We start from the raw sequence: 115,343 nt of genomic DNA on the forward strand, positions 1-115,343 counted from the left end.
ACATGGTGCCACGGGCTCCATCAACTGTTCGGGCTTCAGTACGGAAGACGGTGCTGCGCCCCTGCTCCACAGCGGTCTCGATGACCCAGGTGTGATCGAGCTACAGCACCAAGTTCAAGATACAAGGTGTAGACGTGTTAACGTGTTGACGTGTTAAGGTATTAACGTCTTCTGGTGCGTCCACCTGTACCGAATCGGACCGGCTCGCCCGTTCCCCCTTTCTCCCTTCCCCCTTTCTCCCTTCCCCCACACCCCAAACCTCATCCCCCACACACCTCATCCCTCTTCACAGTTTATCGTTGACGTGGCAGCGTGAATTTGGGGGTTCTATTTATTACTATTTGTTGGCCTTATTCCCCCACCTCCCTGCTTCCATGTACGACGAACCGAGCCGGTCTCGATTTACCGTATTTCTTTCATCTCTGTTTTTCATCTTGCTCGTCGTTCCGTCTGCGTGCCCGGGCGGTGGAGGAATCATCGGAACCGCAGTAGCCCAGCACGACCCGGACGATCAAGCAAAGCGACCCGTTGATGCCCTTCACGGGCTGGTCCAGCAGCGGTCGAAAGCCGCTCCGCATGTCTTGCCTGATCGTCGGGATAGGCCGGCTGAAGTACAGCGACTATTACTGAGGCGAACGGCCAACCGCACTGCCGACCCGGGGATCCCGCTCGCGCTCCACAACGTCCCCGTCGAAGCCCCCGTACGCCGGATCGGAGGCAAGCGGTGGCCGAACCCCGACATGAACTTCGGCTTTCCGGGCCTGCCCAGACCCGCGGGCGACGTGAACGACGATGGCATTCGTGATATCCTGTACCCGCTTTGGGGCGTCGCCGATGAGCGAACGTCGACGATTTCGGACCGGACGCACAAGAGCCTCGTCAGCTTCGGGGGCCAAGCGTTCGGCACACAGCTGTATGATGTCTCAAGTTTCGACGTGTTCACGTTCGTCGGTAACATCGTGGGAGGTCCGGAAGCTGATGCCATCACCACCTCCCCCCAAGAGACACCCCGCGTCTACAAAGGTGGACCGCAAGGGCACACCTATGTCGGAAGCCTCCCGAAGGACATTACGTTTGGCCGATGGAATTGGGATAGAGCCGTAGATGTGGACGGCGACGGCTACGACGATGTGATTACCACTCTCAGCTTCGCGAACACGGTCGAAATATTATACGGAGGACCGACATTTTCAGACCTTGTTATTGTCGAGTATGACCTCCCGGAGCAGATGCGCGACAATTCTTATTCGTATGCCATTGTCGACATTACAGGCGACCAAACCGCCGAAATCGTTCGTCTAGGTAAATCGGATGTATCCGGTGAGGTCGTGGAGATCGGAATCTTCGATGTCGTATCGCACCGGGGAGCTCCTCTCGCCGAAATCGAACAGTTCTTTCCCTCCGTTCCCGTGTATTCGGATGTAGATCCGAGTGACATCCCGCTGCTTTCGGCCGACATCACGGGCAGTGGTTCTCCTGAACTCCTGCTCCTAGGTAAATCCTACCGCGGCGAGCTGAATGAAACGTACGTGTTCACACGCGACACCGGATCCTATGCTGCTGCGCCGGCCGCAGTATACCCCGAGATGGATCTGCGCCTCATTGGGGACGTGAACGACGACGGTCGACAAGACCTGGCGTACCCGAGCGGAGAGGAAACCACCGTTGCCTTTGGTCCGCGCAGCGTATCCGACGGCCTGAGCGCAAGTCATACCATTCGCGGTACCCTATCGCCTTCGATCCTCGGAGACGTTACAGGAGACGGTCGAGATGACCTACTCTACCTTGCGAACGGTTCAGAGTACCGGATCGAACGTCTCGACTTTCAGGGGACGGATCAGATACAGGACCGGCAAACGCTTGTACTCGACGAAGCAAAGCACGGAGCGTACGGCATTCGAGAGACCCAGCGCATCGGCGATGTGGACGGGGACGGAGCAGATGATTACGCCCTGATTCGCGTAGAGGGAATTGTCGATGTGTACACTGGGGATCCAGCCGTGCAAGCGTCGCCGCACCTTCGCATTACGGGGCCCGCAGCATTTCCGGCGACTCGCGATCATGCGGGGAAAACCGTTGCTGTGGGCGACTTTACCGGGGACGGAGCGAGCGACCTGGCAATTCGATGGAACAGGAAAGATGAGTTCGTGGGTGTCTACGACCTGAGCAACGGAGGCACGAAGATCCACTCGGTCGGGCTATCGAATCTTGGGGTGTCGAACGATGCGCCCGGGTTGCCAGACGGGACGCATGGCCCCAACGCCTCCATCGCAAACCTGGGCGACATCAATGACGACGGCGCCGACGACCTCGGCATCACGTTGCCCGATGTCGAAATCATGGATGACGACCGCGTTCACGTCTTCTTTGGTGGCTCTACGCTGTCGCCCTCGCCCGATCTAGTGGTCCGGTCGTATGCATCGGGGGTTGGGGAGCACTTCGGCCAGGTACTTCTCGGTCTCGGCGATATCAACGGCGACGGCATCGACGATTTTGCCGTTTCAGACGCCGACAGCCGCTACACCGGCATCTTGCCGCGTACAGATCTGCTGCAGAACGCATCGTTCGGTGCGTTCTTCGTGCACTATGGGACGTCGTCACCCTCCGGTTCTTTCGACCGCGCCGACCTGACCCTCGGAATCCCTGAGACCGAGTTTCAAGATGGCAAATCCATCGTGCGCCATGGGGCAGGAGCGACAATGGCCGCGGCCGACGTAAACGCGGACGGCCACCCTGATCTTGTCACGACCACCTACTACAACCTCGCAACCTACCCGCAAACCGGGCAGGGAGCCCTTTATGTGTTTTACGGCGGCAGTGGATTCGATGCAACGCCGGACCAGATTGCAGCAGTACCCAGTGTCGTGGATTATTTTCCATGGGGTCCTGATGCAACGTACATCCTGGGAAATCTATCAACGGTGCCCGCAGTAAACGCCGGTGATGGGGACGGACTATTTCTCAGTGCCGGGCATTCTGGAGCCGGCGTGGTGTGGCAACCCGATGCTCAGTCAACTCATACCCTAGAGGTGACGCGTGTGCTTCGTGGCCCCGATCAGTACGGCGGGCTCGGCCCATCGGGCTGGATCTTTTCTGGATCGAAAGCCGCAAAATCCGCAATCGCAGATTTTGACGGAGATGGACGGACAGAGGCAATCCTGGTTCAGCGAGCCAGCAAGGACTTTCAACACACCCCTGCCTACGTTTTCGAGTTCGGGAGCCAGATGATGTCTCCACCGACGGCCGACGCATGTGCGACAGTGCAGAACGTAACAGCACCGGACACGCAGCCCGACCTTCCCTTCCCCAGTCTGGGCGTCACTCTCGTCATGGGCAGAGAGACAAGCGGCCAAGGCGACGTGACTGTTTGCCGATACGACACGGAGCCTGTGGACCCGGCCCGCACGATGAACAAAATTAATCTCGCAGATTACAGCTTCTCAATTCTACAGGAGGGAGATCTTACCCTAGGCGAATTGAGCAGCGTGCGCTTCGACGCGACGGGATTGCCCGGCCTGGACGAGCCGGGAGCCATCACAGTCTTTCAACGCCCCCTGGTCGGCACAGGTAGCTTCGGTATAATCAAGGGCAACTACGATGAGGCGGCCGGTGAGCTCGTTCGGTTCATCGACATGTTTGGCGAGTTTGCGTTCACGTCGGATGTCGACCCACTGCCGGTGGAACTGGCGAGGTTTGACGCTCACGTTGCCGGCGAAAACGTCGCGTTGACATGGCAGACGCTGTCAGAAACGGGCAATGATGGATTTGCTATCGAACGCCGAGCTGAGGAGCCACCCGGTGCAGAGAAGAACCAGGCGTGGACCCGCGTCGGATTCGTGGACGGAGCAGGCACAACGACTGCCCCCCAAGACTACCGATTCCTTGACCGCAGCGTACCGTACGAGGCTGAGCACATCACCTACCGCCTGCGGCAGATCGACGTGGATGGCACCGAGACGGTGTCAGAACCGGTGACAGCACGATTCAATGTCCCGAACGAACTGCGTCTGCACAAGACCGGCCCGAATCCCGTGACGAACACGATCACCGTTCGATACGAAACTCCGCAAAGCGGCGTGGTGCGCCTGTCCCTCTATAATGTGCTGGGACAGAGGGTAAAAACAGTGCACCTCGGAAGTCCAGGGGCAGGCAGGCACCGAACGCAAATTGACGTTCGCGACCTCGCGAGCGGGACGTACTTCCTACGGATGAAGCACAAGACTGGCATGGCAACGCAACAATTCACCGTGGTCCGATGATGATCTGAGGCAACACCGCCTGTGGATGCGTCCACGTTCGCTCTTACGCTGCACGGAAACTCTTCCCAACGGTGCCCCCATTCCCACATCCCAAACCTCATACCTCAAACCCCGAAACTCATTCGCTCTTTCTCAACCATTTCGCTGGATCATGTCACGGGGCGGTACGTAGGAGGCGGTCCGAAGCGGGAATAGCTCAGGGGTAGAGCATCAGCTTCCCAAGCTGAGGGCCGCGGGTTCGAATCCCGTTTCCCGCTCATTTCGAGATCGAAGTTCGAAACTCGAAATGCGAAGTGCACTTCGAAATTAGCCTTTCGCACTTCGACCTGGACTTGGGCGATTAGCTCAGTTGGTTTAGAGCACCTCCCTTACAAGGAGGGGGTCGTTGGTTCGAATCCAACATCGCCCACATTCAACTCTCCGAAGCCTCTGCTCTCCGCAGGGGCTTTTTTGTTTGGGTGCGGCACATGTCCTGATGCTGCAATGCTATCACTCGAGATTGCTCCGATCGTCTATTTCGGAGAAGCAAGCCCGCCTCTCTCGACGCCAACTCACGGTTTGCCCGAACAAAAACGCCCCGCCGTTCCCTGCCGCCGCGACTGGGCGAGCAGTAAAACCGGCGAGGCGTGAATCGCTGGGCGATGCGATGCCCACATCTTAGGCTTCGACGACGCGCATCGTGCCCTGCATCATCATGTAGTGGCCCGGGAAGGTGCAGATGTACGTGTACGTGCCCGGCTCGCTCGGCACGGTGAACGTCATCGTGACCGTCTCGCCCGGGTCCGCCAGGTCGGTGGCCGCGACGATGGCATCGAGCTCCGGAACGTAGCCACTGTCAGACGCCTGCGATGCCGCCGTTCCCACGCGCTGGACGAGGTCGTCGCCCTCGCCGTTCAGGATCACGACGTTGTGCTTCATCGCAGGGCTCGACGCGGTGTTGTCGAATGTGAGCGTCACTTCCGTGCCGGCTTCGACGGTGAACTCGGTCTGCTCATACTTCATCTGGTTTCCTACAGGCTCGATGGTGACCTCGGACACGGCTTCCGTCGCCGAAGACGTCGCCGACTTCGATGCCTTGTCGGAGGTCTCCGTGTCGGAGCCGCCGCAGCCGACAAAAGCAACCATCAGGAAAAGAGAAACGAAAAGGGAGAGGATACGCATGGGGACTTAGGGCCTCTGTGGGTGAAGGAACGAATGGACGGCTGAAAACCGGCCCAACAGGCCGAAAAGCCGGGAAGCACCCGGACGTTCAGCAGCCGCCTCCTATTTAGATCCGTTATACACAGTGATTACCTAATGGCGCCTCTCGGTGGTCCTGACACACGAAGAGACGGACCTCGATTCGCCTGATTTTCTCCGGACAATGCGCCGGGCAAAAGGAAAACAAATCCCCACCGATCGAGATCACGGATTCCTCGAACGTAGTCGGCGATGTTCAGAGCTTCCGCCTCGGGTCCCGTCCGCGACGTGCCGTGAACAGCAACGTTCAATCGGTCCAACCCGGACTCTACTGTTTACCCCTGAGCGCACGTCGCCTCTCCGCCGGTGCCGTCACCCTCCTCTTCCCCGAGTCACGGGAGACCGACAATATGATTTGACGGTCTCGGTATACGACCGTACTTTAGGCCAACCGAATCTCTTTTTTAGGTAAGCCTAAAACACCGAGATGAACGCCTTCTGTGTGTTCAGCACGATTCTTCTCCTCCTGACTCTCGCACCCGTAGCACACGGACAGGGAGTGATCACAGGGCTCGTCACCGGGAATGGTGCGCCGCTCCCGGGGACCAACGTCCGACTACAGGAGTCCACGCAGGGGGCCGCGACTCAGTCCGACGGGACATACCGCATCACAGGTGTCACACCGGGAACGCACATCCTGGTGGTCTCAGCAATGGGCTTCGAGACAACACAAAGAGCTGTCACGGTCGATGCCGGCAAGACGGTGCGCATCGACATTACACTGAGCGAGGCGGTTCTTCGGGGAGAAGAGGTCGTGGTGACGGGGACCATGCGGGAGCAGTACGTCAGGGACTCGCCGGTGAAGGTCGAGGTGATGACGTCGGAGCGACTGCAGCGCGCGCAGACGACCTCCAACCTGATGGACGTGATCGGGAGCGTGAATGGCCTGACCACCCAGCTCAACTGTGGCGTCTGCGGGACGAACGCGATCCGGATTAACGGGGTCGAGGGGCCGAACACAGCGGTTCTGATCGACGGCATGCCGGTGATGGGCGCCCTCGCCAGCGTGTATGGCCTCAACGGCATCAGCCCGGCCATCATCGACCAGGTGGAGGTGATAAAAGGGCCTCAGTCGACCCTCTACGGCACACAGGCGCTCGGCGGCGTGGTCAACATCATCACGAAGGACCCGGACAACACGCCGACGTTTTCCGGCGAAGTGTACGGGCGCAGCACGGCCGAGGGAAGCGTGGACCTGGCCGTGTCCCCGTCGGCCGGCCGCGTCAACGGCTTCCTCAGCGCGACGGCGTTTCAGATGGAGAACTACGTTGACGACAATGGCGACGGCTTTGCCGACGTGCCGAAACGCTCGCGCCTGGGTATTTTCGGCAAGGGCACGCTGGAAAATCGGAGCGGCGTGACCGTCGGTAATGTAGCGGCGAAGTTTTACGGCGAGAACCGGACCGGTGGCGTGCGCGCGTACTCGGATGCCCAGCGCGGATCGGGCCGCACGTACGGCGAATCCATCTACACCCGGCGCGGCGAGGTGATGGCGAACTACATGCCGCCGTCCGTCGACGGCCTCCGCGTGGAAGGCGCCTTCACCTACCATGACCAGGACAGCTACTACGGCACAGAGCACTACGTCGCACAACAGGGCATTTCCTTCGCACAGGTGACGTACGCGATGCCCATGTCCGATGCCGTCGACCTGCTGGCGGGTAGCACGGTTCGCTACCAGACCTACAACGACAACACGCCCGCCACCTCGTCCGGGGCCGACCGGCGCGTTATCCCCGGCGTCTTCGGCCAGATGGAAGCGAGAGCCGGCGACCTGACCTTTCTTGCCGGGCTCCGCGTCGACCACCAGAAAACCCACGGATTCGTCAGAGCACCCCGGCTATCCGCGAAATACAGTCCATCGGATCGGACCACAATCCGCGCAGGGACCGGGACGGGCTTTCGCATCGTCAACGTGTTCACCGAGGATCACGCAGCGCTGACCGGGTCCCGCGATGTCGTGTTTACCGAGGACCTGAAGCCGGAACGCTCGCGCAGCATCACAACGAGCATCGAGCACATTTTCCCGCTCCGTGCCAACCCGCTGACCGTCACGGTCGACGGGTTCTACACGCGCTTCTCCAACAAAATCATCCCGGACTACGACCAGGACCCGTCCCTCATCGTCTACGAAAACCTGGATGGCTTTTCCGTCACGCGTGGATTCTCGATTGGACTCGACCAAAACCTGACGGCCCTCCCGCTGACATACAACCTCGGCTTCACGCTGACGGACGTGTTTACCGAGGAAAACGGAACGCGCCGGGCGGTCGCCTACGCGCCGGACTACACCGGAACGGCCGGCGTCACGTACCAGATTCGGTCGATCGGCGTCGAACTCGACTATGCCGCGCGCCTCGTCGGGCCGAAGCGGATGCCGGATGTTTACGTCGATACCTTCCGACGCGACCAGACCTCGCCGGTCCACTCGACGCACGACCTGAAACTCGAAAAAGCGTTCGGGAGCGTTACTAGCGATGCGGGTCTGGGCATCGACGTCTTTGTCTCCGTGGAAAACGTCTTCGACCACACGCAGGGAAGCCCACTCGTCGACGCAGAAACACCGTTCAGCCCGGACTTCGACACGATTTACACGTGGGGCCCGATCGTCGGACGGACCTTCGCGCTCGGCGCCCGGCTGAATCTGCGGTGAGATCCCCGCGACGCGTTGCCTCAATCGTCCCCCGACCCAGCCAGCCGTCATGCTCCGGACACGTCACCTACCCATTCTCCACCGATGGACCCTGATCCTCGCACTGTCGGTGCTGGGATACGCATCGGCCGTGCCAGAGGCGTCCGCGGCACAGCCGATCGAGTGGCGCTCCTTTGAGACCGCCCTCGCCGTTGCCGACGCCACCGACCGCTGGATCCTCGTCGACATCTACGCGCCGTGGTGCGGGTGGTGCTACAAAATGAAGCGGGAGACCTACCCGTCCGTCTTCGAGGACAGGGAGCGACCATTCGTCCTGACGCGCCTGAACCGGGATGATCGTGACACCATGCATCGATACCGGGGTCGTCGCCTCTCCTCCCGGCAACTGGCGAAAGAATTGGGCGCCCACGGCGTGCCCGCGGTGGCGATTCTCGATGCCTCGGGCACCCTCGTGTTTAACGTCTCGGGGTTCATCCGGCCGGAGCTGCTCCACAACATCCTCACCTACATTCGCACGGAGGCCTACCGGACGGCTTCGTTCGAGGCGTTCCAGGCCTCACAATCACGTCGCCCAGAGCCTCACCGCACAGTCTCACCGGACGACGACTGATCGCAGACCGCCTGTTCACCCACGGTCTCGGGCCGAAAGAATACGTATCGTCGCATTACGGGCACGATCGCTGATCATCGGGTCGAGAAACCGGCTGCCATCGTACTTCTCCCTGTATGCATCGTCGATGCGGTCGAGCAACACGTCGTCGTTGACCGGTTCGAATGCGACGTCTCTCGTCTCGCCTGCGGCCTCGATCCGACCGGCCCCTTCCCGCATGGCCGCCTGATGCCAGCTTGAGTCTCGCCCGTTGTAGGCACGAACGAAGAGATCCCCGTCGACGGACACGCACCAAATCCAGGTCGGCGTGCCGTACGTTTCGCCGTCTTGACGAAAGGGTGCGACGTGCAAATCATCGGACTCGACGATGTCACGCAACTCGGTTTCCAGCCAGTCGCTCATGCTTATTTCGACGTTGATGTGGGCAGAACAAGAGTCTGAATTCGGAATGACGCAGCGACGGATTACTCGTCTGCTCCCTCTCGATATTCGTCGTCCGTAACCGGGTCCATCCATTCGACGACCGAGCCATTCTTCTCTTCCTGGATGGCAATGTGGCTCATCGACTGGCTCGGTGTTGCACCGTGCCAGTGCTCAACTCCGGGTGGGGTCCACACCACGTCTCCGGGCTCAATCTTCCGCCGCTCGCCGCCACGCTGCTGAACCCATCCGTGGCCAGACGTAACGGCCAGCCGCTGGCCGCGGGGATGACTGTGCCATGCTGTGCGCGCGCCGGGAGCGAACAGGACCCGGGCGGCCGACGCACGAGCCGCCTCGTTCGGGCTAAACAACGGTTCGATAATCGCCGTCCCGGTGAAATACTCGGACGAGCCGACGGAGGCCGGACGCGAGTCGAGCTCCGAAACCTCCATTTGCTGGCCCTGAGCAGGCAGGGCCGTCAGAACAACGAGAACGGTGGTCAATGCGATCAGTCGAGTCATGGGATTTGTTGCTGAAATGATTGTGGCGGTAAGATCCGAGAGGTGGTCGTGCCTTCTGAGAAATGCTTGCGTTCGACCCATGCCGCTTGCGGTCGAAGCCGGCCGCCGGCACTTACCAGGGCTGCGTCGTCGGGCCGACAGTGAACTCATTGACGTTCGTGTCGTCGGGCTGGTCGATCGCGAACGCCACGACATTCGCGATGCGGTCCGGGGAGATGCCGTGCTGTTCGTACAGCCCCTCCATCTGCTCCGCCGCGCCTTCGTGACTGATGGAATCGAGCAATTCGGTGTTGATCGCGGCTGGGTAGATCGTCGCGGTGCGGATGTTCGTCCCCTCCTGGGCCGATTCCATGCGGAGGATTTCCATAAAGTCGCGCACGAACCATTTCGTCCCGCCGTACACCGCGTTGCCCGGATAGGCCTTTAGTCCTGCGACGGACGAGGTCGCGATCACGTGCCCGGACTCCTGCTCGATAAAGGTCGGTAGCACCGCAGCGACGCCGTTCAGCACGCCGTTGATGTTGACATCGACCGTCTTTCGCCATTCGTCGGTCTTCATCGCCGAAAGCGGAGCCGTCGGCATGATGCCGGCATTCAAAAAGATGACGTCGACCCCGCCGAACGTGTCTTTTGCCACCTCCACGATCGCATCGTTTTCGGATGGGACGGTCACATCCAGCACCCGGTAGGCGGCCTGCCCGCCATCGGCCTCGATCTCGTCGACGATCTTCTGCAGCTTGCCCTCCCGTCGGGCGCCCAATACGACCTTTGCCCCTTTGCTCGCAAGTAATTTCGCGGTGGCCTCCCCGATGCCGGAAGATGCTCCGGTAATGACGACGACTTTGCCTTCGATATTGCTCATCGTTTGAACCCTTTTGTCATGTGCGTAAACCCGATTCGAGTGACAGAGGCTCAGCTTCGATAAGCCCGAGTCTTTCTCTGTCGTTCGGTTCACATGATATCGAGAGATCGCACGCGCACCTTGATCGATCTTCCAGAATGATTGTATCATCCTCCAGAATCGATCATGTCAGCGTGCGCGTCGTTGCAATATTCTCCATCGCGGCCGTACCCTGTTGAATCAGAAAACAGTCTCCATTCGACGAGACAGACTCAGAACAAACCGCGACAGGACCATGGCTGAGAACATGAACACGCGAGCCGTACAAACGGACTCTGACCATGCTCGCTCAGACCGTGACGCGTTACGAGAGAAGGCGGACCGGTCGGAACTCGTCGAGCGCATTACCCGAGCCATCCCCGACGACGGACGCGTCGAAGTGCTCGAGGGTCTGACGCTGCACCGCTCGTCAAAGCCGACCGAACCGCTACACAGCGTGTCGGAGCCGGCCCTCTGCGTGATGGCACAGGGAGCGAAGCTTGTCCACCTCGGCGACAACCATCATCGGTACGACCCCTACCACTACCTCCTGGTCACGTCCGAACTGCCGATCGCAGGGGAAATCGTGGAGGCGTCGAGGGACAAGCCGTACCTGAGCATGATCCTGTCTCTAGACGCCAATCTCGTGAGCTCCGTGATGGTCGAAGCCGGACACCCGGCTCCCAGCAACGCCTCCAGCGTGCGGGCCCTCGACGTGAGCCCTCTCGACAATGACCTGCTGAGTGCGATGGTGCGGCTGATCCGGTTGATCGAGTCGCCCGACGAAGCAGATGTCATCGGCCCGCTCATCAAGCGCGAGATCGTCTTTCGTCTCTTGCAGGGCGAACAGGGACGCCGACTCCGTCACATGGCGGTCATGAACGGGAGCGACCATCGCATCGCGAGTGTGATCCAGAAGCTCCATGACGACTTCGACCAGGCGATGGATGTTGAACGCCTCGCGGAAGAGGTCGGCATGAGCACGTCCAGCTTCTACGCGCACTTCAAGTCCGTCACCGACATGACGCCGCTCCAATTCCAAAAGCAACTCCGACTGCAGGAGGCGCGCCGGCTGATGCTCACTGAAGACCTGAACGCTTCCACCGCTGGCTACCGCGTCGGCTACAACAACGACGCGCAGTTCAACCGGGAATACAAACGCCTCTTCGGCCGACCGCCCATGCGCGACGTCCATCGGCTCCGGGAGTCGGCCGATGCCGCGGCCTTTTAGACGAACCAGGTAACATGTCACCTCCCTTGTCCTTACTGCGCCATCACGTTTGGATTTACCCAACGAAACGTCAATCGACTCGCGGTCGGGGCAGCAGGACAGCAATCCCAATAACCTACCCCCTACACGAGGTGTCCGACTGCGGCTACACCCGGTCACGTCAAAAGTAGGTCTACAGGATGAGAGTGACTTCCCACGTTCTCATACCGTACAGTCGGCGCTCCCGTCCCGCGCTCGGCTTCTGTGTCGGCATCATTCGCTTTGTCGTCATAGCCTTCATTGGCGAACCTGGGCATGACGCAACGACTCGACACAGACTCCCGCCTCCGTCATGCGTCGTAGAGACTTCCTCCGTCACGCCGGCCTCCTCGCGGGAACGGCTCCTGCCCTCGGCGCACTGGCACCGACCATCCGGAGCCGGCGGGCTGGGACGGTCGACCACGAGCGGCCTCGCCCGTTCGATCCGACGAGCTGGTCCGACGTCCGCGACCAGTTTGCGCTAACACGTTCGCACATCCACATGGCCAGCTTTCTGCTCGCGAGTCACCCGCGCCCCGTTGCCGAGGCGATCGAGCGTCATCGCAAAGGGTTCGACAAAGACCCGGCCACCTACTGGGGGGAACACTTTCGAAGCGCTGAACCGAACGTGCGGGCGGCAATCGGCACCTACCTTGGCGCGGATCCGGCGCACATCGCGCTCACCGACAGCACGACGATGGGCCTCGGGCTCGTCTACGGGGGGCTCGCTCTGAGGCCCGGGCAAGAGATTTTGACGACGCCGCATGGGCACTGGTCGACGCTCGAATCGCTCAACCTCCGTGCGAAGCGGACCGGAGCAAAGGTCAATACTGTGGCGCTGTACGACGACCCGGCAGAGACCTCCGTCGATATGGTCGTCAGTCGCATGCGCGGGGCGATCACCGACCAGACGCGCGTTCTTGCCGTGACGTGGGTTCACTCATCTACCGGCGTGAAACTACCGCTCTCGGACATGGCCGAAGCGCTACAGGACATCAACTCGGGACGGGAAAAGAAAGACCATGTGCTGTTCTGCGTCGACGGCGTCCACGGGCTGGGGATTGAGGACGTGACGGTCGAAGATCTGGGGTGCGACTTCCTCATGGCGGGCACGCACAAGTGGATGTTCGGCCCCCGCGGCACCGGACTCATCTGGGGGCGGCGCGATGCTTGGGACGCGCTGGATCCCATCATTCCAACGTTCGGCCCCAGCGTCGGCGTCTGGATCGGCGCGCTCCCTCCCGACACGCCCTACATCACGCCCGGGAGCGTCCATACGCCGGGAGGATTTCACTCCTTTGACCACCGCTGGGCGGTCGGCGAAGCCTTCCAGTTTCATCTCGACATCGGCAAAGACCGGATTCAGCAACGGATCCACGGGTTGAATACGCGAGCGAAAGAAGCCCTCGCATCGATGCCGCACGTGCGCATGTACACGCCAATGTCCCCGTCGCTGTCGGCCGGCATCATCTGCTTCGACGTTGACGAATACGCGCCCTCGGACGTTGTCGAGCACCTACGCAGCCAGAGCATCATCGCCAGCACCACGCCGTACCGGGAATCGTACGCGCGACTTGCTCCCAGCCTGTTGAACAACGAAGGTGAGGTGGATCGAACGATCGACGCCATTGCTGAACTGGGCTAACCAGGTCAACAGTCCAGAGCTGCTCGCAGTGCCGGGACGGCGTCGGTACGGATGACGTAGTGGTTCCAGTTGTCGGACGTGTCGGCCGGTGACTCCAGCCGGCTCGACGTGAGAAAAAGCTTACTTCCGTCGGGCGTGATGTACGGGTGCGTGTCGTTCGCCGACGTATTGACGGCCGGTCCTAGGTTCACGGGCGTAGACCAGCCGGTATCCTGGCGGGTCGCGATGTACAGATCCTCCTTTCCGTAGCCATCGTCTCGCCCCCACATAGCAAACAGAATGAATCGCTTTTCTGGATCGATATACGGGTTGTTCTCGCCTCCGTCGTCGACGAAGAGCATCGGATCGGCATTCACGGTGTCGCGAATGGATCCTTCGGCATCGATACGCCCGCGGTAGAAGCCCATTCCTTCGCCGCGAACGTACGTCCAGTAATAGATCGTCCCGTCCGAAGCGACGCCTGCGCGCTTCTCGCTGATACGCTTCGTCGTGGTCATGCGGGTAACGTCCGTCCACCCCGATGCTCGCGTGACGCGGTAGAATTCGTCCGCATCCAGAGGAGGAGCCGTGCTCGCAGAAGCGGAGGGACGATCCGAGCCGAACACGATGTATGCACCATCGGGCGTGATAGACGGCGCTCCCTCATCATACCGCTCCAGGTCGAACGGAGCAGGCCGCGGCGATGTCCAACCGGTGTCCGTACGCGTCACCATCGCGATACCGCTCTCTCCATCGCCCCGGTTCGTCGTGTGAAAGAAGAGCGTATCGCCTTCCGGCGTGTAGGCCGTACCGTACACCTTTTCACCTTCACGCGAGATCGTCCCGTCTCCCACGAGCGTCACGGAGTCCGTGACTTGTGCCCAGGCGAAGGGACGGGCCTCCTGCTCGGAAGCCGACCGGCAGCCGAAGAACAGCAGAGCACAGCAAAACGCGGCAATGAATGTGGCGAAACGGACGTGTCGCGAAAACGAGGACTGCATCATCATACGGAAAGAAGAACGGGACGGGATGAGTTTAGAACGCGTCGACGAAACGTTGTAAAGCATATTCTCGTCAGCGCTGAAAATCCCGTCACGTGCGACACGTTGTCGTCCTCCTGCGATAAGCCGGCAGTATGCGATCAGTCGGCAGTCCGGCGCCGAAACCGTGGGGCTCACCATCTTTGTCGATCGGCTCTACACGTCGCACGTCGAGATGGAGCACATCAATGACTTCCGGCTTGACACATTGATGCTGCATCGTATCTTCAAGGACAAACCGGCGCCTGCCTCATCGAACTACGTACAGCCATGTCATCCCCGTCCGCTTCTGCCACGTCCCGCCCGCCAAAGCACCTCTGGATCGTCGGCGGACTTTCTCTTCTCTGGAATGCGTTCGGCGCACTCGACTACCTGATGTCGCAGCTGCAGGTGGACGCCTACATGTCCCAGTTCACCCCGGATCAGCTCGAGTACTTCTACGGCTTTCCAGCCTGGGCGGACGCAGCCTGGGCGTTCGGCGTGTGGGGCGCGGTGGCCGGATCCGTGGGACTCCTGCTCCGCAAAGCCTGGGCGCAGTGGGCATTCGCCGTCTCTATCCTCGGCCTCGTCGGGTCGAGCACGTACTCCATGCTCTTGACCGACGGCATCGCGGTCATGGGCGGAACGGGCCCGCTGATCTTCTCGCTCGTCATCTGGCTCGTCACGATCGGGCTGTTCTTCTATGCGCGGTCGATGACGCAGCGGGGCGTTCTCGCGTGAGAGGCGGCCATCCAGCGTAACCGCTAGCGTCTCCTGCTATAAGTGAGGCGGACGACCTACTCTGCGCCATCATTCCTGCCCAGCCAGCGACGGACCTGTTCGTAGACACCCCGGTCACTCAACAGGTCAAAGTGGCTCAACCCGGAATGCAGGCTTTGGTTTGGTTGCGGGATGCCCAGCGAACGCTCGGGGTCATTGTGCCATCCCAGTGCGCTAGCGACCGGCACGAGTCCATCACCGCGCACATCCGGGCCGATCCCGCGTCCGTTTCGGAGCGTCGCTGCCGCAGCGTAGCACGTCACGTTCTTGGGAAGAGGGACCGCCGTCACGGGCTCGGTCTCGCTCCCCTCCACCACCGTCCCGTGACAAAGATCGTTGATGCCCGCGCTCCGGATCATCCCGACGCGTGCGATCGGAGCGGTGTACGGACTCTTCCCCAGGAGCCGATCCACCCACTGACCGGCGCGCTCAAGCGGAGCACCGTGGTGCGGCGTCCCCAAAAATACAAGCGTGCTCAGCCGCTTCGGCCACCTGTGACCGACCCTCTGTGCATGATAACATGCGCTCCGCGCGACGAGGCCGCCCATGCTGTGCCCGATGACAAACAGTTCGGACGCCGCGTCCGGCCACTCTTGCATGAGGCGTTCCAGAAGCCCGGCGAACTCGCGGCCGTTTTCGGAAATGGACCGGCCCGTGTTGTAGTGCAGGTAGAGCGGCGTGTACCCCAGATTGCGGGCCAGCGCGGCGCCGTGATCGTGCCCCTCCCGCCCCCACTGCAGGTCGTTCATGCAGAGGCCATGCAGTAGCACGAGCGGCGGCGAATCCGGAGACGCCATCTGGCGAGAAAGCGTGTCACGATCCAAAACGAGCGGGCGCCCCTTCACCCGAAACTGCATCGGGAGGGCAAGCGGATTCTTCGTTATCTCAAGATAATCACCCAACACTCCGTTCAACGCAGCCAGAACAGCTTCGCGCTTCGGGGAGACATCACCTCTCTGCTCCCGCTTCTCCAGCACCGGCCTGAGACCTCGTAACGCGGCACCCGCCCCGATCCCCGTCACCCGCGACAGGGTGCGGATCGTTCGGTACACGAACCCCGTGATGCCGCGCGTCTGTCCTCGACGTCCCTCGCCGACGATTGGAGCCAATCCAGAGATGTTGCGATGCATCGCTTCGACAATGTCCGTCATGCCCACGATGCCGTCAACAGCGAGCTGCTGAGCCCCCTGCAGGTCCGACAAGCGCCAATCCCAACCGTCATCGGGAGAGCGTTTCCCCGCCGGGTGTTCCTCGATTCGACTGACACGTTCAGGGTTCATAAGCATGCAAGACAGGTGTAGGCACGTCGAAAACGAACCCGTTCCATAGATGAGAATGTCGCCGCACCATTCGCGTACGCCCAGTGTTAGATCGGAGACCACCCAGCATGCATTTAACGGGCAGGTTCCCATGCGGCTCCGGCCGAAGGGACATTCGATCGTTACGTGGCCCCCGCTCGGCGCCGCCAACAAGTGTCCAGACAAGCGCTACCATGTAAATGAGTCCGTCAGAACCGACCAGATGACTCCAGCACGGACAGGCCGATGAATGTACCCTCTCTAGCGAGAATGGTCACGTGAACAACAACCAACGAGACCCGATGAAAACAGACGAGTCGCGAAAGCAGCGTTCGGTGCGCTACTGGATTCGTCAGCTGTACAATCAGCTCCTCGCCCTCCGGGAGCGTTCGGAATTCCTGCTCCTTCTTGCCGTCGCCATTCTTGCGGCGGGTGCAACGGGCTTCGCGGGCGTGGCAGATGCGGTCGTGGAAGGCGAAGCGCGCATGGTGGACCGGCACATCCTGCTGGCGTTCCGATCGGCGAGTGACCTCAGCGACCCGCTCGGAGGCCCTGCGGTGGAGGAGGCCGTCCGCGACCTCACCGCGCTCGGCAGCGTCCTCCTTACGTCGCTGTTCACCCTTCTCGTCGTCGGCTTTCAATTTCTCGACGGCCGACGCCGACGAGCTATCTTCGTCCTGGGTTCCGTCCTCACCGGCGTCGGCGTCATCTTCGCCCTGAAACTCGGGTTCGACCGTCCCCGCCCGGACCTGGTGCCACATGCCATGGAAGCTCTCTCCCCCAGCTTCCCGAGTGGACATGCAGCTACGTCGGCTGTGGTCTACCTGACGCTCGGCGCATTGGACGCGGAAGCCTTGCCTCGAAAACGCCTGAAGGTGTTTGCCATGGCCATCGCCCTTCTCATCACCATTGGCGTCGGCTTCAGCCGGGTGTACCTTGGCGTGCACTGGCCCACCGATGTGCTGGCCGGCTGGACCATCGGAGCCACCTGGGCACTGGCCTCCTGGCTCCTCGCCCGCGATTTCAGCCGGCGCGGCTGGATCGAAAGCGGTAGCCGCATCATCCAGCGGGACCCATGAACCCTGCAGCGGCTGACCCCGGATGTTCTACCGAATCGATCGCGACCCGTGATTACCGGACAAGCATTGACCAGTTCATGCGCAGGCCGACCGCGAACTCGAGCAACGTCCGGTCCTCGCAGAACGGAAACCACGCGTCTTGGCCACAGGCCCCTAGCTGTGGCGCATGCACACCAATCCGTCCGGACAGCCCGACGAGCGGCGTGATCAAGTAGTGGACCTGTCCGCCCGCTGCCCACCCAACCGAGAATCCATCGGGGGCGATCGGACGAACTTCACCGTCGCCTCCCTGCTCCGTGAATACGGCATCGACGCTCGTTCCGGTCGCGAGAACGTAAAGCTCTGGCAGGAAGCCGGCAGCCGGTTCGATCGGCTGAACGGCGACTCCTGCTGCAATCACACTCATCCGGGCATCTCCATCAAACGGCCGCTCGGAGCAGTTCGAGCCCGGCAAAACAAGACCCGTGCAGGGCGACCGGCGAATCGAACGGTGTTCTGTTTGATGGGAACCGGCGAGGCGTATGGCAAACCGCTCGCGGACCGGGAGATCGAGATAGCCGCCGATACCTGCCGGGCGCTGAAGCGCATTCCCGTATCCGGCGCGCGTCATCCCGACCTCGATGCCGAGCGCCTGCGCGACTGCACCGGACGACCCCGCAGAAAGAGAAAGGAGAACGACGAAAAGTGCGAGTCCGACGCGAACGGCATGACTGATCATCTCGGATACGAATCGCTTCAGGGGAACGGGGTGGCGGAGGCGAAGGCAAAGACAGAGCAGGAAAGCTGCTCGTTCGGGCAGACCTCCAACGTAGATACACGTATAGGCCGGCAAGTACCCCCGGGATCGGAGCGTCCTTGCACCGGCATGATGTTTCAGGCCGGATCCATGCTGACAACAGACCGCCGGTATTCGAGAACGGGACCAAGTTTCGGCTCTGCGTGGCGCTCAGCATTTAGTACGTCGGCTCGCCGTCCGACGTCACCTCCACGCGCGGGCCTTTGAAGGCCTCCGCCCCACCGTCATCGTCGGGAATTTGGACGTGGAGCTCGTACGTGCCGGTCGTGGAAGGAACGGTCAGGGTTCCGTCGAACGGCTGTCCTGCAGACGGGCGACGAAACGTTTTGTATGTGGGCTGACCAACAGGGACGAACGCGTAGCGCGTCGGTTTACGTTCGGCGACGACGAGCGAAAGCCTGACGGTTGTCGACTCACCGGGCGCCATTGCCCACGGCAACGGATCGGCGAGATAGGCCTGCACGCGGGCGAACACCTGGGTGGCACGGCTCGTGTGTTCGGATTCGGACAAACAAACACCGAGGTGTGTCCACTTGGCCTCCATGAGGGTCTCACGGTGGCCCGGACTCTTCATCCAGGAGTCGACGACCATCTCTGCCATATCGCGAGGCGCCCGCCCGCTAGTCGCAGCCCGGCTGTGCGCGTTCTCGGACGCCTCCCCAATCAGGCGCCGGTGTTCGCGCTGAACACGGTCCCACGGCATTCGATCGTCGGAGTCGTTATGACCGAGGTAGTTGTGCGCGATCATGTCCTGGTTGTGCCAGCACGCATTCTGGGCAAGAGTTGGGTCTTCTTTCACCACCGGAATGCCTTCCTTCTGACGCGTCTCGTTCGTTACCTCAAGAAGGTGTTCGTTGACATCGCTGCGTCGGTCCGCCAGATCGTGGTACTCGTCGGACCAGGGAGGCTGGTATGCGGTGCGCGTGTGCCGATCGGGCGGACCGTCGACCATGTAGCAAGAACCGCCTTTCCCGCCTCCGTCACACCGCATGTTGAGGTTGCCGCATGCGGTGAGTCCCCACGTCACCAGACATGCTGTGCAAAAGCCGATTAGAATACGCTGAAAACAGGAGAGAGACATCGCGCTCAGATAGGAGAGAGATTGATATCGCGTTTGAAGAAGCGTCATCCGAAACCATCAGTACGCCGGTTCGCCCGGCGGCTTCACCCAGACGCGCGGTCCGCCCACAACGGTGTACCGCCCACCACCTTTCGGGACGAGGACGCGCAGGGCATACGTCCCGGTGGATTCAGGAAGGTAGAGCTTTTCGGTCAGCGGTTGCCCCGTTCCTTCGTTGAACGCCTTCGCTAGGTTCTCGCCCGCCGGGGCCCACTCGTAACGCCTGGGTGGAGCCGGCGCCTTCTCCAACTGGAAAGAAACGGCGATCGAGTCCCCTGGCGACATGGTCCATGGCAGCGGCTCCTCCAGATACGCCCACGCCTGGGCAAACACCTGCGTCCCCCGGCTCGCAGATGAGTCCTGCGAGACGCACGCCCCGAGATGCGTCCAGTCGCGGTCGAGAATATTAGACCGATGACCGGTGCTGTTCATCCACTGCCGCATAATGCTTTCAGCCCACCGCATCTGGCTCTCACGAGAGGCATCCCGATCCATTCGCCCCGTCGTCAGGGTGTTTTCTCCAACCGTTCCGATCAGGCGTCGGTGCTCGCGAGCGACCCGGTCGGACGGCATGCGGTCGTCCGAGTCTTCGTGCCCCATGTAGCCGTGGCCGAGCATGTCCTGATTGTGCCAGCAGGCGATCTGCGAGAGGGTCGCGTCTTCCCTCAGCACCGATCGCCCCCTGTCGTTGCGCTCTGCGTTAGTCAGGCTTACGACCTCATCCGAAACCAGCGACCATCCGTAGGCGAGATCGTAATATTCGTCTGACCAGACCGGCTGGTATGAGGTACGAGAATGCTGCTCCGGCGGGCCATCGATTTGCGTACAGGAGTATCCCCCTCCAGCACCGTCACACCGCATGTTGACACTTCCACATCCGACGATAGAAACCATCAGCGCGACCACAGCAACCGCTAGGATGCTAGATCGGAGAACGGATCGCGTGAACATTCGAGAATAGGGACTTAGAGGAGAGAGGAACGAGACGTCTCGACAAGACAGGGCCAGTCGCTGCGACGACCGCGCGGAGACCATTCACTGACGGATGGTGACATCGGCGGGCATCGGATCGTCGGTGCCGCCGTACTGGCCAAAGGTGCCGCCCTTTACGACGTAGACTTGCTCTCGGGAGGTGTTGATTTTCCAGTAGAAGCCGTCCCACGACGAGCGGCGGGCGTGGTAAAGGAAAGGCTTTAGCTTCTCGACCTCCCATCCCTGTCGGTACGAAAGGACATCATCGTCCACCAGCATCTGCGGTCCAGCTGCGCCCCGGGACCCGGTAGCCGGATCGTACAGCCAGCGAGCGTTGGGAATGGTGACGGTGAACCGAGACGGGTTGTCGCCCGACCCACGTACCGACAGGTCGAAGCTCACCGCGTCGGACTCGCCGCCGAGGCGCCCAAACGTGCCGTTCTCGACGCGATAGACCGTCTGGCGAGACGTATTCACCTTCCAGTAGAAGTCGTCCCAATAGGTATAGCGGACGTGATACAGGAAAGGCTTGACCTCGCGGACATCCCAGTCGTCCCCATACGACAGCACGTGGTTATCGGCCGCCACCTGCGGCCCGTCCCACCCCGGCTCGTACACGATCGTTGTCTCGTCGAACCGCAACTGGATTTGCGCCGGGGGGGCGTTCGTCGCACTACCGGTCGCCGTCCTCTCTCTGGTTTCTGCCGTGGTGGCCTCACGCTCATCATCTGCTTCCCGAGCCGCCCTACGCTCGTACGTGCTCATGCCCGTTCCGGCCCAGAACGACGTGATGTAGTCGGCGCGATTCCGGCGATTGTTGTCGCGGCCAATGAAGCAGTGCCGCGTATGGCCCCGCGCCCAGTCGAGAGCCTTCTCGGCATCGATTTCGTTGTCGAGCATGGCCATGCGAGAGCGACCATCCGTCAGTACATATCCGTCACTCCCTTCATCGACGATGCGGAGGTCGGTCGGATCATATGAGATACAATCCGACTCCGGCGGCGCATCACCGTCCACGCTCGACTGGCCCTTCCAGTACTCGAACACGTAGGTGTCACGGTCGGCACGAGTGTTGTCGCGCCCGATGAAGCAATGGGACTCGTGCTGACGGGCAAGCGCTGCCATGTCTCGCGCGTCCCGCTCTGAAGCGGCCTGGAGCATGCGGCTCTGCCCGTCCGTGACGACGTATGCTCCACCGTCTCGCTCGACGCGAACCTCGGACGCATCAATGGCGATGCAGTCCTGGGAGCCGCCGGGCATACTGATGTTCTCCATCATGCTCTTGCATCCGGAAAAGACCATCAGGCCCAGCAGCAAGGCGGCGACCCCGACGACGGCAGGGGGATCGAAATGGACGTTCGGGAACGATGACGGCTCGGGAGAGGGATCGTAGCTGGAAAACGCCATGGAGAGAGGAGTCGCATTCGCTGGAAACGTCGATCTAGAGCTTGCCAGATTGCAACAGCCGAGGTGAGCTGATGCGTTTCGGCTGCGACCGTTTGGATTCAGTCGACTGGCACGTTCGGGATGCTAGCAGCGGGGCACGGCGGCAATACCTTTAATCGCGCACTTCAACGTATACGTAACGGAGGACGATTGAAAATGAAGACCGCCTGTTCACCGTTCACGGTCGTCACCGGAAACGCGTCTCTGACCGCTTCGGAAGAGGAAAAGCGAACGGAAAACGAGTAACATCCATCGTCCTCACACATGAACGCCGCGCCTCCCACCAGGCAATCTCACACGAACGCAAAGACTGCCGCCGGCAGAGCTCATAATTGCTCTGCTCCGACGGCAGTCTGCTACCCCTCCCAGGGTTCAGGCGAAGCCTGTCAACACCCATTCAGCGTGCCCGGTCCCGACACATCTCCTGATCAGTGGCCGAGGAACGGACCGATCGATCAGACGAAGAAGGCCTGTGAGCGGCTACCTCCGGCGAGCTTCAGCATTTCTCCCACGGTGATGATGTCCTCGAGATCGTCGATCAAGTCCTCGCGCTCAAGCTTGAACATCTCGACGGCGAGCTGACAGCCATAGATCTTTCCGCCGCCTGCGACGATCATCTCCAGGAATTCGGACACGGGCGGAATGTCGAGCTCTTCCATCTGCTTCTTCATGGCTTTCGACACCATCGCCTCGAACCCCGGCAGGCCTCCGACCATCGTCGGCAGGTAGCGGCTCAACGCCGGATTGCCGACCGTCGCCGTGTGCAGACCATCCTGCTTTTTCTTGGTAATGGCGTCCAGGCCAAAAAAGGTGAAGAAGAGATGCGTCTCGATGCCTTCCATCACGGCACCGTTCGCCATGATGAGCGCAGCGTACACGTCTTCGAGTGTGCCTTTTGAGCTGATGATGAGCACCCGTTCGAGTGAATCCTCATCGGTGGTTTTCTGGCCGAATTGTTCGGCGTATGAGAGGGGAGCTTCCATGACTGTCACCGTGGATTGAGCGCGTGGGACGTAGGCTTCCGTGCGGAGGACTCGATATTAGACGCAACTGGCGGGCTTCGGAATGCCCGCAATCTTGCTCGATATCTTGAGGGGTCCGCCGGGGAAGAGGTCGTAGAACTCTTTGATCGACACGATGCCCGATTTCCCGACGCGGCGGATCGTTAGTTTCGCACCGGACTCTTCCTGTTCACGCAGGAAGTTGATCACATCCCAGTGTTTGTCCGTCAGGTCGATCTCTTCGACAGCAGCGATTTCGCGCGCCATCTCCGGGATCCAGTCCGACATGTTCTGCAGGTAGCCTTCGGCGTCGAGGGCAACGGTCTGTCCGGCAAGTTGAACGTCCATGGTTTTTCAGGTCTGAGTTCAGAAGAGCAGAGAGGGGGTTTCGTCAGTTAGCGACAACGGCATCCGGCTGTTTGCCCACCATCGACATCTGATTTGTGACCGGCAACTCGCGACCGGTGAGCAGCACGTGCCAGTAGATCCAGCGGAAGAAGAGTTTGCCCACATGGTTCAGGCGCGTTTCCTTCAAGAGCTTCATCGGTCCGAGTGCGGGGAGCGGATAGGTCCCCGGGAGCGGCTCGGTGTCGTAGTTGAAGTCGATCAGCGTCGCCTTCCCGAAGCCCGTTTCGATGAAGCAGTTGGCGTGCCCGTCGAACGAGGGCTCCAGCGGCTCTCCGTGGATGTGGTGCAGGATGTTCTCCAGGACGGTATCGCCCATGAAGTGCGCGACCGATCCCGCCTTCGACGTCGGGACGTTGGTGGCGTCACCGATCACGAAGATGTTGTCGTGATCCTTTGCCTTCAGCGTGTGCTTGTCGGTCGGGATAAAGTTGAGATCATCGAGGTCGCCCATATCACTGGCCTCGACAAACTCGGCGCCCTTGTTCACGGGGATGGACACGAGCAGATCGAAGGGCACCTCCTGGCCGTCATAGGACACCAGTGTTTTCGCGTCCTCGTCCACTTCCATGAGGTAGAAGTCCGAGATCACGTCGACGCCTTTCTCCTCGAGCAGTCCGCCGAGCACCTTCGTCGCCTTCGGCTTGGTGAACGCGCCGGGAAGCGGCGTGACGTATGAGATCTCGACCCGATCTCGCATGCCTTTTTCCGTGAAGTACGCATCGGCAAGGAAGGCGAACTCCAGCGGCGCCACCGGGCACTTGATGATCGACTCCGCCAGGTTGATCACCAGGCGGCCGCCCTCCCATGTCTCGAGCTTCTTCGCAAGGCGCGTGGCGCCGTCGAACGTGTAGAAGTCGAAGATATCGTTGTACCAGAGATCACCGTGGAGGCCCGGCGTCTCCTCCGGGTCCGGCGTCGTGCCCGTCGCGATCAGAAGCACGTCGTAATTCAGCGTCTGTCCATCCGAGAGATGCACAACGTTCTCTTCCGGCTCGACGCGCGTCACCTCATCCCAGATCACATTCGTGCCCTTCGGGAAGAAGTCTTCCTTCGGCCGCGTGACGTCGCCCTCATTATACATCCCGAATGGAATAAATAGGAAGCCCGGCTGATAATAGTGGACTCGATCTTTGTCGACGATCGTCAGACGCCATTCCGATCGGTCCAGCGCGCGAACAAGCTTGTTTAACATCATCGTACCGGCTGTACCGGCACCGAGAATAACAAGATCTTTCATGGGGTCGCGGGGCAATGTGATCATTCAGTGGCGCGACAAACATCCTCAACGCGCACCTTTATATTCTGTCACAAGAATCTATTAGTCAGCAAGGGATCTCTCGTAGTGCGTGCGGGGAGCATAAGGGTACCGGTGTAGGGGATTTTCGCACGCGGCCACATAACCGACGGTGCAGCCAGCCCCCACAGCCCGTCCCTCTCGCTCCCATCATGGAAACGAATCCGACCGGGATCGGTGAGACCGGAGACAGTCATTTACAGGATGAGGCGATCGCCCCAGATGTGCCCTGCCGGACGAACCGCAGCCGCCATCGCCAGTGAGGGTCGATTTCGTTTCCTCCGCTCGATCATGCCCGGAAATGGCTCGCCGTGCCCCATTCTCCAGGGTGGGCCTTGCTCCGCTCCCGGATTTTCCTCTCGTTAACGTTCTCTGAGCGCCGTGACTACTGCATCTGACGTACCGCGTTCTTCCACCACAACGCCGCATATCGTGGTGATCGAAGACGACGACAACTTGCTGCAGACGTACGGCGTCTTCCTTCGCCACTTTCTCTCGGCCGAACCGGTAAAGCTGTTCGACGCGATCGAGCCCGCACTCGAGTACTTGCGCGATGCCACCCCGGACATCATTCTGACAGATCTTTCGCTTCCGTCCGTGGAGGATGCCGGGGTCGTATCCATTCTCCATGACGCTGCGCCCGACGTGCCGATTCTCGTGATATCGGGCTCATCGTCGAACCGACTGGTCCGCGAGTCCCTCGACGGAGGAGCAATTGGTTATGTGTTGAAGGGCAAACGCAGCGAGATTGTCGAGGGCGTGGAGGCGGCTTTGCGTGGCGAATCGTACCTCAGCGGCGAACTCAGCATCTAAATTCATCTCTTTCCTTCCGAAACAAGTCCGTCCAGCCCAGACGGATGCCTGTCCCCCGCACGTTTCCCCCGAGTATGTCCGAGCATCGCCTTCAGAATGCCATCTACCAGTTCTTTCATGGGAAGCGTCATCCCATCACGATCCCAAACTGCGGGGCGTGTGGCGTGGGAAAAGCCGACCTCCTCTCCGTGACAAAGGCTCATCTCGTGCACGAAGTCGAGATCAAACACACGGTGGCCGACTTCCACCGCGACTTCGAGGAAAAGACGTACAAGCATCACGCCCTCGCAAATCAGAAGGGCTACCGAACGGCCAACTACTTTTGGTTCGGCGTGCCCGAAGACCTGATCGAGCCCGACGACGTGCCCGATTACGCGGGTTTACTGTACGTAAACGAAGCCGGGGGCGTCGATGAAATCATCTCCGCCCCCCGGATCCACAGTAAGAAGCTTCGCGAACGCGACCGTGCCTACATCGAGCGCGGACTCACGCTTCGCTACTGGAATACCCGCCTAACGTAGCAGCCCAGAGCTCAGAGCCCTAGGCGAGCGCGCTGAACCCTGAACTCTGAACTCTGAACCGTGAACTCTGAACTTTAGAGCTCATCTCCCGGGCTTTTCTGCTTCTCGAGTTCGTCGCCGGCTCCAGCGGCGATGCGAATCATCTTCGATAGAACCTCCGACGAGGCTTCGGCATCGATCTTCGCAACAAAATAGACGGTGCCGCTCCCATCTGCTGCCAGCGACCCGACGACCATGTCCCAGGAGGCCTCGATAGCCCACTGCGCGATCTCATCTGGAAGGGTCGATGTCTCGGACTTATACACGGGCGACCAGACCTCGCGAATCTCCAGTCCCTGGTTCTCCAGCGTATTGCTGATCACCCACACGAGCTGCGAACGATCCTCTTCCTCGAAGCCAACGACCATTTTGAAATCGCCATCGTCGTCAATTTCATAGTTCCAGTCTTCCGCATCGAGCGCCTTCTTGACGCGGGTATCGTACGATGCGGAGGAACTGCTGGACCCGATCTGGGCGGAAGCAGGAAAGACAGCAAGAGAGAGAACAACGGCGAGAAGCAGTGTACGCATGGGCAAGCGCGCGGCGAGGACAAAGGAAAGAGGAGGCGATCAGACATGAATCGCTCCCGGAAGATACGTAACAAGTCGCACTCTAACTCTCAGGATAATTTCAGAAGGTAGCCAGACGCCGAACCCTGAACCTTGAACTCTGAACCATGAACTCTGAACCGTGAACTGTGATTTCCCTTACTCATCCCGGAGCGTGGTCGCGGGGTTGAGGCGAGCCGCTCGGAACGCCTGTGTGCTAACCGCGAGGAGAGCGATCACAAGGCTGGCTGCACCGGCCACCACCAGCAATCCGACGCCAATGTCCGTTCGGTAGGCGTAGTAGGACAGCAATTCATTCATGGCGAAATACGAGATTGGCAACGCGACAAAAAATGCGAGGGCAACCAGTTGGATGAATTCGCGAGAGAGCATCCCGACAACCTGTGCTGCCGTGGCGCCCATCGCCTTGCGGATGCCGATCTCTTTCGCCCGTCGCTGGACCGTGTACGTCGCCAGCCCGAACAGTCCGAGGCAGGCAATCAGAATGGCCAGCGCTGCGAACAGCGTGAACAGCCGGCTTGCCCACTGCACATCGCGGTGAACCCGATCGTACCTCTGATCGAGGAAGGTGTATTGGAAAGGCGTTCCACCCGCGATCGCGACCCATGCATCACGGATACCGTCGAGCGCTACGGACGTATTTCCCGGAGTGAGGCGCGCGTAGATGCTCTTCGGGCGGCTGGGAGTCGAATTCGGATGATCGAGAAGGATGGCCAACGGTTTTACTTCCTCCCGCATGGACGCGTAGTGAAAGTTTTCGACGACGCCGATGACATCGTACGTGCACAACGTGTCGCACGACTGAAGTTGCTGCTGTAGAGGCTTATCCCACCCGTACAGGTCGACCGCCGCCTGATTGAGCACCACTGCGGTGGAATCACCTCTTCTCGCGGGGTCGAACGCGCGTCCCTTGACGATCGACATGTCCATCGACTCGATGAAGCGGGCGCCGACCTGCATGTATTTCAGCGCTTGAACGTCGTCTCCATCTCCGCCGACGGGCATGAATGAGGTCTGCGAGACGCCAGTGAACAATCCCTCTCCCATGGCGACGGATTGCACGCCTGAAACGCGCCGCAGACGCTCGACAAATACGTTTTGCTGCGCCTCCAGATCGTCGGACCGCTTGATCTCGACAACGCGCTCTTTGTCCAATCCGAGACGCTTCGACTGGATAAAGTCGAACTGGCTCTGCACAACCAGCGTCCCGATGATGAGGACGATAGAGATCGCAAACTGGAAGACCACAAGACCCTGACGCAACCGTCGCCCCTGGCCGCCCGAGGTCGTCGGACCGGACGCGCGCAGGACCGTGGACGGAGCGAAGCGCGATAGAACGAGAGCTGGATAACTGCCGGCAATGGCACCGATAACGACAGCCACGGCAATTCCTCCTGCGAGAACACCTGGACGGAGCAGACCCGATGCCGTCAGCGACGTACCCGCCAACTGATTGAAAAGAGGCAGCGTGGACATCGCGAGGAGAAAGGCTATCACCGTTGCGATCGCCGTCGTCAAAATGGCCTCACCGAGAAACTGTCCGGTAAGCTGCTCCCGCGCGGCACCGAGTGCTTTTCGCATTCCGACTTCCGTCGCGCGCTCCGTCGCACGCGCCGTCGCCAGGTTCATGAAGTTGATGCACGCGATCAACAGGACGAAGATGCCGACGAGAGCCAGCAGATACACCGTAGCGATGGAGCCGCTGGGACCAATGTTGTTGTACGGCGAATGGAGATACACGGAGGGAAGTGACTCGGCAACGAGGCGATAAACGAAGTTGTCCGACGGATCGCCAAATCGCTCCTGAATGTCTTCCATCGCCCGGTTCTCGACAACAGCGTCGAGTTGCGCCTGGAAATCTGCCGTCGTGGCCTCATCCACGAGCCTCGCATACGTCACATAGGCAAACCCTGTCCAGTTCTCCTTGAACACGTCGCGTATACCCTGCCGCCGAGCGACCGCTCGAAACTGAAGGTGCGATGTCTCTGGCACGTCCGCCATCACCGCGGTCACGCGCCGAAGCCCGCCGTCCATCTGCAACGTCTCACCGACAACATCCGTCCGGTCGAACAATTCTTGCGCGGTTGTCTCGGTAAGAACGACGGCATCGACCGGATTCAGCGCCGTGCTCCGGTCTCCCTGGATCACCTCGAAGCCGCCAAATACATCGAAGAACGTCGAGTCGGACTTCAGCGTCATGCGTTCAGACAACGACATCGACCCGCGGCGAAAGATGACGCGGCTGGGACGCACCCGCACGACGGCCTCGGCCTGCGGAATGTCGCTCCGAATCGCGGGAGCGAGCGGTGCTGGAACGCCAATGGTTTTGTTTATCGCATCGGTGATACGTGCCTCAAGAGCGACACGATGAATCCGGTCGGCTTCGGGATGAAAATCGTCGAAGCTCATTTCCCGCTCCACCCAGAGGCCGATGAGCAGGCATGCGGCGATGCCGATGGTCAAACCCATTACGTTGATGATCGTCGGGCCGATACGCTTACGGAGACTCCGTGCGGCGATCGTCAGGTAATTGAAGAGCATGGATCGATGCAATCGAGAAAGAAGCCGGCGAGGCAAAAGACGCTATCTGTTGATTGGTTACACAATCAGCGTTCCGCGGCGCCTACCCGAAAGGAACGGCCAAAAAGGGCGATTCCCGTCCCGCTGACCGTGCGCGATCGCACACGCTCCGTGCGTCAGCGCACAACGGGGTCCCCCGATCCGAACGCAACATCCGTTAAAGCGTTGCTCTCCCCGCAGTGCAAGCGACGACTTTCCTGACCCCGGTGCTTATGGAATCGATGCCATCCGATACGCTCTCCCCCTGGTGGGGCCCGGTCGATCTCGACCTGAACACAGCCGCGTGCTGGAACGTGGGCCCGACGACGCTCTGGGCGTATCGGACACCCCAGGACTGGCGGATTCTGTACTCGTCGACCGGCGACGCGATGCAGCACGATTCGTCGGTCGAAACTCCATTAGGCGTCGATCGCTGGGAGGAGATGGAGGCGCAGGCGCAAGCGGATACCGCCTTCACCCTCCATCGCCACACGTTTCGATCCACCCCGACGACGCTCGACATCCAACCCGTGAGCGCGGACCGATCGATTGTCGTGCGGCCGGAGCATCCGCTGTCTATTCCGCCCGGCGAAGAAGTCACGCTGTACCTCAGCCTGCCGCTCTGGATTCGAGTCGTCGCCGGGACGACCGCGCTGGAGGAGGTGCCGTCGCACCGACCGTCGGACACCTGGTTCGGCCCCTCGACACAGGAGGGCGAGCTATGCTACGCAACCAAGACCGCCGGCCGCCTCCGCCTCACCAATCTGCCCCTTCGCCCCCACCGCAGCGTCACGCCGCTCCGCATTCGCAACGACGCGCCTGACAGCCTCCCGCTGGAACGCATTCACGTCCCGGCTCCGTATCTTGCCCTGTATGCAGCGGACGGTGAAGACGCCCCCACCCACCTGTGGACGCAAGCCCTCACACTCACGCGAGACAAGGGCGGCGTCATCACCGAAGTGCGGATCCGCACCGGCCCACCGCGCGACCTGGAGGATGCTGTGCGCATTCAGGAACCGAGGCGAGAGATCAAGTCGGGGCTCGTCTTAAACACATTTCGCGCCATCGAAGGGCTCCTTGGAACAGCATAATATCCCGGAGATCCTCCGACAACAAGACTCGCGCCCCTTTCCCTGAACGAACCGACTTGGCTACATGGAGCAAGCGTGGAGCTTCATTGAACAACTTGCGGCAGACGAAGAGGTCATCGCGGCTGTACGCGCGGCCCTCAAGATTGGCATCGGCTTTCTCGTTGCGCGCCTCGCCAGCCATGCCGTGTCGCGCATGTTCGCGACGCAGACAACCGCACACCAGGAAATCCTCGCGCGCCGCGTCACGTTCTACCTCATCCTCGGCGTTTTCTGCGCGTCCGCGCTTTCGGAGCTGGGCTTTGACCTGGGCATCCTTCTCGGGGCCGCGGGGATTCTGACGGTCGCGCTCGGGTTCGCCTCGCAGACCTCCGCCTCCAACGTTATCAGCGGCCTCTTTTTGCTTGGGGAAAAACCGTTCGAGGTCGGCGACGTGATCCGTGTCGGCACTACGACGGGCGAGGTCCTCTCCGTCGATCTTCTCTCCGTCAAGCTGCGCACATTCGACAACCTCTTCGTCCGCCTGCCGAACGAGACGATGATCAAGTCGGAGATCGTGAACCTGCAGCGGTTTCCGATTCGCCGCTACGATCTCCAGGTGGGCGTGGCCTACAAAGAGGACATGCGGGCCGTGCGGGATGCGCTCTCTGAGGTCGCGGAGCAGCACCCGTTATGCCTGGAGGAGCCGGCCCCCATGGTTCTGTTCCAGGGGTACGGGGAGTCGTCGCTCAACTTTCAGTTCTCCGTGTGGGCCAGTCAGGAGAACTACATGGACGTGCGCAACTCCATTCCCGCCGAGGTCAAAGAAGCCTTCGACGCGCGTGGCATCGAGATTCCGTTCCCCCACCGGACGCTCGTCCCGGCAAGCAGCGGTGCACCGTTTTCCATTCAATCTGCCCACGATACCGCCGATTCAGCCTGACGCGCGCGGCCGCCTTCACCAACCGAACCGAATCTGCACGGCGTGCGCGTAGGTCGATCCATCCTCCGGGATGATGCCCTCTTGCCGACCATAGATGGCGTAATCGATGTAGACCACGCGCCCATCAATGCCAACACCGACCGTCGGGAGCCCCTGGCTGAGTCCCGCCCGAAATTGTAGCGGCCCAGCCTTCGTGTCGGTCCCCAACCGGAGGCGACGAAAAACGGACTGCCGCGCCCCGGTCGTCGAGGCCGTCGACCAGTCGAGGAGCACGGTGGTATCTCCCATACGAGGCATGTACCGCCGAGGGATCACGTAAGCCAGACCAAGGCGCATACTCGGTCCGTCGTAATCGTCAAGAAGAGACTGCGCACGTTCGACAGAACCGGGCTCCGGCTCGTCGTCAAATGCTCCGAAGAAGTCGTCTTGGTCGTACGATATGTTGCCTCCCACGAGATCGTACACGGCGAGTCCCGCCGTCAGCCCCTTTACCTGTGCGATGTCGTACTGAACACCGAGATCGACCGCTATCGTCGATCCGGACAGGACCGGAGGAACGTCATAATCCTCCACACGCTGCCGATACGTCGACACGTAGCGTCGCACGTAGCGAGTGGTCAGCCCGGCGCGAAGTCCGGTCATTCCGATCGGGACACCAGCTCCGACCGCAACGATGCCGTCGGTCTGACCAAAGACGGCAATGTCCGGCGAAACGCCACCGGGGATCGCTTGCGCTCGAGCCGTCTGCGTGACGAACGCGCCAGCACTCATCCCGACTCTGCCCGCCCGAAACGCCGCCGAGGGAAGCAGAACGGCCGACCGAAGCGTGAGCGGCCGTCGAAAAAGGTCGAGAGCCTGTCGCTCCACCTCGTCGACTTCCTCATCGGTTCGCTCCTCAATATCGGCGAGCTCGTCTTCGAACAGGTCGATCGCATCGCTGATGCGCCCCGGTCGGCCACTCGCCGTCACGCCAAGAACCGTAAACCTGGGCGCGTTGCCCCACGCTGCCCCCAGCTGAGCCGGATTGATCAACGCAGAGACGTACAGATCCGGTCGAGCTACCCCGGCGTCCCCGCGCGCAAGCATGTCCGGCAGGACCGGCATCGCGTGGGTGTCTGCGTAGCTTCCCTGCGCAGATGCATGCGGAGAAGGCGCGACGAGGGAGAACACAATCACAACCGCTGCAATCCAGGTGCAGCACGGTGAAATGAACGGTTGGTCGTGGAAATGCGTGGAGACGAAACGAATCCAGTCCTCACGCCAGACGGTGCATCGAAGGCGAGACATAGCCGGAGCACAAAGCGGGTCAACCAGAGACAAACCCGGATCCTGAATTCTTCTGTAGCACGTTCCGGGCAGGAATTGGTCGACACAGTACGACAAATTTCCGCTGTCGGACCCATCCTATGAGGACAGTGCACCGCTCCCCAAGGCGCAATTTTCCTGTCCAAATGGATATTGCCAGTGCTACACCAGCGTACCTCCTCTCAAGCGTGAAGGATGTTGCCACGCTCCGCTCAACACCCTACCACCGGGCCGTGTACCCGCGGAAGTCGAGGTGAACGAACGGACCACGGTGCGAGGCTGGGCCATACGTTCCGAGCCCGCCGATGAACGTCCCATCTTCGCCGGCCGCCGACTCGATGATGTCAGCCAGATACCGCGCATCCGCTTCGGTCACGCGCCCATCGCGGTTCAGGTCATCCATTCGGCCATCATTGTCTACGTCGACAAAAACGTCGGCCGCGTCACCGTAGAGGTGTCGGCTGTAAATGGTGGTGTTGCCAATGGCACGGTTGTAAAACGGCGTACGAAAACCGCTCATGACGTGAAGCGTCGCCGCGTCGTGGCCTTTCTCGCGGACGGCAGCCAGAACGTCCTCGAGGGCCTGAATGAGCTTCGTATCGAGGAGCGCGAACTCGGTCGTGCCCCCCTGCTGCTTGCAGAGAAACTGGGCCAGGCGAAAGTTGGGCGAGACCCGCACGTCGCGATTCGTCTCGGTCACACGGACAAAACCGCGAGGCCGCTCATACGTCTCCAGCCCGCCGCGGGCCTCGCTCTGGTAGCGTCCAATGCGATACCCCTCTATCGAGGTGCCCCGGTGATCCCAGGGCTTCAAGACAAAGATATGGAGTTGCAGCGACGCATCACGTTCGGTGTCGCGCACGGTGAGGCGGGCGGTGCCGGGTTTATCCGGGGCATGGTACAGCCACTGATTCCCGAGTCCCTGCACGGCCTCGCCTGCATTCGCTGTTACCTCAACGGAGCGCGCGTTTCCGATACTCACCGGGACGGATTCTCCGGGCATCACAGACACCGCCATGACGCGCTCGCGAATGAGGTCGTCGCCGAACCGGAGGCGAAGCGGAGATCGTGGTTCGTCCTCGTGCGCCGCGTCATCCTTCCAGGAGGCCGACAAGACGCCGGATGAAATCACAGGAGCGGGTGCGGTCTGAGCCATCGCTTCGCCATTGGGACGGGCACGCACCTCGTCACCCAACTCGGTTACGGACACGTAGCCCGTGAGAAAGAGAAGAACGACGCTGACGAACGCAACGGCTCGGGCGGTGCCACCAGGTAGAACAGGCATATGCAATCAGGGGTGCTACGGTGAAGCGGATGCTGAACGGCGAACCCGTTGTCAATGAACGGAATCCGCAACGACCTGAATGAAAGGACAAAATACGTACCGCCTGGCAAAAGATAGCGAACGGACGGGCGATTTCCCCGCTCGGTCTCCCACAACGTCAGGAGACGACCCTGCGATCCTCTAGAGCTTCGAGAAGCAACACGTCCCGACCATACACGTCGTTTCGGAAATGAACGTCGCCATTCTCGGTCCAGGTCGTCCAGTACTGCAGATGAACCAGGACACGTTCATTCAACACCACGGCTTGCTCCGTCGTACCATCCTGCATCGCGGTGCGAATCCGCTCGGGGGTCCAGTCGGGATGATCTGCGAGCAGATAGACCGCCAACTCCGCAGGTTTCGCCACACGGATACAGCCCGAGCTAAATGTCCGCTCCGCCTGCTCGAAGAGCCCGCGCTCCGGTGTGTCATGCAGGTAAACGCTGTACGGATTCGGAAACATAAATTTGACACGACCGAGCGCATTCCACGGGCCGGGATCCTGCCGGAGTCGGTATGGAAAGTTGGACGCCGACGTTGTAGACCAGTCGATCATGGCGGGGTCAACGCGGGCAGCGTCAGCGCCCCAGCCGCGAAACACCTGAATGCGCTGCCGCGCGAGATAGCCTGGATCCCGACGGATCATCGGCAGCTTATCTTGGACAGCCAATGATTGAGGGATGTGCCAATAGGGGTTGAAGACAAGGTAGGAGATTTCGTCCGAGAAGACGGGCGTCTGGCGAAACGGCCGTCCCGTGATCACCCGCATCGACAAGACGGAGCGCCCGTCCTCGATCACGTTCAGGGAAAAGCCGGCAATGTTCACCACGACATAGCGCGATCCCAGATTGTCGGGCATCCATCGCCACCGCTCGAGGTTTATGCCAATCTGCCGCACGCGCTGATCGGCTGACACGTTCATCGCCGCTCTCGTTGTCGGGCCGATCGCCCCATCGGTGGCGAGTCCATGCCGCCTCTGGAACCGAAGAACGGCCGCCCAGAGATCATCATCAAAACGATAGACGGTCTCGGCGGTCGACGTTGCTCCCGTATCCGCCGGTGCCGTCACATTTCGTTGCGAAAACGGAGGTGCCGAAGCAACTCGCGCTCGCACCGAGTCCACCGGGATCGGCAAATCTCCGGTGATAGCCAGCCGCTCCCGAACGACAGGGACTCGCGCATCGAGCTGACCGGCCTTCAATGTCGGGCCCTCCGGAATGGTCGGCCACCCTCCATTCTGTTCGAACTGCTGGTATCGTTGAAGGGCGCTGAGCAGCGAATCGTACGGCGCGGCCGACGGCTGCACCGTGGATAGAGCGGCATCCAGATCGCCGGTTCGTTCCAGGACGCGGAAGAAGACCTGTTCGTCCCGTTTCCGCGTGGGCGCGTCCCACAGAGGCGTCACCTCGCCCGGCGAGACGCGGCCCCATCCAAGATGGGCAGCATATCGGTACGCGGCATGCATGCACAGCAACTCGAGGTCTACGAGGCGCTGAACAGCCGTTGTATCGGTTGAATGAGCCGACTATGCGAGCGACTCAATGCGATCTGCAGGATAGTCTGCAGGGGATAGTCCCTGATCATCCGCATGGCGCAGCGCCACGACGAGTTGGTCGACGATTCCCCGCGGCCCGCTGGAATCGACCCAGAGCGGGCGAAAACTCGTCTCCTCGTACCACTGCATGATCGATCTGCTTCGCGCCGCGTCCGCCGTCGGCATCGCGTCCAGGCCCTGCGCTTCGCTTTCGATACGCATCCGGACGCCATCCGCGACGAGCCGGAGCGTGGAGTCTGGCCGAGACGGCTCTTCAACAACGGAATCCGCTGCAGCAGGTGGGGCATCGGTGTCGTCTGTTGCGGACGCGCCCTCGCCCTGATTGCATCCGGCCGTCAGCAAGATGACCGCGACAAAAAACAACAATATCGATCGCATAGCATCCTCTCCCGATGCAGGAAAATCGGAATTCGACGGGCGAATCACAGGCGATATCGCCTTTTGTCATATCATAATTTAGACGTCTCACCTGACTCATTGCTCCGTTTTCCCCTCCGCCGTTGGTTCACCAGGTAGATTGCCGGTGAAGGTTGAGATGGAGCATCGCGTTGTCGTTGACGAGCGAGGTCGGCTCGCATACCATGGAGAGACCGTCGATCCACTTGCCCGACTGAAATTCCCCGTGCCCCACTACCTGAATCTCGACGAATGGCCTCGGCGACCGCAATTCGACTTCTACAGCCGCCTCGACAACCCCTTTTTTAACGTCTGCGTGGACATCGACGTGACGGAGTTGAAGGCGTGGACGGATCGCCAAGATGCGTCCTTCTTCCTGGCCTCGCTGTACGCATCGCAGCGCGCGACGGAGTCCGTCCCCAATTTCCGGTATCGGCTCGATGGAGACCGCGTGCGCGTGCAAGACCGAATCGTCCCCGGCTGCACGATCTTACGGGACGACGACACCTTCGGGTTTGGCTACTTCGAGCCGGCCCCCACGTTCGACGAGTGGCAAGAAGCGGGGCGCAAGGTGATTGAGCACGTCCGTTCCACAGCGGGACTGGACGACCGACCCGACGACGGCGACATTTTGCACTACTCCGTCCTGCCATGGGTCTCGTTCACGAGCTTCTCTCACGCTCGCAGCTTCGGGACCGACGACTCGGTGCCAAAAATCGTCCTCGGACGCTTCACCGAGCGGGAAGGACGCCTCCAGATGCCGGTGTCGGTGGCGGTCCACCATGGCCTGATGGACGGGCTGCACGTCGGGCGCTACGTGCAACGGATGGAAGCCATCTGCGCGGACCCCGATCAGCTCGAACAGCCACACAGCGGTTAAAAAAGGAACTGGAGCGAGGCAAACCATCGCCTCCATGGGCACCAACGTTCAGTTGGAAAACATCCGAGTAGGCGCCATGGCAGGTGTCGCGATCGGACGCTAACAGCAGGCTACCGTCATTGATCGGAAGGTTACGTATTCATCAGATCAAACATCGTGGGGCTGTCAGCATCCATTCGACCGTCCTCCATCGCCTCACCCGGAGCGTCCTCATCCGCCCCTTGCTTTTGCCTGCGTTTACGAGGAGTCTCGACTTCCTCCATTCGGGACACGGCGCGCCGAAGCAACTGTAGGGTCGACTCGCTCGAAGCATTCGAATCCGGATGTTCGTCGCGCCCCTCCAACGCGTCCACCAACTGATGTAGAGAGGTACCGTCATCGACCGGATTGATCAGCACCCGGTTGATCAGATACCGAACAAAATGATCGACCGAAACGCCCAGATGCTCAGAAACACTCCGGAGCGCGTCGACCTGTGCCTGCTCGAGTTCGACCGTCATCGACTCAAATTCCTCCGGTGTCGAGAAGGCCTCCGTAACTGGAATTGTAATCATGCTAGGATCCGTTCACTGCGTTCGTCGAAAGACCGACTGGACTGCAGGATCGGTATCATGGGCGTGCCCGTCAACGGCATTGGTCGAATGATATCCCCCGTTCGTCGAATTCAACGGATGGATCTGCTCAACAGAAGCGCACGAGCAGGTGGAAATTGCCCCGGTCGCACGCATGTTTTTGCGAAAAGCCAAGCTCGCACGCCCCGGACTAGGCCTCATCCATCATTTCGAACATCGAGCGCACCTCCTTTCGTATCGCCTGGTTGTCAAGCGCCTGACGCTGCGTGACGTCATAAATTTTGGACAGCGCCTCCCGGATCAGCACCTGCGTTTTTCCACTGTCGCCTACCGCATCGGGCATATTTCCAAGTGCGTGATCCGTGTCTTCCTCCTGGTTTTCCATAAAAACCGGCGCGATCACCAGAAGCCGAACGACATCTTCGGGGGTCGTATTGCACGCCTCTGCCGTCTCGGCCAACCACTCCGTAGTTTCGGCGGAAAACTCTACGCAGAGAGTGTCACGGGAAGCCATCTTCGATCAAATGCTGTATTCAGAAAAAAGAATCGCGTCTGTGTAGCATCCGCTATGAACAAGAAATAGGCCATACCGACCCGTACGGATCGATATGACCTGTTCCTTACGGTTGAGGTGGTGTAGCGTCGATCAGGTCCGCTGATCACTCGGAAGGACCATCAATTCCTCGACGTCCACGCGGTCCGGCGCTGTGACGACGTATAGAATCGACTCGGCAATGTCGTCTGACTCCAGCGGCTCAATCCCGCTGTGCCGCTCCTCGAACATCTCGATCACCTCCTCATCGGTAATCGTGTTCGTGAGTTCGGTGTCGACCGCTCCCGGCTGAATGCTGGTCACCCGAATGTTGTGGTGGGGCGCCAGCTCTTTTCGCATGCCCTCGGACAGGGCGCGGACGAAGTGCTTCGTGCCGCAGTACACGGCTCCCCCGGGAAAGAGTCTCCGACCGGCCGTGGACGACACATTGACGATGTGCCCGCTCTCCTGCTCCAGCATCGTCGGGAGCACGGCGCCGACGCAGTGCAACACGCCCTTCACGTTCACATCGACCATCTGCTCCCACTCGTCCTCGTGGAGGTTCTTGATGAACGAGAGCGGCATCACGCCCGCGTTGTTGATGAGGATGTCGATGCTCCCGAAGGCTGCGAGCGTCGCATCGGCCAGCGCCTGCACCTGCTCGCGATCCGTGACGTCGGTTGCGACCACGATCGCTTCGCCACCGTCGGCCTCGATCTCCGCCTGAAGATCCTCCAGTCGGTCCGTTCGCCTTGCCGCCAGGGCAATCCCCGCCCCTTCCGCTGCCAGTCGCCGTGCTGTTGCTTCTCCAATGCCACTCGACGCGCCAGTGACAATAGCGCTTTTACCTGATAAATCGCTCATGATGGATCGATATGTCAAAAGAAACCGATAGGTCGATGGCAATGCGGAAAGCTCTCCGCAACGCCGTTTATCGTGACGCATCCATCCAAGCGTGGTTGCGCTCAATTCAGATGTTTACGTTTGGAGAGGCTCGTCCGGTTTGACGTCTACTCGCCTGCAGATGCACGCTGGAAACGATGGGGCGCTGGATCCCTCCCTCGCCCGTTTTGCCCCGGCAGGTACAAAAAGAACGGGGCCTGCCGGTGGGCAGCACCCCGTCTCGGTGGGGAGGTCGTCATGTTCGGTCGCGATTCAGGAACGGATACGCGTGCATCGAAGCGGGTCGTGGCGGCGACAATCTACAGCGCGATGCCCAGACCCGGAGCAAGGGGAAGGCGGTGGACTTGCGCGGTCACGCTAGAGCATTCGGACTCGGCGGGAACGACGGACGGAGCCGGCGCCACCGTAGCAGAGGTCGGCGACGTGACCTCGGTGTCGTGCTCCAGAATGCCCGCAACAACGGCGAGGCAGAGGGTCAGTCCAACGATGAAACGGCGAGCCCAGGCATAGCCGTGTCGGCGGTAGCGAAGTTGAGATTCGAGCGAGGAAGGCGTCATGGCTTCGGCGGTTCGGTCTGTTCAGGCGGGTGGCATACACGAGAACTGCAATCCGTGTACCGACACCCCTGAGACCCGGGAATCACCGAAATGGGTTACATGGTGCGCCAAATCGCACAGTTCGGGTGTGCGATATCGGGCAAAGACCCCGTGCCACCGGCCAGCAAGAGCGGTTCGACTACCGCTTCTGAGAGCGTGATGGCACCTTCGCAGCCTCCGTGAGAATCACGAAGTCGCCGAGCTCGCCGTGCTCCTCCGCGTCGAACGAAGAGGGATCATCGGCCGGCTCAATCATCACGACGAGAGATCGCGCTGACGGGCGGTAGTGCTGCAGCGCCTCGGGCGTCCCGGTGCCGCGAGAGACATGAAAGCCGCCGGTGATATGCACGACGAGAGACGCTGGTGCTCGAAGCAAATGACGGGCGATCGTGTGGGCCATGGTCGCGTCCCACAGTGCCTGCGCCTGCAGCATCGGCGACGGACCGCTCATAGCGTGTGGATGGCCGTGCGGGGACGCCTTCACCGAATCGGGCGCGGCGGCGCCGTGGTCGGCGGGCATCGACGCCCGCATCAGGTCGAGCCATTTCTGCTGATACGCGTCACTGGGACCGGGATAGGGAAGCGGCGCCAGCCACTGCAGCGCCCAGGACGACAGCGAGTCGAGCGCCGACCGCCCGCGCTGTGCCACACGGTTGACGTACCGGCGAGGAGCATTCGCCGCCAGCACAGGGTGATCGCCGGACCGTGCCCGCTCCACGAGCGGGTGATAGTCCGTGCGGTAGTTACTCCAGGCGCGCGCGTCGTCGACGAAATGCCGCTCCGTGATTGTACCCGCCAGATACTCGTCTACGATCGGCTGCACGTCGCGCTCAAACATTTCGAGCGACAGAGCAAGCGGTCGATTGGCTTCACGAGCTTCGGCTTCTGCCCGCCGAAGCAGCGAATCCTGCAGGACATGCGCCGTCGGATCGTCGTGCGTTTCACCAATGAATATCACGTCGACGGTGTTGAGCATAGCGACCAGGTCGTCCATCGTCGCCGGCGTACCGTCCGAGCGATAGATCGCGTACTCGCCCACCTCCGACGATTGTGCGTGGGCTTCGTCCATCCCCACGCCGACCACAGCGATAAGTCCGATGAGAACGGCCAGGAGTCGCATCACGAGTTTGGACGATAACGAAGACTGAACATGAGAAAGCCCCAGCCGAGACGGACCGGGGCTGAAGGAGGCGACGGGACCCGCCGCCCATGAACCGCTATTCGTCCTCTTCCTCGGCTTCCTTCTCCGCCTGAACGTTCTCGTACAGCTCGGCCACGAGCGTAGCAAGCAGTTCAGGACGGCTCTGTGCGAGACGCGACACCAGAGGGACGAACTCCTCGATGATCTCCTCCTCGGCATCCGTTTCGCGGTACTGCGTTTCGAGTGCGTCTTCGGCGACCTGAATCGGGTCCTCCGGCAGCTCGTGTCGCTCGACCTCGATGTCGTAGCGCCGGGCCATCCGGAGTAGCTCGAACTCGTCCTCGTTCGTCGCGAGGATGATCGTCGTGCCTTTCTTGCCCGCGCGAGCCGTCCGCCCGGAGCGGTGAATCAGGTACTCGCGATCCTGCGGCACGTCGTAAATGAAGACGTGGCTCAGCTCCGACACATCGATGCCACGGGCGGCCACATCCGTCGCGACGAGAAAGCGTGTGTCGCCTCCGCGGAGACGGTCGATCGCCTCTTCGCGAGCGGTCTGCGACAGATCGCCGGACATCTCCTCCGCCTGATAGCCCGAGTTATTCAGGAACTGGGCGACGTAGCTCACCTCGCGCTTCGTGTTGCAGAAGATGATCGACGACTCCGGCTCTTCCAGTTCGATCAGCCGGCGCAGCGTCGAGTCCTTCTGCATCGGCGGGACAAGGTAGTAGCGATACTTCATCTCCTCCACGCTCACCCGCTCGCTGCTCAGCGAGAGGAAGCCGGGATCGTTCAGGAAGTCGCGGGCGACCGTACGCACCTTCGCCGGCATCGTCGCACTGAACATGTACGACTCTCTGTCTTCTGGCAAAAAGTCCCGGATCTCCATCATGTCCGGGTAAAAGCCCATCGACAGCATCTCATCCGCCTCATCAAGGATGAGCGCGTGGATGTGTGACGCGTCGAATTTCTTCTTCTTGAGCAGGTCTAGCACACGACCCGGCGTCCCGACGACGAACTGCGCGCCATCCTTCAGTGCCTCGATCTGCGGTCCGTACCCAACTCCACCGTAGATGAGGACTGCCTCCAGCTCATTCGTCTGGGGTGTGGCAATCTTCATCCGCTCGAACTCTTCGAACACCTGACGCGCGAGTTCGCGGGTGGGCGTCAGAATGAGAACCTGCTGCTCTTTCTTGGACGGATCGAGCATCTGGAAGAGCGGGAGCAGGAACGCCCCCGTTTTCCCCGATCCCGTGCGCGACTGGACGATGATATCGCGCCCCGCGAGCATGTACGGGATGGCTTTCTGCTGAACCGGCATCAGGCTGGTCCAGCCGGCGGCGCGAACCGCCTGTTCGATATCGTCGGGAAGGTCATCGATGGTGAGTTCGTCGAGCGGCGGGTCAGGCTGCGGCAACTCCCCAACCTCGGCGCGGCGCTTCTTCTTCTGCGCCTTCGATGTGAGATCGATGACGCGGGTGTACGAACTCGGCGTATCTGAGGCCATAGTGGACGGATGTCCGGGTTTTCGAAAACAACATGGATGTACAAAGACACATCCTGCGCGTACTACGCAACGGCGGATCAGAACGATCCTCTGAGAGCAGAATTTGTCGGTCTCGTTCCGACCGAGCCGAACGGGGGATCCGCTCGGCGATTCGGCCGGGAAGACGTGCCTACATTGCGAGTCCGCCGTCGACGTGGAGAACGTGTCCGGTGATGTAGGAGGCAGCGGGCGAAGCGAGGTAAAGCACGGCATTCGCGACGTCCTCCGGAGAGGCGGGGCGGCCGAGCGGCACGGCATCAAGCATGGCGTCACGCGCATCGTCACTCAGCGCATCCGTCATCTCCGTGTCGACGTACCCTGGCGCCACCACATTCACGCGCACGCCGCGGGTCGACAGCTCTTTGGCGAGACTTTTCGAGAACCCGATGATGCCCGCTTTCGACGCAGCGTAGTTCGTCTGCCCCGGATTCCCCATCACGCCGACGACCGACGAGAGGTTGATGATGGTGCCTCCGCGCTGGCGCATCATGGGGCGATAGGCGGCTTTCGCGTAGTTGAATACGCCTTTCAGGTTCACATCGAGGACGGTGTCCCAGTCCTCCTCCTTCATGCGCAGCATCAGGTTGTCCCGTGTGATGCCGGCGTTGTTGATCAGCACATCGAGCGAATCCCAGGCGTCGGTCACGGCATCCACGTGCTTCTGCGCCACGTCGGTCTCGGCCACGTTGCCCTGCAGCGCCATCGCGTCGATCCCCTGCTCCTGCAGTTCCGAAACGAGCGCGTCCGCTTCGTCCGACGAGGAACGGTACGTGAAGGCGATGCGCGCGCCGGTGCTGGCAAACGCATCCACGATGGATCGGCCGATACCGCGGGTACCGCCGGTGACGAGAATGCTTTTGTCGCTGAGATCGATCTGCATAAAACCCTTCGGTGCGGTTACAGGACAGAAAATCGGGGACACTACCGGCCCGGAAGATTCGGATTGCGCGCCAGAATGACAACATCCTCGTCAAAATTTCCGCTCCCGTTGGGTTTTTCCCCTAGCGAGGCTACTCCGATGCCCCGTTCGCGGCCTGCGCCTGCTCCTCCATCGCCTCTTCCCACGTCCAGATAAACGTGTCGTCGATGCCCTGACCGAAGCGATTCACATCCATGCGGAGGCTCTGCGTGTTTGCCAGAATATCTTTTTCGTCCTGAATGCGCTTGAAAAAGAACGAATTCCGGCGATACAATACGCGCTGTCCATCCGGAAGGAAGCTATCCCGAATGGGCCCATAGTCGGACCGTGTCGCGTCGTATCGGGTACCGTCGTCAATCCTGATCTCGGCATCTGTATTTGGCCCAGGCACCGTACTCGCGTTTGCCGGAGCAAACCAGTAGACGTCGATCTGAATCTCGTTTCGGGTTTCGTTCTTTCTCTGCTCGACTAACTGCAGGGCACGGTCTTTCGTCAGCCCGGAAATGCCCATCTCTACCTGCAGTGACAGTATCGATAGGTCCATTCCCCAGAGCGTAGCGTAGTCCGACACGCGTCCGACGCCCCGTCGCTGCAAGGCGTTGCGGCGCGTGGCTGACCAGTCGCGCGTCAGTCCGCGGTAGCTCTTCTCCGACTGAATCTCGACCGTCCGCTCTTTCTCAACGACGGACACGTACCGCAGTGAGTCCGGATGCGATGGCACATCTCGCTCGAAGGGTAACGAGAAGCGGGCGATGTCGGCCACCTCGAACGTGTCCGTCTTGCTCGTGCTGCAACCGACGAGCAATGGAAGCGCGACTGCGACAGCGAGAAGTGATCGAGTAAACAGGCGAGAGATGGTCATAGCCGGACCCGGGACCAGGAAGTAGGAGCACGTCCCTATAGGATACAAAAGGACCCGCGCTTTTGTTAACATTCCAGGAACGACGATATGGAAATTGATCGTCATCCGTACACGAGAATGGTCCTCTCGCGTTGTCGGGATGACGTCGTGGGGATCATACGGCCCATTCGCGAGATCCGATATCGACAAAAAAACGGCCTCCGACGCAGTGCCGAAGGCCGTTCGATCCTACCAATAGTGTTGGACCGTGCTAGCTCCGTTCGCCCACGATCGCGTCTAGTTCTTCGGGCGTGCCGGCACCGGCCGTTTCTACGTCGCGACCGAGCGTTCGGCGGACGAGTCCCTGTAGCACACGTCCTGCGCCGACCTCGAAGAAGCGATCGGCTCCGTCGTCATGCATCCCGCGGAGCGTCTGCGCCCAACGCACCGGCGAAAGCAGCTGGTCGATCAAGCGCTGCCGGATCTCATCCGGGTCGATCGTCGGCTTCGCCGTGACGTTGAGATAGACCGGGCAGGACGGCTCCTGAATGTCGACGGCTTCGAGCACCTCGGCCAGACCGTCGCGCGCGTAGTCCATCAGCGGCGAGTGGAACGCTCCGCTCACCGGTAGCGGAATCACGCGGCCGTCGATCCGCTCCGTTGCCTCCGTAACCGCGCCTTCGTCGCCCGAGATGACGACCTGTCCGGGCGCGTTGAAGTTGGCGGGCTGAACGACCCCGTCGGTTTCTTCCGTGATCGCCGTGCAGACCGCTTCGACATCCTCATCGTCCACGCCGATGACAGCGGCCATGGCACCGGGACGCTTGTGTCCCGCCTCGGCCATGAGTTCACCGCGACGTCGAACGACACGCAGCCCATCTTCGAAGGAGAGCGCACCAGCAGCGGCGAGGGCGCTGTATTCCCCGAGACTGTGTCCCGCCACCATATCGGGTGCGATGCCTTCCGCATCCAACACGGCCATTGCCGCCATGCTATGCACGTACAGCGCCGGCTGTGTAATCTCCGTCCGCTTAAGCTCTTCGTCCGGATTCGCTATACTTGTATCCAGCCCGAACATCAGCGTCAGAAGGTCGACATCGAGGATCTCGTTGGCAGCCTCGAAGCGTTCGCGTGCCTCCGGGCGCCTGTCGAAGAGATCCGAGCCCATGCCGACGGCCTGCGATCCCTGTCCGGGAAAAAGAAAAGCGGTGGCCATAGTGTTTTTGTGTTGATGCGTTAAGGCGGTGAAACGTTGATACGTTGGTTCGTTGAACTCTGAACCTTGAACCCTGAACCCTGAACCTACTCCCCGTACGCCCAGGTCAGGTATGTGGCGCCCCACGTAAAGCCGCCGCCGAACGCCGTAAGTACGATGTTGTCGCCTTTTGAGAGTTCATCCTCCCAGTCGTAGAGGCAAAGCGGAATGGTGGCGGCGGTCGTGTTGCCGTAGCGGTCGATGTTGATCATCACCTTGTCGGACGTCAGCCCCATGCGCTTCGCTGTGGCGTCGATGATGCGGAGGTTCGCCTGGTGCGGGACGAGGAAGTCGACATCGTCTCCTGTAAGATCGTTTCGCTCCATGACCTCGACACAGACATCGGCCATCGCGGTGACGGCATGTCTGAAGACCGGCCGCCCGTCCTGGTGGATGTAGTGCATCTTAGCATCGACCGTCTGGTGCGTCGGCGGGTTGAGACTCCCGCCGCCTTTCATGCACAGGAGGTCGCCGTGCTCGCCATCCACGTGTTGGACCGCATCGACGAGGCCGTGCTCCTCACTCGGTTCGAGGAGGACGCCGGCCGCGCCATCGCCAAACAGGATGCAGGTCGTTCGATCGGTGTAGTCGACGATCGAGCTCATCTTGTCCGCGCCGATCACCATCACCTTCTCGTAGCGCCCGCTCTCGATGAGCTGCGAACCCGTCGTGAGCGCAAACAGGAAGCCGCTGCACGCGGCCGACAGGTCAAAGCCCCATGCGTTCGTTGCGCCAATCTTATTCTGTACCAGGCACGCGGTCGCCGGAAAAAGCATATCCGGCGTCACGGTCGCCACGATGATGGCGTCAATCTCTTCGGGGCCGATGCCACGCTTCTCGAGGATTTCCTTCGCCGCTCCGGCCGCCATATCCGACGTGGCTTTGTCTTCGTCGCGGAGGATGCGGCGCTCCCTGATGCCGGTCCGCGTACGGATCCACTCGTCACTCGTATCCACCATCTTCTCCAGATCGGCATTTGTGAGCCGCTCGTCAGGAAGAAAGTGGCCGACGGTCGTGATGGCTGCGTTAATGCGCGGCTGTGCTTCGTTTGTGCGTGGCCGTGCTGCGCTAGAGCGCGAAGGCTGGGCGGACATAGGGATGGAGATAAAGCGCGCGAAAAAGAGGAAACGAGAACATTCGCCCGGGGGCTCGAACCGAACGTCCGAGGTGTCGGACCAGAGGATCGGCACAAAGCCGACCGATCGGATCTGCTGGGCGGCAACCACAGAGACGTGCGTTGCGACATCACGCAAAGCCTGCCTCCGAAGGAAGCATGCTTCGTAAGAAAGGCGAACCGCTATCGCGGATCAAGCCCTGTGAACCGAGAATCGACGAACTCGTGCGGTTTGCGGCGGTGGTTTGATTCCACACGCACGGCGAGACCGAGACCCGGCCTTCGGAAAGGAAACACTCGGGATACACAGGAGCCTCGCGAACGACGAGGGGCAAAACGGTCTCTGACAAAGACGCGGTCGGGAGCTACTCTCCGAATGCGTCCTTCAGCTCATTCACGACGTTGGAGCGAACGAGGTCGGCCGTGGCGTGGATCATTTGCTCGATCGCATCGGCATTCGACCGGCCGTGGCCGATCATCACATTGCCGTCCACGCCGAGAAGCGGTGCACCTCCCCGGTGATCGGCATCAAACCCCTTGCTGACTTCACTGAGGACGCCGGCGACGACCTGCTGGTCCTCCGGCGGAAGCTGTTGGCGCTCCATCTCCTGAGCCGTCATTTTCTTCAGGACCGTCGTCATGCTCTCGCCGAACTTCAGCAAGATGTTGCCGACGAAACCGTCGCACACAATGATGTCCGCGGCGTAGTCCAGCAGATCGCTCCCCTCGACATTGCCCTTGAAGTTGATGTCTTCTGCCTCCCCGAGCAGATCGAAGGCGGCCTTCACCTGCTCATTCCCCTTACCAGGCTCTTCGCCAATGTTCAGAAGACCGACAGACGGATTCTCCGTACCAAGGACGTGCTGAGTGTACACACTCGCCATCCGGGCGAACTGAACGAGGTGCTCTGGACGGCAGTCTACGTTGGTCCCGATGTCAACGACGATCGAGAAGCCACGCAGGGTAGGAAAATATCCGGCAATCGATGGACGCTCCACGCCGCTGATGCGCCCGAGCGTGAACATCGAGGTCGCCATGACGGCGCCCGTATTCCCGGCACTGATAAACGCATCGGCGTCTCCTTTCTTGTGCGCGCCGAGTCCGAGATGGATCGACGACTCCCGTTTCTTCTTCACCGCAGCCGCCGGAGAGTCGGTCATTTCGATCACGTCCGGGGCATCTACCAGCTTGAGCGGTAGATCGGACGAAACGCCGGCCTCGTCGAGAAGGGGCTGTACGCGGTCCGTGGGGCCGAAAAGCAGAATCTGGAGCGGGTCGTCCGCCGATTCGAGAGCTGAAATCGCTCCCTGGATGACGGCGTTTGGGGCGTTGTCGCCCCCCATCGCGTCCACTGCAATACACAATGCCATACGGCCGAAGTGAGGTCAGTCCGGAAATCTACGAAGAGGAAAAGGGAATACCCGAGCGAGCACCGGGCAACCACCGCGCCAACATAGCACGGAGTCGCCATGAGTGCAACGCAACGGTAAACGATCAACCGATCCGAAGCCCGTGATGACGGACCAACGGCCCAGTAGACCATAAAGAAATGCACGCTCTGCTCACCGTGCCACCGCTTCGTGGGGCGTGGGTGCAGGGCGTGCTCATTTCTCTGGCCGTTCATCGGGCACGACACATCGCGGCTCGATCTTGCCGATCCAACCCGACGTGAGGCACAACCTAGATGGTCGGTGCCTTCAGCAGGCGACGCACCGTTACAGCTGGTATTCGGCCGACGGCTCAACGATCTGGCGGCCGCGATAGTGTCCGCAGTGGTTGCACACGCGGTGCATCACCTTTGGATTACCGCAATTGCTGCAGTCCATCAGTTGCGGCGCCTTCAGCGCATTGTAGTACGTGCTACGGCGCTTGCGAGTGCGTGACTTGGAATGTTTTCTCTTCGGAACGGCCATGGCTAAGCAATAAAATCGGTACGTTGAATCGGGGACGGGGAGCTGTGCTCACCGCAGGCCGGAGTCCGGCCGAACATCAGGGCATCCCGTGTCGAAATGCATCGGGGGTAAAAGGTCAACACGCCAACCGGTTCGCGGATGCGCGCGCATTTCTCTTACATTTTAAAATCTAAGGCGAACCTACTCCGGATGAATGCGACAACGGAGACCATTTACTCGTCATCGGACTTCAGCTTTTGTAGTTCACTCCACCGCGGGTCGACCGGCTCCTCCACATCCTCAGGATCGTCCGGCGTGCCGAATGCCATCGTGATGTCTTCGTCTTCGGCTCCGGGCGCCACCTTGCGCTGCGGAATCGCGATCATGATCGTGTCGCGCACGATATCGGTGATGTCGACCTCTCGGTCTCCGCGATTGAGCGGGCGCACCTCGTCGTAATCATCCGTCTCGGCGCCCACAAGCTGCTCTGGACCGAAAAGGACGCTGTACTGCCCGTCCACACGCTCGGTAAACTGCTCCAGCGTCCGATCACACGTCAGCTCCGCATCCGCTTCGACGCCGATGTGAAGGAGCAGGCGATCGCGATGCGCCTGAATGGTAATATCGACATGGATATTCGAGATATCGTGGATATCATCGAACGGCTCCAGTTCGAACTCAAGGTCGCTCGCCTCCGGAGTGAGTTCGACGTGGTGGACGCCGGATTTGAACGGCGTAATGTCGAGTTGCAACATGGGAGTTCGACGGATGATGCCATGGAGCGAAACGAAACCGCACGCGGACGGCGGCAAAAAAGGAACGTTGAAATGAGAATGGACACCGCTAGTTCCACCTCCCCCACGTATGAAACGGGTCTGTGACGCTCCTGAGACCGCTCCGCGCGCCCGAGGCGGGGCGTGCCCCCTTCTCGCACGACCGTCATTTCCGTATCCGAATCTTAGAGCGAGAAGACCGCTTCGCCAGGTCGCGACGCGGCGACACGGTTGCCCGCCTACCGGATCCATGAAATCCCTCCTCGACCTTGACGTTGCCGGGACCGATGATTATCGTTGATGTCCCTTTGGCGATAGGCTTCGGACCCGTCGACCCGGCTCGATACATGAGCCCAAACACATGCGAAGAGCGGGGGGCAACCGCAAAAGAATTGCCATTCGTCAAGACAGGGGACACGTGAGAATGACCGCGCGCTGCGTCGATACCATACAGGCGACGTCGGCAAAGACCTATCGCCTCCTCGCCACCGGACGACGCCTCCTGCACACTGCAGGCGCATCCATATCGTGATGTCTCACAGAACGCTACACGGCACGATGAAGCCGGCATCTTCCTGATCGCGTAATTTCTGTGAGCAAGATGTGGATAACCCGTTTATATCGGGTAGTCTTCAGCATATTTTTCCACACGCAGAACGTATCCTCGCCCACCAGGACCCAACGGAACGTTCACATAACACCACAAGCCGGTGGCAATCAACGACTTAGGCTGTGTGGATAACGTGTTGATAAGGTGTGGACGAATAAGCCGGGGTGAATGGTGACATGGGTTACACCACCATGATTCCCCGGATGGGTTGTGGATAAAGTATGTAGTCGTGTACGCCATTCTTGGTCATTTCCTGGTCTGCCCGGTGCGAACCGAACCGGTGCATGGGTTTTTAGCCGGGTTCTCCGAAGGCGGCCCTCCAGCCGACAGCGGATGGAGCCTTCTGCATGAACCTCCGTACACGAACTGCGCATTGGATGAATGATGTGCACGAGGCCGTTTCTTCCCACCACGGGTCCGGCTTCGATGCTCCCCTATCACTCGTATCGTTCTTTCCTGGCCGCTGGAGTATATTCCGCGGCAGACGGCTCCCACACGCTATGGATCAGTCCGCCGAAACCGCCTGGGCGCAGTGCCGCGAAATCATCCAGGAGAACATCAACCGGCAGAGTTTTAAAACGTGGTTCGAGCCCCTCAAGGCCCAGTCGCTGACAGAGGAGGACGGCCTGCGGAAGTTGACCATCCAGCTTCCGAGCAGATTCTACTACGAATGGCTGGAGGAGCACTATTTCTCCCTCCTCCGAAAGACGATCACGAAGGTCCTCGGCCCCAACGGCCGCCTGTTCTACGACGTGGTCATCGAGAAGGAGAATCCGGAAGAGCCGGAGCACGGGGCCTCAATGCAACTTCCGGCCCGCCGCGGAGACGATGTCAGTCCGGACGCCTCCGAGGCTCCTCCGAATCCCGCGGAGATTGACGCCCCTGAGGGTCGTCGGCAGGAGTCCTCGTCATCTCGCTCACGAGGGAGCGAGAACCAACCGTCACCGGCCCGGGATGGTGACCCGTCTGCCGGCCCGCCCGGCTCTCAGCAACCGCCCGTCAGCAATCCCTTCGCGATCCCGGGCATCCAAAAGGCCGAGATCGACAGCCAGCTCAACAGCAGCTATACGTTCGAGCGGTTCATCGAAGGCGACTGCAACCGGCTGGCCCGAAGCGCCGCGTGGGCCATCGCGCAGGAGCCCGGCGCCACGAGCTTCAACCCCTTCCTCATCTACGGCGGCGTAGGACTCGGAAAAACTCACCTGATCCAGGCGATCGGCAACTACGTCCAGGCCAAGGAGAGCGTCGACACGTGCCTGTACGTGTCCAGCGAACGCTTCACGACCGAGTTCGTCCAGTCGATCCAGCGGAATCGCATCAGCGAGTTCTCGATGTTCTATCGCCAAATCGACTTGCTCATCGTCGATGACGTCCAGTTCTTCAGCGGGAAGGAGAAGACGCAGGAGGAGTTCTTCCACATCTTTAATGCCCTGCACCAGTCCGGCCGGCAGATCATTCTCTCTGCAGATCGGCCGCCACGCGACATCGAAGGCATCGAGGAACGCCTCCTCTCCCGATTCCAGTGGGGCCTCTCTGCTGACGTCCAGTCTCCCGGCCTGGAAACCCGCATCGCGATCCTCCAGCGCAAAGCAGAGGACGACGGCATCGAACTCGAGCAGGAGGTCATCGAGTTCATCGCCCACAACATCAAGAGCAACATCCGCGAGCTGGAGGGGGCCCTGATCCGGCTCCTTGCCCACGCCACGCTCCACCAGCGCGACCTGGACCTCGATCTCGCGAAAGAGGTGCTTCGCGACCTGATGCAAGATATGCAGGTCAACCTCACGATCGAAGAAATTCAACGGATCGTCTGCGACTACCTCGACATCCCGGAAGACCTCGTTCGTGCAAAAACCCGCAAACGAGAGGTCGTTCGTGCGCGACAGATCGCGATGTACTTCTCGAAGAAACTCACGCAGCACTCGCTCAAGACGATTGGTCTCCACTTCGGCGGGCGCGATCACTCCACCGTGATCCACGCCAACAACACAGTGGAAGACCAGATCGAAACCGACGATCAGTTCGCGAGCATGGTGGAAGAGATCGGACGCAAGATCGAACTGCGCTCACGGTGATGCGGTGTGGAAGTGTTGATGTCTGAAGGTGTGAAGGTGTTGAGGTAGCTGATGTCTTGGGGCTGCACCGCAACATCGACTCAGCGTGGAGTCACACGCCGAATCCGCAATCCTTAACCCTCAATCCCGAACGTTTCAACGTTCAACGCATCAACGCGTCACCGACCCAACGCCCCAGACGTAAACTTCCTACGAAAGCGATCGAATGACGGGGTCCTCGGTCCTACACATGCATTGTACAGTACGTGGATCTGCTCTCTCGTTTGTATTGTACAAAGCGGTCCCCAAGCATTGATTTTCTACTTTCCTTTCCGCTTCAGCTCCTCGTCCCGTCATGAAATTTACGACCAAGTGCGGTGATCTGCTCGACGCGCTCAACACCGTGAAGGGCGCCGTTCCGTCGAAGAGCACACTCCCGATCCTGGAGTGCATTCTCTTCGAACAGGAGGACGATGCACTTCGGCTGAGTGCGACCGACCTCGAGATCTCGATCGTTCGCAAACTGCCGGTTCAGTTCGAAACGAACGGCACGCCAGAAGCGAACACGGTTGCCGTTCCTGCCAAGCGGTTGACGGATACGCTCCGCGCCCTGCCGGCCGACATGCCGATCGACTTCTCCACGGACGCCGACTTCGAGATCCGTATGGACACGGATCAGGGTCACTACAAGATGGTCGGCCACGACGGCGACGACTATCCGGAGCTTCCGGAGATCTCCGGCAAGCACGAGATCACGACGGAAGGCAACCTGCTCCGCCGCGCGATCGACAAGACGAGCTTTGCGGTCAGCAAGGATGCGCTTCGCCCGGCGATGATGGGCGTCTACTTTCAGGTCGGTACCGATGAAACCAAGGCGGTCGCGACGGACGGACATCGCCTTGTCAAGCTCGTGCTCCCGACCCTGACCGCTGCTGAAGAGGTCAACTTCATTGTACCGGAGAAAGCGACGAAACTCGCGGGGCGTGTCGTCGAGGACGATGAGATCTGCACTCTGGCGGTCGACGAAGGCCATGTGTCGTTCGAATTCGGCAACTCGCGCGTGCTCGCCCGCCTGATCGATGAGACGTACCCGAACTACCAGGCGGTTATCCCGAAGGAGAACGAGAAGCGGCTGACCATCAACCGCGAAGACATGCTCAACGCGGTCAGGCGTGTCGGCCTCTACTCGTCCAGCATGACGAACCAGATCCGGCTACAGATCTCGGGCGACAGTGTGACGATCTCTGCGGAGGACGTGGAACGCTCCAGTGAGGCGGAAGAGGTGGTAAAGTGCGACTACGATTCCGACGACATGGAAATCGGGTTCAACTCCGAGTACCTGACCGAGGTGCTGAGCAACGTGACATCGGAGGAGGTCGTCTTTCAGCTTAGCTCGCCCAACCGCGCAGGTATTGTCGTTCCGGTCGACCAGGAAGACGACGAGGACATCCTGATGCTCATCATGCCGGTGATGCTGAAGTCGTACGCCTGACCCAGCCGCCGGTCCGCACCGGCCATGCGAACATCCGACGGGAAGCAGGGCCCAGTGCCGTGCTTCCCGTTTTGCATGTACCGGTCCCGAGAATGCGACCGCCTTCCGGCATCCGCAGGACGCTGCCTTCTCAGTCGTACGGGCTCGACATCGTGTCCGGCTCCTGCATCGGCGCCACCTTCTGCAGCCGCTTCAACATCTGCACCGCCTCAGCCGCCCGCCGATTGTCCCGCCGCGCCAGGACCTGAAGCTGATCCCGAGCGGCATCCGGTTTCTCCTGCGCAAGGAACGCCTTCGCGAGAAAGAAACGGGCTTCGAGGCCCAGGAACGACGCCGATGATTCGCGCTCGATGACCTCCTCCAGAAGCGACATTGAGCGGGCCAGCGGCACCTCCTCGTATCGCGGAAAAAGACCGAGCGTCGTGGTGCGCGCCTCCCGAAGCTGATTCAACGCCTGCAGGAAAAGCCGATCGGTGCTGACCGTATCGTTCTGTGCAGCCAACGAGTCCGCGACGTTCATCCGGTAGCCTTCGATCCGGGTCTCCGACACGTCCAGCGCCGCGAGCTGATCGAGCGGCGACCGGGTTGCACGATCTACGCCCAATGCACTGGCATAAAGAACAGCGGCGAGGAGAAATGAGGAGAAGATCCACTGGACGGGCTCCGGCCAGCCAGCGACCCAGCCGAGCACACGACCGCGCTCGGCCTCGGTAGCATTCCCAGCCTGTGTCCCGTGGGTCGAGGACTCGGATGAAGAGACGGAAGACATAGAAAGGAGGCGTTGAGACTCGAGGCACAAACGGAGAGGGACCACCGCTTCTTTCTCTCCGATACGCCATCCCCCGGCGCTCGTTTTCCCGTTCGCACAGAGGCCCACAGTTTCCGCTCGGTCTTCGCACGTAAGACCGTTTGGACTGTAAAATGTCGGTGTCCCCAACGGCTTCGATTCGCCATTCGCGCCACTCCGTAGCAGAACGTTTGAACGTATCCCGTTGAGAACCGGTTTGGCGGATGGGTCTCAAAAATGCAAGATCGGTCGTTCACGTTCACTCGCAGGCGTCCCGAGAACCGACCGTCGGAAGGTCCGTCCTTTGGGATGGCCAAAGGCGGTCCGCCAAACAGGTGTTGAAACGGTTCTCTTTCCAACTCGGAGGCGCTGCGAAGACACGGTTCGGCCGACCCCGACAATATCATTCGGAAAACGTATAATACCCCGACCATGCTCGATGCGCCCGGTTGAATCGCCGAACGCACTTCGCTCCGTCACGCGGGTGGAGCGAAGCCTTCAGAGATTTTCCGGAGGTCCGGGTCGCGGCGGAGCTCGTTGAGCGCACGGCACTTGTAGGTTCGCACTGTCGGGATCGACTTCCCGGTGGACGCCGCGATGGTCTCGAAGCTGCACCCATCCACGAAGAAGAGACGCGCCGTGTCCTGCAGATACGTCGGCAGGCGAAGGATGGCCGCGAGAAGCACTCGGCGGATCCGTGGCGCATCGTTGTACGTCGGAGCCGGTTCGCTGACAGCAAATCCTCGGAGATCGTCAATGGACGCCAGTGCCCGGGATCGCTTGGCGTAATTCACGAACGTATTTCGGCACACGACGCTTACCCAGCTCGCATACCGGACGATGGCTGTCGCATCGTGTCGCGTTCTGCAGGTTCGCCGGATGGAACGGGCAATCAGAGCATCCATGTCCGAGGGCCGACGCATACTACTCCGGGCGGCCTTGGACAGAAAGTAGCGCCATGTAAAACAGTACGTCCATAGATCGACGATCTCACGATCGGAAAGTGCACCGGACCGAGCCCACCGTGCGTATACATGGTTCAGACGGTCGGTGTCATCGAGCGGGAAGGGGAGTTGCCGTAGGAGGGGACGCAGCCGGGAAGAGGTGCGCATGGTGAACGAACCGGGCGGCGACAAACGTCACCACCCTGACAATTAGGAACGGAAGTCGACGGCGGGGGCCGCACCTAACTCTATACATTGTAAATAATATAATCAAGTATTTATGTTCATTTACTTATTTTATATGCCATTATAGGGGTAGATTGCCGCGAGGAGGCTCAAATCAAGCGTCAAAATTGCAGGAAGACGAAATGGACGCGCAACCTCGAAACGTGGCACACGTGCTAGACAGCCTGATGTGTTGCGCGGAGGGCTCTGCACTACCGGAACGATGAACCGGTTCGGTGAGTTGAGCCTGTTTGCCGTGAGCGCCGGTCCTGGTCCATCCAGACAGGTCTGGCTGCTTTCGTGATTGTCGCCGTGCGCGCAGTGATCGTATTCGTGGTTCAGTCAACCTGGCTGTAATCATGAGAGGTCGTGTGCGGCGCGCCGAGCCTGCATCCTCGGACCCCGAGTGTATAATGACGAGACCCACCGATGGACAGCCAAAGTTTTAAAACGTTTAGCGCGAAGTCGTCCGACGTCGACCAGGAATGGTACGTTGTTGATGCGACCAATGAGGTCGTCGGTCGCCTCGCGAGCCGGATTGCCCGCGTCCTGCGCGGGAAGCACAAGCCGACCTACACTCCGCACGTCGACACCGGCGATTTCGTCGTGGTCGTAAACGCGGACAAGGTTCGCTTCACCGGTCGCAAGGAGACGGACAAGACCTACCGGACCTACAGCGGATACCCGGGTGGCGAGCGCGAAATAAGCGCGGAAGAAGTGCGCGAGGATCATCCTGAGCGCCTCATTTCGAAAGCCGTCAAAGGCATGATGCCGAAAGGTCCTCTTGGACGCCAGATGTTCAAGAAACTGAAGGTATACGCCAGCGACGAGCACCCACACGAGGCCCAGCAGCCGAAGCCGCTCGACGACATCAAGTAGTCGGGTCGGCGCTCCTGCGCCCTTCCCCGTGACATGCGAGACGGGCCGCACCGCTCGCATTCACCGATTTTCTTTTCTGCATAACCTTCCTCTTCCCATGGCAACACTCACCCAGTTTCAGGCCGTTGGTCGTCGCAAGACCTCGACGGCTCGTGTGTACCTGCGCCCCGGCGACGGCACCTCGTTTGAGGTTAACGGCCGCGACGCATCCGAATACTTCCCGGTCGCCTGGCGCCGGCGGTCGCTTGACCAGCCGTTCAGCGTTACCGACATGATCGGCAACTTCGACGTGAAGGTTACCGTCTCCGGCGGCGGCCTCACCGGACAAGCCGAAGCGATTCGCCTCGGCGTCGCCCGTGCGCTCGTCAAGTATGACGAAGAGCTGCGTGGACCGCTCCGCGAAGCCGGCTTCCTTACGCGTGACGACCGCATGGTCGAGCGTAAGAAGTACGGTCAGCCGAAAGCTCGTAAGAAGAGCCAGTACAGCAAACGTTAAGCACCAAGTCGAACTGCGAAGGTCGAGGAGCGAAGTGGTTCTACATTTCGCATTTCGAAATCCGCATTTCGCACTCCAAATCAATCATACGGCCCGATGCGACGGTGGGTTGACGGGGACGATAGGTGCCTCGCGCCGCTCGTTCCGGTTTCGCCGCGCATATGACGGTCGTAGTAGCCGAAACCCAATTTCTCCTTCCCCAGATACAGCACATGGCAGACAAAAAGACGCAGAACCCCGACGCCGTTGACGAGACTGAACTCGACGAAGAGGTCGAAGATACGGACGTCGCGGACGAAGAATACGACGATGACGAGGACCTCGACGAAGACTACGACGATGAGGAAGAGGACGTCGTAGACGAAGAAGAGGATGATGAGGATGAGGATGAGGACGACGCCGAAGAAGGCGAATCGGCCTCCCACCGCGCCACCATCGAAGAGCTGCTGAAGGCCGGTTCGCACTTCGGTCACCTCACCAGCCGGTGGGATCCGCGCATGAAGAAGTACATCTTCATGGACCGGAACAACATCCACATCATCGACCTGATGCAGACGCAGGTCCTGCTCGACAAAGCGGCGGATGCGGCCCGCCGGTTTGCCCGTCGCGGCAAGAAGATTCTCTTCGCCGGGACGAAGAAGCAGGCCCAGGAAATCGTCCGTGAGCATGCCGAAGACGCCGGCATGCCGTTCATGGTGCAGCGCTGGATGGGCGGTACCATGACGAACTTCCAGACGATCCGCCGGTCGATTCGCCGGATGGAAGACATTGAGCGTATGGAGAAAGAAGGCACGCTCGATAAGCTGAAGAAGAAGGAGAAGCTGATGCGGATGCGCGAGCACGAGAAGCTCGAGGCCACCCTCGGCGGGATTCGCAACATGGCGAACCTGCCCGGCGCGATCTTCATCGTGGACGTGAAGCGCGAGCACATCGCCGTCAGCGAAGCCCGCAAGCTGGGCATCCCGATCATCGCGATGGTCGATACCAACGGCGACCCGCGCAACATCGACTACCCGATCCCGGCGAACGATGATGCGCTGAGCTCCATCGAGCTCGTCACCTCCACGATCACGGAGGCGATCCACGAGGGGCTGCAGGAGCGCAAAGCCAAGCAGAACGCGAAGCAGAAGCAGCAGGGATAACCCCGCCAGCGGCATCCGGGCCGGGCTCAGTTGAGTCCGGCCTTTTTACCGCCACATCTGAACGCCGGCGTCCCCCGCGCCGCTGCTGCATGTGCACGACGACATTTGAAACGAGGAATCAATACTGCCACCTATGAGCATTTCCGCAAAAGACGTCAAGGCCCTTCGCGACGCCACCGGCGTCGGCATGATGGACTGCAAGAAGGCCCTGCAGGAAACGGACGGTGACTTCGACGCAGCTGTCGAACTCCTCCGTAAGAAAGGCCAGAAAGTTGCCGCCAAGCGCGCGGAGAAGGAGGCCGATGAAGGTCTCATCTCGATCGCTATTAGCGAAGACGGATCCGCCGGCGCGATCGTTGAAGTCAACTGCGAAACCGACTTCGTCGCTCGCAACGAGGACTTCGAATCGTTCGTCGATCGTATCGCCGATCTCACGCTGACGGAGAAGCCGAGCGATCTCGACGCACTGCACAGCCTCTCCTACAACGGTGAGGCCACCGTCAAGGAAGAGCTGGTCGCCATGACCGGCCGCATTGGCGAGAAGCTCGACATCCGCCGCTTCCGCGTCGTGGAAAGCCAGGAGGGTGAAATCATCAAGTACGTCCACCCCGGTTCGAAGCTCGGCGTCATCGTGGAGGTATCCGGCAACGGTGACCGCGAAGAGGCGGGCCGCGACGTGGCCATGCAGATCGCCGCCCTCGACCCGATCGCCGTGGACCGCAGCGAGGTCCCGGAGGAAGTTCAGGAGAAGGAGAAGGAGATTGCACGCGACGCTGCGATCAACGAAGGCAAACCCGAGCACATCCTCGACCGCATCGTCGAAGGCAAGCTCGAGCGCTTCTTCGAAGATCACGTTCTGCTCGAGCAGTCCTTCGTGAAGGACGCTTCGCAGTCCGTCCAGGAGATGCTCGACGACGCTGACGTGAAGGTGCACCGCTTCGTGCGCTTCGCCCTCGGCGACTGATCTACTTTTCCGCACCATTTGCCAGCCGACCGGCGTTCATCGATTTTCTCGACGAACGGTCCGGTCGGCTGGACTTTGCGGGCTGGATTTTCGATCGTAGCCTTATGCCCGCCTGACCCCGCGACTCCGATCCCCGATGGCTGAGACCTCTACCGACGCTCCGATGTCGACCGACGCTTCCACCGACCTTACCTATTGTCGTGTCCTGCTGAAACTCAGCGGCGAAGCCCTTTTGGGCACCGACCGTGAGTTCGGCATCGACGAACAGGTCCTCCGCACCTACGCAAAAGAGGTCAAGAAAGCCGTGGAGCTCGGCGCGGAGATAGCGATCGTAATCGGCGGTGGAAACATCTTCCGCGGCGTCCAGAATGCCATGAAGGGCATGACGCGGGCGCACGCGGACTACATGGGCATGCTGGCGACGATGATCAACGGTATGGCTCTGCAGGACGCACTCGAACAGGTCGGACTGCAGACGCGCCTCCAGTCCAGCATCAAGATGGAGGAGATTGCTGAGCCGTTCATCCGCCGACGTGCGATTCGTCACCTGGAAAAGGGGCGCGTCGTAATCTTCGGTGCCGGCACCGGCAATCCGTACTTTACGACGGACACCGCAGCTGCCCTCCGCGGCCTAGAAATCGACGCGGACGTCATCTTGAAAGGAACGCGCGTGGATGGCGTCTTTACCGCCGACCCAGAGAAGAACGACGACGCCCAGCGCTTCCGCGCCATCCACGGCAAGGAGGTCATCCGCCGCGGACTCAAAGTGATGGACATGACGGCGTTCACCCTCTGCCAGGAATCAAGCATGTCGATTCTCGTATTCAACATGGGCATTTCCGGCAACCTGCGGCGCGTCCTCAAGGGCGAAAGCGTCGGTACGCGCGTTCACTGGAACGATTCGGAGTCCATTGCCGAACATGCAGACGCATAAGCCGTCTTGCATCTGCTGACGGCGGCCATACAATTCAGGCCGTCCCCGCGTTAGCTCGCGAATGCCGCCCCAACGGAGGGCGGCACCGAGCGCGACATCCTCATGCACACTCTCCCCCGAGCTGATATGTCTGACGATCCCGTCCAAGACGTTCTCGACGACGCAGATGAGCGGATGGAAGAAGCATTCAACTTCCTGCGTTCGGAATTCAACTCAATCCGCGTCGGGCGTGCCGCACCGGCCATGCTCGAAAACGTGAAGGTCGAATACTACGGCAGCGTTGTGCCCCTGAACCAGGTGGCGAGCGTGACCGCACCGCAGGCCGATCTGCTGGTCGTCCAGCCGTTCGACCGCAACGCGATCGGCGACATCGAGCGCGGCATCATGACCGCGGATCTCGGCCTCAACCCGAACAACGATGGCGAGAAGATCCGCATTCCCGTGCCGCCGCTGTCCGAGGAGCGCCGTAAGGAGCTGGCGAAGAAAGCTCGTGAGCGGGCCGAAGACGCCAAGATCTCGATCCGCAACATCCGCCGCGATGTGAAGGACGAGCTCAAGAAAACGGTCGAAGAGCACAACCTCTCCGAGGACGTCATGTACGGCGCCGAGGAAGACCTTCAGGAGATCACGGACAAGTACACCAACAAGTCCGACGACCTCCTCGAGAAGAAAACCGAAGCGATCATGAAGGTGTGACCGCTTCGCGTTGATACGTTAAAACGTTGGGTCGTTGGGACGATAAACGCGAAAACGCATCAACGATCCAACGCATCAACGCTCTCGCGAATTTCGGATGAGGGCGCTGCGGGCCGGATCATTGGACCGGAGTTGACATTCGAGATATCACGTTTTCACGATCCGGAGGGGTGCCCGAGCGGTCGAAGGGGCTCGCCTGGAAAGCGAGTGTGCCGTTTTCGCGGTACCGAGGGTTCGAATCCCTCCCCCTCCGCACGAACCTGACGCGACCCGTCCCGCCGACGCATCGCGTTAGATGACACCGAGAAGCCGAGTTGCCTGTGCATGGCGGCTCGGCTTTTTCTCTATCCCGCACCATCCTTACGTCGACCGGAGCGCTCGCTCCTTTCTCCATGATCAACAGCATGACCGGGTTTGGTCGCGGTTCGGCCAGCCATGCCGGCGCCACCGCAACTGTCGAAATCAAAAGCGTGAACAAGCGGCACCACGATGTGTCGGTCCGGATGCCGGGCAACCTCGCCGAGAAGGAGTCGGCGATCCAATCGGCTCTCCGCGACACCTTCGAACGCGGTCAGTTCACCGTCTACGTCGACGTCGAGTCCGATATCGACACGACCGTGCCCTATCGCGTCGACGAGGACGCAACAGCGAAGTACGCAGCGCTGCTCCGCACCCTGCAGTCCGCCGCGGGCATCGACGAGCCGATCACGCTGGACGACCTCCTCCGGTTTGACAACGTGTTGACGGAGGATCGCCCCGACGATGACGCCCTTCTGAAAGAATCCTGGGCAGCGGTCGAGGCGGCCACGCAAAACGCCATTCAGGAACTGGCAAAAATGCGGGCGCAGGAAGGCCGTGCGCTCCGTGAGGACCTGGAGAACCGCCTGGAGGCGATCGAAGACGATCTGGAAGCCGTGGAAGCGCGCGCACCGGAGCGCGTCCGTGAGCACCAGCAGCGCCTGCGCGACCGCCTCGCCGAAATCGTCGAGGACGAGCGCATCGATAACGACCGGATCGAGACCGAAATCGCCGTGCTCGCAGACAAGCTTGACATCAGCGAGGAATGCGTCCGACTCCGGTCGCACATCGCGATGTTTCGCGAGTCGATCGAAGACGACGAACCGTCCGGGCGCAAGCTCAAGTTCATCACCCAGGAGATTCACCGCGAGGTCAATACGATCGGGGCGAAAGCCAACGACCCGTCCATCAGCGGATGCGGCGTTCGCATGAAAGAGGAAGTGGAAAAAATTCGAGAGCAGGTCCGTAACGTCGAGTAACGCTACCTTTCTTCTGCCCTCACCTCCCATTCAGCGTTGAGCGCTATGCCTAAAGACCGAGCCATCATCGTGCTCACCGCTCCCAGCGGTGCCGGCAAAACAACCATCGCTCATCGCGTCCTGGAGGAGCGTCCAGGCCTCTCCTTTTCGGTATCCGCCACGACCCGCGACGCCCGCCCCGACGAGACAGACGGGGAGGATTACCATTTTCTTTCGGTGGACGAGTTCGAGAAACGGATCAACCGCGGCGATCTTCTGGAATACGAGCAGGTCTACGACGGCCTCTACTACGGCACGCTGAAATCCGAGATCGCGGAGAAGTCGAAAGACGGCGGCGTTCTGCTGGACATCGATGTCAAGGGGGCGGTGAACGTCAAAAAGGCGTTCGGCGATGACGCGCTCGTTCTCTTCGTCGCCCCGCCGTCGGTCGAAGAACTGGAGCGACGCCTCACCGGGCGCGGCACGGAAACGGACGACGCCGTGACGACACGGCTGGCCCGAGCCCGCATGGAATTGGGAATGCAGGACGAATTCGACGCCGTGGTTGTGAACGACGACCTGGATGAAGCCGTCGAGGAAACCTTATCGTACGTCGACCGGTTTATCCAAAGCTAATCGCCGGAGAACCGCAGCCATGCCCTCCGGTCACAGCGTCACCAACTCTTGAAGCACGCCAGACCCCGACTCTTTATGGCTATCGAAACGCTGGATGTTGACGAGCTCGCCAAGCGCACCGGCAACATCTACGAGACGGTTGCGATCCTGTCCAAACGCTCCCGCCAGGTCGCATCGAACGTGAAGTCCGAACTCGACGACAAACTCTCCTACTTCGAAGGCTTCGGCCCGGAGATGGAGGACGTTCGCATGCAGGAGGAGCAGGAAGAGGTATCTCTCGAATACGAGAAGATGCCTGAGCCGACGGAAGTCGCCATTGGCGAGTTCCTGAACAACGAGCTGTACTACCGGAAGCCGTCGGAAGAAGAGTAGCACTCCGGCAACGGTTTTGGCAGACGCCCGACCGGTGGGTCGACGCGGAGTCTTTCGCTCCCGCGGAGCCTGTCCGACCGGGCGTTTTGCGTTGTAGCCCCCGTCTCCGCTCTGCGTCTGCGTCATGTCCGACTCGCCTGCGTCTCTTCCGAACCTGTCCCGCCGCCGAATCCTGCTGGGCGTCACCGGCAGCATCGCCGCCTACAAATCCGCTCTGCTGGTTCGCCTGCTGAAAAAGTCGGGCGCGTACGTGCAGGTTCTGATGACGGAGGGCGCATCCCGCTTCATTTCTCCCCTCACGCTCGGCACGCTGTCGGAGCGCGAGGTCCTGACGGAGATATTCCCCGAGGGCCCATCCTCGGAGGACGGTGGCTGGACGAAGCACGTGGACCTCGGCCTGTGGGCAGACCTGCTCGTCGTCGCCCCCGCTACGGCGCAGACACTCGCGAAACTTGCGCACGGGTTTTGCGACTCGATGCTGACGGCCACCGCGCTGTCGGCCCGATGCCCGATGATGGTGTGTCCCGCGATGGATCGCGACATGTACACGCATCCATCGACGCAGCGCAACCTTACCCTTCTTCGCGAGGATGGGCATATCGTGATGCCCGCCGCCCACGGCGAGCTCGCCAGCGGCCTCGTCGGACAGGGGCGAATGCCGGAGCCGAACGCCATCGTTCAGCGCATCGCCCATGAGCTCGAAGATCGCGCTTTTGCCGCGGATCGGGATGCGCACGAGAAGGCCCCGAACGAAACACGTGCGGTGGAGAAGCCGAACGATTCTCTGGACGGGAAACGCGTACTCGTCACGGCCGGCCCTACGCAGGAGCCTGTCGACCCCGTTCGGATGCTGACGAACCCGTCCACCGGCACCATGGGCTTCGAGGTCGCGCGCGAAGCGGCCCGACGCGGTGCCGACGTAACGCTCGTGGCCGGACCGACCTCGCTCGACACGCCGCCCGGCGTTACGCGCGTCGATGTGCGCACGACCGAAGAGATGCACGAGGCCGTTCAGTCGCGCCGCGAAGAGGTCGACCTGGTCGTGATGGCCGCAGCCGTTGCTGATTACACGCCGAAGAATCCGTCCGACTCGAAACAAAAGAAGGAAGACGGCAACCTGGTGTTGCACCTTCGGCGAACACCCGATATTCTGAAAACCCTGGGCGAGCACAAACAGCCGGGACAAACACTGGTCGGCTTCGCCTTGGAAACCGACGACGGACCGGCGAACGCCCGGCGGAAGATCGAGCGGAAGAACCTCGACTGGATCGTCCTCAACGACCCGAAGGAAGAGGGCGCGGGCTTTGGCACGAAAACCAATCGCGTCACGCTCTTCCATCGCGACGGATACGCCGAGGAGGTGCCGCTACAATCAAAATCTCAGGTCGCGCGCATTCTTCTCGATCGCGTCACCGCGTCGGTCCCCGAACCATCCGGCGAGACGCCCTGACTTGCAACCTCGACGAACGACCTACTAAGCTCTTCACTCTTCCCTCCCGATGCGTTCTCTCCTCCAAGAATTGCGCGGCGTCATCGAGCGCGAGGCGTCCCTCCACGGACCGCTCGTGCCCCTTGATGCTCCGCCGACCGATACGGACGAGGATGCTTCGGCTACCGAGGATGACGCTCCCACGGTGAACGAGTCTTCTCCGTCAAACACGTACTCGCAGCCGGGTGAGGCAGCCACGGACGATGCATCCAGCGTAGACGCCGACGACCTGCCGGCTCCGTCCACCGCGTCCGATGCCTCCGCCGGGGACGCCCTTTCTTCCACTTCTTCCTCCAACGACGCCTCCATGCCCAACCAGGACCTGTTCGGCAACGAAGTCGATCCCACCGAAGACCCGTCCCGCCCCCCGAGCGAACGGATCGAAGCGCTCATTCCTGACGACGCGCCGTACAAGGATATCGACTCGCTGGCGGAACTGGAGAAATGGGTTGCAGAGAACACACTCGTTCCGATCGACGAGGACCGCAAGAACCCCGTCTTCGGCGTGGGCGACCCGAACGCCGACCTTTTGATCATTGGGGAGGCTCCCGGCGCAAACGAAGACGAGCAGGGAGAGCCGTTTGTCGGCCGTGCGGGCAAGCTTCTCGACAAAATCCTGCAGGCGATCGAATTTGACCGACAGGACGTCTACATCGCCAATATCCTGAAGAGCCGTCCGCCGAATAACCGGGATCCGCTCGCCGAGGAAGTCGAAGCCCATATCCCGATTCTCTATAAACAGATTGCACTCATCCAGCCTGCGATTATCTTGTGTGTGGGCAAAGTGGCAACCAACACAATGCTTGACCGGAGGTCATCTCTCGGTTCGCTTCGCGAGAAAGAACATGACTTCTACGGCATCCCGCTCTATGCGACGTACCACCCGGCCGCCCTGCTCCGCAACTCGAACTGGAAGCGTCCCACGTGGGAGGACGTCAAGCTAGTTCGGACGCGCTACGATGAACTCACCGGCACGTCCTGACGGCGCCTGACCTGCTGGCCGCCCCATCCGTCTCCGGCGACCGGCACACCTCGTTTTCCACATCAGACGGCCCCTCCCGAGCGCTCCCAAATTCCTCTGCCCGTTTTCGCCATGGCCGACTCCGGCGATCAGTCCAAATCCCCGCGCATGAACATCGACGACACGTCGCGCCCGTCGTACCCGCTCGACAAGATGCGGGGACGGCAGAGCGATCGGCGGCGTCAGCAGGCCGATGCTGTGCACAAAAAGTCGGGACGGGTGCCACCGCAGGCCACGGACGTGGAAATGTCCGTCCTCGGCGCGATGCTGATCGAGCGCGAGGCCATTCCGAAGGCGATTGAGGTGCTTCCGCCCGAGGCGTTCTACAGCAGCAAGCACCAGAAAATCTACGAGTCGATCCTCAACCTCTTCGAGCGGGGCAACCCGGTTGACCTCGTCACGCTGACGGAGGAACTGAAACGTCGCGACGCTCTCGAGGAAATCGGCGGAGCCTATTACCTGACGGAGCTGACGACGCAGGTGGCCTCGGCAGCGAACGTCGAGTACCACGCCCGGATCATCGCGGAGAAATCGCTGCTCCGCAAGATGATTGAGAAAATGACGACCCTCGTCGGCCAGGCCTACGAGTCCGGCGCCGATGCCTTCGAACTGCTCGACCAGGCCGAGAGCGAGATCTTCTCCATCTCCGACACGCAGCTCCGGAAGGCGGCGTCTCCGCTCAACGACGTGGTGAAAGACACGCTCGAGCGGCTGGAGTCCATTCACGGGCAGAAGGGCGGCATCACGGGCGTCCCGAGCGGCTTTACGAAGCTCGACGACATGACGAGTGGATGGCAACCGTCCGATCTCATCATCATCGCGGCGCGGCCCTCGATGGGTAAGACGGCGTTCAGCCTTGCCGCCGCGATGAACGCCGCGATGCACCCGACAAACCCGGCCGGCGTGGCGATTTTCTCGCTGGAGATGGGCGCGCAGCAGTTGGCTCAGCGTCTCCTCACGTCCGAGGCCCGCGTCGATGCGCAGCGTGCGCGAACGGGTCGCATGAAAGATGACGACTGGCAGCGACTCGCCCGCGCGGCCGGTAAGCTGAGCGAAGCCAACATCTTTATCGACGACACGCCCGGACTCAGCGTGCTCGAGCTCCGCGCAAAGTGCCGGCGCCTGAAGGCGGAGCACGACATCGGCCTTGTCGTGGTTGACTATCTGCAGCTGATGCAGGCCTCCGGTGCTGTTCGCAGCGGCGCCAACCGTGAACAGGAGATCGCCCACATCTCACGGTCGCTGAAGGGGCTGGCGAAAGAGTTGAGCCTGCCGGTCATCGCGCTGTCGCAGCTCAACCGTAGCGTCGAGAACCGCGGCGGCGACAAGCGCCCGCAGCTTTCGGACCTTCGCGAGTCCGGATCGATCGAGCAGGATGCCGACGTCGTGTCGTTCATCTACCGTGCCGAGCGCTACGGCATCACGGTGGACGAGAACGGCAACTCCACCGAAGGAATCGCCGAGCTCATCATCGGGAAACAGCGCAACGGTCCGATCGGCACGGTCGAACTGGCCTTCATCGACCGGTACGCGCTGTTCGAGAACCTCACCTCCCGCTACAACGACAACGACCAGGGCGGCTTCGGCGGAGGAGACGATTACGGCGGAGGAGACGGCTACAACGGCCAGGACGGCGGCGGCAACAGCTTCGAGGACGACGCGCCGTTCTAATTCGAAATGCGAAGTGCGAAATGCGAAATGCGAAGTGGTACAAATAAAAAACGCGCCCGTCGGAAGTAGCTTCCGGGGCGCGTACGTCGTTCGGGGCTTCCCTAAATCAACCCTTTCCAGAAAGCCGATCTTTCAGCAAGGGAACGTCATTCTGGACAACTTCCAGATCTATGTTGAGGTAATCATGAGCGAGACGGTTACGCATTCCGATAACAGCACGCCACGGTACCTCACTTACACGTCTACGAAAAGACTCCGATAGCTGACGGCTTGCCTCTCCAATGATTTCGATCTGCCGAACCGTCGCATCCTGGAGCATCCGATTCTCTTCAAAGGTTTGCCGGTCCACACCGCGAGTGTACTCTTCAATCTGGTGGATTGCGTCCATGATGTGCTCCACATACACTCGATCTGTCTTCATAGAGCACAACCCGATCTTTTTCTAGATATGGGCGGATGTGGGGGCTGACAGAGCGTTCGGTCACGAGCTCCACGCGAGCTCCGAGCGTCTCCGATAATTCTTGCTCAAGTTCGAACCACTTCAACCCGAGAGCGGGGCGCTCCGACGCGGGACGCAAATCGACAAGTACATCGACATCACTGTTCGCATCGTGCTCCTCCCGGGCGACGGACCCGTACAGCGAAATGCGGGACGCAAAGGGACGAAGCGCCGGGACGACCACCTCTCGTACACGGTCAATGGTCAGCGTCGGAGGCGACATGAGAAATTGTAAACGAGCTTGAAGCGACAGTCCGAGGGTGAAGCCGTTCGTTGCAACACACTCAATATACGTGTACGCCACCCAAACGAAAAACGCGCCCGTCGGAAGTAGCTTCCGGGGCGCGTTTCGTTATTGCCGTAAGTCTGAGGTGACGGGCGGATTCGAACCGCCGTACGAGGCTTTGCAGGCCTCTGCCTAACCCCTCGGCCACGTCACCTTCTGGGGACGGAACGGGGCGGGGGTCGCCGCTCCGCTCGTGCGATATCTAGGAATGCATGCCCCTCTGGACGGTTCCGACCGCGCTCCCTACATCCACTCTATTTTCGAAGAGCATCGCTCGAACAAACCGTGGAAATCGTTTCCGATCAATGCTCCCCCGGTTTTACACCCATCCCTTCTCCTTCGCCTCCCGGTAGCCTTTCGCGCGAAGCTTAGACGCCGGGTTGTCGAGTTGTCCGTAGCCCCACTCGTGGAGTTCGGAGCGATCGCCGTTGTAATCCGTGTGGCTCATCACGCGGACGGTCTCCAGTACATCGCATCCCGCGACCGTCACAAGGTCTGCCGCAAGCTTCCACGTCTCCGCCTTCGTGAGGTACATCAGCGGCGTGTGGATGCGCAGGTCTTCATCCATGGCCAGCGATAGGCTCGTCTGCATCGAGTCGATGAAGACGCGGCGGCAGTCCGGGTAGCCGCTGTAGTCCGTCTGGCACATCCCGCCGACAAGGTCATGGATGCCGCGGTTGTACGCGTAGCTCGCGGCCGTGCTGAGAAAGAGCGCATTGCGCCCCGGGACGAAGCTCGCGGGCAGGTCCTCATTCCGCTCGTGCGCGGCGCTCATGTCCTTCTCGTGCTCCGTCAGCGCCGAGCCGGAGAGCGTGCCCTCCATGTCGATGATCTCAAACGGGACATCCGCCTTTACCGCAATCTTGCGCGCCTGCTCCGTCTCGACCGCGTGCTTCTGCCCGTAGTGAAACCCGAGCGCGTGGACCGACGCGAATCGGTCGAGCGCCCAGAACAGGCACGTCGTAGAGTCCTGCCCGCCGGAAAAGAGCACGAGCGCGGAGCGGTCGGTGGAATCGGGGTGCGGCATAGAGAGAATGGTACGGGTCAGGAAAGGTCGACATTGGAAACGTGGACGACACCAAGCAGCGAAAACACATTTGTGCTCGACAGAGCAGGGCTACTCCGCAACAGCGATTTCCACGCGGCGGTTGAGGCGGCGACCGGCGTCCGTCTGGTTGCTTGCGACCGGGCGCGTCTCGCCGTAGCCGGCTGTGTCCAGCCGATCGGCCTCGATTCCGTGCTCGGTGAGCCAGCGCTTGACGGCTTCCGCGCGTTTCTGAGAGAGCAAACGGTTGGATTCAGCGCCACCCTCGCTGTCGGTGTGGCCCTCTATGACGAATCGCGTGTCGGATCGGTTCTGCATAACCCGCTGCACAGCCTGCAGGGTCGGCTCGGATTCAGCCTGGATCGTCGCCGAACCCGTGTCGAACAGAATGTTGCGCAGTCGGACGCGGCCCTCGGCGTTCAGGTTTTCTTCGATCTGAGACGTTTCGCTCTGTGGAGCGAGTTGCAAATCGACGGTCACCTCCGTGCCCGCTTTGAGGTCGACCGGCTCCGACGTAGAGGAAAATCCAGGTTTCGCGGCCCGCGCCACCACGAGGCCCGCCGGCACGTCGGGAAGGTGGTATCGTCCGTCTTGGTCCGTTTCGACTGCGTCCAGTGCGGAGGACACGAGGACGCCCGGCAGCGGGGCTCCAGTTTTCGCGTGTGTTACACGGCCGCGCAGCGTTCCCGTCGAGGGAAACGTGTCGGGGTTGACGAGCACCTGGACGAAGTCGATCGCGAAGCCATCTCCCGCTCCCGTCGTCGGATCGTCGATTCGCAGCGAGAGACGGCCATCCTCCAGAAGATCATGGTAACCGGGAAGGATTTCGACGGTGACGAGCTTCCCGATCGGGCCGGTTTGATTGAGCGCGTTCAGCACTTCTTCCATCACCGGATACCGTTCCCCGTCGAGCGTCACCTGATACGTCGACCCAAAACGCGGGGCCTGAAAGTCGTCGAGAAAGAGCTGCAGCGCCACGGTTTCCACTTCAATGCCACTCAGGTCCGTCGTCATCTCAATGGCTTCAGCGGGCTCTGCCACCTGCGAGTAGCCGTCCTGCCCTTCCGGCGGCGAGCCATCGTAGCCCGTGCCGATCATAATGCGATCCGTTCCGGCGGGGTCGCTTTCCTCCGGCTCGAACGGGTACGCGTGCGGTGGCGTCGAGCGCCCCGAGAACGGCGTAAAGCCCCACGGCCACCCGAACCCGAGATTGTCGATGTCGCCGACGCGCACCAGCAGATCCGCCAGTACGGTGTCCCGTGTGGTAAATGTCGGCTGCGCCCAGTTGTCCGGCCAGCTGCGCGCCTGCTTCACTCCGGAAACCGTTCGGGCGTTGGGCTGGGCATCCGGGACGCGCGTCTTCAGCCAACACCGGGCCTTCTCCCCCTGCACGCCAGGCTCTACGTACGTAAACGCAGCACACTGAGGCTCATCTGCGCATCGCCGCGCACACTGCTCGGGCGGGCCATTCATCTCGATCGAGCGGTAGTCCGCACCAGGTCGATCCGTCTTCGGCTCGATGGTCATGCCGTCTACCTGTGCCCGCGCACCGGGCACCGCAATCACAGCGAAAATAACTACACTGATGAATGCAAGCGAGACGGAGACGTTGAGATGGCCAGACATGAACACGGACGCGTGGGCGAAGGGGAAGAGAACCCCGGGCGACAGAAACAGAGCGATGGCTAAACATCGACGGCCCGAGTCACGAATTCAACCCGGCTGCCGAGTCCGACGGATCGCTGCGTGTTCGCCGGGCTAATCAAAAAAATCGGTCCCTCCAGTCGAACTGAAAGAAGCGCAGGCTGCCCTACCGCTGGAAGAGGCAGAAAGGGCCGACAACAAGAGTGTTTAACGGCGGGCCCGGCAGGATTCGAACCTGCGGATTCGGATGGAGAGACATATTTATGAGGTACGACGTCACCTCACTGCAAATTCTCGTGGAACTGAGTCCAGTTGTCCGATGATGGCTTTACACCGGGTGGGAGCGGTTGAAATCGAAACACCCTGGGCGGGTCGATCGGCTCGCGGCTCCGTCCCGCAAAGTAATTGGGCCGGATGAGTTCGGTGATCACGATCGTGGTGTCATTCGGAATGTGACCGACGTACGTCCATGGATCGTTCATAAATTTCTGAAAGACAATGTTTGCGCCTGCATACAACCTCATCGTCTGAATTGAGATCGAATCATCAAAAACCCGAAATCCGCCCCATAGCAGGTTGATCGGTGAATCTCGCTCACCCGTTTTATCCAAAAGGCTGTGTTCGAAATGATCGATCTTGTGTACTTCGGACGGAGATTCGAAGGGTGTAGCATGTGGCGACCCATAGACGACACGTCTTTCACCACTGATTCCAGAATGAGCAGCAGTCCCGTCTTTCCATAAAATCAGAGGCTGTGCAAGCCGTTCAGACCACGTGGTGTCCAGATGCGTGTAGTACCCATCCAGCCGAAGCACAGACGTGTCGATTACGCCCGGCTGACTCTGATGCGTGTAGTGCTTCCCATTTACGCCGAGGCGCCAGATGCACCCTGAGAGAAGCAAAACGAGGGTCAACACCACCCCGAAGGACATGTCGTGCTGTGCTAGGATCATCTGCATGCCAGTGCCATCGTCTTGCATACCGGTTCGGGTGTGAAGAACATCGAAGTCGGATTTTACTTCTGGGAGTCATCTGAGGCATCGGAGGACATCGAATCCTTGACGGCGAAGACATCAAAGCCAGTCGACAGTCGTTTGACCAGAGCGACATCAGTGCCTCTCTTTCGATCGCGAAGGTACAGTTCGTACCTGAACCACCCCGATGAACCTTTAACTCGACAGCGGTACAATACGTATCGCTGATCGACGACGCGCGCAAAACGGATGGGACACTCATCGGTGTCCCGTTCGAACATGGACTGCACAGCGCCATCGCGGAGTCTGACGCGTGCGACACCGCGGCGACCGGGATCTTTATTGCCTCTCCACGGCGTGCTGTACGTTCCCAGTAGCGCATTTCCTGTTGAATCCCATGGCACCAGGGGCTCGAAGATGAGCGGACGGTCCGCGTACGTTGGCCAACTGAGGTCGTGAATCCGCTGCCATGGATGAAGGGAGAACACACTCAGGCGTCGCTCTTTCTCCATACGGTGACCCTGTACCCAGTCGACGACGAGACGAGAGCCGCCGGGCGAGAAGTTATGTTCCAGCACCCGGCCTTCGAACGCCTCCACTCGGAGCGTGTCTTGCAGCGATGCTGCGAGTACGACAAGCGTTGAGTCATTGTAGAAGTCCTGGTTTCGTCGTCCCGTCACAGCGACCTCTCCGTCCGGAGAGACGCTCACTCCCCCCCATAAACCGTACACCAAAAGTTGTCCTTCAGCACGAGAGGGCTGAGCAAACATACTGTCTCGCCGCGTGAACGACGGAAGGCGCTCAAGAGGCACACTGCTCGGGATATACCGCGGCGCCGCGTGTGCACCATAGTATACAGGACCTACCTTGCCTCGCTTCTCAAGAGTACCCTCAGGTAGACGTAGTTCGAAGATGTAAGGCGCACGCCGGTAGCTAGATGGATTGGTGATACCGACGAAGGTGACGACGGCATCGGGACCGACAGGGGTCTCATCGTCGTCTACCAGAAGATCGACGTTGTATCCACATCCGCTCAGCACCGCCACGAGCAGCGCTACGAAGTACAGTCGACCACTGAATCGGACGTGCGAAATCGATCTCTCCCGCATTCCCCTGTCAGATATTCCAGCATGAGTCGCATTCGCCATGTCAACACTCATACGAGAAAGAAGGGGAAAGTACGTGGGGCAGATCCAAGAATCCGCTGGTGCATCACAGGCACGCGTCAGGAAGGTATACTGGTAGAATACTTAATTAGACGCACCGCATGAATAACATCAACCTAGTATCCGTCACAGTGTGATAGAGCCTCGACGCTAGGTTGTCATGCTGGGGGTTCTTGATTCAGCTACACTTCGATGCGAGATGTCACCCTCTTCCCAGGCATGTGCACTAATCAGGACGTTTTCGTGGGGCATCTCAGAATGCAACCGGGGAAGACATGCAAACTGAAGCGTAAACAGAAAATGCCACGCCCAGACGATCTGGACTAGACGAACGCTGCCCCCATGCCACGGAGGAAGGCGGAGAGTTGAAGGTGGCGCGCCCGGCAGGATTCGAACCTGCGGCCTGCGGATTAGAAGTCCGCTGCTCTATCCAACTGAGCTACGGGCGCGGGTGGGGTCAACGTCCTTGACGGGACGCTGCGTCATCAAACTCTAAACTCAAGCACGCGGCGGGAGGTTCGAGGCGTTTCTGTTAACGAATGCCTCCGTCACGTGCCTACACGGGCTGCTCGAGATCGGCGAGCTCGTTCAGGTCGAGCGCGACGGTTTCGGGCTCAGGGCGGAGCCAGTCCGCCAGGGCGACGGCGGAGGGCCGTACGTCCATCGGGAGCTGCGAGCGGCACGCCTTGTCCTCGCAGGCCATCGGGTGGCCGCAACGGGCACAGCAATCGTGCGGCAGCGCGTACGGCAGATTGCAGTGCGGGCAGAGCGTGATGAATACGTCAGAGGAGAGATCCACGAGGTCAGGCGGAGAAAGGAGTCGCGGCACGGTTCCGTACAATACAACGAAGCCGGCCAATCACACCACTGTCTCAACACGTATTTCTCGAAATTTACCGCAGACTCGGTTGCGGGATGGAAAATCCAGCGTCCGACCCCATGTGGGGGTACACGCCACAAACGGTTCCGTGATGACCCGGTGGTGACCGCGATCCCGGGGCATCATCTTTTCCCTCCACGGTGCCTGGCCCTCTCTCTCCATCGCCTTCTATGCCGTCCTCAAACGATTCAGCATCTCAGTGTGCCTCCCTCGGCGATGACGTCGACCCGCTTATTCGGTACGAGGGGCAATGGAGCCGTACGGAAAAAGAGTCGCTTCACGGCGCTATTGAGGCATACGAAGGCCGCCATTCTGACCCTGTCGGTCATACCCCGAACTGGGTCCTCGTCGCGGTTCGCATCCCGGATCAACCGCAGTTTATCGCCAGCCGGCATGGATGGCAGGACATCGTTCGTGCAGATACGCCGGAGCACCTCGCGCACCGGGTCCGCAATCTCACAGATGGCTGCATGAAGAAAACCGAGCTTCCGTAGAGCTGGATTCTCATCCGCCCTAACGCAGAAAAACGCCTCGACCGGTTCACCGGAAGAGGCGTTCACTTTTGCTCGGAGAACCGTGTTGTGCCGGGAGACCGGCTACATCGTTCTCGAATGGTCGGGGCGGCCGGATTCGAACCGGCGACCCCCTGCTCCCAAAGCAGGTGCGCTAACCGGACTGCGCCACGCCCCGATCGGTGTAAGGAAGTGCTGCTGGGATGGTCTCCCGTAGATAGGCCCCCAGTGTAATGGGAGCCAGCGTCAACACTTCCGCCCTTTCTGCAGGGACTTACCTGAACTCGCTACGACGATGCTTAGTTCTTCGCAGCTTTCAGTTCGTCCTGCACGTTGTCGAGCGGCACCACCTTCTGCTTAAAGCTGTAGTGCCCGTTATCTTTTTTCTGTGCGACAATAATCTTCGCCATCTTCCGCGAAGCCGCACCTTTCTTTCCTTTCGTCTTAGCCATGACTCTGCCTGCCTGATCGCGTAGTTCGGAGATTATGCGCCCGTTCGGCGACGTGCGACGCCCTGTGGACGAGTCGCGCGCCCCTCATCTTGGGTCGCTACTTCTTCTCCCGGTGGACGGTGTGCTTCCGGAGGACCGGGTTGTATTTCTTCAGTTCGAGCCGATCGGAGGTATTCCGACGGTTCTTGGTCGTGTGGTACCGCGACGTGCCCGGAGCTTCCGTGCACTCGAGGATAACCTGGATGCGGTTGCCTTTAGCCATGATTCTTCAGTCTTCAGTGTTCAAAACGACGCGAGGTGAGGCAGCGGTCGCGTGACGCCATCGTTGACGTCAAGGAGCCAACGTTTACACGTTGATGCCCTGGGCGCGAGCTTCTTTCAGCACTGCTTCAATCCCCTTCTTGTTGATCGTCTTCAGCGTCTTGGCCGACACCTTCAGGGTGATCCAGCGATCCTGCGACGGGATGTAGAACCGCTTCTTCTGGAGATTGCGCTGGAAACGCCGCTTCGTCTTGTTATTCGACTTGGAAACGTTGTTTCCCGTCACCGGTCCCTTGCCGGTCAAATCATCTTTGCGGGCCATGGATACGCCTTCGTCTTCTAGGAAATTGCCGCTTGCGTCGTGTGGAGGTTCTTGTCCCGAACGGCGCGAAAAACATGATCACGACCGTTACGTGGACAGTCTCTTTGAAGGATTACAAACGGGAAAATGTTTATGAAGAAGCCGCAGAAAGGCGGAAGTTCCTCCTCTCCGCGGCCGATTTCACGATTCGACCATCAAACAAACGGATCCAGACGTTTGGTAGAACGACGTCTTTACCGCATGATGTGGTCGAGCCGAAAAGCAGAATGTTCTATGCGTCGCGGGTCTGACCGTCGCCCGAGCCGTTGCTCGAAAGGCTCGGCGTAACGCCCGGCGTAAGGAACTCGAACAACGTATCGCCACGCAGGCCGAGTCGGAGCGTCTCCAGGGGAATGACTTCCTGTGGCTGGATGTTGCCGAGGTTCACGTTCGCGCCCTGATGCTTGATGAACCACACCTGCTGCATCTTATTCGGCGCCTCGAAGATGATGTCCTTCGGATCGACGCGAGCCACGATCTCGTCAACGAGACCGGAACGAATTTCGCCATTCGGACGGAAAAGACCGGCCGTTCCCGACTCGCGGGACTCGGCAATCACTTTCCAGCTCCCCGCTTCGAGCTCGGCCTGCATGGCCTCGACCCAGCGGTACGGCGGCATGATGTTGTTCGCGTCCTTCGAGCCCACCTCGCTCAGCACGCGGAAGTCCTGCGCAAAGAGCGAAATTGCGTCGAGCTTGTCCTCGTGCGCCATCGACACGGAGCCGTCGGAGATCTCGACATGCTCGACCCCGAGATCGTCCAGCATCCGGCGGTAGGTGTCCAGCTGATCCCGAAGGAAGAACGCTTCAAACAGCGTTCCCCCGAAGTAAAACGGAATGTTCGCCTCCCGGTAGATGTCCAGTTTCTTCTCCAGGTTCGGCGTGATGACCGCCGTCCCCCAGCCGAGCTTCACAACATCGATGTACTCCGCATTGACTTCGAGGATGTCTTCGACCTGGCGCGGAGCAAGCGCTTTGTCCAGCATGTGGGTCAGCCCACGGCTGCGCGGCTTGGAGGGGCGCTTCGGCAGGCCAATGACGTTATAATCGTCGCGTATCATGATGCGGGTAAATCCGAGGGGGAGAAAATTGAGCGGGTGCGTCCGTGCAGTACGGTCCATTCCGTACGGATCGCCGGAATGGAATCAGCCTCGTGGCGATCCGGGCGGGTTAGGTGTCGAGGTGAACGGCTTGCGCCGGCTCGATGGCTGCGGCCCGGGCGGCGGGATACACCGCGGCGAGCACGCACAGACCAAACGACACGATGGCAATGACCATGATGTCGAGCGGTTGTATGACTACAGGATAGGCATCGATCATGAATGATTCGGCCTGAGCCATCGGTACAAGCTTGAAATGTTGCTGAATGAGCGCTAGCCCGAGGCCTAATACTAGACCAAGTCCCGTGCCAACACCGCCGATCAGGGCCCCTTCCGTCAAAAATATGCGTTTGATATTCGACTTCGACACGCCCATTGCCCGGAGCACCCCCACATCTCGGCGTTTCTCAATCACGACCATCGTCAGCGAGCCGACAATGTTAAACGCGGCCACGATCACGATCAGGATCAAAATAGCAGACGCTCCCCACTTTTCGAGCCGCATCACGTCGTAGAGTGACTTCTGCAGATCGTACCACGTTTGGACCTCGAAACGCGCGCCGTCGAGCTGATTTTGCAGCTGGGCCTTTACTGTTTCGGCCTGCTCTAAGTTCTGCAGTCGAAGGTCCACACCGGTCACGCTGGACCCGGTGCGAAACAGCCGCTGGGCCTCTTCCAGGCTGATGAACACGTGATTCTGATCAAAGGCAGCCTGAACCTCAAAGAGACCCCGGACCTCAAACCGGCGTACGGGTGGCACGCCGAACACCTGCGTGAGCATCTGCTCGATGGAAGGCGCCGAAAGCAACCCGACGTTACTGGCAGATCGCTCCGAACCGCCGGGATAAAGGCCGAGGCGATTCCCCAGACCCATTCCCGCCACAAGCCCCGGCGTGCCGTCCCGGGTCGAGACGTCGAATGAACCGAAGCCGGTCTGGCGCACGACCTCTTGCTCTTCGGCCATCGCCTCCTGATCCACACCCCGGACGACCACCACGCGGTTGGCCGACCCGCCGTCATGCACGAGCAGCGCTTTGCCCTCTACATAGGGCGCGGCCGCCACGACCTCGTCCATGCCTTTCGTCAGCGCGATCAGCGAGTCTGCATTCTCAACCCCTCGCGCATCCGTGCTGACAACACGAACATGCGGGTCGATTGAGACGAGCAGGTCGCGGACAAAATCGTAGAACCCGTTCATCACCGACAGGACCACAATCAACGCCGCAACACCGAGCGTAACTCCGGTCATGGAGATGCCCGTGATGATGGAGATCAGGGATACCTCGCGCCGGCTGAAAAGGTACCGGCGGGCAATTTGAAGGCGATAATCCACGGAATCAGAAGTGGAGGGGCGAAAAACTTATTCTCCGAGCATCGGCGTCGGGGACGTGAACGCGTCGTCCGGCAGACTCTCCGGAGCGCTCAGGTTATTCGTCAGGATGGCACGCTGCCCGCCCTCGTGCCGTTCGGCAAGCTGAACCTCACCGCCTGGAGCTGTGAGCGTAACGTAGCCGGCCCAGTCAAAGGCGGCCGGTGTAGCATCATTGGGCATGCTCTGAAGACGGAAGGCCCATCGGTCGAGTAAGCCGGTTTCTTTGTCCACGTACAACCAGTATTCGTCATCCGGCGTCAGACCGACGTCACCGAACGTAAGGTGAAGCACGTCGTGCTCGGCATCCGACGAATCCGCCAGATATGAGCGGTTGACGCCATCATCGAAGACCTTGAGCGGGGCGGTGAGCCAGTAGGTGTCGTTGATGAAGCGCTGATATCCGGTTTTCAGCAGATCCGCCTTTTGGTCCCCGGTGACCTCCTCGCCATTCTTGTAGACCGTCCCCGTTACGTTCCCCGGGCTCGACTCGTTCGTCTGAATGACCACCACGGTCTGCGCAGAGTCCGGAAGTTCGATGCGATACGCACCCGTTCGCCGGTTCCACAGATTTCTAGCGACGATTCTCGTGTCGCCATTCCCTTCGACGGCAAAATCGAATCGTAGGTACGGAAGCGTCTTCCACGCCTCGGCGCCGTGCGCTTCCATCATCCGCTGCGCGACCGCATCGGCCGTAGCCATTTCTCCATCATCCTGTGCCTGAACCGGAGCGGTGCTCCCTGCGACGCAGAGGAGCGTTAGTCCAAGAACAAGTGCGATGACCTGAAGTCGATTCAACGTTTTCGGGCAAAGACCGGACATATCGATAAAGTCGGAGTTATCAACAATTTGTGGACAGACGGTGGACAACATCCGCGGATGTAGACCAGCCGAGAACGTACGATACCCACTGTTTATTTCGCAGTGGAATGTCCGGTCGTTCCCTCACATTCACAAGCGCAGATGTTGGTGGCGCACCGGCGATACATGCCGTGCGAGGACATCTACACTCCGGATCACACGTTGAAGCGGAAAAGCATCACGTCGCCGTCCTTCACCTCGTACTCCTTGCCTTCAGCGCGCATGACGCCGGCTTTCCGGGCCGCGGCTTCGGATCCATGCTTCTCGTAGTCGGAGTAATGGATCGTTTCGGCCTTGATAAACCCCTTCTCGAAGTCCGAGTGGATCTTACCCGCAGCTTGCGGCGCATGGAGACCGCGCGTCAATTGCCAGGCGCGTGCCTCCTTCGGTCCGGCCGTAAAGAACGTGATGAGGCCGAGCAGGTCGTAGGCCGCACGAATCAGGCGCTCGAGACCCGATTTTTCCAGTCCCATTTCCTCGAGGAAAAGCGCACGTTCTTCCGGATCATCGAGCTGCGCGATCTGCGACTCGACCTCTGCGGAGATAACGACGACCTCTGATCCTTCCTCCCTGGCAACCTCGCGGACGGCGTCGACGTGCTCGTTGCCCTCGGGCAGCGCGCTCTCGTCCACGTTCGCCGCGTAGAGAACCGGCTTGCTGGTGAGGAGGAAGAGTTCTTCCACGATCTCCATCTCCCACTCCCGACCTTCGAACGAGCGCGCCGGGTGGCCGTCGCTCAGGTGATCATGGAGTTTTTCGCAAACCTCCAGCTCCTTTGCGGCCTCCTTGTCGCCGCTCTTGGCCGGCTTGCGCTGCTTCTCGATGCGCTTCTCGACCGACTCCATATCCTTGAGCAGGAGCTCGGTGTTGATGACCTCGATGTCGCGCACCGGGTCGACGGAGCCGGAGACGTGCACCACGTTTTCGTCGTCGAAGCACCGAACGACGTGGACGATGGCGTCGACCTCCCGGATGTTCGCGAGAAACTTGTTGCCGAGTCCCTCGCCTTCCGATGCGCCTTCCACGAGGCCGGCGATGTCGAAGAACTCGATCGTCGCCGGCGTGACCTCAGCGGACTCCGCCATCTTGGCGAGCGTATCGAGACGATCGTCCGGGACCGGTACGACACCGACATTCGGATCGATCGTGCAGAAGGGGTAATTGGCCGACTCGGCGCCGGCGTTACTCAGCGCGTTGAAAATGGTCGATTTGCCGACGTTGGGCAGACCGACGAGACCGCAGCGAAGCGCCATGGACGTTCAGGGATCTAAAGGATGCAGACAACAACAGCAGATCCTAATCGTCGATACAACGCGGCTGTTCCAGCCAGCGCGCCCCTTCACGTCGAATTGGTCACGATCGCTGAGAGGTGTGAACGTATGGAGGTATGGAAGTGTGGAAGTATGAAAGTAGGAAGGTACGGACGTGGAAAACCGCTCTTCACATCCAAACTTTCACACCTAAATCATCCTTCGAAGTCGACGTCGATGAACTCCCGCTCTGGGAGGCGGACGGCGGTGAGACGGCCCATGCCGGGCTGCATGTGATAGACGCAGCCGGTATCGATCATGATCAGGCGCTCCCGATTAATCGGCTCCGGCTGGGGCGTATGCCCGCAGACAACGGTTTTGTCCCAGGCGAAGTCGCTGGCTTCGAGATGCCCGCGCTCCCACAGAAACACCTCCTCATCGAACGTTTCGAGGTTCTCCTCCACAGACACGTCGGCCTTCAGGCCCGCATGAACGAAGAGGTAGTCGTCGGTTTCGTAGTAGAGTTCGGTGTTGCGGACAAACTCCTGGTGTGCTTCCGGGATTTCGACATCCGGCTGACCATTCTCCATATAACTCTGCAGCGTGGCGATTCCGCCGTTGATCCGCCACAGGTTGAAGGCGCCCGCATTCAGATACCCGAGCATGAGCGACTCGTGATTGCCGCGGAGAAACGTACACTCGTAGTCGTCCCTCAACTCGAGAAGACGATCGATTACGCCTTTCGAGTCCGGGCCCCGGTCGATATAGTCCCCGACGAAAATGAGATGGTCGTCGTCGGTTAGTTCAAGCCGATCGAGGAGGGCGTCAAGCGACTTCGCACACCCATGAATGTCGCCGATGGCAATCAGGCCCATAAGGATTTGCCCTTTCGGGCAGCGAGGTAAAGATCGAGGCGATAAGGAAAGGCCGAGACGGGCGGACCCTGTTAAAGAAAGCCCTGGCGACCGAGAGAAGAGACTGGATATTATGAATATATTAGGACTCCCGCAAAAGATCCGGGGAATCTTAGCCGCCCTCTTCTGCTCCTACATCGTGTGGTCTACGAGGAGGCCTCTTCCTGCTCCTGTGGCAGATCCATCCCAACGAGCCCACGACCGGATTTATTGAGGCGCCCCTGCTCTTTTAGATCTGCAAGGGCCGCATCGAGAATTCCGTTGATGAATGTACCACTCTTCGGCGTGCTGTAGCTCTTCGCAATCTCGATGGCCTCGTCAATAGATACTTTCGGAGGCACATCCTCCATCTTCAACAGCTCGATAATGGCCATCCGAAGAAGGATGCGGTCCACCGGCGTAATGCGGTCGATGTCCCAGTTTTTCGCGTGCTTGCTAATCACGGCATCGGCTTCGCTCCGCGAGTTGACCGTCTCCGTGAGCAGCTTACGGGCAAATTCGAGTGTGACGGCGTCCCCTTCAAGAGCGGGCTCAAGAATGGTGTAGACGACGTGCCGAGCATCTCCGCCCCCCATTTCGAGGGCGTACAAAGCTTTCATCACGTACTCTCGGGCTTCACGTCTGGTGCTCATGTGGGGTTGAAACGCGTCAGGTGCTGGAAGACAATCCGGAAAAGTGCAGACGCCCGGCGGATAGAACCAGCGTCGCTACAAGATCACTGCTCCTATTAACGAGGACCCATCAGGTTCGCGTCCTCGCACCGACTTCATCCACATTTATGGCCTGCTGGCGACTCTAACGCGGACCGAGAGACCCAAAGAGCGGTCCTCCTCACGTTACAGGCTCGGTGTCGGCTGTGTCTTGAAGGGAAAAGAACCCTTCCAGACCTAGCCGACGGAATCGTGGATCCCGACTCCTCCATTCACTGGGGATCGTACCCCGCCCTGCTCGTCGCCGGCGCTCTCGCGACCGGCATTCTTATCGCCTCAACTGGCTGGCTGGTCTCACCGTGGACGTGGAGCGGCGGAGCAGGACTCAGCGTGCTGCTCTGGATAATGGCCACCTGGGATGAGCGACGGCGCCTTGTGTCGCTCGCCAACCTGATGCGCCTGTCTGGTGCGATCGTCCTCGGTATTTCAGTCGGGGCCCTGCGCCTGGTCGTCTTCGATGCACCGACCGATCGAAGTCTCCACCGCCAGGCCCAACACGTCATTGCGAACGGAGACACCACCACGATCACGGGACACGTTGCAGGTGCCCCAACGCGAGCAAATGGAAGCACGAGATTCAAGTTTTCGGTGGCCACCTGGCGAAGCGAAAACGATGTTCGCCCGGCCCGAGGAATGGTTCAGGTCACCCTCCGCTCTTCGCCCTGGGACGACGCGCCGGCGCCCTTCCCGGACGTGTTCGAAGGAGATCGACTCTCTCTCCATGGACAGCTGGAGCCGCCACCGGAACCACGCAATCCGGCCGACTTCGACTACGGCGCTTATCTCAGTCGGCGTGGCATCCACAGCACGCTCTACGTGTCGCAAGCGGCCGATGTGCGAATCCAAACACGGGCAAATGCACCTCTGCAGCGACTCGTCAACCAATCCAGAGCATGGATCCGCATGCTCACAGAGCGACATGTGCCAACCGACACGTCGCAAGCAGTCTTGCAAGCGCTCCTACTTGGGGATAAAAGCCACGTCAACGACCGGCAGCGAGAGGCTTTTGCGCGAACGGGCCTGATGCACCTGCTTGCCGTTTCGGGGCTTCACGTTCTGCTCGTCGGCATGGTGCTCTACACGCTTCTGCGCCCCATCCTTCACCGCCTTCGCCTTTCATGGCGCGCCATCGAGATCCTGCGAGCGGGGTTGACGATCGGCGTATTGGTTCTCTACATGCTGCTGACGGGCAGTCCACCGTCGGTTGTGCGAGCTGTGATCATGGCGGCACTGCTGATCGGGGGGATCGTTCTCCAGCGATCGGCGCACACGCTCAACACGCTCGGTGTGGCGGCCATCGTGTTGCTCATGCTGCGGCCGACGGCTCTGTTCGACGCCGGATTCCAGCTCTCCCTCTCGGCCGTGACCGGCATTGTCGTGCTCAACCCGCGCATCGAGGAAGCCAGCCGAGCCATTCTACCCGAACGGTGGATGACCATGGCTCCAGTCGAGTGGCTTGTATCGATGATAACGGTTTCGCTGGCAGCAACGCTCGGCACCGCGCCCGTCCTGCTCCATCATTTCGGCTTCGTTGCTCTGGGTGGCCTTGTACTGAACGTCGTGGCGATCCCACTCACGGCCATCGGGCTCACCGCTGGACTCCTGATGGTTCTTGCTAACCCAGTCGCCCCGGTTGCGGCCTCTTCATTTGGCATTGCAGCCGATGCGGCAATTCGACTGCTGGCGGAGACGGCTCTCTGGGGAGAAACGTGGATGGGGGCGGGTCTCGAACTCACGAACCCGAGTGGATGGACGCTTCTCGCGCTCATAACGGGCGTTCTCGTTGTTGCTCAATTTCCTCGCCCGCGACATCGATGGCGATTAGTCACAATAACGGGGTTAGCGATCTGTATTAGCTTCTTCGTCAGGCTTCTATCTGGAGATGCAACGCCAAAACTAACGGTGACATTCCTCGACGTCGGTCAGGGAGATGCCGTCCTCGTCACGACGCCGGAGCAGAGACACATGCTGATCGATGGAGGTCCCGTCACGCCATACAGTGACGCCGGTGCATCCGTGATTCAACCTCACCTCGAACATCTCGGGATTGAGTCCCTCGATGTTGTCGTGGCGACGCACCCAGACAGTGATCATCTCGGTGGATTGCCGACCCTCTTCGAATCGGTCTCCATTGGCCAGTTCATTCATAGCGGCCGCCGCGCCTCTTCGGACTTGTTCGAGCGAAGCCGAGCACTCCTCCACTCAAAGTCAATTCCCTCTCGCGCGGTCGTGACCGGAGATCGGTTGGCTCTGGGTTCCGACGTCATTGTCGAGGTTCTCAGCCCACCGCCGCAATCCATTTCGGGAGCCTGGTCCGAAAATGATGCATCGGTGGTTCTCGCGATGACCTTTGGGAAAACTCAGATCCTTCTACCCGGAGATATTGAGGCAACGGCCGAGGCGTGGCTTGTCGAGACCTTCGCCGAGGAGCTCGACGCAAATCTCGTCAAAGTTGCGCATCACGGCTCTTCGACGAGCAGTTCTTCTGCGCTGGTCCAATCCGTTACCGGCGGGTCGGTCTCCGAAATTATTGCCGTCATCCCAGTTGGCCGCCACAACAAATTCGGAATGCCCGTTCCAGAAATACTGACACGTTGGCATGAATCCGGAACGCGCGTTTTACGGACCGATCTCCACGGTTCTGTCTCTGTGCACAGCGATGGTCGATCTCTTTCTGCTCAAACGATTCGCTGATGGCAAACCCACGCCGAAAATCGCTGGGCACAAACGATGGATTTTGGTCACCCAGGTGTGGACGTGAAAATGTACTACTAACCGAGAATATCAGAGCGGAGTGAACTGGTATACTCTTGTATACCAAAGTTACCTGATCCAAACTGGTATACGGTCCACATACAGTTGTCTGGCTCGAAATCGGACTTATCCACACTTCCTTACTATGTACGAGGTGTATAAAATTTTTTTAGAAGAGTAGTGATTGTTGTTGGGCGTGTGGATATGTGGAGAACCAAATCGCCCACATTCGCAAGACGGCGATGTGTATAACTTGGGTATGGATCCCCAGGGATGTCCACAGTCGAGACCGGGTTCAACCATGACTTAGGTCGAAAAACCGGATATATCCCGAAGTTATCCACGTTTCCACACTTATCCACACCAAAACCGGGGGATCCGGGCGAAAAGTTGTGCACCGTTGTCCACACTGTTGAGAACTTTCGGAAATGTGTGGACGAACCACGAGGTTATGCACGGCCTTTCGCGCCGGTCTCCCGGTCAAGGTGTTATCAAGACGTTATGCCCCACTTGTCCACGGGTTATCCACAGTCATGTGGATGGCGTTATGAGGCGTTCTGGAGCAGGAAGCATAGATCGAAACTGGTACACTTACTTCCCCAATCGATCGAACATTTCCCGTTTATAGTCTTCGACGCCTGGCTGATTGAAGGGGTTAACGCCGAGCAGATAGCCGCTGACGGCGACCGCGTGCTCGAAGAAATACAGCAACTCTCCTAGCGGACCAGGGTCGATCGAGTCCATCCAGAGGGACAGAATCGGGACGCCGCCATCGCTGTGGGCCTGTGCTGTTCCCTCGTATGCGCCCCGTGTGACGTCCGACATCGTCTTCCCGGCCACGTAATTCAACCCGTCGAGATTGTCTTCGCTCTGCGGAATTGTCAGGTCGCCGTCGTCGTCTTCGACCATCAGAAACGTCTCAAGCACGATGCGCTGACCGTCCTGCATGTACTGTCCGAGGGAGTGCAAGTCGGTGGTGTATTGAACCACAGCCGGAAACAGCCCGGTGCCGTCCTTCCCCTCGCTCTCGCCCATGAGCTGTTGCCACCACCCGCCGATCGAGCGGAGCTTCGGCTCGAACACGGCGAGGACATCCACATCATAGCCCTCTTCGAGCAGCAGGTAACGAAGGCCGGCGTACTGCAGGGCCGGATTGTCTTCGGCATCTTTCAGCTCCTCGCATGCCGATACGGCTCCGTAGAAAAACGAGCGGATGTCGATTCCAGCCGCCGCGATCGGTAGCAGTCCCACCGGTGTCATGACGGAGAACCGGCCGCCGACATCTCGCGGGATGACGTACTTTTTATAAGGATGCTCGTCCCGGAGCGTGTTCAGCACGCCCTTCTCTGGATCCGTGGTGACGATGATCCGGTCGTCAGCATCTTCGAAGTGATCCTCCATCCACTGACGGACGAATCGGAAGGAAAGAGCCGTTTCGAGCGTCGTTCCACTTTTGGAGATGACGTTGACGAAGACACTCTTGCCCTCGAGGCTCTCGAGCAGCTCTCGCAAGTAGGCCCCGCTCGTCTGATTTCCGGCAAAGAGGACCTCCGGCGGATCATCCGGTTGATCACTTTTCCCGGGCAGGTCGGGCGTGGCTGGAGAGGTTTTTTTGAAATAGGGAGTCAGGGCATCAATAACGGCTTTAGCCCCGAGATACGACCCGCCAATGCCGAGGCACAGCAGCACATCCGCATCACGACGGAGATGGGCGGCCGTCGTCTCGATGTCTTCGAGGAGTGCATCGTCCGGGTCGGTGAGCAGATCGCGCCAGCCGAGAAAATCGCTTCCTGCACCGGATTTGTCGAGTACGGCCTGGTGGGCGTCGGTCAGTTTCGGCTGCAGGTCGTCAAGAGCGCCATCATCGAGCATGTCGAGGGCGCGCGAATCGTCGAGTCGGATCATAAACGAGAAGTGGTGGAGTGCGAAACGATAGCGAGGTCCTGCAAAATTCGTCCTGCCGAATGACAGGAGACACTGAAATGAGCAACCGGCGCCCGTGATGCATCGGGTGGATGACGCATAGCCACTGGGATGCAGCCGGACACGCACAACGTACAAAGCAGCCGGTGAACCGTGCAGCATCCTCAGGTGGAACTCGTGACTCCGCCGTCGGCGTTGTCTTTATGTGGCGCGGCATTCGTCGGATGGTCCCGTTCCGGATCATCGCGACGCCGCGGTTCGCTGATACACATCTTGTAGACTGATCGACCATGTGGACTGGACGATTCTTTATCGGCGCGTGCATTGCCGCTTTTCTCCTTCTGTCAGCGTTCCGGTTCGCTTCGGGCACGACAGACATTGAGCGGTTGCCCGTCGGAAGCGAGATTCCGGAGCCTGACGTTGAGATGAGGGGCGTTGACGGGGAAATGCATGCGCTTGGCTCCGTGACGGAGAAAAGCGGACTGCTCGTCCTGTTTACGGGAAGCAATTGCTCCTGGGTGAACGCGTGGGAAGATCGCTACAACGAAATCGCAACGCTTGCGAGCGAGCATCACATCGGGGTGATCGCGCTCAACTCGAACGCGGCCCGGCGGAAGGGCGGCAACGGCCTGGCGGACATGAAGGAGCGTGCCGAAGAAGAGGATTATCGTTTCCCGTACGTCGTCGACGATAGGGCTGCGATGGCCAACGCCTTTGGTGCGACGAAGACGCCGGAGGTATTTCTCTTCGATGGGGAGAGGAGGCTCGTTTATCGAGGAGCGATCGATGACAATCCGCGGAATGCTTCAGCTGTGGAAAAGTCGTTTCTGAAGGACGCGATTCGTGCATTGGTGATGGATCAGGCGATCGACACCCAGTCCACGAAGTCCGTCGGGTGTGAGATCAAGCGACCGGAGCGTTAATCCGGCCATACCTCTCCGCTACGAATGTTCTAGAGGCTATTCCAAACCTCCATTTGGACTGCTCACGCTACCCTGCTTCGCATGCCTCGCCAGGGACGTCTCGCCAAACAGGTTCTTAGACCAAAACAGCGAATGCCCTGCCTCTCGTGATGGAAGCAGGGCATTTATAATAGGTCGGTTGTGGCGCGTGCTACGCAGGTCAGTCTTCCAGAGTAAAGAGGCGCCACGTGCAGAATCCTACGATAGCAGCGGGCACCAAAAGGCTGAAGATACCCGCATCGCCCGCCGTAATGCGGGAGCCCAGAATAAACAGACTGAGCGCTGCGAGCAGGAAGTAAATGATTTTGAGGATCAGCGGTCTGGACATGGACACCGGGAGGTAGAGGAGGAGCGCTCGGGTCGTTCTAAAGTGAGAAACCCTCGTGCGCGAAGCAAGTGTCGATCCTGGAACATGCCACGCGGGCTGCCTGCGCCTTCTGATCGACTCGGTAGTATTTCCGGGACGACTGACTACTGACCGTTGCCGTTTGTCGTGCTCTTCAGGGCATCGACGAGGAGTGGGGTGACCTGGTCGTTCGTCGACTGGACGTAGCGTGCGGCGACGTCGTCCGGGACCTCAATCGGGACGCGTTCCACGATTTCAAGTCCGTAGCCCTTGAGCCCGACCCGCTTCTGCGGGTGATTCGTGAGCAGTCGAAGCTTGCGTGCGCCAAGGTTACGCAGAATCTGGCAGCCGATGCCGTAGTCGCGCGGGTCCATGCCCGTATCCGGCTCGATCATCCCCTCTTCCTCCGTCTGTCGCTCCATGGCGCGCAGCTTCGTGAGGAGGCCGGGCTTGTGCGCACCCTGCATCATGTAGAGAACGATGCCGCGACCTTCGTTTTCGATCATGAGCATCGACTCCGCCAGCTTCTGGTAGCCGCCCGTCGCGTCGGCGGCAAACACGTCGCCGATGACGTCCTGGGCATGCGCGCGAACGAGCACCGGTTCGTCTTCGCTCCAGTGTCCTTTCACGAGCGCCAGGTGGACCTCACCCGTCAGCGTCTCCTCGAAGGCGATAAGTCGGAAGGAGCCGTACGCCGTCTCAATCGGCACCTCTGCCTCGCGCTGGACGAGGCTTTCGTTCTGCATCCGGTACGCGATGAGGTCCTGGATCGTGATGAACGGCATATCGAGCTCTTCGGCGAGCTCGGTCAGCTCCGGGACGCGCGCCATCGTCCCGTCTTCGTTCATGATCTCCACCAGCGCACCGACGGGTCGGAAGCCAGCCAGGCGAGCGAGGTCGACGGAGGCTTCGGTGTGGCCCGCCCGGCGGAGGACGCCGCCGGTGCGCGCTTTCAACGGAAAGACGTGCCCCGGGCGAGCGAAGTCGAATCGGGAGACATTCGGATCGGCGAGGGCCTGGATGGTCTTCGCACGGTCCGCGGCCGAGATGCCTGTAGACGTACCCTTTTTATAGTCGACCGACACCGTGAACGGCGTGTGATACAGCGCCGAATTGGACTCGACCATCAGGTCGAGGTCGAGTTCGTCCGCTCGCTCCGGCGTGATGGCCGTGCAAATCAGCCCACGTCCACGCGACGCCATGAAGTTGATGAGTTCAGGCGTCATCGCCTCCGCGGCGCCGATGAAGTCGCCTTCGTTCTCGCGGTCGGCGTCGTCCACGACGATAACGAGTTCGCCCCGTCGGATCGCGGCGATCGCGTCTTCGATGGCGTCGAACGTGCCATCGGGAGCGCTGTGGCTAGAGTCGGTCATAGCGATGGGGGTCATCGGTCGGGGGCTCAGACGACGTCGGACTACTTGTCGTCTCCACCGACATTAGCGATCGCCTGCTTGTCGAAGCGCAGCTTCGTTCCGCTGCTGTCGACCTGGACGAGGATGGAGTCGTCGTCAATGCGACGGACCGTGCCGTGAATGCCCCCGATCGTGACGATTTTATCGCCCTTTTCCAGGCCACTGACCATCTGCTCGTGCTCCTCCTGCTGCTTCTTCTGCGGGCGGTAAATGAACAGATAAAAGACACCAATCACGAGAATGATTGGAATCAAGAAACTAACGATTCCACCGGTGCCGTCGGCGGGTTGGCCGCCGGCGAGGAAAACAGGCAGAAGAGAGAGGAGCATGTGGAAAAAGGCGGTCCGTGAAGGATCGGGTGGCAGTGGGGATGCGCGAGAGAACCGTCGAGCGTCAATGGTTCTTTCCGGCGCACATCACACACGTACGCACCCGTTATCGCCGGGTTCGCGCCTGAACGCCGTCGAACGACGGGATTTGGAGGCCTTTCCTTTAATTTCGGGCGAACGGACGGTTACTGCGTTGGAGACCCGAACTGAGATATGAACTGGCCTGCCGAGCGGATACAACGATGAAGTGGCCCCAAAGCCGTTTAAAACCTGTTTGGCGGGCGATCCAGAGATGCGGATCTCGCGGCGATCGGTCCTTGCGACGCTCACAACACAAGGTGTGGCAAACCTCGCGAATCGTTTCTACTTCGCGATTGCGGAAGGATCATCTTCCGCCCTGCGAATAGGCATGAACGGGCGCGCTGACGTTTTCGCGACCCATCCGCCAAACAAGTTGTTAGACATAAAAAAAGGGCAAGCTACCCACATCGCGCCGCTGCGACCTCCTACCGCTGCTGCCTTCCGGCCCTGACGGAGTTCAGAGGGAGCTGGCCGTGTGGGACTTGCCCTACTCTGTGCGGGGTGTCCCCGCGCAAGTTGTGATTTCTGTTACCTGAACACATCTTCCGGGTTCCGGAATCGACACGAGTATAGCCCGGTGAAGGGGCTTTCATCGAAAGTCGAAATTGATCGACCTTGAGGTCCCCGAACGGCGTTTACTCTAATCGAACATTTCTATACAAAACCGTTTTCTGCCATGTCTGATCTGCACATCCCGCGCGAGGCGTACGATCGCATCAAAAAGGAAATCGAAAGCGCTGACAGTCCCGTTGGCATCGACGCCCAGAAAGCTCACGTCATCATCATTCACAAACTTCAGGAAATCGAACGTCGTCTGGATGAACTGGAGAGGGCCGCAAGCTCGAATTAGCAGAACGATTGTTGAAGAACGGCAGATTTGTGCGAGAGAAGACGAGTTCTTTACGTGAAACGGGTACCCTCGCGCGAGGTCATTCGTGTTGTTGGTGGGTAGAATACCTGCGTATCCCTCCTGGGCTTTGCGTCGCGCAGCATGAACGTGGCTTCAGGCCGACCCCCCGGCTTTCGCTGCATCATCCTTTCTAGATTTTGTGATGCTCTCTCTTCCTTCTCTTCGTCCTCTGCTGCTCGGCGTCGTGCTGAGCATCGCTATCGGCGGACCGTTTGCCTTTGCACAAGATGGCGACGCGTCGGCTCGGATCAGCGGCTACGTCCGTGATGCTGAAACCGGCGAGACGCTGCTTCTTGCGAATGTCGTGGCAACCTCGGGCGACGTAACTCGCGGCGCGGCGACGAACAACGCCGGTTTCTACACGATCGCTGGCCTCGCTCCCGGTACGTACACCGTTCGCGTGTCGTACCTCGGCTTCGAACCGGAAGAGCAAGAGGTCACGCTGGCCGCCGGGGAAGACCGCCGGCTCGACGTCGAACTTGCTCCGGCCACCGCTGAGGTGGATGAGGTGATTGTGGAGGCGGAGCGCGACGCGGAGGATGCACGGGCGATCGGCGCGACGCGCGTGGAAACGGCCCTCATCAAGCAGCTCCCCGCTGTGCTGGAGCCAGACCTCTTCCGTTCTCTGCAACTGCTGCCGGGGGTGAAGGCGGCGTCGGACTTCTCCAGTGGACTTTACATCCGCGGCGGCTCTCCCGACCAGACGCTCATCCTGCTCGACCGGACGACTGTATACAACCCAACGCACTTCTTCGGGCTGTTCTCAACGTTCAACCCAGACGCGATTAAGGACGTGCAGCTCTACAAGGGCGGCTACCCGGCAGAATACGGCGGGCGGCTGGGAAGCGTGGTCGACATTTACAATAAGGATGGCAATCGCCGCTCGACCGAGGGCGGATTCTCGGTTGGATTGCTCGCGTCCCGCGCCTACGTCGAAGGGCCGTACGGGCGGTCGTGGGGTGATGACGACGAGGCGAAAGGATCGTACATGGTGGCCCTGCGCCGGTCGACCCTGGAGCCGCTGTTCGCGGTGCTTCGCAGCCAGGATGTCGACGGCATTCCCGACGGCTTCTATTTCTACGACATCAACGCGAAGATCAATCTCGACGCGACGCCGAACGACAAGCTGAGCCTGGCGATTTACGGCGGGCAGGATGTTCTCGACCTGCAGTTTCTCGACGACGGCCGCTTCGACATCTCCTACGGCAACCGGACGGCCAGTCTTGACTGGCAGCATCTGCTCTCGGAAACCGTGTTTACCAACCTGACCGTCACCGGCTCGCGCTACCTTTCGACCCCGATTGCGACGATCAGTAGCACGCGGTTCACGCAGCGCAACGAGGTGACAGACATCTCGGTGAAGGGCGACATCGAATGGGTGCCGTCGCGGAAGCACACGCTCGAGGCCGGGATCTGGACGGGGGCTCTTTCCTTCGGTCTCCGCAACACGTTTGACGGCGAAGAATCTTTTCAGCAGGATATCTCCAGTGCCTACGCGTCGGCCTACGTGCAGGACACGTATCGCCCGCATTCGGACTGGAAAGTGCGTGCCGGCCTTCGCTCGTCGTACTTCGATCGCGGCAAGTACTGGCGCCTTGAGCCGCGCATTTCTGTTGATTACACGGTTGCCGACGGCGTGCGCCTGCAGACTGCGTACGGCCGGTATCACCAGTACCTGACGCTCGAGACCTCCGAGCTCTTCACCGGCTTCGACTCGTGGCTGACGACGGACGACGGAGTGCCGCCGTCGTACGGGGATCAGTTCGTCCTCGGCGTCAAAACCGAGCCGTGGACGGGCTGGCGTGTCGATGTGGAAGGGTACTTCCGTACGATGCGCGACCTCTTTGAGTTGGACCCGTTCCTCCCGGATCGCGCCGGGTTGCCTTATGCCGAGACCTTCCGCTTCGGAGACGGATTTGCCCTTGGAGGCGAACTGCTGGTGCAGCGCTCTGTCGGGGCTGTGAACGGGTTCATCGGCTACACGCTGAGCCGCACCGCGCGCCGCTTTCCGCTCGTGAACGTCGGACCAGACGGGCCGCTCTACTACGCGCCGAAGTACGACCGGACGCACGACCTGAACATCGTCGCCAACTACGACCTCACCAAGAAGTGGCGGATGACCGCGGCGTTCAATTACGCGACCGGCCAGCCCTATACCGAGCCGACGTACCGGTTCAGCACGGTCAACGACCCGTTCATCAGCGATTCGGAGGCACGGCAGACGTTCATCAGTCCATTTAATGGCGAGCGGTTGCCGGCGTACCACCGACTCGATGTCGGAGCGACGCGCCGCGGCACCTGGTTCGGCGCCGACTTTGAACTCCAGCTTCAGGTGATCAACCTCTATGGCCGCAGCAACGTCTGGTTCTACTTCTTCGAGACGAACGACGACGGAACGGTGGACCGAACGGAGGTGCCGCAGATTCCGGTGCCGCTTCCGAATGTCTCATTCACGATGACCTTTTGACGATTGCGAAGATGGAAGTGCGAAATGCGAAATTGTACCATGTTTGGATTGGGGATCAGGGATTGTGAATTGGGAAAAGACGTTTGCTGAAATGAGAGGTAGTCGATCAATGATAACAGGAATGAACGTGCGCCCCGCTCTCGTTGTGCTTCTCGTCTCGGTTGTGGCCGTGTTTTCGGCGTGCGATGCGATCGACACGGCGAGCGTGGAGGAGCAACCGGTTGCGGAGGCGTATCTGCGTTCCGACGCGCCTCTCCCAGCCGTCGTCCTTTCGCGCACGGTGCCAGTCGATGCCGGGCCGGGCGCGCAGGAAGGGCTCGAAGGAGCGACGGTGTTCATTGATCGCCTCACGCCGGGCGGCGATGTGGCTGAGACCACGCCATACGGTCCTGCGGACACGCTCGGGTACTACAAGCCGGAGGCGCCGGTGCCGACCGTGCAGGGCGGTGCGACCTACCGGCTGCGCGCAGAGCTTCCCGACGGGGCTACGCTCCGGGCCGAGACGACCGTGCCGACGGCCATCGAACTCGTGAATACGGAGAACACCGACGCCACCTTTCAGAGTGCGGACCAGCCTTCGTTTACGGTGACGAGGTCGGATGTGAAAGACGTGCCCGCCGCGCTAATTTTCACCACGACATCCTTGCTCGACTTCGACGCGATGACTGAGGACGAACTGATCGACGAGTTCACGCCCTTCTACGCCGATGCATACGACCCGGACGAGGACGACATCGAGGATTTCAAGGTGACAAGTTCCGGTATTCTGAACGAGGCGAACTTTGAGGTCAACAGCGACGGCACCCTCACGATCACATTCCCATGGCTCGCCCTCGCGTTCTTCGGGGAAAACGAGGTGGCCGTTTCCGTGATCGACCGGGCGCTGTACGACTACATCCGCACGCAGGAAGCGCAGCAGGGCGGCCTCTCGCCGGGCGAGATCTCGAACATCGTCGACAACATCGACGGAGGCATCGGCATCTTCGGCTCCTACGCCCGCGCCTCGACGACGATCAACGTCCGGCGGCCGTGAGGAGTGAGGGATGAGGTTCGGGGTGTGAGGTTTGGGTGTCCATCCTGCCGGACGGTCAACCCGCCGCGGCGTATAGATTTGTAGACGGGATGGGCAAAATTTGAACTTCGTTTCGGGACCGGAACGGTTCGGGGGCTTTCGAGGCACGGGCGTAACATCGCTACCTTGACGGGCGACACGGCGCTCGCTACGTTTAATATACACTTCGTGGCTCTCTCTCCATACGCTACAACTCATGCCAACCGTTGCTATCACCGGCGCCGCCGGGGCGATCGGATCCGTCACTGCCAACGTCTTCGCGAACGCCGGTTGGACTCTCGCCCTTCTCGATTACGGGGAAGAAAACGGCCAGAAGCTCCGCGAGCAGTTTCCGGACGCGTATGTCTACACCGGCGACCTGACGAACGAAGAAGAGGCGCGAGAGGTATTCGACTCCGCCGCGTCGGAAGCCGATGGGATTGACGCCGTCCTCTCGATTGCGGGCGGGTTCGCGATGCAGCCCGCCGTCGAAGCGTCGCAGGAGGACGCCGACAAAATGATGGCGATGAACTTCCAAACCCTGTTTCAGACGGCGAGAGCGGCGATTCCGCACCTTCTGGACCAGGCTCATGGTTTCTTCCTCGGCGTCTCTGCTCCAGCGGCCGAAGACGGCGGCGCGGGGGCTGCGTTGTATGCCGCATCGAAAGGGGCCGTGGCCGCCTACGTGAAGTCGATCGACGCAGAATATGCGGACGATGGCTTGCGGGCCAGCGTGCTCTACCCGATGGGTGTCGTGGATACGCCGGACAATCGCGACGCGATGCCCGACTCCGACCCCAGCACGTGGATCGCTCCTCGTGAGCTGGCGGAGGGCATGTTCCACCTCGCAACGCGCAGCCAGCGAGGGCATATCAAGACGCTGAAAGTCCACGCCACGGCGTCCTGACCCCAGGTGCTCGGTTTATCTACACTCCGTACCGAAGTTGTTCGTGGCGTCGCTGTACGGAAAGACGGCACGACCCTTGCCATTAATCTCTACAGACACGGGAGCGAAAGCGACGGCGGTTGCTACCGAAGTACCCGGCACGCCCTCGCCAGATGCAGCACGCGCTTCCGGCCCTGCATCCCGATCATGAACATGTACGGATGCTCCGTTCGATACCAGCATACGTCGGCTTACTGCCACAGGCCGTTTTTTGCAGCGAGCGGGTGAACGTCCCCGGCGTTTCTCATACCGACTCAAGAGGTGCCGTCATGACTTGTGACGTGTCGTGCCCCCCATTCGATGAGAGCGATGCTTCCGTTTCCGCGTCGTCTCCTGCATCATTCACCACAATCGACTCCCGTACGCTCACGGCGAATGTTCTGCTCGCGCCCGGCGACCGGGAGCCGCTTGCTATCGTCCCGCCATCCGTTGCAACCACCGCGCTGGTGCAGGCCGTGGCGGCATGGGACGATGTCACGCTGGCTCCCTACGAGAACAGCGCCGTCGTATTCGAGCGTCAGAGTAAGGAAATCGGTCACATCCAGCCTAACGGCTTCCTTTCTGTTCCCCTGCCGATGTCGGTTCGTGACGCTCTCGTGGACGTAGCGACATCCATTCCATACTCGAGCGACCCGAGCGGAATCATTACGCTACACATGGAAACGGCAGCGGACGTGCGGTGTGGCGCCTTTTTTCTCCGTCTATCGTATCTATACCGATCCATCATCGCGTGTCGAACGCCACGCCATCTCGCGGCCCTTCGCGCAGACGTAGCGGCGCTGGAACTGCCACCCCGTTTGCATGAGATGTACGAGATCGCCCTCGATCGCCGCGCGGCGACGTTTGCCTGATCGAGGCTTGCTCGCATTCCCTTTCCTCTTTCGGCGCGGCGCACGGGTTCCCGTCGTCCCAGATCGTCCATCCGTTTCTGTCGTATCGACGTGACTGCTCTGCGCTCCGCCGTCCTTCTTCTCGCTGTCTTGGCGAGTACGTTCGTCATTGCAGCTCCACGCTTCGCTGTTCCGGAAGCGCATCGAACACCTGCATCTCCGGAATCGGTTCAGCCGGCTCCGGAGATGTTGTCTCCTGAGGCGATGGCGGACGACCTGGAGCACCTGATCGACGTCATCGAGGAGGTGCACCCGGATCCGTACGCCTACACTTCTCGCCGAACGATTCGCCGTCTCCATCGCGCCACCCTCGACCGTCTCTCGGAGCCTGCGTCTCCACGGACGTTCTATCGCGAAGCTGCTCGTCTCGCGGCTGCCTTCCAGGACGGCCACACGCTTGTACAGTGGCCGCGCGACCAGTTTCTCGCGTCCATGCGAAACGGGGCGACCGTCCTCCCGCTGTCCGTCGAGCGGAATGCTACAGCCCTGCGCATCCAGAAGGCGTGTAAGTCGGCCCGTTCACTGGACGGTCGGCGCGTGTCTTCCATTCAAGGCCAGCCGGCCGAGCATCTCCACGAGGACATGCAGGCGCTCGTCAGCGGACCACCACGCTACCGGGCGGCTCAGGTTGATGACCAGTTCCCCTACCTCGCGTGGGCGCTGGGTCTGGAGGCGCCGTACCGCGTCGCGACGACCCATTCGGATGGTCAAGCCACGGTCGACACGCTCGAGGGTCTCCGTATGCTCGGCGTTCGGTCCTGCCTGTCGGATAATCGAAAGCCGGCCTTCTCCTTCGGTCGAGTGAGCGACGCCGATGGTCATGTCGTCGGCGTGATGACCATCAACTCGCTGCGCTCGGCGCGTCGCGTGCGCAAAGGTATCGAAAACGCACTGCGATCGATTCAAAACCGCCCGGTGGACGGGATCGTCATCGACCTCCGTGACAACCGGGGGGGATCGACCGCGACGGTTCTCCACGTGTTGGCTCCGTTTACGGATCGAACCGTCCGGCTCACGGCGCAGAAATCGTGGAAGATCAGCGACACCTACAAGCAATACCTGAAGCGACGCGGACTCGGCCCGCCCGCCTACCAGCGTGCTCGATCCGGGAAGGTGATCGACATCGAGTATGAACCGCAGTCCCTTCCGAGCGCCCGTTTTCGGTACGACGGTCCGGTCGCTATGCTCGTGGGTCCGCGAACCTTTTCGGCGGCCGTCAAGCTGGCCGACATCACGCAGTATTACGACATCGCCCCCCTCGTCGGCAGCGAAACCGGCGGTCGGCCCAGTGGCTTTGGCGAGGGGTACGGCTTCCGCCTCCCGAACAGCGGCCTCCGGGCCATGGCGTCAACTGCTGAGTACGTTCGACTCAACGGTGAGAGAGAGGGCAAGGGCGTGATCCCGGATGTCCAGGTGATGGACTTGCAGGTCGGGGAAACGGACCTTGCTATGCAGGCGGCTATTCAGGTCGTGGCAGGTCGCGACGCCGGGTGAGGACTTTGAGGAAGGGAGAAAGGGAGAAAGGGGGAAAGGGAGAAAGGGAGAAAGGGAGAAAGGGAGAAAGGGAGAAAGGGAGAGAGGGGGAAAGGGACCGAAAGTAGTACGTCGTACGTGGAACGAAGCCAATCCACTACGAACAACGAGGGACCCACAACCTGATGCCTTTCAATGGACACGTCGTCTGGATCACGGGAGCTTCTTCGGGGATCGGACGAGCGCTGGCGCTGGAGTTTGCCCGTCGTGGTGCCGATCTCGCTCTTTCAGCCCGGCGCGAAGAGAAGTTACGTGACGTTGCAGGCGAAATCGAAGCGCTGGGGCACGATGCCCTGGTCGTACCGTGCGACGTGACGGAGGAAGCGCAGGTCGAAGCGGCCGTTCAGCAGATCGTCGATCATTTTGGGCACCTCGACGTGGCCGTGGCGAACGCCGGCTTTGGCGTCATGGGCACGATCGAAGACGTGGACGCAGAGACCTGGCGCCGGCAGCTCGACGTCAACGTGGTCGGGCTCACGCAGACCGCACGCTACGCGATTCCCGAACTTCGGAAGACCAGCGGGCGCGTCGTCCTGATCGGGAGCGTGGCGTCGATGGTGACCCTGCCTAATACCGGCGCCTACTCCGCGTCGAAAGCCGCCGTCCGGTCGATCGGGCAGGCGCTGTCGATGGAGCTGAAGGACGATTCTGTGACCTGCACGACGATCCACCCGGGATTGGTGGAGAGCGACATCGCGCGGGTTGACAACACCAACGTGCACGACCCCGACCGGAAGGATCCCCGCAATCAGGAGCTGATGTGGCCGACGGACAAGGCTGCGCGGGTCATGGCCGATGCCATCGAGAAGCGGAAGCGCGAGTACGTCTTCACGGGCCACGGCAAGATCATGGGCTTTCTCTGCCGCCATTTTCCCGGCGTGATGTTTCCCATCCTCGCTAACTTCAGCCGATAGGCATCGACAGGTTGGGAGTCAACGTACGGATTGAAACGAGAAACGCCCGGCCCTCCTGTGAGGAGCCGGGCGTTTTGATTGTCCTTTGGTTCGAATTGGGACTCGTGCTTACCGCGATTCCGAGGTGGTCGTCCCGCTCGATGTCAGCTCGACGGTCGCGGTACCGCCGCCCATCGCGGCTCCAAGGTTCACGTCAGCCTTCACCACGTGGTGCGGTGCGTCGGCCATGACGTGGAAGGTACCGGTCCCGGCGTCATTTCCATCGAGCGCCGTGATTTCAACCGTCAGCGTTTCGAACGTGCCGGCATCGACCTCGGTGGTACCGCTGCCGGTCACCGACAGCTTCACCCGACGGACGTTCTGCTGCTGGTAGTTGAAGTTACGCAGGGTCGTTTCGTATCCCTCTTCGAGCGGTAGACCCGCGATGGCGATCTCCAGGCCGGAGCCTCCGGCAAACACCGGCGCGTCGAGCGACTTGTTGATGTCCATCGACTGACCCATCGCCTGCATCTGCCCGGTGATGGCATCGTCGCTGTACGAAAGCTCAACGGTGCCCTGTCCGCTCGCGTGGCGGCGAACTGGGCGGAGCGTCGTGCGATCGACGAGCAGCGTGTCCGAGGCGTTCATCATTGACGACGTGACGTCGTCCACGATGCGCCATGCGGTCTGCTCGTTGTTCGACGCCTCGGCGATTGTGCGTTTCGTCGTCAGCTCCAACTGTCGGCCCTGCACAGAGAGCGAGGTTACGTACTCTACGGTCACAGGACGGATCACAGAGCCGTCGGCATCCGGCAGCGCCGAGGTCTTCGAAGCCTCTTCCTCATCGGACGGCTTCGGCATTTCGACGGTCGCCGGGTCGACGGTGATTTCCGACAGACGCTGTCCGATGTCGTCGGTCATCGACGCCTGGTAGCGACCGCCAATGTGCTCGGCGAGGAATTCCTCCATCTTCGCAGCGAGTGCGAGGTTGTTGTCCTCGTTTCGGAATCCGTGTCCCTCATCCGGCGCGACGATGTATTCGACCGCGTGCCCCTGATCGCGCAGCGTGGCCACGATCTGATCCGACTCCTGCTGCTTCACGCGTGGATCGTTGGCGCCGTGCACGACGAGCAGCGGAGCCGTGATCTGGTCTGCGTAGAACAGCGGTGAGCGCTCCTTCAGGTCTTCGCGCTCCTCCGGGTCCTCTGGATCGCCTACGCGCTTAAACCATGTGCCCTCAAGGAATGGTCGCCAGTACGCCGGGAACGACTCGATCAACGTGATGAGGTTCGACGGCGCGACGTACGGAACGGCGGCCGCGTACAGTTCCGGTGTAAACGTGACGCCCGCAAGCGTCGCGTATCCGCCGTACGACCCGCCGAAGATAGCAACCCGGTCGGGGTCCGCGATGCCCTGGTCGATGAGGTACTGCACGCCATCGGTGATGTCATGCTGCATCGCGCCACGGCCCCACGTCCGGTTTCCGGCATTCAGGAATTCCTGACCGTAACCGGTGGAGCTACGGAAGTTTGGCTGAAGCACGGCGTAACCGCGGTTGGCGAGGAACTGGACGTACGGGCGATAGCCCCACGTATCGCGTGCCCAGGGGCCGCCGTGCACGTAGATCACTGTGGGCAGATTTTTCGCATCAACTCCCTTCGGCACGGTGAGGTATGCCGGAATGTCCATCCCATCGCGCGCCTCGTACGTGATCGGCTTCATCTCCGCCATGTGCTCACCGGGGATCTCCGGTCGCGTCTCGTACAGCTTCTCCACGCTCTGCTCCTCGCGGTCGAAGATGTAGACGATCCCGGGATTCACATCGCTGCTCGACACCACTTTCCAGAGGCGTCCATCTTCTGTCGCTCCCTGGAGCGAGATGTCGCCCTCCGGTAGCTCGCCACGGAGAAACTCCAGATCGGCTTCGACCGCATCCGTCTTCGGGTAAATGCGAACGCGTTCACCGACGTAGTATGTGGCGATCAACTCGTCCGTCACAGGCGAAAACTCCGCGCCGCCGAAGTCGACGTTCCCTTCCGGATCCGATTCGACAACCTCGGTCTCGCCAGAGTCCGGGTGAAACAGAACGAGCTGTTGCAGGTCGACCTCCGGTCCTTTGTTCGTGGACATGTAGACGCGCTCGTTGTCCGGATGAAACCGGATCACGCCGCACGATTCCTCGACGGAGCATTCGTAGACGGAGGTGAGTGAATCGCCATCGACGCGGAGAATCTCGGTGCCGCCGGTGGAGGTCTGTTTCGACACGAGGCGAAGATTCCCTTTCAGGTCGAACGTGTACCCACCGATTCCCTGGTCATTCTGGAAGACGAGCTCCCGGTCGCCGGAGTCAATCTGAATCCGGTAGAGATCGAAGTTCTGCGGGCTCCGGTCGTTGAGCCCGACATAAATGACGTTGGGCTGCTCTTCCGGCACGTTGGCAATTGTTGCACGGGCGCCTTCGTATGGCGTCAGGTTCCGCGCCGGCGGCACGCCCATTTCATTGCGTTCGGCGTCGAGGTCGACAGCGTAAACGTGGAAGTTCTCATTTCCACCTTTATCCTGCACGTACAGGATGCGCTCGCTATCGTGGGTCCAGAAGTAGTTGCTCACCGGTCGTGTCGTGTCGGCCGTGACCGGTTTCGCCTCACTGAAGGGTTCGTCGATGCCTTTCACCCAGATGTTCATGACATCCTTGTAGGGCTGGCGAAAGGCGATCATTTCGCCATTGGGAGACAGTTGCGAGCCGGCATACTGCGGGTCTCCGAAGAACATTTGCCGGTCGAATAGCGGCGGCAACTCCCCTTCGTATTCGACCGACGCCTCGCGAATATCATCTGCCGGGACATCCTGAGCGACCGTCGGGTTGACCGAGAGTCCGAGGAGCAGACATGAGGCCATCAGTACGGCGCAGAATCGTAGCGTCGTAGACATGGTTCAATAACAGATCGTGAGGGAAACAGAGAAGGATTCTCGCAACTGCGAATGAGTGCGAGAAAGGCCCGGTGGGCAGGACGAACACGAACGGATCCGTGTGGATGTTACCCGGACACAGTGTCGAAGGGGGCCGGTGTCTTTGAGACGCGTAGCGAGAACGTGTCCCGAGAAAATGGTATATCGTTTCCGTTCGAGTGGACGCGGATATTGAGCATGAGTTTCACAGATTTAATCGTCCAGGATGTTTTCGTGGGGCCGGCCCTGTCAGCAATGTCGTATTGTTTCCTACACGCTCTTACCGGGAAAGAAACTTGATGCAGATGATGCGGAGGTGTCTTTTATGCGAGGTCATCATGACGTCGGATTCCTCTCACCTATTCTCCGGTCATCATGTCTGGACACCACCTGCATCTCGCGCTGAATCACATTCCCGTGCTCGGTCTGTTGTTCGCAACGGGCATTCTCGCCTACGCAGTGTGGCGCGACCAAGACGCTGCGGTCCGCATCTCCCTCGGGCTTTTTGTTGTGAGCGGTCTGGGTGCCGTGGCGGCCTATCTGACGGGTGAAGAGGCGGAAGAAGTAGTGGAGAACGTGGCCAACATTCCGCACTCGGTGATCGAGGTGCACGAAGAGATGGGATTGATCGCGCTGATTGCCGGCGCTACGGTCGGCGCAATCGCTATCGGCGTATTGATCTGGCGACGCTCGCGCCCCGTGCCGAAATCCGCACGTCTCGGCGTGTTGGCGATTGGCCTCATCGCGACGGGCATTCTCGGGTACACCGCCAATCTCGGCGGTCAGATCCGCCATCCGGAGTTGCGAGACGATGCGCAGGAGACGGTCAACGTCGCTCCGGCCGACGAAGAGGCAGAAGAAGAGGACGACGACCACTGATGAATCCGTGAGCGTTCATCGAATCCGGGCGAATGTTTTTCCCCACACGTCATCGCTCCATTGCACGACACGAGCTCCGGGTTGAAAACGGTAGTATACTCTTCCGTACATTCGGGGGAGACCAGACACGGAATCGAATCGACGCAGGATGGACGTATCGACGCGGCGTGAGGGGCATATCCAGGTGGTGGTCGTCCAGGGCGACTGGCACCTCGGGACACCCGTGCCCGACGCCGACGAGGTGCTGACGAACGGTCAGGCCGACGGGACGGTGGCTGTGGAGAGCCGAGAGTTGGGCGACTGGGACACGAGCCTGCTGGTCTTCCTGCTCGACCTCGCGGAAACCGTCGAATCGCGGGGCGGGACGCTTCAACTGGACGAATTGCCCGCCGACGTTCGCAGCCTGCTCACAATGGCACGGGCGGTTCCAGAACACGACGTTGAGCGCGACCGCCCACCAGAGTCGTGGATCGAATTCATCGGCGAGCGGACGGTGGACCTGTGGAATGGAACGAAGCACTTCGTTCACTTCACCGGCGAAGTGGCTATAAGCGCATTTCGCGTCGCGACCGGGCGTGGAGAAATGCGCTGGCGAGACTTCTGGTGGACACTGCAGAGGAGCTCGGCGTCGGCGCTCGGCATCGTCACGCTCATAGCGTTTCTGGTCGGCCTGATCCTCTCGTTTCTCGGCGCCGTCGTGCTGCGCCGCTTTGGGGCCGACTATTACGTCTCGTATCTCATCAGCTACGGGATGCTGCGCGAACTCGGCGCGCTGATGACCGCCATTATCATGGCCGGGCGGACCGGGGCGGCATTTGCGGCAGAGCTCGGAAGCATGAAGATCAGCGAGGAAATCGATGCACTGAAAACGCTCGGCCTCTCGCCCGTGGATGTACTGGTGCTGCCGCGTGTGGCCGCCATCTTCATCGCGCTGCCGCTCCTTACGATCTACGCAGACCTCGTTGGGATCTTCGGCGGGTGGTTCGTCGCCGTGCAGATGCTGGATGTCACGACGCCACAGTTCTTTAGCGGGCTCATTGCTCCGGTGACCCTCGCCGATGCCGTGCTGGGCGTCGTCAAGGGCACAGTGTACGGCGCCATCGTCGGGCTGACCGGCTGTCTCCGCGGTATGCGTACGGGCAACGACGCTGCTGCCGTGGGCGATGCCGCTACCTCAGCCGTCGTGACTGGCATCACGCTGATCGTCCTCGCCAATGCCATCATCGACTGGATGGCCGCACTCTTGAATATCTAAGTGTGAAGGTCGAAGTGCGAAGTGTCCCGTTCTCACTTTTCCCTCATCCCCCAGACCACGAATCCCACCCCTCAACCCCATGCCTCCCGTCCTCGACGTCCGCAACCTGACGATGGCGTACGGGTCGTTCGTGGTAATGAGCGACCTGACGTTCGACGTACAAGAGGGCGAGATTTTTATCATCATGGGCGGAAGCGGATGTGGCAAAAGCACGCTGATGAAGCACGCGATTGGACTAAAAGCGCCCGCGGAAGGCGTTGTGTGTTTTCAGGGCACGGACTTCTGGGGCGCCGACGAGGAGACGCGCCGCGACCTGCTCCGGCGGATGGGCATTATGTACCAGCAGGGCGCGCTCTGGAGCTCGATGACGCTCGGAGAAAATATCGCGCTTCCGCTCGAATTGTACACCGACCTGGAGTCCGAGGACATCGAGCGGGTGGCAGCGCTGAAGTTGGCACTTGTCGGGCTGCGCGGGTTCGAGGCGTTTTACCCGCACGAAATCAGCGGCGGTATGCGCAAACGCGCTGCACTGGCGCGAGCTCTGGCGCTCGACCCGGACGTGCTGTTCTTCGATGAGCCGTCCTCGGGCCTCGACCCGGTCAGCGCTCGCCGCCTCGACGACCTGATCCTGCAGCTCCGCGACAGCCTTGGCACGACGGTCGTCGTCGTAAGCCATGACCTCGCAAGCATTTTCACCATTGCCGACCGCGCGCTGTACCTCGACATTGAGACGCGGACGATGACGGCCCTTGGTCCGCCGGAGGACCTGCGCGACGACCCGCCCAACGAACGCGTCCACCGCTTTTTGACTCGAACGGCGGAGTGAGCCTGCCCCCGTAAAGGCGCATCGCAATGCGCCTTTACGGGATCCGCTATCGCTCCATACCCCGCACCCCGAACCCCGCACCCCGAACCCCGAACCTCACACCCCACCCGCCATGAGTCGTCGTGCCAGTCCCACCACCATCGGGCTCTTCGTGATCGGTGCGCTTGTGATCGCCATCGTGGGCGTCGGCGTGTTTGCGTCTCGCTCCATGTTTCGCACCCAGACGACCTTCATCAGCTACTTCGACGAGTCGGTGAACGGCCTGGACGTGGGCGCGCCGGTCAAGTTTAAAGGCGTCCCGATCGGTCAGGTCGCCGCGATCGAAGTGCGATTGGACCTCGACGACGAGACGTTCCAGGTCCCGGTCCTGTATGAAATCGACCTCCAGCCCCTGACAAACATGACCGGCCAGTCGGTGAATCTCGCTAATCCGAGGGTGCTGCAGCGGCAGATCGACGAGGGATTGCGCGCGCAGCTTCAAATGGAGAGCCTGCTCACGGGGAAACTCTACATCGAGCTGACGTTCGTCGAGGACCCGCAGCGGCCGGTTCTCGTCGCGGATGATCGTGGATATCCAGCAATTCCCACCGTCCTTTCGCCGATGGGGCGGCTCGGGGAAGAAGCGTCCGGTCTCGTTTCGAATCTGCGTCGGTTCGACGTCAACACCATCAACGAGAACCTGATCGAGCTGCTGGTTAAGGCGAACGCGAAGATTGACCAACTCGACATGACGGCGATCAACGACTCTGTGCTCGTAGCCGTCAGTTCGGTGCGCAGCCTCGCGGAGGCGCCGGAGATCCGGCAGGCCCTCGACGACGTGCCGAGGATTGCTCAGCGTCTCGATTCGACGCTTGCCGACGTGCAGAGCCTCGCGCATTCTCTTGAAGGCGCGGTCGACCCCACCACCGAGTCGCTGAACAAGACGACCGAGGAGATGATCGTGACGCTCGAGGTGCTGCAGGAAACGATGAGCGACACGCGCGCCATGCTGTCGACGGACTCCGGGTTGGGCTATCAGATCGAGGACGCGCTGACGAATCTGTCGGAAGCAGCAGAGGCGCTGCGGGTTCTGTCCGTCTCGCTCGAGCGAGATCCCAGCATGTTCATTCGGGGGAAAGAGCCGCCGGAGGAGGAAGAAGGCACACCGTAATCAACGTCCCGGCGCACAGGAACCGCTCAACGCACGTATTCAGACGCATCCCAGCCAGATTCTTGAAAGACGACGTTCGATATGGATTCGATTTTTGACATGACGGCTCACGTTCTTCGGCGTGGGAGCCTCGTGGGGGTGATCATCGCCGGTCTCCTGACAGGGTGCGTCGACCTGGAGCCGCGGCAGAGCAACATCAACTACTACGTACTCAGCGATGCCATGACGCCGGCGGACTCAATCCAGAATCCGGGGTTTGTCCCCGATTCGTTGCGCCTTGTCGTTGGGATCCGGAAAGTTCGGCTCGCTGCCTATCTCAAGACCCCGTCGATCACGACGCGGTATGGCCGGCACGAGGTGCAGTTTTCGGAATTCCACCGCTGGGGCGAAGACCTCGCCGACGCCGTGAGTCGGTCGGTCGCGCAGTCGTTGTCACGGCAGCCGGGCATCGAGCGCGTCGACCGGGTGCCCTGGCCCGACCGAACGACGCACGATGTGCTGGTACAGATGCAGGTGCTTCGCTTCGAGGGAGAAGCTCCGTCTTCCAGTCGACGCCCGGAGCAAGAGGACGACGGGATCGAAGCGGAGGGTTCGGCGCGTGTCGCGGTGGCCTGGGAGCTCGTCGATCCAGAAACGCAGGAGGTGTGGGTCAGTGGTCGGACGGACCATCGTGAATCCGGATGGCCGGTGGGAAACTATCCGGCGCTCATCGAGCGGCTAGACGCAGCGTTGTCGGTTGTGGCGAGCGACTTAAACGAGAGCATGAAATCACTCGAGCCGCTGTCGGCTGAGAGCCGGTAGCCGTTCGACACCGCAGATCGCGGCGAGCGCTGATAGGAGAAGACGTGCTTTCCCTTCACGGGCGTGCCGTGAGGGACAAGGGGACGGGCCGTGAGACCCGGTGAAGTCTCTCCGAAAACAAGGGTCCAGGCGCAAAACGATGGCTGGCCACAGGCACAGAGGTTGCACCCGTGCCCTGATGCACGTACGTTGCGAACTGCCCCGAGGTGTGTGCCGCTGTTCGGTTGCTTCCGTACGGCGTACCGCCTCCGATCCTTGCTGACCGCGTCGAACCCTTTTCGCGCCCCGATGGAATATCTTCTTACGGCAGGCTTTGCCTTCCTCGTCATCAACGCCATGCTCGTGAGCGCTTCGGTGCTCGTGTACGCAGAGCGCCGCGTTTCCGGCTTCATGCAGAACCGCCCCGGCCCAAACCGTGTCGGCCCGGTCGGACTGCTGCAGCCGTTTGCGGACGTGCTCAAGTTCGTGTTGAAGGAGGATATTCAGCCTGCTGCGTCCAACAAATTTATCCATTCCCTCGCGCCGGTCCTCATGGTGGTGATCGCCATGAGTGCCGCGTCTTTGATTCCGTTCGCGAATGGCATTGTCGTCGCGGATCTGAATGTCGGCGTGCTGATGCTTCTCGCGCTGACGTCCGTGACGGTCTATGGCATCACACTCGCCGGATGGAGCTCCAACAGCAAGTACTCGCTCCTCGGCGGACTGCGGTCGGCGGCGCAGATGATCTCGTACGAGCTCTCGATGGGCCTCGCGGTCATTTCGGTCGTGCTCATCGCGGGTAGCTTGAACCTTATGGAGATTGTCGAGAACCAGGCATCCGGTGGTGCGCTCCTCGGCTGGAACCTCGTTCGGAATCCGGTCGGCTGCCTCATCTTTATCGTGACCGCGTTCGCGGAAACGAACCGGGCGCCGTTTGACCTGCCGGAGGCGGAGCAGGAGCTTGTCGGTGGATACCACACCGAGTACAGCGGCATGAAATTCGGCATGTTCTTCCTCGCCGAGTACGTGAACTGGTTCATCGCCTCGTTCATGATCGTGACGCTCTTCTTCGGCGGCTACCTCGTTCCCTTCCAGCCGCAACTCATCGCCGCCTTCCCGGCCCTCGCTGACTCGGTCTGGCTCCAGATCTTCCAGTTCGGTTCGCTGATGCTGAAGGTGAGCTTCTTCGTCTTCCTCTTCATCTGGGTCCGGTGGACGTTCCCCCGCTTCAAGTACAACCAGCTCATGATGATCGGCTGGAAGTACCTCCTCCCGATCTCGCTCGCCAACGCGCTTCTCGTCGCCCTCGGCGTCATCTTCTTCCAGAGCTACTTCTAGTTCGAAAAGCGAAATTCGAAGGGCGAAATGGAAAAGCACCTCGGCGCCAGACGGCGATCCGGGGTGCTTTTTTTCTATGGTTCAGCGTTCAAGGTTCAGAGTTCAAGGTTCAGGGCTAGCTACCGGACCGTTTGGATTTCAAACCGGACTGTCTTCGTATGTCAACGAAAAACGAATCTCGTGCGTCTCATGCGTCCTGGGAACGAGACGTTATCGTCGAACAGGACGCACTCACACACTCCGATACCCACATACTCACATACTCCCATCCATCTCAGAGCAGCCGCGCCTAGGAATGCTGAAATGACACACGCTCCAATGAACGTGTCCGGTAGGTAGGGTTCAGAGTTCAAGGTTCGGGGCTCGACGGGCTGCCGAATAACCTGAAGGGAATCCCCGGTCGTAGCGCTCATACCCTCAGACGTTGACACTTTCATACTTCCCACCCTTCACACTTTCCCTTTCCGTCGTTCCGTCAGGGTGAGGGCAGCGCCGGTGAGGAGGATGAGCAGGCCGAGGAGGCGCATCCACGACAGCTCGATCGGGGCGCCGCCGAGGAGGCCGAAGTGGTCGAGTCCGGCCGAGGTGAGGAGCTGGGCAGCGAGGAGAATCATTCCGAGGAGAACCGCCCCGATGCGCGGCACCGCGTAATTGCTCGCCGCCACGACGAAGACGCCCATGCAGCCGCCGATCCAGTAGTACCAGGGAAGTCCGCCGAACGCGATGACGCCGGTGCGCACGCCGATGAGGAGGAGCACGCCTGCTACGATCGTGCCGACGATGTGGTTGACCAGCGATCCGCGCAGGCTTCCGGCAAACGTCGCGAGCGACGCGTTGACCAGCCGACTCAGCGAGCCGATGACGCCGTTAAGTAGGGCGAGCAGGTAGAACATGCAGAGGAGCTTCCGGGAGGGCAGCGGGACGGGGTTAGCCGAACGCGACGAGGACGACACCTAGGATGACGAGGGCAAGACCGAGCAGTCGTTGCTTCGACACAGGGAATTGGGGGAGCCCGAACCAGCCGAAGTGATCGGAGATTGTGGAGAAGCCGAGGTTCGCGGCCACCGACAGGCAGAGCGTGAGCGCCACGCCGAGGACCGGAACGACGATGTTGGCGAGCATCACGATGGCGACGCCCAGCACGCCGCCGAGAAATGTGTAGCGCGGAGCCGAGCGGAGACGCGAAGGTAGCAGGGGGCCGCTGCGTGGCAGAACGAGGAGCGCAGCGAACACCGTCCCGACGAGGTGGACGAGGAAGGAGCTTTCCAGCACGCCAACGTGTTCGCCCAGCGTTGCATTGAGCCTGATCATAAGGGCGACGAAAACGCCGGCGATCACGGAGGCCACACCCGCCAGCATTACGTCTGGGTCGGCCGGAATTTTCTGGCGAACCGCCTGAAGGAGTTGAGGCATGGCTACAGGTAGAGGATCAACGACAGTTCGGAGCACGACCGCGACAAGCTAGGTATCGCCCATTCGAAATCGCAGCCGGCCGCCCGGTTCGCGTGTAAAATTGGCAGGCTCTGTCCATTTTCCCTGTGCAAAGGGCTCGAAAGGACCCGCTTTTTCGCCTCGTAACGCACGTTTCACCGAAACCTAAACGGTTTGTTTGGGAAAGGAGCGTTCCCGCACGCTTATTGTACGATAGCAGATAAGAAGAGCCTTGGCCGTGTCAGTGCTTGCGGTCCCTTTCGGTATCTGCTGATCGACATCCGCTGACGGCCGTTCCTCAGCGAACGTCTTCCCTGCCACTCGTTTCGCGTTTCATGCTCGCCCCCGACATGCCCGCTCTTGCTCCCTCGATGATCGCCGCCGACTACGGACGGCTCGAAGCTCAGGCCCGCGAAGCCCTCGATGCCGGGGCCGATTGGCTTCACATGGATGTGATGGATGGACATTTCGTCCCCAATTTAACCATCGGTCCGGGTATCATTGAGGCGCTTCATCCGGTGGCGGAGGAGTACGATGCACCGGTCGACGTGCATCTCATGATCGAGAATCCGGAGCGCTACATCGACGCGTTTGCGGATGCGGGCGCCGACGTGATTACCGTGCATGCCGAGACGTGCTCTCACCTCCACCGTGTGGTCCAGCAGATTCAGGAGGCGGGTTGCCGGGCGGGAGTCGCACTCAACCCGGCCACGCCCCTCGGACAGCTGGAGGCCATCCTACCGATGGTCGATCTCGTCCTCGTCATGTCGGTGAATCCGGGCTTCAGTGGACAGGCGTTTATCCCGCAATCAACAACCAAAATCCAGCGTCTCCGTCGTCAGCTGAATGCCCTGGGTTCGAAAGCCCGGCTGGAAGTGGATGGCGGTGTCAAGCCGGGGAACGCGTTGCAACTCGTGCAGGCTGGGGCCGATGTCCTCGTGGCAGGAAGCGCCGTCTTTGGTGGCGACGGATCGGTTGAAGAGAACATCGAAGCATTCCGGAGCGCACTCACCCTCAAGGTGTAATACTGAATCCAAATGACGCTGTCCGGATGCCATGCCTCGGCCGCTGGGGATGGTTCCGTCGAGAAAGGGTAAAAAGGCGTCGATGGGAACGATCCATGCTTGTTTCTGCGGTTTGAATCACCCGGGCGAACGAAGCAGACCCCGACATTCGAATTTGGATTTGGTATAACCTCCCGTTCTGCGTACCCTTCCCTCAGGGGACGGACCATTATGAAACTGAAGGACCTCACGGGTCACGTCTGTATCGTCACAGGCGCGAATTCCGGGATCGGAAAAGCGACAGCCCTCGGGCTGGCGACGCAGGGCGCTCGCGTTGCCATGGTATGCCGGAGTGAACGTCGTGGTGCACAGGCGAGAGAGGAGATTCTCGCCGCCTGCGGTCACGACCGCGTCGATCTCCACCTTGCCGATCTATCCTTGCAGTCGGATGTCCGCGCATTGGGCGAGCGGCTTGACGCGTCTTACAACCGCATCGACGTGCTGGTCAACAACGCCGGGGTGTTCATGGGCGAGCGCATCGAAACCGGGGACGGAATGGAGACGACGCTGGCCGTCAATCACCTGGCGCCGTTCCTCTTGACGCACATCCTTATCGACACGATGATCGATACCGCCCGCTCTCATGGCGAGGCGCGCATCGTGAATGTCGGCTCAGAAGCCCATCGCGGGGCCCGGATCGACTTCGACGACCTCCATGGCGAAAGCAGCTACTCCGGGTTCCGCGCGTACGGCCAGTCGAAGCTGGCCAACATGCTGTTCACCCATGAGCTCGCGCGTCGTCTTCACGGCACAGGCGTGTCGGCCAACTGTGTTCATCCGGGCGTCGTCTCAACCAACATCTGGCGCGGATCCGACTGGCTCTCCCGCGTCGCTCGCTTCTTTTCCTGGTTCTACGACTCACCGGAGACAGGCGCAGAGGGACCGCTCTATCTTGCGGCGTCGCCGGACGTGAACGGCGTGACCGGGCAGTACTTCAACGGTACCGAGAAGGCAAAGCCAGCCATCGCGGCGTTCAATGAAAAAACGGCCGCCCGCCTCTGGCGCAAAAGCCGCGCACTCACAGGCATGTCTGTTGGGAACGCAAAAGAATTACTGTGAGGGGTGAGATGTGAGGTTTGGGGTATGAGCTTTGGGGATGAGGGAAAGCGGGCTTGCGCGAGGAGAAAAGACCGCGACAGGAGTCGGTGGGCCTTAGGTTATCAGGTACTGCCCCCCGGTAGTCGAAATGCATCTCGCTTCACAATCATCGTGGTGGCATTCGTGCTCATCTCTGGGCTAGCACGGTGAATACGACCGGCATGGCTGTTTGTCTCTGGCTCGATTCCTATGTTTGGTGCTGGCTGTGACTGCAAGCCTCGCCGTGATCTGAGGTAGCAGGCAGCTCCGAAGGGTCTTCCTACTTCGCCTTTCGAATTTCTCACTTCGCACTTCAATTTCCCTACTTCGCCCTTCGAATTTCCATTTTCGCACTCAACATGACCACTGTCGACGTCGTGCTGCCGGTCCCGGTCGATCAGACCTACACATACGGCGTGCCGACCGAAATGCGCGACACGGTCGACATCGGGCATCGGGTGCTGGTGCCGTTCGGCAAACGGCGGCTCACGGGCGTTGTCGCGTCCGAGGGACCGGACCCGGAGTCGGTCGACTTCGCTCTAAAGGACATCCTCGACGTGCTGGACGAGCGCCCGGCCTGCTCGGAGGAGATGCTGCGTCTCACGAAGTGGATCGCCAATTACTACGTTTGCAGCTGGGGCGAGGCGATAAAGGCGGCGCTTCCTTCCGGCATCAACGTGAAGAGCACGCACCGCCTTCGCCGCACGGAAGAGCCGCCGGGGCAGTGGGTCGAACACGAGCAGGCGGGACCGCTCCTGGCGGACCTGGAGGGGCGCGACGACACGACGCTCAGCGCGATTAGAAAGCGTCTCGGGACGACGGTGCCGCTCGGGCTAGTGCGCCGGCTGGCAGCGGAGGGCATTTTGGAGGTAAACACGCAACTGAGCGACGCCCGCGTCTCGGCGAAAACGGCAACATACGTCCGGTTCTCCGCGGCTTTTCAGCACCCGTCGGCCGCGGCTGACCTCGTCGAACAGCTGCGCGGGTCGAAGCAAAAAGCACTGATCGAAGCGCTGGCAGGGTTCCGCGAGGAAGGCACGCCGGAGCCGCTACGAACCGATCTTCTGGAGCGGGCGGAGGCCTCGCACTCTTCGCTCAACAGCCTGGTCGACAAGGGGATGGTCGAAACCGTCGAGAAGGAGGTGGTGCGTTCGCCCCTTGACGATCTGCCGGATCCCGGCCCGGCGCCGGATCACACGCTTCACCCCTCCCAGCAGGAGGCGTACGATGCGGTCGCCAGAGCGGTCGAAGACCAGAGCTACCAGACCTTTCTATTGCACGGGATCACGGGAAGCGGCAAGACCGAGGTCTACATCGCCGCCCTCAAGGACGTCCTCGCCCAGGGCCGAACGGGCATCATCCTCGTCCCGGAAATCGCGCTCACGCCGCAGACCGTCCAGCGCTTCCGGTCGCACTTCGGCGACACGATCGCGGTGTTGCACTCGCAGATGAGCATGGGCGAGCGGTTCGATGCGTGGAGGCAACTCCGCGACGGAGAGCTGTCGATCGCCATTGGTCCCCGGTCGGCCGTGCTGGCCCCGATGGACAATCTCGGCCTGATCGTGGTCGACGAGGAGCACGAGTCGTCGTACAAGCAGTTCGACCCCGCGCCACGCTACCATGCTCGCGACGTCGCCGTGATGCGTGCCTACCTCAACGACGCCGTGTGCGTGCTCGGGAGCGCGACGCCGAGTCTGGAGTCGGTCATGAACGCGGAGTGGGGAAAATACACGCGGCTCAACATGCCGGAGCGGGTGCCGGATTCGTCCGGTACGTCGGCCGAGCTACCGAACGTGGAGATCGTCGACCTGACGCTGCAGAAGCGCAAGCACCAGCTCGAGGGTGCCCTGTCCGAGCCGCTCCGGGCGGCCATCCGTGCGCGCATCGACCGGGGCGAACAGACCATTCTCCTGCAGAACCGCCGCGGGTTTGCGCCGGTCATCGAGTGCTGTGACTGCGGGTGGGCGCCGCTCTGCCGCGATTGCTCCGTGACGATGACCGTGCACAAGACCCGAAGTGGCGGGCGCATGCTGCAATGCCACTATTGCGGACGCACCGAGCCGACGATGCGCGCGTGTCCCTCCTGCAACTCGCAGGACCTGCATCAGATTGGGACCGGTACGCAGCGGGTCGAGGATGAGCTGAACGACGTCTTTCCCGATGCCGAGGTTTTGCGGATGGACCGCGACTCCACCCGAAAGAAGCACGGCCACCACAAGATTCTGAGCCAGTTTCGCAACGGTGCAGACATCCTGCTCGGCACCCAGATGATCGCCAAAGGGCTCGACTTCAGCCGCGTGACGCTCGTTGGCGTCGTGGATGCGGACGTGGGCCTCTTGCTGCCGGACTTCCGCGCCGAGGAGCGAACCTTTCAGCTACTGACGCAGGTGGCAGGTCGGGCCGGTCGCGCGGATCTGCGCGGCGAGGTCATCCTGCAAACGCGCAACCCCGAGCACAAGGCGCTGCAGTTTGCGCTGGACCACGACTTCGACGGCTTCGCGGCATCGGAGCTTGAGGATCGAAAAATACTCAGTTACCCGCCCTTCGGTCACCTCGCGACGGTCGAATTCCGCGGGCCGAAGGAAGCTCGCGTCGAGCGCCTGGCCGAGAACTGGACGAAGGCGCTCCGCAAGCACAGCGCGAGCGACGTGCTCATCGGCGACCCCTCCCCCGCCTCCGTCAAGCGCGTCAAGAAGCAGTTTCGCTATCGGACCGTCCTGAAGTCGCGCCAGTCGCAGAAGCATTTGCAGTCGGCCCTCCGGCGCACCGAGCAGTCGTTCGGCAGCGTCCCGAATGGGTATCATGTTTCGATCGATGTTGACGCCGTCGGGTTGCTTTGACGTGTAGACGTGTGGACGTTTCAAGGTGTTGAAGTGGGAAAGTCGGTACGGGAAGAGATCCTGTAGCTCGTCCTCTACTCCTTGGTGCTGGTTTTTTGCTTGACCAAAAAACCAGCGCAAAAAAGTCAAGGCCAGGGAGACCTTCGCTTGACGTCCGCTTCTGCGCCGCTGAAATGCTCCAAGGCTCGACCTCTCTGGGGGAGATGTGCAAATACCTGACGGCGTTGCTTCGAGGTCTGCGGCAGGGGAGCATTTCCCGCCAAACGTTTTCGCTAACCGGCGGACCAACCAGCTCTTGGACGCGACGCCTCCGCTCCCGTCGAAGCGGCGAACGTCTCCAAGGGCCGAAACGACACAAGCACGATTGCTGAACGAGGGTGCTGTCCCGGCCTTGCGCGGTTCGTCGTCTCGAGCGACATGAGCATCGCGAGTTAGTGCCCGTGGTGCGCGAAGGCGGAGCCGCAAACCAGAACGAATCCGTGTCTGAGCCCGTCTTGCGGGCGGGTCCACAGGATGACCTTGCGGGCCCTTTGATTCGTTCTGCGACGCGAGCACGGTGAGCTAGTACCGGTTGGTGCGGCGGAGTCGGAGCGCTAGACGAAGCGCGGACCGCCGGGTCGCCAACCCGAGCAAAGCGAGGTAGTGCCTGTGGCGATTTTTGCGTCTCGTTTATTGGCGATCCAAAAAATGAGACAGTAAGAATAGAGAACGCTCCCTCATTCCTTGGTGCCGGTTTTTTGCTTGACCAAAAAACCAGCGCAAAAAAGTCAAGGCCAGGGAGACCTTCGCTTGACGTCCGCTTCTGCGCTGCTGAAATGCTCCAAGGCTCGACCTCTCTGGGGGAGATGTGCAAATACCTGACGGCGTTGCTTCGAGGTCTTCGCGGGGGAGCATTTCCCGCCAAACGTTTTCGCTAACCGGCGGACTAACCAGCAATTGGACGCGGCGCCTCCGCTCCCGTCCGTGCGGCGAACGTCTCCAAGGGCCGAAACGACACAAGCACGATTGCTGAACGAGGGTGCTGTCCCGGCCTTGCGCGGTCCGGCGAAAAAGCGTTGTAGCAAGAGCGCGAACCGAACGAATCGTTGTCTGAGCCTGCTTTGCAGGCGAGTCCACGGGATGACCCTTCGGGCCCTTTCGATTCGTTCCGCGATCGAGAGGAGACGCCAGCCGGAGCGCGGACAGACGGGCGACTTTTTTGAGTCCCGTTTTTTGGTCGTCCAAAAAATGGGACATGAACGAGGAGGATAATCGCAGTACTCGAATCAGCCACCTCGTTTACAAAGAAAACCCGGAGGTTTTCTCCGCCTACTCCGGCAATCGCGCCGCACGAACCGGCACGGGCGCTTCAGCATCCGGCGCCGAATCCCCTCCTTGGTCCGGAACGGTACGCTTCCACCGCCGATACCAGATGATCGTACCGGTAATCGAGAGCACCGCTGGCGCGAGGCCGAGAAGGACGTAGAGCCAGCGGACGACCGGTCCGCCGACCGCGCCGATGTGCAGCGGGTACGTGGCGTGCATGATGCGAGAGCCAACGGGCGCCGACCGCGCGTCGTCCACGCGGAGCACGGAGCCATCGCTCGCGATATGCACGAAGCTTCGTCCGTTCGGATGCCACTCGCCGGGCGCCTGAAGCCGGACCGTGAGCGGTGCCTCCGGTGCGGCCGGGGCGTACACGAATGAGGCGGTGGCTCCCGGAAGAGCGCTGCGGGCGGAGTCGAGGGCCGCGTCGATTGCTGTTGGCGAAAACGAGACCGGCGTATCCACGGTCGGGGGCGCCGGGGGCCAAGCCGGTGAGCCTGTGGCCGTGTTCGTGAGCTCCTGCGTGCTGGTATAGAAGATCAGCGCAGCGCCCGTAGTCGCGGTTAACAGCACGAAACCGAGGGTGTAAAACCCGCCGGCACGATGCAAGTCGTAGTTTAGCCGCTTCCATCCCTTTTTCCAGACGACCACGAGCGCCGCACGAAGTGCACGGAGGCGTCGTGGCCACCAGAGGACAAGGCCCGTCAGCGACACCAGCACGAGAAGCAGTCCGCTCACGCCAACGATGATGCCACCGGTGCGGCCCGCCATCAACTCGGCGTGGAGGTCGAACAGCGTGTTCACGAAGCCGGCATCGGGAGCACGGCGGCCCAGAACGGTCTGCCGGTACGGGTCCACAAAGACGTGCTCTTCTCCTTGCCCCATCCAGACGACCACCGGCGTGTCCCGGTGACCGGAAAGCTCGATCAGCCACGGAGACTCGCCGTCGGCAACGTTGGGGATGGCATGCACTGCTCGGCCCACCGACTGCTCTCCCGCCGATTCGACCTCGTACAGATCGGGGCGCATCCACGCATCGATCGTGTCCTTAAATACGAGGACACTTCCGGTCACGCTGAGCAGAATCACGATTCCACTCAGGGCGAGGCCGGTCCAGAGGTGGATGGTTGACGAAAGCTGACGGATCGTCGGCACGGCGGGCTGCAGTGATTCGGTACGGAGCGGGGCGCAGCGTTACCAGCGCACGGTGTACGAGAGGCGAACCTGACGTCCCGGTGCGGCAGCGTATCCGGAGCCGAGGTTGTACCACTGCGAGATCGC

At 60.6% G+C, this 115,343-nt stretch carries 103 protein-coding genes, 6 tRNA genes, 1 other RNA gene and 1 pseudogene (1 of these 111 running past the window's edge); 48 read left to right on the forward strand and 63 right to left on the reverse strand.

What is annotated here, in order from left to right; translation table 11 throughout:
• The first annotated feature begins 374 nt into the window (after nt 1-374).
• From CRI94_RS13320 to CRI94_RS13330, 3 genes are all read left to right on the forward strand, one after another.
• Nucleotides 375-4,259, forward strand: a complete 3,885-nt coding sequence (locus CRI94_RS13320; RefSeq protein ID WP_098076676.1) for a T9SS type A sorting domain-containing protein — start codon at nt 375-377, stop codon at nt 4,257-4,259.
• A 185-nt stretch (nt 4,260-4,444) separates the two neighbouring features.
• Nucleotides 4,445-4,516: transfer RNA gene (locus tag CRI94_RS13325), tRNA-Gly, on the forward strand.
• 77 nt (nt 4,517-4,593) lie between these two features.
• Nucleotides 4,594-4,668, forward strand: a tRNA-Val gene (locus CRI94_RS13330).
• Between the two features lie 248 nt (nt 4,669-4,916).
• On the opposite strand, the gene CRI94_RS13335 is transcribed toward CRI94_RS13330, so the two are convergent.
• Entirely contained in the window at nt 4,917-5,384 is a 468-nt protein-coding gene (locus CRI94_RS13335; RefSeq protein ID WP_098077189.1) for a plastocyanin/azurin family copper-binding protein, read from the reverse strand.
• Nucleotides 5,385-5,925: 541 nt separating this feature from the next.
• Between CRI94_RS13335 and CRI94_RS18040 the strand changes: the two genes are divergently transcribed.
• Both CRI94_RS18040 and CRI94_RS13345 read left to right on the forward strand, forming a co-directional pair.
• Nucleotides 5,926-8,151: a TonB-dependent receptor gene (locus CRI94_RS18040; protein WP_098076679.1), complete on the forward strand. Its 2,226-nt coding sequence runs from the start codon at nt 5,926-5,928 to the stop codon at nt 8,149-8,151.
• A gap of 49 nt (nt 8,152-8,200) precedes the next feature.
• On the forward strand, nt 8,201-8,761 hold the full coding sequence (locus tag CRI94_RS13345) for a thioredoxin family protein (protein ID WP_098076682.1): 561 nt from the start codon (nt 8,201-8,203) through the stop codon (nt 8,759-8,761).
• 15 nt (nt 8,762-8,776) lie between these two features.
• Here CRI94_RS13345 and CRI94_RS13350 read toward each other — a convergent pair whose 3' ends face one another.
• The 3 genes from CRI94_RS13350 to CRI94_RS13360 form a co-directional block, all read right to left on the reverse strand.
• The gene (locus tag CRI94_RS13350; RefSeq protein ID WP_098076685.1) at nt 8,777-9,163 is read right to left on the reverse strand and encodes a DUF2255 family protein; all 387 of its coding nucleotides are present in this window, start codon (nt 9,161-9,163) and stop codon (nt 8,777-8,779) included.
• Nucleotides 9,164-9,225: 62 nt separating this feature from the next.
• Nucleotides 9,226-9,702: a (R)-mandelonitrile lyase gene (locus tag CRI94_RS13355; RefSeq protein WP_179862306.1), complete on the reverse strand. Its 477-nt coding sequence runs from the start codon at nt 9,700-9,702 to the stop codon at nt 9,226-9,228.
• A 112-nt stretch (nt 9,703-9,814) separates the two neighbouring features.
• Complete coding sequence (locus CRI94_RS13360) at nt 9,815-10,564, reverse strand: SDR family oxidoreductase (RefSeq protein WP_098077195.1); 750 nt, start codon at nt 10,562-10,564, stop codon at nt 9,815-9,817.
• Between the two features lie 274 nt (nt 10,565-10,838).
• Here CRI94_RS13360 and CRI94_RS13365 point away from each other — a divergent pair, with 274 nt between their 5' ends.
• Nucleotides 10,839-11,813, forward strand: a complete 975-nt coding sequence (locus CRI94_RS13365; RefSeq protein ID WP_245846195.1) for an AraC family transcriptional regulator — start codon at nt 10,839-10,841, stop codon at nt 11,811-11,813.
• A 331-nt stretch (nt 11,814-12,144) separates the two neighbouring features.
• Nucleotides 12,145-13,476, forward strand: coding sequence for an aminotransferase class V-fold PLP-dependent enzyme (locus CRI94_RS13370; RefSeq protein ID WP_098076688.1), 1,332 nt, complete (start codon nt 12,145-12,147; stop codon nt 13,474-13,476).
• 5 nt (nt 13,477-13,481) lie between these two features.
• On the opposite strand, the gene CRI94_RS13375 is transcribed toward CRI94_RS13370, so the two are convergent.
• On the reverse strand, nt 13,482-14,462 hold the full coding sequence (locus tag CRI94_RS13375; protein ID WP_179862307.1) for a TolB-like translocation protein: 981 nt from the start codon (nt 14,460-14,462) through the stop codon (nt 13,482-13,484).
• Between the two features lie 303 nt (nt 14,463-14,765).
• Between CRI94_RS13375 and CRI94_RS17740 the strand changes: the two genes are divergently transcribed.
• Nucleotides 14,766-15,215, forward strand: coding sequence for a hypothetical protein (locus CRI94_RS17740; RefSeq protein WP_098076694.1), 450 nt, complete (start codon nt 14,766-14,768; stop codon nt 15,213-15,215).
• A 56-nt stretch (nt 15,216-15,271) separates the two neighbouring features.
• On the opposite strand, the gene CRI94_RS13385 is transcribed toward CRI94_RS17740, so the two are convergent.
• On the reverse strand, nt 15,272-16,534 hold the full coding sequence (locus tag CRI94_RS13385; RefSeq protein WP_098077201.1) for an esterase/lipase family protein: 1,263 nt from the start codon (nt 16,532-16,534) through the stop codon (nt 15,272-15,274).
• Nucleotides 16,535-16,854: 320 nt separating this feature from the next.
• On the opposite strand from CRI94_RS13385, the gene CRI94_RS13390 reads away from it, so the two are divergent.
• Entirely contained in the window at nt 16,855-17,631 is a 777-nt protein-coding gene (locus CRI94_RS13390; RefSeq protein WP_098077204.1) for a phosphatase PAP2 family protein, read from the forward strand.
• A gap of 52 nt (nt 17,632-17,683) precedes the next feature.
• Here the strand turns inward: CRI94_RS13390 and CRI94_RS13395 are convergent, their stop codons facing one another.
• The 7 genes from CRI94_RS13395 to sqr form a co-directional block, all read right to left on the reverse strand.
• A complete protein-coding gene (locus CRI94_RS13395; protein ID WP_179862308.1) occupies nt 17,684-18,463 on the reverse strand; it encodes a hypothetical protein in 780 nt (259 codons plus the stop codon).
• 121 nt (nt 18,464-18,584) lie between these two features.
• Nucleotides 18,585-19,508, reverse strand: a complete 924-nt coding sequence (locus CRI94_RS13400) for a CAP domain-containing protein (protein ID WP_179862309.1) — start codon at nt 19,506-19,508, stop codon at nt 18,585-18,587.
• A 57-nt stretch (nt 19,509-19,565) separates the two neighbouring features.
• Nucleotides 19,566-20,498, reverse strand: a complete 933-nt coding sequence (locus tag CRI94_RS13405; RefSeq protein ID WP_179862310.1) for a CAP domain-containing protein — start codon at nt 20,496-20,498, stop codon at nt 19,566-19,568.
• Nucleotides 20,499-20,582: 84 nt separating this feature from the next.
• Nucleotides 20,583-21,926, reverse strand: coding sequence for a hypothetical protein (locus CRI94_RS13410; RefSeq protein WP_098076706.1), 1,344 nt, complete (start codon nt 21,924-21,926; stop codon nt 20,583-20,585).
• Nucleotides 21,927-22,420: 494 nt separating this feature from the next.
• Nucleotides 22,421-22,948, reverse strand: coding sequence for a DsrE/DsrF/DrsH-like family protein (locus CRI94_RS13415; protein WP_098076710.1), 528 nt, complete (start codon nt 22,946-22,948; stop codon nt 22,421-22,423).
• A 57-nt stretch (nt 22,949-23,005) separates the two neighbouring features.
• Nucleotides 23,006-23,314, reverse strand: coding sequence for a TusE/DsrC/DsvC family sulfur relay protein (locus CRI94_RS13420; protein ID WP_098076713.1), 309 nt, complete (start codon nt 23,312-23,314; stop codon nt 23,006-23,008).
• Nucleotides 23,315-23,357: 43 nt separating this feature from the next.
• Nucleotides 23,358-24,611: a type III sulfide quinone reductase, selenoprotein subtype gene (gene sqr, locus CRI94_RS13425; protein WP_098077207.1), complete on the reverse strand. Its 1,254-nt coding sequence runs from the start codon at nt 24,609-24,611 to the stop codon at nt 23,358-23,360.
• 438 nt (nt 24,612-25,049) lie between these two features.
• Here sqr and CRI94_RS13430 point away from each other — a divergent pair, with 438 nt between their 5' ends.
• Nucleotides 25,050-25,481, forward strand: coding sequence for a response regulator (locus CRI94_RS13430; RefSeq protein WP_179862311.1), 432 nt, complete (start codon nt 25,050-25,052; stop codon nt 25,479-25,481).
• A 74-nt stretch (nt 25,482-25,555) separates the two neighbouring features.
• Nucleotides 25,556-26,002: an MmcB family DNA repair protein gene (locus tag CRI94_RS13435; protein WP_098076720.1), complete on the forward strand. Its 447-nt coding sequence runs from the start codon at nt 25,556-25,558 to the stop codon at nt 26,000-26,002.
• A 74-nt stretch (nt 26,003-26,076) separates the two neighbouring features.
• Here CRI94_RS13435 and CRI94_RS13440 read toward each other — a convergent pair whose 3' ends face one another.
• On the reverse strand, nt 26,077-26,571 hold the full coding sequence (locus tag CRI94_RS13440; RefSeq protein WP_098076723.1) for a YbjN domain-containing protein: 495 nt from the start codon (nt 26,569-26,571) through the stop codon (nt 26,077-26,079).
• A 177-nt stretch (nt 26,572-26,748) separates the two neighbouring features.
• Nucleotides 26,749-29,151 carry an FtsX-like permease family protein gene (locus CRI94_RS13445; RefSeq protein WP_098076727.1) on the reverse strand — a complete coding sequence of 801 codons (2,403 nt, stop codon included), beginning with the start codon at nt 29,149-29,151 and terminating at the stop codon, nt 26,749-26,751.
• Nucleotides 29,152-29,402: 251 nt separating this feature from the next.
• Between CRI94_RS13445 and CRI94_RS13450 the strand changes: the two genes are divergently transcribed.
• The gene (locus CRI94_RS13450) at nt 29,403-30,260 is read left to right on the forward strand and encodes a hypothetical protein (RefSeq protein WP_098076730.1); all 858 of its coding nucleotides are present in this window, start codon (nt 29,403-29,405) and stop codon (nt 30,258-30,260) included.
• A 64-nt stretch (nt 30,261-30,324) separates the two neighbouring features.
• Nucleotides 30,325-31,179, forward strand: a complete 855-nt coding sequence (locus tag CRI94_RS13455; protein ID WP_098076733.1) for a mechanosensitive ion channel family protein — start codon at nt 30,325-30,327, stop codon at nt 31,177-31,179.
• Between the two features lie 15 nt (nt 31,180-31,194).
• Here the strand turns inward: CRI94_RS13455 and CRI94_RS13460 are convergent, their stop codons facing one another.
• The 4 genes and pseudogenes from CRI94_RS13460 to CRI94_RS18045 form a co-directional block, all read right to left on the reverse strand.
• A complete protein-coding gene (locus CRI94_RS13460) occupies nt 31,195-32,466 on the reverse strand; it encodes a hypothetical protein (protein ID WP_098076736.1) in 1,272 nt (423 codons plus the stop codon).
• Nucleotides 32,467-32,704: 238 nt separating this feature from the next.
• On the reverse strand, nt 32,705-33,769 hold the full coding sequence (locus tag CRI94_RS13465; RefSeq protein ID WP_098076738.1) for a D-Ala-D-Ala carboxypeptidase family metallohydrolase: 1,065 nt from the start codon (nt 33,767-33,769) through the stop codon (nt 32,705-32,707).
• Nucleotides 33,770-33,926: 157 nt separating this feature from the next.
• A complete protein-coding gene (locus CRI94_RS17920; RefSeq protein ID WP_342751895.1) occupies nt 33,927-34,730 on the reverse strand; it encodes a L,D-transpeptidase family protein in 804 nt (267 codons plus the stop codon).
• Between the two features lie 9 nt (nt 34,731-34,739).
• Nucleotides 34,740-35,741: pseudogene (locus CRI94_RS18045) on the reverse strand (L,D-transpeptidase scaffold domain-containing protein); the annotation flags it as partial.
• A 157-nt stretch (nt 35,742-35,898) separates the two neighbouring features.
• Here CRI94_RS18045 and CRI94_RS13480 point away from each other — a divergent pair.
• The gene (locus CRI94_RS13480) at nt 35,899-36,639 is read left to right on the forward strand and encodes a chloramphenicol acetyltransferase (RefSeq protein WP_143815405.1); all 741 of its coding nucleotides are present in this window, start codon (nt 35,899-35,901) and stop codon (nt 36,637-36,639) included.
• A gap of 131 nt (nt 36,640-36,770) precedes the next feature.
• On the opposite strand, the gene CRI94_RS13485 is transcribed toward CRI94_RS13480, so the two are convergent.
• The 13 genes from CRI94_RS13485 to CRI94_RS13545 all read right to left on the reverse strand — a co-directional run bounded on the left by CRI94_RS13485 (nt 36,771) and on the right by CRI94_RS13545 (nt 48,702).
• Nucleotides 36,771-37,193, reverse strand: coding sequence for a hypothetical protein (locus tag CRI94_RS13485; protein WP_098076747.1), 423 nt, complete (start codon nt 37,191-37,193; stop codon nt 36,771-36,773).
• Nucleotides 37,194-37,401: 208 nt separating this feature from the next.
• Nucleotides 37,402-37,725, reverse strand: a complete 324-nt coding sequence (locus tag CRI94_RS13490) for a hypothetical protein (RefSeq protein WP_098076749.1) — start codon at nt 37,723-37,725, stop codon at nt 37,402-37,404.
• A 132-nt stretch (nt 37,726-37,857) separates the two neighbouring features.
• Entirely contained in the window at nt 37,858-38,607 is a 750-nt protein-coding gene (locus CRI94_RS13495; protein ID WP_098076751.1) for an SDR family oxidoreductase, read from the reverse strand.
• A gap of 338 nt (nt 38,608-38,945) precedes the next feature.
• Nucleotides 38,946-39,203, reverse strand: coding sequence for a hypothetical protein (locus CRI94_RS13500; protein ID WP_098076753.1), 258 nt, complete (start codon nt 39,201-39,203; stop codon nt 38,946-38,948).
• A gap of 178 nt (nt 39,204-39,381) precedes the next feature.
• Entirely contained in the window at nt 39,382-40,362 is a 981-nt protein-coding gene (locus CRI94_RS13505) for a ChaN family lipoprotein (RefSeq protein ID WP_098076755.1), read from the reverse strand.
• 97 nt (nt 40,363-40,459) lie between these two features.
• On the reverse strand, nt 40,460-41,887 hold the full coding sequence (locus tag CRI94_RS13510) for a DEAD/DEAH box helicase (protein WP_098076757.1): 1,428 nt from the start codon (nt 41,885-41,887) through the stop codon (nt 40,460-40,462).
• Nucleotides 41,888-42,056: 169 nt separating this feature from the next.
• On the reverse strand, nt 42,057-42,806 hold the full coding sequence (gene fabG / locus CRI94_RS13515; protein ID WP_098076759.1) for a 3-oxoacyl-[acyl-carrier-protein] reductase: 750 nt from the start codon (nt 42,804-42,806) through the stop codon (nt 42,057-42,059).
• A 130-nt stretch (nt 42,807-42,936) separates the two neighbouring features.
• The gene (locus CRI94_RS13520; RefSeq protein WP_143815406.1) at nt 42,937-43,707 is read right to left on the reverse strand and encodes a hypothetical protein; all 771 of its coding nucleotides are present in this window, start codon (nt 43,705-43,707) and stop codon (nt 42,937-42,939) included.
• Nucleotides 43,708-43,957: 250 nt separating this feature from the next.
• Complete coding sequence (fabD, locus tag CRI94_RS13525) at nt 43,958-44,902, reverse strand: ACP S-malonyltransferase (RefSeq protein ID WP_098076764.1); 945 nt, start codon at nt 44,900-44,902, stop codon at nt 43,958-43,960.
• A gap of 86 nt (nt 44,903-44,988) precedes the next feature.
• Entirely contained in the window at nt 44,989-46,035 is a 1,047-nt protein-coding gene (locus tag CRI94_RS13530) for a beta-ketoacyl-ACP synthase III (RefSeq protein ID WP_098077209.1), read from the reverse strand.
• Nucleotides 46,036-46,420: 385 nt separating this feature from the next.
• Nucleotides 46,421-47,425 (reverse strand): phosphate acyltransferase PlsX, encoded by a 1,005-nt coding sequence (gene plsX / locus CRI94_RS13535; protein WP_098076767.1) that lies wholly within the window; start codon nt 47,423-47,425, stop codon nt 46,421-46,423.
• Nucleotides 47,426-47,770: 345 nt separating this feature from the next.
• Nucleotides 47,771-47,968 carry a 50S ribosomal protein L32 gene (gene rpmF / locus CRI94_RS13540; RefSeq protein ID WP_098076769.1) on the reverse strand — a complete coding sequence of 66 codons (198 nt, stop codon included), beginning with the start codon at nt 47,966-47,968 and terminating at the stop codon, nt 47,771-47,773.
• Nucleotides 47,969-48,180: 212 nt separating this feature from the next.
• Nucleotides 48,181-48,702 carry a YceD family protein gene (locus CRI94_RS13545; protein ID WP_098076772.1) on the reverse strand — a complete coding sequence of 174 codons (522 nt, stop codon included), beginning with the start codon at nt 48,700-48,702 and terminating at the stop codon, nt 48,181-48,183.
• A 1,128-nt stretch (nt 48,703-49,830) separates the two neighbouring features.
• Here CRI94_RS13545 and dnaA point away from each other — a divergent pair.
• Together dnaA and dnaN are read left to right on the forward strand one after the other, a co-directional pair.
• Nucleotides 49,831-51,405 carry a chromosomal replication initiator protein DnaA gene (gene dnaA / locus CRI94_RS13550; protein WP_098076775.1) on the forward strand — a complete coding sequence of 525 codons (1,575 nt, stop codon included), beginning with the start codon at nt 49,831-49,833 and terminating at the stop codon, nt 51,403-51,405.
• Between the two features lie 334 nt (nt 51,406-51,739).
• Nucleotides 51,740-52,876: a DNA polymerase III subunit beta gene (dnaN, locus tag CRI94_RS13555; protein ID WP_098076778.1), complete on the forward strand. Its 1,137-nt coding sequence runs from the start codon at nt 51,740-51,742 to the stop codon at nt 52,874-52,876.
• Between the two features lie 130 nt (nt 52,877-53,006).
• Here dnaN and CRI94_RS13560 read toward each other — a convergent pair whose 3' ends face one another.
• Both CRI94_RS13560 and CRI94_RS13565 read right to left on the reverse strand, forming a co-directional pair.
• Complete coding sequence (locus CRI94_RS13560; RefSeq protein WP_098076782.1) at nt 53,007-53,645, reverse strand: hypothetical protein; 639 nt, start codon at nt 53,643-53,645, stop codon at nt 53,007-53,009.
• A gap of 494 nt (nt 53,646-54,139) precedes the next feature.
• Nucleotides 54,140-54,775 (reverse strand): sigma-70 family RNA polymerase sigma factor, encoded by a 636-nt coding sequence (locus CRI94_RS13565; protein ID WP_098076785.1) that lies wholly within the window; start codon nt 54,773-54,775, stop codon nt 54,140-54,142.
• A 486-nt stretch (nt 54,776-55,261) separates the two neighbouring features.
• Between CRI94_RS13565 and rplM the strand changes: the two genes are divergently transcribed.
• From rplM to dnaB, 13 genes are all read left to right on the forward strand, one after another.
• A complete protein-coding gene (gene rplM, locus CRI94_RS13570; RefSeq protein ID WP_098076788.1) occupies nt 55,262-55,711 on the forward strand; it encodes a 50S ribosomal protein L13 in 450 nt (149 codons plus the stop codon).
• Nucleotides 55,712-55,808: 97 nt separating this feature from the next.
• Nucleotides 55,809-56,207 (forward strand): 30S ribosomal protein S9, encoded by a 399-nt coding sequence (gene rpsI, locus CRI94_RS13575; protein ID WP_098076791.1) that lies wholly within the window; start codon nt 55,809-55,811, stop codon nt 56,205-56,207.
• A 212-nt stretch (nt 56,208-56,419) separates the two neighbouring features.
• Entirely contained in the window at nt 56,420-57,349 is a 930-nt protein-coding gene (gene rpsB, locus CRI94_RS13580) for a 30S ribosomal protein S2 (protein WP_098077212.1), read from the forward strand.
• Between the two features lie 133 nt (nt 57,350-57,482).
• On the forward strand, nt 57,483-58,313 hold the full coding sequence (gene tsf, locus CRI94_RS13585; RefSeq protein ID WP_098076794.1) for a translation elongation factor Ts: 831 nt from the start codon (nt 57,483-57,485) through the stop codon (nt 58,311-58,313).
• A gap of 136 nt (nt 58,314-58,449) precedes the next feature.
• On the forward strand, nt 58,450-59,247 hold the full coding sequence (gene pyrH / locus CRI94_RS13590; protein WP_245846196.1) for a UMP kinase: 798 nt from the start codon (nt 58,450-58,452) through the stop codon (nt 59,245-59,247).
• Between the two features lie 126 nt (nt 59,248-59,373).
• Nucleotides 59,374-59,943 (forward strand): ribosome recycling factor, encoded by a 570-nt coding sequence (frr, locus tag CRI94_RS13595; protein ID WP_098076797.1) that lies wholly within the window; start codon nt 59,374-59,376, stop codon nt 59,941-59,943.
• Between the two features lie 164 nt (nt 59,944-60,107).
• Nucleotides 60,108-60,196 (forward strand) — tRNA-Ser (locus CRI94_RS13600).
• Between the two features lie 139 nt (nt 60,197-60,335).
• On the forward strand, nt 60,336-61,220 hold the full coding sequence (locus CRI94_RS13605; RefSeq protein WP_098076800.1) for a YicC/YloC family endoribonuclease: 885 nt from the start codon (nt 60,336-60,338) through the stop codon (nt 61,218-61,220).
• A gap of 45 nt (nt 61,221-61,265) precedes the next feature.
• On the forward strand, nt 61,266-61,835 hold the full coding sequence (gene gmk, locus CRI94_RS13610; RefSeq protein ID WP_098076803.1) for a guanylate kinase: 570 nt from the start codon (nt 61,266-61,268) through the stop codon (nt 61,833-61,835).
• Nucleotides 61,836-61,910: 75 nt separating this feature from the next.
• A complete protein-coding gene (locus CRI94_RS13615; protein WP_098076806.1) occupies nt 61,911-62,207 on the forward strand; it encodes a DNA-directed RNA polymerase subunit omega in 297 nt (98 codons plus the stop codon).
• A gap of 124 nt (nt 62,208-62,331) precedes the next feature.
• On the forward strand, nt 62,332-63,657 hold the full coding sequence (gene coaBC / locus CRI94_RS13620) for a bifunctional phosphopantothenoylcysteine decarboxylase/phosphopantothenate--cysteine ligase CoaBC (protein ID WP_098076809.1): 1,326 nt from the start codon (nt 62,332-62,334) through the stop codon (nt 63,655-63,657).
• Between the two features lie 49 nt (nt 63,658-63,706).
• Complete coding sequence (locus CRI94_RS13625; protein ID WP_098076812.1) at nt 63,707-64,678, forward strand: uracil-DNA glycosylase; 972 nt, start codon at nt 63,707-63,709, stop codon at nt 64,676-64,678.
• Nucleotides 64,679-64,789: 111 nt separating this feature from the next.
• Nucleotides 64,790-66,388, forward strand: coding sequence for a replicative DNA helicase (dnaB, locus tag CRI94_RS13630; RefSeq protein WP_098076815.1), 1,599 nt, complete (start codon nt 64,790-64,792; stop codon nt 66,386-66,388).
• A gap of 106 nt (nt 66,389-66,494) precedes the next feature.
• Here the strand turns inward: dnaB and CRI94_RS13635 are convergent, their stop codons facing one another.
• The 9 genes from CRI94_RS13635 to CRI94_RS17520 all read right to left on the reverse strand — a co-directional run bounded on the left by CRI94_RS13635 (nt 66,495) and on the right by CRI94_RS17520 (nt 72,801).
• Complete coding sequence (locus tag CRI94_RS13635) at nt 66,495-66,809, reverse strand: HepT-like ribonuclease domain-containing protein (protein WP_098076818.1); 315 nt, start codon at nt 66,807-66,809, stop codon at nt 66,495-66,497.
• Nucleotides 66,754-67,110 (reverse strand): nucleotidyltransferase family protein, encoded by a 357-nt coding sequence (locus CRI94_RS18165; protein WP_143815407.1) that lies wholly within the window; start codon nt 67,108-67,110, stop codon nt 66,754-66,756. The genes CRI94_RS13635 and CRI94_RS18165 overlap by 56 nt, the downstream gene beginning before the upstream one ends.
• Before the next feature lie 146 nt (nt 67,111-67,256).
• Nucleotides 67,257-67,327, reverse strand: a tRNA-Cys gene (locus tag CRI94_RS13645).
• A 165-nt stretch (nt 67,328-67,492) separates the two neighbouring features.
• Nucleotides 67,493-68,200 carry a 7-cyano-7-deazaguanine synthase QueC gene (queC, locus tag CRI94_RS13650; RefSeq protein WP_098076825.1) on the reverse strand — a complete coding sequence of 236 codons (708 nt, stop codon included), beginning with the start codon at nt 68,198-68,200 and terminating at the stop codon, nt 67,493-67,495.
• 90 nt (nt 68,201-68,290) lie between these two features.
• A complete protein-coding gene (locus CRI94_RS13655) occupies nt 68,291-69,844 on the reverse strand; it encodes an OmpA family protein (protein WP_098076828.1) in 1,554 nt (517 codons plus the stop codon).
• Nucleotides 69,845-70,143: 299 nt separating this feature from the next.
• Nucleotides 70,144-70,821, reverse strand: a complete 678-nt coding sequence (locus CRI94_RS13660) for a hypothetical protein (protein WP_143815408.1) — start codon at nt 70,819-70,821, stop codon at nt 70,144-70,146.
• Nucleotides 70,822-70,877: 56 nt separating this feature from the next.
• Nucleotides 70,878-71,996, reverse strand: coding sequence for a hypothetical protein (locus CRI94_RS13665; RefSeq protein WP_143815409.1), 1,119 nt, complete (start codon nt 71,994-71,996; stop codon nt 70,878-70,880).
• Nucleotides 71,997-72,374: 378 nt separating this feature from the next.
• A tRNA-Arg gene (locus CRI94_RS13670) sits at nt 72,375-72,451 on the reverse strand.
• 107 nt (nt 72,452-72,558) lie between these two features.
• A complete protein-coding gene (locus tag CRI94_RS17520; RefSeq protein WP_143815410.1) occupies nt 72,559-72,801 on the reverse strand; it encodes a hypothetical protein in 243 nt (80 codons plus the stop codon).
• Nucleotides 72,802-73,052: 251 nt separating this feature from the next.
• Here CRI94_RS17520 and CRI94_RS13675 point away from each other — a divergent pair, with 251 nt between their 5' ends.
• Nucleotides 73,053-73,376, forward strand: a complete 324-nt coding sequence (locus CRI94_RS13675; protein WP_098076837.1) for a hypothetical protein — start codon at nt 73,053-73,055, stop codon at nt 73,374-73,376.
• A 118-nt stretch (nt 73,377-73,494) separates the two neighbouring features.
• Here the strand turns inward: CRI94_RS13675 and CRI94_RS13680 are convergent.
• The 10 genes from CRI94_RS13680 to nusB form a co-directional block, all read right to left on the reverse strand.
• Nucleotides 73,495-73,572: transfer RNA gene (locus CRI94_RS13680), tRNA-Pro, on the reverse strand.
• 121 nt (nt 73,573-73,693) lie between these two features.
• A complete protein-coding gene (locus CRI94_RS13685) occupies nt 73,694-73,846 on the reverse strand; it encodes a DUF4295 family protein (protein WP_098076840.1) in 153 nt (50 codons plus the stop codon).
• Nucleotides 73,847-73,943: 97 nt separating this feature from the next.
• Nucleotides 73,944-74,108, reverse strand: a complete 165-nt coding sequence (gene rpmG, locus CRI94_RS13690) for a 50S ribosomal protein L33 (RefSeq protein ID WP_098076843.1) — start codon at nt 74,106-74,108, stop codon at nt 73,944-73,946.
• Between the two features lie 84 nt (nt 74,109-74,192).
• Nucleotides 74,193-74,429, reverse strand: coding sequence for a 50S ribosomal protein L28 (gene rpmB / locus CRI94_RS13695; RefSeq protein ID WP_098076846.1), 237 nt, complete (start codon nt 74,427-74,429; stop codon nt 74,193-74,195).
• A 271-nt stretch (nt 74,430-74,700) separates the two neighbouring features.
• Complete coding sequence (locus CRI94_RS13705) at nt 74,701-75,528, reverse strand: phosphosulfolactate synthase (RefSeq protein WP_098077216.1); 828 nt, start codon at nt 75,526-75,528, stop codon at nt 74,701-74,703.
• 109 nt (nt 75,529-75,637) lie between these two features.
• On the reverse strand, nt 75,638-76,900 hold the full coding sequence (locus tag CRI94_RS13710) for an ABC transporter permease (protein ID WP_098076852.1): 1,263 nt from the start codon (nt 76,898-76,900) through the stop codon (nt 75,638-75,640).
• Nucleotides 76,901-76,927: 27 nt separating this feature from the next.
• A complete protein-coding gene (locus tag CRI94_RS13715; protein ID WP_143815411.1) occupies nt 76,928-77,758 on the reverse strand; it encodes a hypothetical protein in 831 nt (276 codons plus the stop codon).
• Between the two features lie 194 nt (nt 77,759-77,952).
• A complete protein-coding gene (gene ychF / locus CRI94_RS13720) occupies nt 77,953-79,050 on the reverse strand; it encodes a redox-regulated ATPase YchF (protein WP_098076857.1) in 1,098 nt (365 codons plus the stop codon).
• A 212-nt stretch (nt 79,051-79,262) separates the two neighbouring features.
• Complete coding sequence (locus CRI94_RS13725; protein ID WP_098076860.1) at nt 79,263-79,922, reverse strand: metallophosphoesterase family protein; 660 nt, start codon at nt 79,920-79,922, stop codon at nt 79,263-79,265.
• A gap of 185 nt (nt 79,923-80,107) precedes the next feature.
• Entirely contained in the window at nt 80,108-80,593 is a 486-nt protein-coding gene (gene nusB / locus CRI94_RS13730) for a transcription antitermination factor NusB (protein WP_098076863.1), read from the reverse strand.
• Between the two features lie 270 nt (nt 80,594-80,863).
• Here nusB and CRI94_RS13735 point away from each other — a divergent pair, with 270 nt between their 5' ends.
• Nucleotides 80,864-83,365, forward strand: coding sequence for a DNA internalization-related competence protein ComEC/Rec2 (locus CRI94_RS13735; RefSeq protein WP_179862312.1), 2,502 nt, complete (start codon nt 80,864-80,866; stop codon nt 83,363-83,365).
• Nucleotides 83,366-84,016: 651 nt separating this feature from the next.
• Here CRI94_RS13735 and CRI94_RS13740 read toward each other — a convergent pair.
• On the reverse strand, nt 84,017-85,330 hold the full coding sequence (locus CRI94_RS13740; protein ID WP_098076869.1) for a glucose-6-phosphate isomerase: 1,314 nt from the start codon (nt 85,328-85,330) through the stop codon (nt 84,017-84,019).
• A gap of 308 nt (nt 85,331-85,638) precedes the next feature.
• Here CRI94_RS13740 and CRI94_RS13745 point away from each other — a divergent pair, with 308 nt between their 5' ends.
• Nucleotides 85,639-86,271, forward strand: coding sequence for a thioredoxin family protein (locus tag CRI94_RS13745; RefSeq protein WP_098076872.1), 633 nt, complete (start codon nt 85,639-85,641; stop codon nt 86,269-86,271).
• A gap of 199 nt (nt 86,272-86,470) precedes the next feature.
• Here CRI94_RS13745 and CRI94_RS17745 read toward each other — a convergent pair whose 3' ends face one another.
• The 4 genes from CRI94_RS17745 to ffs form a co-directional block, all read right to left on the reverse strand.
• Entirely contained in the window at nt 86,471-86,638 is a 168-nt protein-coding gene (locus CRI94_RS17745; RefSeq protein ID WP_179862313.1) for a hypothetical protein, read from the reverse strand.
• 143 nt (nt 86,639-86,781) lie between these two features.
• Entirely contained in the window at nt 86,782-88,029 is a 1,248-nt protein-coding gene (ribB, locus tag CRI94_RS13750) for a 3,4-dihydroxy-2-butanone-4-phosphate synthase (protein WP_098076875.1), read from the reverse strand.
• A gap of 41 nt (nt 88,030-88,070) precedes the next feature.
• The gene (gene yajC, locus CRI94_RS13755) at nt 88,071-88,397 is read right to left on the reverse strand and encodes a preprotein translocase subunit YajC (RefSeq protein WP_098076878.1); all 327 of its coding nucleotides are present in this window, start codon (nt 88,395-88,397) and stop codon (nt 88,071-88,073) included.
• A gap of 469 nt (nt 88,398-88,866) precedes the next feature.
• An RNA gene (ffs, locus tag CRI94_RS13760) (signal recognition particle sRNA small type) lies at nt 88,867-88,966 on the reverse strand.
• Between the two features lie 188 nt (nt 88,967-89,154).
• Between ffs and CRI94_RS17750 the strand changes: the two genes are divergently transcribed.
• From CRI94_RS17750 to CRI94_RS13795, 7 genes are all read left to right on the forward strand, one after another.
• On the forward strand, nt 89,155-89,328 hold the full coding sequence (locus CRI94_RS17750; protein ID WP_179862314.1) for a hypothetical protein: 174 nt from the start codon (nt 89,155-89,157) through the stop codon (nt 89,326-89,328).
• A gap of 202 nt (nt 89,329-89,530) precedes the next feature.
• Complete coding sequence (locus CRI94_RS13765) at nt 89,531-91,855, forward strand: TonB-dependent receptor (RefSeq protein ID WP_098076881.1); 2,325 nt, start codon at nt 89,531-89,533, stop codon at nt 91,853-91,855.
• A 127-nt stretch (nt 91,856-91,982) separates the two neighbouring features.
• Entirely contained in the window at nt 91,983-92,888 is a 906-nt protein-coding gene (locus tag CRI94_RS13770) for a DUF4249 family protein (RefSeq protein WP_179862315.1), read from the forward strand.
• A 235-nt stretch (nt 92,889-93,123) separates the two neighbouring features.
• Entirely contained in the window at nt 93,124-93,813 is a 690-nt protein-coding gene (locus tag CRI94_RS13775; protein WP_098076887.1) for an SDR family oxidoreductase, read from the forward strand.
• Between the two features lie 320 nt (nt 93,814-94,133).
• Nucleotides 94,134-94,703 (forward strand): luciferase domain-containing protein, encoded by a 570-nt coding sequence (locus tag CRI94_RS13785; protein WP_098076892.1) that lies wholly within the window; start codon nt 94,134-94,136, stop codon nt 94,701-94,703.
• A 90-nt stretch (nt 94,704-94,793) separates the two neighbouring features.
• Nucleotides 94,794-96,236, forward strand: a complete 1,443-nt coding sequence (locus CRI94_RS13790; protein WP_098076895.1) for a S41 family peptidase — start codon at nt 94,794-94,796, stop codon at nt 96,234-96,236.
• 164 nt (nt 96,237-96,400) lie between these two features.
• Nucleotides 96,401-97,189 (forward strand): SDR family oxidoreductase, encoded by a 789-nt coding sequence (locus tag CRI94_RS13795; protein ID WP_098076898.1) that lies wholly within the window; start codon nt 96,401-96,403, stop codon nt 97,187-97,189.
• Nucleotides 97,190-97,297: 108 nt separating this feature from the next.
• On the opposite strand, the gene CRI94_RS13800 is transcribed toward CRI94_RS13795, so the two are convergent.
• Nucleotides 97,298-100,099, reverse strand: a complete 2,802-nt coding sequence (locus CRI94_RS13800) for a S9 family peptidase (RefSeq protein ID WP_098076901.1) — start codon at nt 100,097-100,099, stop codon at nt 97,298-97,300.
• A gap of 393 nt (nt 100,100-100,492) precedes the next feature.
• Here CRI94_RS13800 and CRI94_RS13805 point away from each other — a divergent pair, with 393 nt between their 5' ends.
• The 6 genes from CRI94_RS13805 (at nt 100,493) to nuoH (ending at nt 106,345) form a co-directional block, all read left to right on the forward strand.
• Complete coding sequence (locus CRI94_RS13805; protein ID WP_179862316.1) at nt 100,493-100,996, forward strand: DUF2231 domain-containing protein; 504 nt, start codon at nt 100,493-100,495, stop codon at nt 100,994-100,996.
• Nucleotides 100,997-101,144: 148 nt separating this feature from the next.
• Nucleotides 101,145-102,251: an MlaE family ABC transporter permease gene (locus CRI94_RS13810; protein WP_098076904.1), complete on the forward strand. Its 1,107-nt coding sequence runs from the start codon at nt 101,145-101,147 to the stop codon at nt 102,249-102,251.
• Nucleotides 102,252-102,330: 79 nt separating this feature from the next.
• A complete protein-coding gene (locus tag CRI94_RS13815; protein WP_098076907.1) occupies nt 102,331-103,077 on the forward strand; it encodes an ABC transporter ATP-binding protein in 747 nt (248 codons plus the stop codon).
• 112 nt (nt 103,078-103,189) lie between these two features.
• Entirely contained in the window at nt 103,190-104,227 is a 1,038-nt protein-coding gene (locus tag CRI94_RS13820; RefSeq protein ID WP_098076910.1) for an MlaD family protein, read from the forward strand.
• A gap of 81 nt (nt 104,228-104,308) precedes the next feature.
• Complete coding sequence (locus tag CRI94_RS13825; RefSeq protein ID WP_098076913.1) at nt 104,309-105,028, forward strand: PqiC family protein; 720 nt, start codon at nt 104,309-104,311, stop codon at nt 105,026-105,028.
• A gap of 288 nt (nt 105,029-105,316) precedes the next feature.
• Nucleotides 105,317-106,345: an NADH-quinone oxidoreductase subunit NuoH gene (gene nuoH, locus CRI94_RS13830; protein WP_098076916.1), complete on the forward strand. Its 1,029-nt coding sequence runs from the start codon at nt 105,317-105,319 to the stop codon at nt 106,343-106,345.
• Nucleotides 106,346-106,794: 449 nt separating this feature from the next.
• Here the strand turns inward: nuoH and CRI94_RS13835 are convergent, their stop codons facing one another.
• Nucleotides 106,795-107,238 (reverse strand): DMT family transporter, encoded by a 444-nt coding sequence (locus CRI94_RS13835; RefSeq protein WP_098076919.1) that lies wholly within the window; start codon nt 107,236-107,238, stop codon nt 106,795-106,797.
• A 34-nt stretch (nt 107,239-107,272) separates the two neighbouring features.
• Nucleotides 107,273-107,758, reverse strand: coding sequence for a DMT family transporter (locus CRI94_RS13840; protein WP_098076922.1), 486 nt, complete (start codon nt 107,756-107,758; stop codon nt 107,273-107,275).
• Between the two features lie 353 nt (nt 107,759-108,111).
• On the opposite strand from CRI94_RS13840, the gene rpe reads away from it, so the two are divergent.
• From rpe to priA, 3 genes are all read left to right on the forward strand, one after another.
• Nucleotides 108,112-108,801: a ribulose-phosphate 3-epimerase gene (gene rpe / locus CRI94_RS13845; protein ID WP_245846198.1), complete on the forward strand. Its 690-nt coding sequence runs from the start codon at nt 108,112-108,114 to the stop codon at nt 108,799-108,801.
• A 210-nt stretch (nt 108,802-109,011) separates the two neighbouring features.
• Nucleotides 109,012-109,899 carry an SDR family oxidoreductase gene (locus CRI94_RS13850; protein ID WP_098076925.1) on the forward strand — a complete coding sequence of 296 codons (888 nt, stop codon included), beginning with the start codon at nt 109,012-109,014 and terminating at the stop codon, nt 109,897-109,899.
• A gap of 377 nt (nt 109,900-110,276) precedes the next feature.
• The gene (gene priA / locus CRI94_RS13855) at nt 110,277-112,757 is read left to right on the forward strand and encodes a replication restart helicase PriA (protein WP_098076928.1); all 2,481 of its coding nucleotides are present in this window, start codon (nt 110,277-110,279) and stop codon (nt 112,755-112,757) included.
• A gap of 1,308 nt (nt 112,758-114,065) precedes the next feature.
• On the opposite strand, the gene CRI94_RS13860 is transcribed toward priA, so the two are convergent.
• Entirely contained in the window at nt 114,066-115,217 is a 1,152-nt protein-coding gene (locus CRI94_RS13860; protein ID WP_179862317.1) for a PepSY-associated TM helix domain-containing protein, read from the reverse strand.
• A gap of 39 nt (nt 115,218-115,256) precedes the next feature.
• Nucleotides 115,257-115,343, reverse strand: the final stretch of a protein-coding gene (locus CRI94_RS13865; RefSeq protein WP_098076934.1) for a TonB-dependent receptor. Its footprint extends 2,256 nt past the window's final position; the window shows 87 of its 2,343 coding nt (coding positions 2,257-2,343); the start codon falls outside the window, past its right edge; its stop codon occupies nt 115,257-115,259.

This window comes from Longibacter salinarum (genome assembly GCF_002554795.1).
GTDB classification, from domain to species: Bacteria; Bacteroidota; Rhodothermia; order Rhodothermales; family Salinibacteraceae; genus Longibacter; species Longibacter salinarum.

What these genes read in the sequence shown, in the direction of transcription:
- CRI94_RS13675 (WP_098076837.1), top strand. Translation starts at nt 73,053, where the DNA reads ATGCCGTCCTCAAACGATTCAGCATCTCAGTGTGCCTCCCTCGGCGAT.
- CRI94_RS17745 (WP_179862313.1), bottom strand. Translation starts at nt 86,638, where the DNA reads ATGTCCAGACCGCTGATCCTCAAAATCATTTACTTCCTGCTCGCAGCG.
- CRI94_RS18165 (WP_143815407.1), bottom strand. Translation starts at nt 67,110, where the DNA reads ATGTCGCCTCCGACGCTGACCATTGACCGTGTACGAGAGGTGGTCGTC.
- CRI94_RS13840 (WP_098076922.1), bottom strand. Translation starts at nt 107,758, where the DNA reads ATGCCTCAACTCCTTCAGGCGGTTCGCCAGAAAATTCCGGCCGACCCA.
- CRI94_RS13435 (WP_098076720.1), top strand. Translation starts at nt 25,556, where the DNA reads ATGTCCGAGCATCGCCTTCAGAATGCCATCTACCAGTTCTTTCATGGG.
- CRI94_RS13510 (WP_098076757.1), bottom strand. Translation starts at nt 41,887, where the DNA reads ATGGCCTCAGATACGCCGAGTTCGTACACCCGCGTCATCGATCTCACA.
- CRI94_RS13815 (WP_098076907.1), top strand. Translation starts at nt 102,331, where the DNA reads ATGCCTCCCGTCCTCGACGTCCGCAACCTGACGATGGCGTACGGGTCG.
- CRI94_RS17740 (WP_098076694.1), top strand. Translation starts at nt 14,766, where the DNA reads ATGTCATCCCCGTCCGCTTCTGCCACGTCCCGCCCGCCAAAGCACCTC.
- CRI94_RS13810 (WP_098076904.1), top strand. Translation starts at nt 101,145, where the DNA reads ATGGACGTATCGACGCGGCGTGAGGGGCATATCCAGGTGGTGGTCGTC.
- nuoH (WP_098076916.1), top strand. Translation starts at nt 105,317, where the DNA reads ATGGAATATCTTCTTACGGCAGGCTTTGCCTTCCTCGTCATCAACGCC.
- frr (WP_098076797.1), top strand. Translation starts at nt 59,374, where the DNA reads ATGTCTGACGATCCCGTCCAAGACGTTCTCGACGACGCAGATGAGCGG.
- tsf (WP_098076794.1), top strand. Translation starts at nt 57,483, where the DNA reads ATGAGCATTTCCGCAAAAGACGTCAAGGCCCTTCGCGACGCCACCGGC.
- CRI94_RS13835 (WP_098076919.1), bottom strand. Translation starts at nt 107,238, where the DNA reads ATGTTCTACCTGCTCGCCCTACTTAACGGCGTCATCGGCTCGCTGAGT.
- CRI94_RS13605 (WP_098076800.1), top strand. Translation starts at nt 60,336, where the DNA reads ATGATCAACAGCATGACCGGGTTTGGTCGCGGTTCGGCCAGCCATGCC.
- CRI94_RS13420 (WP_098076713.1), bottom strand. Translation starts at nt 23,314, where the DNA reads ATGGACGTTCAACTTGCCGGACAGACCGTTGCCCTCGACGCCGAAGGC.
- CRI94_RS13365 (WP_245846195.1), top strand. Translation starts at nt 10,839, where the DNA reads ATGGCTGAGAACATGAACACGCGAGCCGTACAAACGGACTCTGACCAT.
- CRI94_RS13350 (WP_098076685.1), bottom strand. Translation starts at nt 9,163, where the DNA reads ATGAGCGACTGGCTGGAAACCGAGTTGCGTGACATCGTCGAGTCCGAT.
- CRI94_RS13505 (WP_098076755.1), bottom strand. Translation starts at nt 40,362, where the DNA reads ATGCGACTCCTGGCCGTTCTCATCGGACTTATCGCTGTGGTCGGCGTG.
- rplM (WP_098076788.1), top strand. Translation starts at nt 55,262, where the DNA reads ATGGACAGCCAAAGTTTTAAAACGTTTAGCGCGAAGTCGTCCGACGTC.
- CRI94_RS13405 (WP_179862310.1), bottom strand. Translation starts at nt 20,498, where the DNA reads ATGTTCACGCGATCCGTTCTCCGATCTAGCATCCTAGCGGTTGCTGTG.
- CRI94_RS13335 (WP_098077189.1), bottom strand. Translation starts at nt 5,384, where the DNA reads ATGGTTGCTTTTGTCGGCTGCGGCGGCTCCGACACGGAGACCTCCGAC.
- CRI94_RS13370 (WP_098076688.1), top strand. Translation starts at nt 12,145, where the DNA reads ATGCGTCGTAGAGACTTCCTCCGTCACGCCGGCCTCCTCGCGGGAACG.
- CRI94_RS13385 (WP_098077201.1), bottom strand. Translation starts at nt 16,534, where the DNA reads ATGAACCCTGAACGTGTCAGTCGAATCGAGGAACACCCGGCGGGGAAA.
- CRI94_RS13360 (WP_098077195.1), bottom strand. Translation starts at nt 10,564, where the DNA reads ATGAGCAATATCGAAGGCAAAGTCGTCGTCATTACCGGAGCATCTTCC.
- dnaN (WP_098076778.1), top strand. Translation starts at nt 51,740, where the DNA reads ATGAAATTTACGACCAAGTGCGGTGATCTGCTCGACGCGCTCAACACC.
- CRI94_RS13440 (WP_098076723.1), bottom strand. Translation starts at nt 26,571, where the DNA reads ATGCGTACACTGCTTCTCGCCGTTGTTCTCTCTCTTGCTGTCTTTCCT.
- CRI94_RS13820 (WP_098076910.1), top strand. Translation starts at nt 103,190, where the DNA reads ATGAGTCGTCGTGCCAGTCCCACCACCATCGGGCTCTTCGTGATCGGT.
- plsX (WP_098076767.1), bottom strand. Translation starts at nt 47,425, where the DNA reads ATGGCATTGTGTATTGCAGTGGACGCGATGGGGGGCGACAACGCCCCA.
- CRI94_RS13625 (WP_098076812.1), top strand. Translation starts at nt 63,707, where the DNA reads ATGCGTTCTCTCCTCCAAGAATTGCGCGGCGTCATCGAGCGCGAGGCG.
- CRI94_RS13460 (WP_098076736.1), bottom strand. Translation starts at nt 32,466, where the DNA reads ATGTCTCGCCTTCGATGCACCGTCTGGCGTGAGGACTGGATTCGTTTC.
- CRI94_RS13345 (WP_098076682.1), top strand. Translation starts at nt 8,201, where the DNA reads ATGCTCCGGACACGTCACCTACCCATTCTCCACCGATGGACCCTGATC.
- fabG (WP_098076759.1), bottom strand. Translation starts at nt 42,806, where the DNA reads ATGCAGATCGATCTCAGCGACAAAAGCATTCTCGTCACCGGCGGTACC.
- coaBC (WP_098076809.1), top strand. Translation starts at nt 62,332, where the DNA reads ATGTCCGACTCGCCTGCGTCTCTTCCGAACCTGTCCCGCCGCCGAATC.
- CRI94_RS13545 (WP_098076772.1), bottom strand. Translation starts at nt 48,702, where the DNA reads ATGTTGCAACTCGACATTACGCCGTTCAAATCCGGCGTCCACCACGTC.
- CRI94_RS13775 (WP_098076887.1), top strand. Translation starts at nt 93,124, where the DNA reads ATGCCAACCGTTGCTATCACCGGCGCCGCCGGGGCGATCGGATCCGTC.
- gmk (WP_098076803.1), top strand. Translation starts at nt 61,266, where the DNA reads ATGCCTAAAGACCGAGCCATCATCGTGCTCACCGCTCCCAGCGGTGCC.
- CRI94_RS13490 (WP_098076749.1), bottom strand. Translation starts at nt 37,725, where the DNA reads ATGGCTTCCCGTGACACTCTCTGCGTAGAGTTTTCCGCCGAAACTACG.
- pyrH (WP_245846196.1), top strand. Translation starts at nt 58,450, where the DNA reads ATGGCTGAGACCTCTACCGACGCTCCGATGTCGACCGACGCTTCCACC.
- CRI94_RS13320 (WP_098076676.1), top strand. Translation starts at nt 375, where the DNA reads ATGTACGACGAACCGAGCCGGTCTCGATTTACCGTATTTCTTTCATCT.
- CRI94_RS13415 (WP_098076710.1), bottom strand. Translation starts at nt 22,948, where the DNA reads ATGGAAGCTCCCCTCTCATACGCCGAACAATTCGGCCAGAAAACCACC.
- CRI94_RS13740 (WP_098076869.1), bottom strand. Translation starts at nt 85,330, where the DNA reads ATGATCCGACTCGACGATTCGCGCGCCCTCGACATGCTCGATGATGGC.
- CRI94_RS13745 (WP_098076872.1), top strand. Translation starts at nt 85,639, where the DNA reads ATGTGGACTGGACGATTCTTTATCGGCGCGTGCATTGCCGCTTTTCTC.
- rpsB (WP_098077212.1), top strand. Translation starts at nt 56,420, where the DNA reads ATGGCAGACAAAAAGACGCAGAACCCCGACGCCGTTGACGAGACTGAA.
- ribB (WP_098076875.1), bottom strand. Translation starts at nt 88,029, where the DNA reads ATGACCGACTCTAGCCACAGCGCTCCCGATGGCACGTTCGACGCCATC.
- CRI94_RS13455 (WP_098076733.1), top strand. Translation starts at nt 30,325, where the DNA reads ATGGAGCAAGCGTGGAGCTTCATTGAACAACTTGCGGCAGACGAAGAG.
- dnaB (WP_098076815.1), top strand. Translation starts at nt 64,790, where the DNA reads ATGGCCGACTCCGGCGATCAGTCCAAATCCCCGCGCATGAACATCGAC.
- dnaA (WP_098076775.1), top strand. Translation starts at nt 49,831, where the DNA reads ATGGATCAGTCCGCCGAAACCGCCTGGGCGCAGTGCCGCGAAATCATC.
- priA (WP_098076928.1), top strand. Translation starts at nt 110,277, where the DNA reads ATGACCACTGTCGACGTCGTGCTGCCGGTCCCGGTCGATCAGACCTAC.
- CRI94_RS13400 (WP_179862309.1), bottom strand. Translation starts at nt 19,508, where the DNA reads ATGTCTCTCTCCTGTTTTCAGCGTATTCTAATCGGCTTTTGCACAGCA.
- CRI94_RS13715 (WP_143815411.1), bottom strand. Translation starts at nt 77,758, where the DNA reads ATGTCCGGTCTTTGCCCGAAAACGTTGAATCGACTTCAGGTCATCGCA.
- CRI94_RS13725 (WP_098076860.1), bottom strand. Translation starts at nt 79,922, where the DNA reads ATGGGCCTGATTGCCATCGGCGACATTCATGGGTGTGCGAAGTCGCTT.
- CRI94_RS13410 (WP_098076706.1), bottom strand. Translation starts at nt 21,926, where the DNA reads ATGGCGTTTTCCAGCTACGATCCCTCTCCCGAGCCGTCATCGTTCCCG.
- nusB (WP_098076863.1), bottom strand. Translation starts at nt 80,593, where the DNA reads ATGAGCACCAGACGTGAAGCCCGAGAGTACGTGATGAAAGCTTTGTAC.
- CRI94_RS13825 (WP_098076913.1), top strand. Translation starts at nt 104,309, where the DNA reads ATGGATTCGATTTTTGACATGACGGCTCACGTTCTTCGGCGTGGGAGC.
- yajC (WP_098076878.1), bottom strand. Translation starts at nt 88,397, where the DNA reads ATGCTCCTCTCTCTTCTGCCTGTTTTCCTCGCCGGCGGCCAACCCGCC.
- CRI94_RS13660 (WP_143815408.1), bottom strand. Translation starts at nt 70,821, where the DNA reads ATGCAGATGATCCTAGCACAGCACGACATGTCCTTCGGGGTGGTGTTG.
- CRI94_RS13445 (WP_098076727.1), bottom strand. Translation starts at nt 29,151, where the DNA reads ATGCTCTTCAATTACCTGACGATCGCCGCACGGAGTCTCCGTAAGCGT.
- CRI94_RS13850 (WP_098076925.1), top strand. Translation starts at nt 109,012, where the DNA reads ATGAAACTGAAGGACCTCACGGGTCACGTCTGTATCGTCACAGGCGCG.
- CRI94_RS13560 (WP_098076782.1), bottom strand. Translation starts at nt 53,645, where the DNA reads ATGTCTTCCGTCTCTTCATCCGAGTCCTCGACCCACGGGACACAGGCT.
- CRI94_RS13485 (WP_098076747.1), bottom strand. Translation starts at nt 37,193, where the DNA reads ATGATTACAATTCCAGTTACGGAGGCCTTCTCGACACCGGAGGAATTT.
- CRI94_RS13375 (WP_179862307.1), bottom strand. Translation starts at nt 14,462, where the DNA reads ATGATGATGCAGTCCTCGTTTTCGCGACACGTCCGTTTCGCCACATTC.
- CRI94_RS13805 (WP_179862316.1), top strand. Translation starts at nt 100,493, where the DNA reads ATGTCTGGACACCACCTGCATCTCGCGCTGAATCACATTCCCGTGCTC.
- CRI94_RS13565 (WP_098076785.1), bottom strand. Translation starts at nt 54,775, where the DNA reads ATGCGCACCTCTTCCCGGCTGCGTCCCCTCCTACGGCAACTCCCCTTC.
- CRI94_RS13665 (WP_143815409.1), bottom strand. Translation starts at nt 71,996, where the DNA reads ATGAGTGTTGACATGGCGAATGCGACTCATGCTGGAATATCTGACAGG.
- CRI94_RS13465 (WP_098076738.1), bottom strand. Translation starts at nt 33,769, where the DNA reads ATGCCTGTTCTACCTGGTGGCACCGCCCGAGCCGTTGCGTTCGTCAGC.
- rpsI (WP_098076791.1), top strand. Translation starts at nt 55,809, where the DNA reads ATGGCAACACTCACCCAGTTTCAGGCCGTTGGTCGTCGCAAGACCTCG.
- CRI94_RS13480 (WP_143815405.1), top strand. Translation starts at nt 35,899, where the DNA reads ATGGAGCATCGCGTTGTCGTTGACGAGCGAGGTCGGCTCGCATACCAT.
- rpmB (WP_098076846.1), bottom strand. Translation starts at nt 74,429, where the DNA reads ATGGCCCGCAAAGATGATTTGACCGGCAAGGGACCGGTGACGGGAAAC.
- CRI94_RS13390 (WP_098077204.1), top strand. Translation starts at nt 16,855, where the DNA reads ATGAAAACAGACGAGTCGCGAAAGCAGCGTTCGGTGCGCTACTGGATT.
- CRI94_RS13355 (WP_179862306.1), bottom strand. Translation starts at nt 9,702, where the DNA reads ATGACTCGACTGATCGCATTGACCACCGTTCTCGTTGTTCTGACGGCC.
- CRI94_RS17750 (WP_179862314.1), top strand. Translation starts at nt 89,155, where the DNA reads ATGTCTGATCTGCACATCCCGCGCGAGGCGTACGATCGCATCAAAAAG.
- CRI94_RS17920 (WP_342751895.1), bottom strand. Translation starts at nt 34,730, where the DNA reads ATGAACGTGTCAGCCGATCAGCGCGTGCGGCAGATTGGCATAAACCTC.
- CRI94_RS13520 (WP_143815406.1), bottom strand. Translation starts at nt 43,707, where the DNA reads ATGACCATCTCTCGCCTGTTTACTCGATCACTTCTCGCTGTCGCAGTC.
- queC (WP_098076825.1), bottom strand. Translation starts at nt 68,200, where the DNA reads ATGCCGCACCCCGATTCCACCGACCGCTCCGCGCTCGTGCTCTTTTCC.
- CRI94_RS13530 (WP_098077209.1), bottom strand. Translation starts at nt 46,035, where the DNA reads ATGTCCGCCCAGCCTTCGCGCTCTAGCGCAGCACGGCCACGCACAAAC.
- CRI94_RS13795 (WP_098076898.1), top strand. Translation starts at nt 96,401, where the DNA reads ATGCCTTTCAATGGACACGTCGTCTGGATCACGGGAGCTTCTTCGGGG.
- CRI94_RS13765 (WP_098076881.1), top strand. Translation starts at nt 89,531, where the DNA reads ATGCTCTCTCTTCCTTCTCTTCGTCCTCTGCTGCTCGGCGTCGTGCTG.
- fabD (WP_098076764.1), bottom strand. Translation starts at nt 44,902, where the DNA reads ATGGCCACCGCTTTTCTTTTTCCCGGACAGGGATCGCAGGCCGTCGGC.
- CRI94_RS13495 (WP_098076751.1), bottom strand. Translation starts at nt 38,607, where the DNA reads ATGAGCGATTTATCAGGTAAAAGCGCTATTGTCACTGGCGCGTCGAGT.
- CRI94_RS13615 (WP_098076806.1), top strand. Translation starts at nt 61,911, where the DNA reads ATGGCTATCGAAACGCTGGATGTTGACGAGCTCGCCAAGCGCACCGGC.
- CRI94_RS13450 (WP_098076730.1), top strand. Translation starts at nt 29,403, where the DNA reads ATGGAATCGATGCCATCCGATACGCTCTCCCCCTGGTGGGGCCCGGTC.
- rpe (WP_245846198.1), top strand. Translation starts at nt 108,112, where the DNA reads ATGCTCGCCCCCGACATGCCCGCTCTTGCTCCCTCGATGATCGCCGCC.
- CRI94_RS18040 (WP_098076679.1), top strand. Translation starts at nt 5,926, where the DNA reads ATGAACGCCTTCTGTGTGTTCAGCACGATTCTTCTCCTCCTGACTCTC.
- rpmG (WP_098076843.1), bottom strand. Translation starts at nt 74,108, where the DNA reads ATGGCTAAAGGCAACCGCATCCAGGTTATCCTCGAGTGCACGGAAGCT.
- CRI94_RS13635 (WP_098076818.1), bottom strand. Translation starts at nt 66,809, where the DNA reads ATGAAGACAGATCGAGTGTATGTGGAGCACATCATGGACGCAATCCAC.
- ychF (WP_098076857.1), bottom strand. Translation starts at nt 79,050, where the DNA reads ATGGCGCTTCGCTGCGGTCTCGTCGGTCTGCCCAACGTCGGCAAATCG.
- CRI94_RS13800 (WP_098076901.1), bottom strand. Translation starts at nt 100,099, where the DNA reads ATGTCTACGACGCTACGATTCTGCGCCGTACTGATGGCCTCATGTCTG.
- CRI94_RS13655 (WP_098076828.1), bottom strand. Translation starts at nt 69,844, where the DNA reads ATGTCTGGCCATCTCAACGTCTCCGTCTCGCTTGCATTCATCAGTGTA.
- CRI94_RS13500 (WP_098076753.1), bottom strand. Translation starts at nt 39,203, where the DNA reads ATGACGCCTTCCTCGCTCGAATCTCAACTTCGCTACCGCCGACACGGC.
- rpmF (WP_098076769.1), bottom strand. Translation starts at nt 47,968, where the DNA reads ATGGCCGTTCCGAAGAGAAAACATTCCAAGTCACGCACTCGCAAGCGC.
- CRI94_RS13685 (WP_098076840.1), bottom strand. Translation starts at nt 73,846, where the DNA reads ATGGCTAAGACGAAAGGAAAGAAAGGTGCGGCTTCGCGGAAGATGGCG.
- sqr (WP_098077207.1), bottom strand. Translation starts at nt 24,611, where the DNA reads ATGAAAGATCTTGTTATTCTCGGTGCCGGTACAGCCGGTACGATGATG.
- CRI94_RS13705 (WP_098077216.1), bottom strand. Translation starts at nt 75,528, where the DNA reads ATGATACGCGACGATTATAACGTCATTGGCCTGCCGAAGCGCCCCTCC.